Source organism: Microbacterium sp. CJ77 (assembly GCF_002911615.1).
GTDB lineage: Bacteria > Actinomycetota > Actinomycetes > Actinomycetales > Microbacteriaceae > Microbacterium.
In genome coordinates this window covers 400311-515131 of the sequence record NZ_PQBR01000023.1, presented here as the reverse complement: position 1 = coordinate 515131, position 114821 = coordinate 400311, and the positions used below count along the sequence as shown (strand labels likewise).

Genomic DNA, 114821 nt, shown 5'->3' with positions numbered 1-114821 from the left:
TCGACGGATTCACGGCCAGCAGCCCGATCGAGGCGCTGACCGACGATCGCAACGCCATCCTCGCGGTCGGGATGAACGGGCAGCCGCTGCCCGCCGAGCACGGCTTCCCGGTGCGCATGGTGGTTCCGGGCCTGTATGGCTACGTGTCGGCGACGAAGTGGGTCGTCGAGATGGAGGTCACCACCTTCGCGGACGCGACCGCCTACTGGACCGACCGCGGATGGTCCGAACGGGGCCCGGTCAAGCTGCAGTCGCGCATCGACGTCCCCCGCACCGGCTCGGTGCTCGCGGCGGGTGACACCGTGATCGCCGGGGTCGCCTGGCAGCAGCACGTCGGGGTCTCGGGTGTCGAGGTCCAGATCGACGGCGGCGACTGGCAGGACGCGACGCTCGCCACCGCGATCTCGGACGACACGTGGGTGCAGTGGAGCCTGACGTGGGCCGCGACATCCGGCGAGCACACGATCCGCTGCCGCGCGACGAACGTCGATGGCGAGACGCAGACGAGCGACGTGCAGGGCGTCGTGCCCGATGGGGCGACGGGCTGGGATGAGCTGAGCATCCGCGTCAGCTGAGTCTCACTCGTCGAGGCTGCGCGACCCGCCGAGTGCGCCGGTTGTCACCGAGATAGCCCGTTCCACGCGGTAGGTCACCGGCGGGCTCGCGAGTAAGCGGCGCACTCGATGTCGAGCATGAACCGGAAGGCGTCAGTCGGCGAGCACGACCCGCAGCTGCTCGACCGCCCAGTCGAGCTCGGTCGCGCGCACCACGAGCGGCGGGGCCATCCGGATCGTCTGCCCGTGCGTGTCCTTCACGAGCACGCCGCGCGCGAGCAGACGCTCGGCGATGTCGCGCCCCGTGCCGACGGCCGGATCGATGTCGACGCCGGCCCACAGCCCCGCCCGGCGGATCGCCGTGACGCCCGAGCCGACCAGGTCTTCGAGCCGCGCTCCGAGGTGCTCACCGAGCGCCAGGGCGCGCTCCTGGAACTCGCCCGATTCGAGCATCTCGACCACCCGCAGGCCCACGGCGGCGGCGAGCGGGTTGCCGCCGAACGTCGATCCGTGCTCACCGGGCCGGATGACGCCCAGCACGTCGGCGTTCGCCACAACCGCCGAGAGGGGCAGGACGCCTCCGCCGAGCGCCTTGCCGAGCAGATACGCGTCGGGCACGACACCCTCGCGATCGCAGGCGAAGGTCGTGCCGACGCGGCCCAGACCCGACTGGATCTCGTCCGCGATCATCAGGACCCCGTGGCGCTCGGTGATCTCGCGCACCGCGCGGAGGTATCCCTCGGGCGGGACGATGACGCCCGCCTCGCCCTGGATCGGCTCGATCAGCACGGCCGCGGTGTTCTCGTCGATCGCGGCCTCGATCGCGGCGGCGTCCCCGAAGGGGACGCTCACGAAGCCCGGCGCGAACGGCCCGAAGTCGCTGCGCGCCTGCGGATCGTCGCTGAAGCCGACGATCGTCGTCGTGCGGCCGTGGAAGTTGCCGTCGGCGACGATGATGGTCGCGGCATCCGGGGCGATGCCCTTGACGCGATACCCCCACGCCCGCGCGACCTTGATGCCCGTCTCGACGGCCTCGGCGCCCGTGTTCATCGGCAAGACCATGTCCTTGCCGGCGAGATCGGCGAGGGCGGCGGCGAAGGGCCCGAGCCGGTCGTTGTGGTACGCCCGGCTCGTCAGCGTCAGGCGCCCGAGCTGCTCGCGCGCGGCCTCGAGGATCGCCGGATGCCCGTGGCCGAAGTTGAGCGCCGAGTAGGCCGACAGCAGGTCGAGGTAACGCTTGCCCTCGACATCCGTCACCCACGCGCCCTCGCCCCGCGCGATCACGACCGGCAGCGGGTGGTAGTTGTGGGCGAGGTGTTCGTCTTCGAGCGTCACCACCCGGATGCTCGCGGTGTCGAGATTCGTCATGACCGTCGTCCCCTCTGCTCGTCCGCGCCGCGCAGTTCCAGCGTGCAGCACTTGATACCGCCGCCGCCCAGCAGCAGTTCGGACAGGTCGATCAGCATCGGGTTGTAGCCCCGCTCGCGCAGCTGGGCCTCGAAGCCGGTGGCCCGCGGCGAGATCAGCACGTTCAGGCCGTCGCTGGCCGAGTTCAGCCCGAAGACGTCTCCGTCGGCCTCCGAGACGCGGATCGCGTCGGGGTAGCGCTCGGCGAGGATCGCCTGGCTCGCGGCATCGAACGCCTGCGGCAGGTAGGCGATGTTCGCGTGATCGGGTCCTCCCCGCTCGGCTCCCTGCACGGGATCGAGCACGGCGATCGCGGTGTCGAGGTGGTAGAACCGCGGGTCCGTGAGCGTCAGGCTCACGACCTCGCGTCCGAAGACCTCGCCGACCTCGCGGTGGCTGTCGCCGGTCGAGCGGAAGCCGGTGCCTGCGAGGATCGTATCGCCGACGAGGAGGAAGTCGCCCTCGCCCTCGTTGACCTCGACGGCCTCGACGAGTGCGAACCCGTGGGCGGCGAACCAGGCGTCGAAGTGCGCTCCCTCGGGCGCACGCTCGGCGAACCGGAACTTCGGGCCGTACGCGATGCCGTCGATCAGGAATCCGCCGTTGGCCGTGTAGACCATGTCGGGCAGGCCCGGAACGGGATCGATCAGCTCGACCTCGTGCCCGAGCGAGATGTACGTGTCATAAAGGGTCTGCCACTGCCGCAGGGCCGTCTCGGTGTTGGTGGGCCGCTCCGGCCGCATCCAGGGGTTGATGCTGTAGCTGACCGTGAAGTGATCCGGCCGGCACATCAGGTACCGGCGGTGCTGCGCGGTGCGGCCTGCATCCGGTGTCTGGGTCGTGGGCTCGTCTGCGGGGACTGTTGCGGGAGAAACGGGGTGCGTCGACATCTCTGCTCCTGGGGTAGAGGTGCGGCGGACGCTGTCCTGAGGTTCGGCGGCCCTTCGACTCGGGCTCCCGGGGGAACTGCGAGGAAAGGTCGACTCGAACACGCCACGGGCATTCTCTCACCCCGGGCGGTGGAGCGCGATCACCACCCCACCAGCGCGACAGCCCGGCACACCGCAACATCCCGCCGAGACGACGCAACATGCCGCGCGGGCGCGAGGCTTCACGGCATGTTGGCGTCCTCTCGCGAGCGGGGACGGCAGCTCAGGGCACCGTGACGACGACCTTGCCGACCGTGTGGCGCGCGTCGACGTGCGCGAGCGCCGCTCCCGCGTCGGACAGGGGATACGTCCGCTCGATCACGGGGTGCAACCGGCCCTCCCCCACGAGCGCGAGCAGCTGCCGGGTGATCGCGGGCTTCGCCGTCGCCGCGAGCGGCTGGAGTCGGGGGCCGCGACCCAGCGAGAGCAGCCCGGCGCGCAGCATCCTCCCGATCGGGCCGAGGATTCGCCCGCCCTCGCCCGACACCATCACGACGCACCCCCCGGGCGCCACCAGTCGGCGGAGCGCACGTAACGGTGCCGCGCCGACGATGTCGATGACGGCGTCGAAGGATGCCGCGGGCAATTCTGGCGGCGATGCTCCGGCGTCCACGCGCGCGTAGTCGAACGTGCGTATCGCGCCGAGGTCGGCGACCAGCCGCTCGTTGCGGGCACCGCAGATCGCCCAGACCTCGGCACCGCGGAGGGCGGCGAGCTGAACCGTGTAGGTACCGACCCCGCCGCTCGCGCCGATGACGAGCACCCGGCGGCCCGAACCCGCCCGATCGCCCGCAAGATCGAGAGCCTGCCACGCCGTACCCGCAGAGACGGGCACGGCGGCCGCGGTCACCGCATCGATCGACTCCGGCCGTGCCACAACCCGCGCGGCCGGTGCGATCACGTACTCGGCCAGCCCACCGCCGGGTATCTCGCCGACGACCTCGTCGCCCACCGCGAGCCCCGCCACCCCGGGCCCGAGGCCGACGACAGTTCCGGCGACATCCATGCCCCGTGTCGCGATCCGCGGCCGACGGAGCCCGAAGAACGCCCGCACCAACACGGGTTCCCCGCGCATGACGTGCACGTCACCGGCATGCAGCGCCGTTGCCCGCACCCGCAGCAGCACCTCGCCCGCGCCCGGCTCGGGCACAGGCGTCCGCTCGCGCTTCACGACCTCGGGACCGCCGTACGCGGACTGCCACCAGGCGGCCATGGAAGAGGTGTCCACTGCATCCGTCATGATTGCTCCTTCACCGCGTGATCGGCCGGGTACTGGAAGACGTCGTCGAGGCCGACCCCGAAGACGCGTGCGATCTGGAACGCGAGCTCGAGACTCGGCGAATACTTGCCCTGTTCGATGGCGATCAGGGTCTGTCGCGTCACCCCGATCCGCGCCGCGAGCTCGGCCTGCGTGAGCCCGGCCCCCTCGCGGATGGCGCGGATGGAGTTGGTCACGCGCGTGGGCTTGACCATCAGGCAAGTCCCCGCCGGTAGGCGATGACGCTCGCCAACCCGCCGACGAACGCCGAGAGGGCGAAACCGAAGAACATCGTGTTCGCGATCCAGAACCAGTCCGCCTCGAGGGCGCACAGCACGATCACGCCGAGTCCCGCGATCACCAGGAACGCCTGGCCGACCCGGCCGCCCATGTGAGCGATGTCCCGGTCGCGCTGATCGGACTTCCCGACGCCGTCACGATCACGCACTCCGGCGAGGATCCCCCAGAGGATGCTGATCACGATCGATGCGACGATGCTGCCGAGGATCGTCCACAGCATGATCGGCCACCACACGACATCGGTCAGTGGCCCCTCCCCCGCCTGCTGCAACACGAGCAGCACATAGACCGTCAGCCCCACCACGCTGACGATGAGCCCGACCCAGGTGTTGCGTTCTTCGTAGACCACGATCCACTCCAATGTCAGGAATTATTGACATTGGCCACGCTAACGAGACCCGACGGCCGTGTCAAGTTTTGTTTACATATCCAGAAGTCGGAGCCTATCGCGGCGGAGTCCTGCCAGGGTAGGGGCATGACGCGCCGTACCGCTGACGAAACCCGCAGCCTCATCCTCGAGGCCGCCATCCAGCTGCTGCTCGAGCGCGGGGTCACCGCGGGCGTGCAGCACGTCCGCCTGCAGGAGGTGCTGCGCATCGTCGGCCTGACGACCGGCGCGGCCTACCGGATCTGGACAGACCAGGACGACTTCCATCGCGACCTCGCGGTGGCGATGGTCGGCGTGCGCTTCGCCCCGCCCGTCACGAGCGCGAACATCGCGATCCGCGACATCCTCGCCGCGAACGGACCGCTCGTAGAGGTCGTCCGTGCGGCGGCGCTCGACCAGGTCACCTACTCGTCGAAGTTCCATCTCGAACCCGAGTCCCGTGACTCGCACGCCTTCATCACCGCGCTCGCGTTGCGAACGGCCGCGGGTGCGTGGCCCGAGCTGCGCGCGGCGAGCGCGGTGCGTCATCGCGATTCGATCGACGCATTCGCCGGTCTCTACGGAGCCCTGATGCGGCATTACGGGCGCCGGATGCGTGAGCCGCTGACGATCGTGGACTTCACCGAGGCGATGGCGGCGCTCGGTGAGGGCTTCGCGATTCGCGCCGCGGAGGGTCTGAATCACCCGATGTACGAGGTCCCCGAGGGCGCAGAGGTTCCGAGCGGGCAGTGGACGCTGTTCGGCCTCAGCATCCTCGGCATGATCGAGGGCTTCACCGTTCCCGTGGACGAATAGCCGTTCGCCCGGCCGAAAGCTCGCGTCCGCGAAGGCCACGATCGCCCGAGGACCGCGCACCCCGGCCGCCCGGCTCAGATTGCGGGCGGCCGGGGTGCGCTGATCACTCAACGAGAGAGACCCGCCGTCGAGCCCGAATCCGGACGGCGTCCTCATCCCCCCACACACATCGTGATGCGTGAACGGGGCGAGGTCTAGAAAGATAATTTCCTTATCTATCCGAAGGCTCAGCGTCGCGGGCGCAGGGATGAGCGGATTCGGCGCAGAGCTCGGACGCGGGAATGTCCACGGCCGCACGACGGTTCTCGCTCTCGTGTCGATGCATCGGACGAACGAGGCCGCGGCGCATCTGTCGAATGAGCCCGAGGGCCTCGCGCAGGTGCTCTCCGGGCTCGAGGTGACCGAGGCCGAATCCGTCCGCCTGAGGCTGGAACGTGGAGCGCACCACACCGCGACGGACGGCATGACCCTGATCGTCGTGCTGGAGGGCACCGTGCGCTTCTCGCAGCGCGCGGTCGCGACCGCCTGTGTCACGCGCCCGAGCATCACCCATCGGGCAGACGAGATCCTGAGCGCCGGCGACGCGCTCCTCACCTGCGGTGACGACGTGCTGCACCTCGAATCCCTCGACGACGCCCACGTGGTGGTCTCGCACCTGCGACTGGCCGAGACATCCCTGCGCCACGCCGCGGCCCTGCCCTCGATGCTCGCCGTGGTCGGCTTCCGCGAGCGCGGCCCGGCAGCGGGCGAACTGGCGCAGCACCTGGGCGAGCCGAGCGGCGTCGCGCGCCCGGGCAATCCGGTCATCTGCCTCCTCATGCATCGGATGCTCCTGCTCGAGGTCATCCGCGTGTGGTTCGAACTCGGGTGCGCACCCCGGGGCTGGCCGACCGCGGACCGTGATCCGCACCTCGACCGGGTCGTCGCCGCCGTCGATGCGGACCCGGGGCGCGCCTGGACGGTCGACACTCTCGCGCGCGTCGGCGCGATGTCACGCTCGGCATTCGCGGCGGCGTTCCGCGAGCACTACGGGGTCTCTCCGGCCCGGTTCGTGACGCAGACCCGCATGGCCCTCGCCATGCGGATGTTGGGCGCGGGGGCATCCGTCGCCGAGGTCGGCGCCGGACTCGGATACGCCTCGACCGAGGGGTTCAGCCGGCGCTTCCGCGAGCACATCGGCGTCACCCCCTCGACGTGGGTCGCGATGCAGCGGGGCACGATCGCAGCACCGCTCGGTCGTTGAGCGAACGTCCGGCCGCAACGACGACCCCGGGAGAGCGCACCCATTCGTCGGGGGCGTGGTTTCGCTCAGCGCGCGGAGGGAGCGTTCACCGAGCGGGAGGCCCGCGGGACGCGGTTCGCGAGCCCGAAGAGGACCGCGCCGACCAGCAGCGCCACGATCCCCACGCCGTACACCGCGACGACGTCGCTCGCGTCGACCAGCAGGCCGCCGACGCCCGCGGCGACGGCGATCGCGAGCTGGAAGCCGACGACGACGAGCCCACCGCCCGGCTCCAGCCGATCGGGCATCCGGTGTCCGACCCAGGTGTTGACGATGATGAGCCAGGACGCGAACAGGCCGCCCCAGACGAAGGAGACGACGCCGATCGCGACGATCGAGCCGGACAGACCGATCATCCCGGCGAGCATCAGGGCGATCACGGCGGGCACGCCGACGCACAGCACCGCGTACGTGCGGTCGACGATCATCCCGACGATCACGTTGCCGACCAGCCCGCCCAGGCCGAAGAGTCCCAGCAGGACGACGATCGTGGTGGCATCGGCATCCGGCATCCGCTCGAGCGCCAGGCGGACGTACGAGTACGCGATGAAGTGCCCCAGGACGACCAGAAGGTGACCCGCCAAGCCGAGTGCCACGCCGGGACGGAGAATCGTGTCGATCAGCTGCGCGATGCTGGCCGACGTCGCGGCGGGGATCGACGGCACCACCAGCGCCAGCACGATCGCGAGCAGACCCGTCACGGCCGCGCAGACGGCGAACGTGACCCGCCAGTCGAAGGCCTCGCCGATCAGCACGCCGATCGGCACCCCGGCTACTGTCGCGAGCGAGACCCCGGCCGATGTGAACATGACACCGCGGCCGACGTTGTCGGGGCCGGCGAGACGTGCGGCGACCGCAATCGACATGGCCCAGAATCCGCTGATCGCGGCCCCGAGCAGGAACCGCGCCGCCAGCACGAGCAGCAGGTTGGGCGCGATGGCGACGATCGCGTTGGACAGAGCGGCCGAGAGCGCCAGCCAGACCAGCAGGTTCCGCCGGTCGAGGCGCGGGAAGATCAGACCGATCGTCGGCGCGACGAAGAGGCCCACGAGCGCCGTCACCGTCACCATCTGTCCCGCCTGACCCGGCGTGACCCCCAGCCCGGCCGCGATGTCGGTGAGCAGGCCGTTCGGCAGGAACTCGGCCGTCACGAGGACGAAGCTGAGCATCATCGCAACGACGAGAGCGCCGTAGCGCACGCGGAAGCGCCCGGGCGCGACGTTCGGGTTCGATCCGGTCGAGGGCGATGCGGTGGGAACGGAAGCGGTGGGGACGGATGGGGTCGATGTCACGGTTCGAGCCTCGCAGAGTCCGAGGGCCGGCGCCCGACCAGGCGTCCGAAGCATCCGACCGTTCGTCCGCTTCCGCCGCTGATGCTAGATGACGGCTTCGCTCCACGGGTCCGGCGTACCGAACCGGTGCGCCGTGATCGAGATCGACTGTTCGTGCAGGAACGGCAGCAGCTCGATGCGAGCCGCCGTCGTCACCTCATCCGTGTACACGGCGAGGTCGGGATTGCCGCCGGTGGCTTCGGCGAGCGCTGTGCGCAGCGACACGACGGCGGCCGGTGATCCGATCAGGCGGGCCCGCGTTTCGGGCGCGGGGGGCGCATCGTCCGCCGTGGCGGCCGACCGGGCGGACCCGCCGACGGGGCGGACAGCCATCCGCTCGATCCACTGCGCGTCGGTCTCGACACGCACGTCCACGTTCAGTTCCGAGAGAACGCGCCGCACGGCCGGCGGCAGGGCAACCGGGGCGCTCAGCGAGAAGCGCGAACGGGCGCGGACACCCGCGAGGATCACCCGCAACACGGCGCGCCAGTCGGCATCGCCCGTCGCGCGCACGGCCACGGGCACGGGCCGGTAGCGGAAGAGATTGCGCTCGACACCCAGCCGCGAGACGTCGCGGACCTGACCGAACTCCCGGTCCCACGAGATCGCGTCGGACAGCGCCGCCCGTCGCAGCCATTCGAAGGCCTCGTAGTCGAGCGTGGCCTGTGCGGCCTCGATGATCGCGGTCAGCCGCGAGTCGAGTCCCCGCAGGTGCAGCGACGCCGAGCGCGCCCCACCCGCCGAGGGACGCCACGACCCGAGCCCGATGAGGTAGTTCGGCCCACCCGCCTTCGTGCCAGCACCCACGGAGGACCGCTTCCACCCGCCGAAAGGCTGACGCCGCACGATCGCTCCCGTGATCCCACGGTTGACGTACAGATTGCCCGCCTCGACGCTCTCGAGCCAACGCTCCAGGTCCGCGGGGTCCTGCGTGTAGAGCCCCGCGGTCAGTCCGTAGTCGACGGCGTTCTGCAGCTCGATCGCGTCCTCGATCGACCGTGCGCGCATGATCCCGAGCACCGGTCCGAAGAACTCCTCGCGGTGGAAGCGTGACCCGTCTTCCACGCCGGTACGGATGCCGGGGGTCCACAGGCGTCGCTCGTCATCGAGGGGCCGGGGCTGCACGAGCCAGCGCTCGCCGTCGTCGAGCGTCGTCAGCGCCCACGCGAGCTTGCCCGTCGGCGGCTCGATGAGGGGGCCGACGTCGGACCGCGGGTCCTCTGGCATCCCGATGCGGAGTGAGGCGGTCGCGTCGACGAGCTGCCGGGCGAAGCGCCGGGACCGCGCGACCGGCCCGACGAGGATCGCCAGGCTCGCCGCCGAGCACTTCTGGCCCGCATGCCCGAAAGCGCTGCGGACGAGGTCGCGCGCCGCCAGGTCGAGATCCGCCGTCGGCGTGATGATCATCGCGTTCTTGCCGCTCGTCTCGGCCAGCAGCGGCAGGTCGGGGCGCCACGAGCGGAACAGCGCGGCCGTCTCCCACGAGCCGGTCAGAATGACACGATCCACGCCGTCGTGCGCCACGAGCTGGCGACCGAGGCCGCCCTCGTCGATGTCCGCGAGCGCGAGCACATCGCGCGGCACCCCGGCATCCCACAGCGCGTCCGCCAGCACGGCGGCGCAGCGGCGCGCCTGGGGCGCGGGCTTGAAGACCACAGCGGACCCCGCGGCGAGCGCCGCCAGCACGCCGCCCGCCGGGATGGCGAGCGGGAAATTCCACGGCGGTGTGACGAGCGTCAGCCGCGCGGGGACGAAGACCGCACCGCTGACGGCGTCGAGTTCGTGCGCGGACGCGGCGTAATAGCGCGCGAAGTCGACGGCCTCGCTCACCTCGACGTCGGCCTCGGCGAAGATCTTTCCCGTCTCGGCCGCGGCGACCTCGATCAGGTCACCGCGACGCGCCTCGAGGACGGATGCCGCCCTCGTCAGGACCGCGGCCCGGTCCGCCGCCGGACGCGCCCCCCACGCCGCCCCGGCCTCGCGCGTGCGGGCGACGAGTTCGTCGAGCCGGGTCTCGGAGTCGAGCCGGGCGGCGAGGATCGTGCGGATACCCGCCTCAGACCCGGGCACGCGGGCCAGGACCCCAGCCGCCCAGGAACGGGTCTCGGGCAGCGACGGGTCGGAGTCCCGGGCGTTCGCGAATCGGGCGTTGGCGAAACCGAGCGCCGGGACATCCGCCCCTTTCTCGCGCGGTGCGTAGACGGCGGTCTCGACGAGGTCGTCGCCGAAACGGAAGGGCGAGGGTGCGGGGGCAGCGGTTTCGCCGAGCGTGCCCGCGTTGGCCCCTTCCGCGATTCCGAGCACGACCTGCGTGAGCCCGGCATCGGGCTCGGCGTTCGGCCCGCCGAGTGCGGGGCGGCGGATCGCCGGGAGCGTTTCGTCCAGATCGACGTCACCGGAGTCGACCGGGGGCCGGGTCGAGACGTCGGCCCGCGGGCGACGACGCGGACCGACGGCGAGGGATGCCTTGGATGCCCGGGCGATCGAGGATCCGAAGCGTGCCCGCTCGCGCTGCCAGAGCGCGGGGTCGTGATCGAGATCGAACGCGGCCGAGAGGAAGTTCTCGCTCGACGCGCTCTCTTCCAGTCGACGGACGAGGTAGCTGATGGCGACGTCGAACTCGTCCGGCCGGACGACGGGAACGTAGAGCAGCACGCGACCGACCTCGCGCTCGACCGCCTTGACCTGCGCCTGCGCCATCCCGAGCAGCATCTCGATGTCGACGTCGTCACGCACCCCGCGCTCGCCGGCGAGCAACCACGCGTACGCGACGTCGAAGAGGTTGTGCCCGGCGACGCCCAGTCGCACGGCGGCGGTCGCTTCGGGGCGAAGCGCCTCGTCGAGGCAGCGCACGTAGTTGGCGTCGGTGTCGAGCTTGCTGTCATAGGTCGCGAGCGTCCAGCCGTGCAGGGCTGCGTCGACCCGCTCCATGGCGAGGTTCGCGCCCTTCACGAGCCGCACCTTGATGCGCGCCCCTCCCGCGGCGACACGGACGCGGGCCCACGCCGTCAGCTCGCGTAGGGCGGGCAGCGCGTCGGGCAGGTAGGCCTGCAGCACGATGCCCGCCTCGAGCGATGCCAGGCGGGGGTCCTCGAGCAGCCGCGTGAACACCGCGATCGTCAGGTCGAGATCGCGGTACTCCTCCATGTCGAGATTGATGAAGGTGCCATCCGCGACCGCGCTCAGATACAGGGGCAGCAGACGCTCGACGACCCGGTCGACCGTGTCATCGAACGCCCACAGCGAGACGGACGACACGATCGCCGAGACCTTCACCGACACGTAGTCGACGTCCGGCCTGAGGATCAGTTCGTGGATGCCTTCGAGACGCCGTCGCGCCTCACCCTCGCCGAGCACGGCCTCGCCGAGCAGATTGAGGTTCAGACGGGCACCGTCGGCCCGCAACCGTTGGATCGCCGGGCCGAGCTTCGCGGGGCGTGCATCGACGACCAGGTGCCCGACCATCTCGCGCAGCACGCGCCGCGCGATGGGTACGACCGGGGCCGGTAGCCCGGGCGCGATCTGACCGCCGACGCGGACGGCGGCGCGCAGATACCACGGCAGGAATTCGGGGACGAGCGGGGCGACGCGGTGAAGATGGGATGCGGCGGCGACGAGGCTCTCGGGGCGCATGACGCCGTCCACGAACCCCACGGTGAAGGGCAGGCCGTTGCGGTCGCCCAGAATTCCGGCCAGCCGCCGCGCGGAGGGATCGACCGTGCTCTCGGCGGACTCCGCGACCCACTTCTCGGCCAGACGGACGGCCTCGGCTTCGCGGGTGTCCGCGTGCCCCGGCGACGCGTGATTCGGCTCGAGAGGCGGCATTTCCTCAGCCTACGTCCGCGCCCTCGGAGCGGCCCGGCTCAGCCCGGCGCGTCGATCTGCGGACGCCCGCTATCCCCAGTCGCTGGGTGCCTCGGCGCGCGGTGAGGGCAGAGCGGATGCCGCGGCCCACTCGTGCACCCAGTCCGGAACCTCGGGCAGACCCTCCGGGCGCCCGACGGCGGCGAACAGCTCCTCGTGCCCCAAGGATCCGCCCGACCGCTTGAGCATGCGGGCGCGGATGATCGCGCGCGCATAGATCTCACCGTCCACGACGGCCCGGTGCTCGAGGTAGATGGCGCGGTCGTCGTGGCCGATCAGGCGCGACTCGAGCGTGAAGCGGCGCCACAGGTCGAGCGACTTGCGGAAGGTGATCGTCTCGCTCGAGACCACCGCGTACCAGCCGTGCGTGCGCATCGCGTCGGCGAGCCCCGTGCGGACGAGCAGGTCCCAGCGTCCGAGGTCGAAGAGCGACAGATACCGGCCGTTGTTCATGTGCCGCAGCACATCGATATCGGTGGGGAGCGTTCGCAGACGGATGCGTCCGACCGTCGTCGGCGGAAGGAGCCCGTCGCGGCGCAACCGACGACGCGCGGCGAGCATGACGAGAAGCGTGCGCCAGATCACATTCACGAAGCGTGACGGTACCCCTTCACCCATCACAATCGGGGATCCGTTGTGGACTTCCGACAGTTCGGCCCGCGAGGTCAGCCTCTCGGCGGGAGTCGCGCACCTCCGATTTCCCCCGCGCGAGAGGCTGACGTAGAGTCTCGCCATGGAAGCAGAGCTCCAGACCGACGTCGTCGTCCGCCCCGTCCGTGATGTTGATGCCGAGGCCCTCGGTCGGGTCCACGCCACCTGCTGGCACGAGACCTACGACCACCTGATCAGCCGGGCCGCGCTCGAAAGTGTGTCCGCTCGCCGCATGGCCGAGTTGTGGACGCACTGGATGAACCAGGGCCCCGACTACGTGCAGTACGCCGCCCTCGTGAACGGCGAGATCGTCGGCTTCGCCGGGGCGGGCCCCGCCCGTGACGACGACGCCCCGCGTCCGCGCGAGCTGTACTTCCTCTACCTACTGGCGGCCTGGCACGGGACCGGCATCGGACAGCGCCTGTTCGACGCCGTCGTTCCCGAGAACGAGCGCGCGTACCTCTGGGTCGCGGACGACAATCCCCGCGCCCACCGGTTCTATCACCGCAACGGATTCACCCTCGACGGCGTCTCGCACGAGGAGCCGTTCCTGGGTGAGACGATCACCGAAGTCCGCTTCGTCCGCTGAGTTCAGTCGGCGCTGCGCAGGATGATCTGACCCGCCGACAGCTCCACCGCGATACGACTCGAAGCCGAGGCCGAGGTGTCCAGGCGGTTGTCGAGCTGGCCGGCCGAGACGCTCGACGTGAGGTCGTAGGCGCCCTCGGGCAGGGCCAGGTTCAGCGATCCCGCGCTGACGTTCACCTCGACGAGCCGCGGCTGCGACCCGTCGAATCGACCGTCGAGTCGACCCGCGCTGAGGGTGAGCTCGGCGGTCTGGACATCGGTCAGATCGAGGTCTGCGCGTCCGGCGCTGATGTCCGCACTCACCGTGCGCGCCGCACCCGAGACGTTGACCGCGCCGGCCCCGAGCTCGACATCGAGCTCGCCGTAACGACCCGATGCGTCGAGATCACCGGCCGAGACGGTGAATTGGGCGTCGAGCGCCCTGTTCTCGAGTTCGCGAGGCAGCGTCAGCGTGGCGCGGACGTTGCCGCCGAAGAGCCAGGCTCCACCGAAGGCCCAATCGGGCGACGACACGACGAGCTGATCCTCGTCGCGTTCGAGCGTCCACCGGGCGCTGCCCCACCCGCCGGTGACGTCGAGCGAGGCCGCGTCGACGTCCGCGTAGTCGATGCGGAGCGACCCCGCCGATACGTCGATATCGAGCTCGTCGACACCGGCGGCGTCGACGACCTGGGTCTCGGTGCGGACCGAGGCGGACGCGATCGTCGAGATCACGGTGCTTCCCACGAGCGCGAGGGCGATCACCCCACCGAGCGACGCGGTGAGGATCGCCACCACCTTGGCCGATTGTGCGGTCGATTGCGCGGCTGGCCGCGGGACCGGGCCGGATCCGTTCTCGGGCCCCGTCGGGGGTGCGGGCGGCGCGGGAGGGGCCGGGGGTGTGAGCTGGTCGGTCATCGGAGTGCTCCTGTCTGGGGGGCGTCCCCAAAGTTGGTGTCGCCGCGGTGCGCGGGGGTGCCGTGTTCGATGTGGGCGAGTGCGGCCAGCACGCGCCTATTGCCGGAATCGTCCTGCTCGAGATCGAGCTTCTGGAAGACGGCCGTGATGTGCTTCTCGACGCTGCCCTCGCTGACGTGCAGCGCACGGGCGATGGCCTGGTTCGAGTTGCCCTCGGCGATGAGCGAGAGCACCGAGCGTTCGCGTTCGGTGAGCCGGCGCATCCGTTCGTCCCGGCGACGACGCCCGAGCAGCTGCGCGACGACCTCGGGGTCGAACACGGTGGCTCCGGCGCCGATGCGGGCCACCGTCTCGAGGAACTCGGTGACATCGGCCACGCGGTCCTTCAACAGGTAACCCAGGGCCCCGCCCTCCCCCGCGATCAGGTCGGTCGCGTAGCGCTCTTCGACGTACTGCGAGAGCACGAGCACCGGCAGATCGGGGTGCGCCGCGCGCAGGCGCAGCGCGGCGCGGATGCCCTCATCGGTGAACGTCGGCGGCAGCCGGACGTCCAGGATGCAGAGCTCCGGCGCATCCGTCACCACCCGCTCATCCAGCTCTGCCGCGTCGGGAAGGGCCGCGACGACGGTGTGACCGGCATCCTCGAGCAGTCGCACGAGTCCCTCGCGCAGCAGGACCGAGTCCTCGCAGATCAGGATGCGCACGGCACACTCACCTCTACGGTCGTCGGTCCGCCGGCCGGGCTGTCGAGGCGGAACGAACCGCCCGCCCCGATCACCCGCTGCGAGATGCCGTCGATGCCCCCGCCCGGGGTGACGTGCGCACCGCCGATGCCGTTGTCTTCGACGCGGGCCCACAGCATCCCGCCCTCGCGTTCGCGGACGAGAACTCGCACCTCGCTCGCACGTGAGTGCTTGGCGGCGTTGGTCAGCGACTCGGCGATGACGAAGTAGGCGGCGGCCTCGGCCGTCTTGCTGCATCGCGCGGTCAGGCGCACGTCGAGCACGACCGGGATGTGCGAGCGCGAGGCGAGGGCCGACAGTGCCGCGTCGAGGCCGCGATCGTCGAGGACGGAGGCGTGGATGCCTCGGGCGAGCTGCCGCAGCTCGGTGATCGCCGCCTTGGTCGACGTGTGCGCCTCGGCGATGAGCGCCTTCGCGGCCGCCGGGTCGTCGTCGACCTTCTGCTGGGCGAGCCCCAGGGTCATGCCGACCGAGACGAGCCGGGGCTGAACCCCGTCGTGCAGGTCGCGCTCGATCCGCGTCCGCTCGACCTCGGCCGCCCGAACGGCACCCGCGCGCTGCACGTTGGAGGTGCGTGCGGCCTCGACGAGCTGCGCCTCGCGGGAGGGAACGAGGATCGACCGCGCGATGACCCCCTGCAGGATGGCCAGGCCCACGATCGCCGCGAGTGAGAAGATCGCCGCGATGATGCCGGTGGGAACGGCCCACGCGACGCCGACCTCGACGCCCGTGTTGCCGAGCGGAACCGTTTCGACGTCCGCGAAGAGGGGCGCGAACGCCAGCACGACTCCCGAGGTGAGCAATCCGAGGAATCCCAGCACGATCAGGCCGAGAACCGTTGCGATCGCGGCGTTCGCAACGGCGCGCCACATCCCCGCGTCGATGAACTGGAGCCAGATCGTGTGGAGGAACCCGCCGAACCCGGTCTTGGCGCTCCTTCGGGCGCGACGGGCGGGAAGGCCGAGTTCGTAGAGGCCGTCGATGCGCGCCGTCTCGAGCCATCCGATCGCGAAGAGCGAGTAGACGAACGCGAGCAGGAAGATCAGGCCGATGCCGACGACGAGCACGAGGCTCAGGCCGACGCTCAGCAGGGTGATCAGGATCGTGAAGACGACCGGACCGACAATGCCGAGGGTGACGAGGTGGAGGGCCGAGAGCGACACACGCCCCGGTGAGGCGATGGGCGACCGGCTGGGTGCGGCGGTGGCCGGGGCGGTCAGGGCTGTGCTGGACATAGGTCCACGGTAGGCCTGGGCCTGCGCGGCGCGCGCCCGAGGCATCCGGAAACTCCTCGGGGGGATAACCCCCGGACGGGCCGGCCGCCGACCCTCGCCGCCGAAACACCCATCTGCGGCGAAACACCCTGTGGCGGCGGGCGACGTCAGCGGGACTTGACCTTGCCGAACAAGCGGGCGATGGGCACGATCACGACGGGACGCGCCGCGACCCACGCGGCGACGATCACGGCCGTCGAGGCGGCGAAGATCCAGAAACCGGCCCAGCCGAGCCCATCGTTTCCGGCGTACATGTGGTTGAGGTTGCGCAGCGCCCCGGTCGCGAAGACGAGGGTGACGTGCACGACGATGAACACCACGAAGTACAGCATCACCGGGAAGTGCAGGGCCCGCGCCCACTCGATCGGGAAAGCCCGGTTCAGGGTGGCGGTGTTCTTCGGCCAGACCCCCGACATCCGCACTCCCGTGACGGCGGCGAGCGGCGCCGCGACGAACACCGTCGTGAAGTACGCCAGCTGCTGCAGGCTGTTGTAGTTCGCCCAGCCGCTCTCGGTCGGCCAGTTCAGCGACACGTACTGCAGCGCCGCCGAGAGGGCGTTCGGGAAGACCTCGAGGCTCGTCGGCACGAGGCGCACCCAATGCCCGGTCACGAACAGCAGCACCACGAAGATCACGCCGTTGACGAACCACAGCAGGTCGAGGGCGTTGTGGAACCACAGGTTCAGGCTGATGCGGCGCTTCTTGTTGGAACGCGGCGACCAGAACGCGGCCGGACGCTTCTCGGTGCGAACCTGCCACCCCGTGCGGATGATCAGCACCATCAGGAAGACATTGAAGAAGTGCTGCCACTGCGCCCACGCGGGAAAGCCCGGCGCGACGGCCACCGTCGGCGCGTACGCGCCGGGATAGGTCGCCAGGAACGCCCGGACCTCGTCGAGGCTCACGATCCAGCGGGCCAGCGCGATGATCATGCCCGTCGCGAAGAGAACCGCGATGGCGCCGCCGGTGACGGCGAGCAACCACTGGCCACGCGTCAGACCGCGAATGCGGCGGGGCGGCGGCTGCGTCGTTGGTCGGCGGGCAGCCCGATTCGACGCCGCGACCCCCGGCCATGCCGTGCGGGTGAACGGCAGCGGCATCTTCATGGGGCCCACTCCTTCCGCTCGAGTCTATTCGGCGGACCCCGTCTTCCCCCGCGGCATCAGCCGTGCCGGCGGGGGACCTCGCTCAGCCGGCCTCGGCCGCCCGCTCGGCGACCGCGAGCTCGGCCTCGCTCGGCACATAGCCCTCGATGTGACGCTCGTCGACCCCGTTGTACGCCGACAGCGGGCGGATGAGGGCGTTGGAGGCGGTCTGCTCGATGATGTGCGCGGTCCAGCCCGTCACGCGTGAGGCGACGAACAGCGGCGTAAAGGTGGGGGTGTCGAATCCGATCAGGTGGTACGACGGCCCGGACGGGTAGTCCAGGTTCGGGTAGATGGCCTTGCGGGAGACGAACTCGCTCTCGAGCGCGTCGTAGAGCGCCGCGAGGTCGGTCGCGCCGTAGTGCTCGATGAGGGTGTCGAGCGCCGTCTTCATGGTCGGGACGCGCGAATCGCCCTTCTTGTAGACGCGGTGCCCGAAACCCATGATCTTCTTCTTGTTGGCGAGGGCGTCGTCGAGCCACGGCACGACGTTCTGGGCGCTGCCGATCTCGTCGAAGATGTGCATGACCGCCTCGTTCGCTCCGCCGTGCAGCGCGCCCTTGAGCGCACCGATCGCGCCGACGACCGCCGAGTACAGGTCGGCCGTCGTGCTCGTGATCACGCGCGCGGTGAACGTGGAAGCGTTGAACGAGTGCTCGGCGTACAGGATCATCGACACGTTGAACGCGTGCGCGACGACCTCGTCGGGCTCTTCGCCGAACGTCATCCAGAGGAAGTTGCGCGAGTAGTCCAGGTCGGCGCGCGGCGGCACCAGCTCCTGCCCGCGGCGGCGGCGCTGGTCGTAGGCGACCATGGCCGGGATCTTGGCGAACAGCAGCTTCGCCTTCGCCAGGTCAGCGGCGGGCGAGTTGTCGGCGACGTCCGCCGCGGCCGCGCCGAACATCGAGACCGCGGTGCGCACGACGTCCATCGGGTGCGAGTCGAGGGGCAGCAGGTCGATCGCCCGCTTCACGTTCTCGTCGAGGTCGCGCTGCGAGCGCTCGAACGTCTCGAACTCGGCGAGCTGCGAGGCATCCGGCAACTCTCCGTGCCACAGCAGGTAGGCGACCGCCTCGAACGGCTGGGTCGCCGCCAGCTCTTGCACCGGGTAGCCGCGGTACAGCAGCGAGTTCGTCTCGGGATTGACCTTGCTGACGGCCGTGTAGTCGACCGTGACTCCGGCCAGGCCCTTCTTGATGTCGATATCGGTCATGGTCACTCCTTCGTGATGGTGAAGTTGAAGACGCTGGTGTCGAAACGGTTGTACTGCTCGTAGTCGATCAGGTCGTACAGGTCGGCGCGGTGCTGCATCTCGTCCAGCTTTCCGGCGAGGTGCCCCTCATCGTTCAGCGTGTCGAGGGCGCGACCCGCCGCGCCCATCGCGATGCGCAGCAACGATACGGGCCAGATGACGATGTTCACGCCGACGTCCCGCAGCTGGTTGCTCGAGAAGAGCTCGCTCTTGCCGAACTCGGTCATGTTGGCCAGGATCGGCACGTCGACCGCGGCCCGCATCGCCGCGAACTCCTCGAGCGTGCGCATCGCCTCGGGGAAGATCGCGTCGGCGCCCGCGTCGACGAGCGCCTTCGCGCGGTCGATCGCGGCGTCCATCCCCTCGACGGCGCGGATGTCCGTGCGCGCCATCACCAGGAAGTTCGGGTCGCGGCGTCCATCCACCGCGGCTCGGATGCGCTTGATCGCGGTGTTCTCGTCGACGACGGCCTTGCCGTCGAGGTGCCCGCAGCGCTTCGGGTTGATCTGGTCCTCGATGTGGGCGCCGGCCAGGCCCGCGTCCTCGAGCGTCTGGATCGTGCGGGCGACGTTCATCGGCTCGCCAAACCCCGTGTCGGCGTCGATGATCGCGGGCAGCTCGGTCATCCGGGCGATCTGCTGACCCCGCCCGGCGACCTCGGTGAGGGTCGTGAGCCCGATGTCGGGTAGCCCGAGATCGGCGGCGAGGACGGCGCCCGAGATGTAGACGCCCTCGAAGCCCTTGCGCTCGATCAGCCGGGCGCTCAGGGGGTTGAACGCGCCGGGGAAGCGCAGCAGCTCGCCCGTGGCGAGGCGCTCGCGGAACAGGCGGCGCTTCTCGGCGGCCGGGGTCGTGGCGTACAGCATCAGCGGCTTCCCTCCGCGGCGTCGCGTGCACAACGTCGGCATTCGGCTTTCGAGGCGGTCGATCGGGGCGCGGTCGAGCGCGCTGTGGCACGGATCTGCGACGTTGTGCTCACGGTCGCCATCAGAAGAGCCCCCTCGGGGCCGGGGCAGACTCGAGCACACCCGGCTTCGCGACGATCGTGAGTTCCCGAACCTCGTCCGCGGTCAACTCGGGCAGCCGCTCGGCAAGAGCGAGGAACCGCTCGATCTCGGCCGCCTCGAGCACAGGCTCGGCGAGCAGGCGGAACTTGCGCACGTAGTCCGCGCGCGCGAACGGGCGGGCGCCGAGCGGATGCGCGTCGGCCACCGCGATCTCGTCCTCGATGACCGTGCCATCCGTGAGGGTGATCACGACGCGTCCCCCGAAGGCCTTCTCGTTCGGATCCTCGGAGTGATAGCGGCGGGTCCACTCGGCGTCCTCGGCGGTCGTGATCTTCTGCCACAGCGCCACGGTGTCGGGGCGCTGGGCGCGCTCGGGGGTATACGAATCGACGTGGTGCCATCCGCCGTCCTGGAGCGCGACGGCGAAGATGTACGGGATCGAGTGGTCGAGGGTCTCGCGGGAGGCCGTGGGGTCGTACTTCTGCGGGTCGTTCGCCCCCGAGCCGATCACATAGTGCGTGTGGTGGCTCGTGTGCAGCACGATGCTCTCGATCATCGCGGCGTCGGCCAGCTCGGGGCGGGCCTCGTGGAGCTTGCGAGCCAGGTCGATCCAGGCCTGCGCCTGGTATTCGGCCGAGTGCTCCTTCGTGTACGAATCGAGGATGCCGCGCTTGGCCTCACCCGGAGCGGGGAGCGGAACGTCGTACGACGCATCCTTTCCGTCGAGGAGCCAGGCGATCACACCGTCCTCGCCCTCGTAGATGGGCGAGGGGCTGGTCTCGCCGCGCATCGCGCGGTCGACGGCCTCGACCGCCATCTTGCCGGCGAAGGCCGGGGCGTGCGCCTTCCACGTCGAGATCTCGCCCTTGCGGCTCTGCCGCGTGGCCGTGGTCGTGTGCAGCGCCTGCCCGACGGCCTGGTAGATGGTCTCGGCGTCGAGGTCGAGCAGGGTGCCGATCCCCGCGGCGGCCGAGGGGCCGAGGTGGGCGACGTGGTCGATCTTGTGCTTGTGGAGCGAGATCGCACGGACGAGGTCGATCTGGATCTCGTATCCCGTCGCGAGTCCGCGGACGAGCGCGGCACCATCCGCGCCGACGTGCTGCGCAACCGCGACGATGGGCGGGATGTTGTCTCCCGGATGCGAGTACTCGGCGGCGAGGAAGGTGTCGTGGTAGTCGAGCTCGCGGACGGCCACGCCGTTCGCCCACGCCGCCCACTCGGGACTCGTCCGGCGCTCGATCGCACACCCGAAGATCGTCGCCCTGCTTCCGTTCGCCGAGACGGCGTGGTCGAGGGCCTGCTGCCGAGCGGCGCTCACGGGGGCGCGGGTCAGCGAGGCCGCGGCGACGGCGGCGTTGTCGATCACCCGGTTGATGATCATGTCGACGACCTCGGACTCGACCGCGACCGGGTCGGTGGCGACCTGGGCGATCTTCCATGCGAGCTGGTCTTCGCGGGCGAGGTTCTCGTCGCTGCGGTGGACGCGAACGTGGTGGAGCTGTGTCATGAGGTGCCTTCCGGAGGGGAATCGGGGATGTTGGCGAGCGCACTCTCGAGGGCGTTGTGCAGATGCACGTGCGTCGCATGGGCGGCGAGATCGGCGTCGCGCACGGCGAGCGCTGAGGCGATGAGACGATGCTCGGCGGCGGATGCCGCGAGCCGATCGGGGTTGTCGCGCGCGAGGCGCCGGACGCGCACCAGGTGCGTGCGGACGTTTCGGAGCGCGGAGGTGAGGAACTCGTTGGCGACCGCGTCGTCGAGCTGACGGTCGAAGCGCGCGATGAGCGCGTAGTAGGCCTCGACACCCTCGCTTCCCGTGACGTTCGCGTCGCCGAAAGAACGGGCGAGCTCGGCGAATGTCGCCGCATCCCCCCGCACGGCCGCGAGGCGTGCGGCCGTTTCTTCGAGCGCACGACGCACCTCGAAGAGGGCACGGATGTCGGCGGTGTCGATCGCCGCAACGACCGTCACTCGCGGCGATTGCTGGACGACGAGGCCGTCTGCGGCCAGCCGGCCCAGTGCTTCGCGCAGGGGGGTGCGACTGACGCCCAGCCGGGTGGACTGCTCGACCTCGCCCAGAACCGCGCCGGGCGGAAGGATCCCGTCTTGTATCTCGCTGAGGAGGGTCGCGTAGGCGCGGTCACTGGCTCGCACGACTCGCACCTCCTGGACGTCGACTCGATTCATTGTATACATAATCGCTCTGCGGGTGCGATGCACAGTGGCGCAATCGACCGTGCGTATACAAACAGTCATGACAATGTCGGCCTCCGCGAAGATGGCTCGCGCTCGCTCCACGAGTATTCACACATTCATGAAACAGGTGTAGCTTCACTGGCATGTCCGCTGCCATCTCCTCTGTCGTCACCACGCGCGGGTTGACGAAGCACTACGGGCGCGTTCGAGCCCTCGACGGACTCGATCTCGACGTGGGCGAGGGCCAGATCCATGGCTTTCTCGGACCCAACGGAGCCGGCAAGTCCACGACCATCCGGGTACTCCTGGGACTCGCCCGCGCAACGTCGGGCGAAGCATCCGTCTTCGGGCTCGACCCGTGGCGGGACGCCGTCGCGATCCACCGGCGCGTGGCTTACATCCCCGGCGATGTGAGCCTCTGGCCGAACCTGTCGGGCGGCGAGGCGGTCGACCTGCTCGCCAGACTGCGCGGCGCGAGGCGGCGCGACCCCGCCTTCCGAGCCGAGCGTGAACGGCTCGAGGCGGCCTTCGAATTCGACCCCCGCAAGAAGGGCCGCGCCTACTCCAAAGGGAACAGGCAGAAGGTCGCGCTCATCGCCGCCCTCTCGGTTCCCGCCGACCTGTACATCTTCGACGAACCGACGAGCGGACTCGACCCCCTCATGGAGGTCATGTTCCGACGCGAGATCGCGCGGATCCGGGATGCGGGGGCGACGGTCCTGCTCTCGAGCCACATCCTGTCCGAGGTCGAGCACCTGTGCGACCGCGTGTCCATCATCCGGTCCGGCCAGATCGTCGAGACGGGCACCCTCGCGCAGCTGCGCCACCTCACACGCACCGAGGTGTCGTTCGAGGCGCCGTCCCCGGTGCCGTCGGGCGACGTGGCATTCCCCGGTGCTCACGACGTCGTCATCGAGGACGGCCGCGTGCGATTCACGGTCGACTCCGACGCGGTCACGGATGTGCTCCCCGAACTCGCTCGCCGGAACGTGCAGGGGCTGCACATCGCTCCCCCTTCGCTCGAGGAGCTCTTCCTGCGCCACTACGGCGAGCGCGGTGCGACCCGTGCCGGCGATCCCCGATGAACGGGATCGGCGCGCTGCTCGCGCAGCGCATCCGGCGGGATCGCCCGCAGGTGGCGATGTGGACGATCGGCACGGCGCTGCTCGCCTTCTTCGCCTATGTGGGCGTCGCGGAATCGTACGGAACCACGCAAGACCGCACGTCCCTGCTCGCGGCCGCGGTCGCCAACCCCGTCATCCTGTTGTTCCGCGGCCTGCCGTCCGGCGCCGACGAGGGCGCCTTCATCACCTTCCTGATCCTTCCGTGGCTCTGCCTGCTCGCGGCGTTCATGAGCTCATTCCTCGCCGTCCGGCACACCCGCGGCGACGAAGAGGCGAGGCGCGCAGAGATGCTCGCGGCAACGCCCGCATCGCGATTCGCTCCGGTCGTCGCCACCATCATCCACGGCACGCTGTCGAACGTGCTGCTCGCCGTCTTCGTCGCCGTGGGCTTCATCGCGGCGGGGCTCGGCCCGACGGGCTCGATCCTCGCGGGCGCCGCGACCGGGTCCGTCGGATTCGTCTTTCTCGGAGTCGGGCTCGGTGCGAGTCAGCTCTTCCGCACGTCCCGTGCCGCCAACGCGGTTTCGGTGTGGACGCTGCTGGCGCTCTTCCTCGCGGCCGGAATCGGCAACGCACTCGGCACTCCGAGCGATGACCTGCAGCGCATCGACAGCTCGGCGCTCACGTGGCTCTCGCCCTTCGGGTGGGCCGAGAACACACGTCCTTTCGCCGAGAACAACGCCCTTCCGCTCGCTCTCGCGGCCGCAGTGGCTCTGACGCTCATCGCGGGGGCCGTGCTCGCGCAGAGCGCCCGCGACCTGGGCGAGAGCTTCATCGCCGAGCGAGCGGGCCGCGTCGAAGCATCCGGCGCGCTCTCGACGCCGATCGCTCTCGCATGGCGACTCTCGCGTGGCGCCGTGGTCGGCTGGGCCGTCGGCGGCCTCGTCGTCGGAGCACTGTCCACCTCGCTCGCATCGATCGTGGCCGAGGTCGGGTCCACGAACCCCACGGTCGAGGCGATGCTCGAACAGATCGCGGGTGCGGGCAACATCGAGCAGGGGACGGTGACGATCTTCTTCACGATGCTCGGCGTCCTCGCCGCGTGCGCCGCCGTGCAGACCGTCTGCCGAGCCCGGCAGGAGGAATCACAGGGAACCGCCGAGATGCTGCTCGCGACACCCGTCCACCGCGTCCGGTGGCTCGCCGGATATCTCCTGATCGGGTTCGTCGCGATCGTGGCGGTCGTGGGCGCGGGTGCCATCGGGGCGGCGCTCGGGATCGGCGGGCAGGCGGTCAACGGTGAGGGCGGGGATTTCGCCCTGATGCGCGACGTCGCCGTGGTCGGCGGAGGGCAGATCGCCGCGGCATCCGTCTTCCTCGTCGTCACGGCCCTGATCTTCGTCGCTCTACCGCGTGCCACGATCGCTCTCGGCTGGACGCTGGTGCTGCTCGGTATGGTGCTGGGGTTGTTCGGCCCCCTGTTCGGCTTCCCCGCCTGGCTCACCGACCTCTCGCCCGTGGGTATCGCTCCGCTCATCGAGGGCGACACCGTGGATGCGCGTGGGCTGTGGTGGCTGCTCGGCGCCACCACCGTCGGGGCGGTCGGGTCGCTCGGCCTCATGCGGCGCCGGGAACTCGCGACCGGCGGATAGATTCGAATCATGGACCATCCCGGGACCGAGGCGGCCGAGCAGGCCGCCGCGATGCTGGCCGCAGCGGGGATGCCGCGGATGCCCGCGCGCGTCATGATGGCGCTCGTGGGATCTCCGGACGAGGGGTACACGGCCGCCGATCTGGCGGACCGGCTGGGCGTGTCGGCCGCCGCGGTCTCGGGCGCGGTGCGCTACCTCGTCTCGATGCGCCTCATCCAGCGCCTCCCCCGGCCGGGCGACCGACGTGATCGCTACGATCTGGTCGACGATGCCTGGGCCGACATGATCACGGTCAACGCTCCCCTCTACGCGAACCTGGCCGCCCAGATGGACGCCATCGCCCGCGAGAACGTCGACGCTCCCCTCTCGGTCGATCGCGCTCGCGACACCGCGGACTTCTTGCGCTATCTCGCCGAACGGATGCCTCGCCTCGCCTCCGAATGGCGTGCCGAACGCGCGACGAGCTCGTCCGCCACGCGCGACGAGGTGCCGGACGACGAGCGGCGCGCATAGGCGAGCCGCTCGCCCCTTCCTGCCGATCGCATAATTTCCCCGAAACTTTCGACTCGTTTTGCCGCTGATTGAGGCAGAACTTTCGTAGGTTCGATCTCGAAGGCGCAACCGCGCCCGAGAGAGAGCACCGACGTGAGCCCATCGCAGCCGGACCGCACGGCGTTCTTCGTGTCGGACAGCACGGGAATCACGGCCGAGACCCTCGGCAACGCACTCCTCGCCAACTTTCCGGGCGTCACGTTCGCACGTCGAACGCTTCCGTTCATCGACTCCGTACCGGCCGCACAGGCCGTGGTCCGCGACATCGAGGCCGCGGGCGCGGCGGGGGCCGAGCCGATCGTCTTCAGCACCGTGAAGGGGCATGAGCTCGGAGCCACGATCCGGGCGGCGCGCGCAACGCACATCGACCTGCTGAGCGGGCACCTCACCGAGCTCGAGGGCGCGCTCGGCACGACGGCATCCGAGCAGCTCGGGCAGTTCCACACCGTGGGCGACACCGAGCGCTACTTCGCGCGCATGCGAGCCGTCGAGTACGCCATCGAACACGATGACGGCCAGAGCTTCCGCGCGCTCGACCAGGCGGACGTCGTCATCGTCGCCCCCTCACGCTGCGGCAAGACTCCGACGACCATGTACCTGGCCCTGCAGTACGGCCTGCTCGTGGCGAACTACCCCTTGACCGATGACGACTACCCGACCGAGGGCCTGCCTCGCGAACTCGAGCGCTACCGGACGCGCTGCTTCGGCCTGACCACCACGCCGCTCCGGCTCAGCCAGGTGCGCCACGAGAGGCGCGCCAACTCGACCTACGCCAGCCTCGCCCAGTGCACCCTCGAGCTGCGCCGCGCCGAGGACCTCTACCGGCGCGCGCACATCCCGTTCGTGAACTCCTCGACCAAGAGCGTGGAAGAGATGTCGGCCGTCATCATGCAGTCCCTCCGCCTCCGCCCCTGACCACGTCCTCCCATTGACCGGCGCAACTCGCGCGATCACCCCTCCGAAAGGTCCTCGCATGACGAACATCCTCTGGTTCGACCAGGTCGGCATGGCCGACGTCGCCCGCGTCGGCGGCAAGAACGCATCTCTCGGCGAGATGGTCTCGCACCTGTCAGCACTCGGCGTGAAGGTGCCCGGCGGGTTCGCGACGACGGCCGATGCCTACCGCTCGTTCCTCACGGCCGACGACCTGGAGGGACGCATCCGCAGGCGGATCGATGCCGTCGATGTCGAGGACATCGCGGGGCTCGCCGCGGCCGGGTCCGAGATCAGGACGTGGATAGAAGAGCAGGCGCTGCCGGAGGACATCGAGCGAGACATCCGCGCGGCGTACGAGCGTCTCACGGGCGACGCCGGCGATGCCGGGGGCGAAGAGGTGACGTGGGCGGTGCGATCGAGCGCCACCGCCGAGGATCTGCCCGACGCGTCCTTCGCGGGTCAGCAGGAGACGTTCCTCAACATCTCGGGCATCGACAACGTGCTGGGCGCCATCCGTTCGGTCTTCGCCTCGCTCTACAACGACCGCGCCATCGCCTACCGTGCGCATAACGGTTACGAGCACCACGACGTCGCCCTCTCGGCCGGTGTGCAGCGGATGGTGCGCTCGGACCTCGGCGCCGCGGGCGTCATGTTCACGGTCGACACCGAGTCGGGTTTCGACGGCGCCGTGTTCGTCACGAGCTCGTACGGGCTCGGCGAAGCCGTCGTGCAGGGAGCGGTCAATCCCGACGAGTTCTACGTGTCGAAGGTGGCGCTGGCCGCGGGACGGCCCGCGATCCTCAAGCGCTCGGTGGGCGAGAAGGCCATCGCGATGCGCTACACGAACGACCGGCACGCCGGCGCGAGCACCGCGTTCGTCGACGTGCCGGTGGCCGACCGCATCCGCTTCTCTCTCAGCGATGACGACATCACCGAACTGGCCCACCACGCGCTCGTGATCGAGCAGCACTACGGCCGGCCGATGGACATCGAGTGGGCCAAGGACGGTATCGACGGCGGGCTCTACATCGTGCAGGCCCGGCCCGAGACCGTCGTCTCGCGGACGGATGTCGGAGTCATCCGCCGCTTCGTGCTGAACGACTCGGGCGAGGTCGCCGTCGCGGGTCGCGCCATCGGGCAGCGGATCGGATCCGGACCCGCACGCGTGCTGCGGGACGTCTCGCAGATGGATGCCTTCCGCCCCGGCGAGGTCCTCATCGCGGACATGACGGACCCCGACTGGGAGCCGATCATGAAGCGGGCGAGCGCGATCGTCACCAACCGCGGCGGCCGCACGTGCCACGCCGCCATCATCGCGCGCGAGCTCGGCATCCCCGCGGTCGTCGGCACGGGCGATGCCACGCGGGTGATCGCGGACGGCGACGAGGTCACGGTCTCGTGCGCCGAGGGCGACACCGGGTTCGTGTACCGCGGACTGCTCGACTTCGAAGAGCAGTTGACGCACCTGGACCGGATGCCGAAGGCACCCGTGAAGATCATGATGAACGTCGGCACGCCCGACCAGGCGTTCTCGTTCTCTCGCCTGCCGAACGACGGCGTCGGCCTCGCGCGCCTGGAGTTCGTGATCAACCGGCAGATCGGCATCCACCCGCGAGCCCTGCTCGAGTTCGACACGCTTCCGGCGGATCTGAAAGAGCAGATCGGCACCGCTACGGCCGCCTACGCGTCTCCGCGGGATTACTTCGTGCAGCGCGTCGCCGAGGGGATCTCGATGATCGCGGCCGCGTTCTGGCCCGAGCCCGTCATCGTGCGCCTCAGCGACTTCAAGTCGAACGAATACGCCAACCTGCTGGGCGGCGACCGCTACGAACCACACGAGGAGAACCCGATGCTCGGCTACCGCGGAGCATCGCGGTACATCTCGCCCGACTTCCGTCCCTGCTTCGACATGGAGTGCGAGGCGCTCCGGCACGTGCGGGACGAGATGGGGTTCTCGAACGTGCAGATCATGGTTCCGTTCGTCCGCACGGTCGGCGAGGGTCACGCTGTCGTCGAGCTGCTCGCAGAGAACGGTCTGCGGCGGGGCGAGCGGGACCTCAAGGTCATCATGATGTGCGAGCTGCCCTCGAACGCCCTGCTGGCGGACGATTTCCTCGACTACTTCGACGGGTTCTCGATCGGCTCGAACGACATGACGCAGCTGACCCTCGGGCTCGACCGCGACAGCTCGCTCGTCGCGTCGACATTCGACGAACGCGACCCGGCGGTGCGGAAGATGCTGTCGATGGCGATCGCCGCCTGCCGGGCGCGCGGCAAGTACGTCGGCATCTGCGGCCAGGGCCCGTCGGACCATCCGGACCTCGCCGAATGGCTCGTCGAAGAGGGGATCGATTCGATCTCCCTCAATCCCGACACGGTCGTCGAGACCTGGATCCGACTGGCCGGGGCGGCGACCCCGGCGGTGTGAGCGGCGGCGCCGGCGCCGGCGTGCCAGACCGACCCCGCACGCCGGTAGCCTTGCCCGAGTGACCGAATCCTCTCGCTACATCGTCGCGACCGACGGCGCGTGCAAGGGCAATCCGGGACCGGCGGGCTGGGCGTGGGTCGGCGAGGACGGTCACTGGGCAGCGGGCTCGATCCGCGAGGGCACCAACAACATCGGCGAGCTGCTCGGGCTGCTGAAGGCGATCGAAGACCACCCCGACGTGGCCGAACTCGTCGTGCAAGCGGACTCGAAGTACGCGATCGATACGTACACGAGGTGGATGGACGGGCACCGGCGCCGCGGGTGGAAGACCTCGACCGGCGCGCCGACGAAGAACGTCGACATCCTCGAGCAACTGATCTCTGCACGCGATGCCCGCCGCGCGGCGGGGATGCCGGATGTCGTACTCGAGCACGTCCGCGGGCATTCGGGTCACGTGCTCAACGCGTGGGCGGACGAACGCGCCGTGCGCTCGTCGGAGCATGCGCAGAACGGCGTCGAGAGCGCCTGGTCCTCCCTCGGCGGCCTGCATCCCCGGCTCGACGTGTCGGTCGCGCCGAAGAACGGGCGCTGACCACCTCACCGAGCCCACCGAGAGCGCCGGGAGCGTCGAGCCCGCCGGTTATCGTCGAGCGCGCCGCTCGCCCGCCGTGATCGACGGGCGGAGTCGGCAGCAACCGGCGGACTCGGCCGAACGCAGCGCTACCGGGACGGCGAGTCCGCTACGGGCGGGACTTCGGCGAGACCTCGAGGGTCTGGGCCGGGTCGGTCACCGCGACGGGCGCGAGGGCGGTGTCGATCGCGGCCATCGTGTCGGCGTCGAGCACGACACCGGATGCCTTGACCGAGTCCTCGAGCTGCTCGGGGCGCGACGCCCCGACGAGAGCGGCCGCGACGTTCGGGTTCTGCAGCACCCAGGCGATCGCGAGCTGCGGCATCGTCAGGCCCGCCTGCTCGGCGACCGGCTTCAGCTTCTGCACGGCGGACAGCACGTCGTCGTCGAGGAAGCGCTTGATGAAGTTCGCGCCGCTCTTCTCGTCCGTGGCACGCGAACCCGCGGGCGCCGCCTGGCCCGGCAGGTACTTGCCGCTGAGGACGCCCTGAGCCATCGGCGACCAGACGATCTGCGAGATCCCGAGCTCTTCCGACGTCGGGACGACGTCGGCCTCGATCACGCGCCAGAGCGCGGAGTACTGCGGCTGGTTCGACACGAGCTGGAACTTCAGCTCCTTCGCGAGCGCGTGGCCCGCGCGAAGCTGGTCGGCGGTCCACTCCGAGACGCCGATGTAGAGCGCCTTGCCCTGGCGGACGATGTCGGCGAAGGCCTGCATCGTCTCTTCCAGCGGCGTCTCGTAGTCGTAGCGGTGCGCCTGGTACAGGTCGACGTAATCGGTCCCGAGGCGTTCGAGCGAACCGTCGATCGATTCCATGATGTGCTTGCGGCTGAGGCCGGAGTCGTTCGGTCCCTTGGGCCCGGTCGGCCAGTAGACCTTCGTGAAGATCTCGAGCGACGCGCGCCGCTGCCCCTTGAGCGCCTCGCCGAGGACGGACTCCGCGGCGGTGTTGGCGTAGGCATCCGCGGTGTCGAATGTCGTGATGCCGAGATCCAGCGCCTTGTGGACCGTCGCGATGGCCGCGTCGTTCTCGACCTGCGAGGCGTGCGTCACCCAGTTCCCGTACGTGATCTCCGAGACCTTGAAGCCGCTGTTGCCGAGGTAGCGATAATTGACCATTCGTCTACGCTAACCCGCGCGCGAACCCCTGAGGCGGACATGTCCATTCCCCACGAGACCGGCCCCGTGCCCGCGCGCGTGCGTCGGCTCGTGGGCGGCGCGGAGGTACAGGCCGTGTGTGTCAACAGTCGTGGGGGCACGACCTATCGAGCCGATGGCCTACTACCGCGACCTGTGGAACGCGACGTGACGAGCGACTACGGGGTCGCGGCGGCCGCGGCCTCGTCGTCGACCGTCGCGACGAGCTGACCGCACGCCCCGTCGATCTCCTTGCCGCGCGTGTCGCGGAGCGTCGTCGGTATGCCCGCGTCGTTCAGTCGGCGGACGAACTCGTTCTGCACCGACTTCTCGGACGCGGTCCAGATCGACCCGGGCGTCGGGTTGAGCGGGATCGGGTTGACGTGCACCCAGCCCCGGCCCCGCGCGTTGAGCTTGTCGGCGAGCAGATCGGCCCGCCAGGCGTGGTCGTTCATGTCCTTGATCAGCGCGTATTCGATCGACACGCGGCGGCCGGTCTTCTCGAAGTAGGTGCGGGCCGCGTCGAGCGCCTCATCGACCTTCCAGCGCGAGTTGACCGGGATCAGCTCGTTGCGCAACACGTCGTCGGGCGCGTGCAACGACAGCGCGAAGGTCACGGGGATGTCTTCCGCGGCCAGCTTCAGGATGGCCGGGACGAGACCGACCGTCGAGACCGTGATGCCGCGGGCGCTCATGCCGAGGCCCTCGGGTTGCGGCGCGACCATGACGCGCACGGCCTGCATGACGCGCGCGTAGTTGGCGAGCGGCTCGCCCATCCCCATGAAGACGATGTTGCTGACCCGCTCCATGCTGTGGTCGTCGGAGCGCTTGCCGCCGAGCTCACCCGCCGCGATGAGTGCGTTGGCCCGGACGATCTGCTCGACGATCTCGGCCGCGGACATGTTGCGGGTGAGCCCCGCCTGCCCGGTCGCGCAGAACGGGCAGTTCATGCCGCAGCCCGCCTGCGACGAGACGCACAGCGTGATCCGCCCCGGGTAGCGCATCAGGACGGACTCGACCAGCGCGCCGTCGTGCAGCTTCCAGAGGAACTTGATCGTGTCGCCGCCGTCGGTCTGCAGACGCCGGACCTCGGTCAGCAGGGGCGGGAGGAAAGCCGACACGAGCTCTTCGCGACGCTCGGACGGCAGGTCGGTCATGAGCGCCGGGTCAGAGGTGTGATGACGGAAGTAGTGCGTCGCGATCTGCTTGGCACGGAAGCCCGGCAGGCCGAGCTCCTTCGCCCGCGCGACGCGCGCCTCGGGCGTGAGGTCGGCGAGGTGCACCGGGGGCTTGCCCCGTTTGGGGCTCGCGAACTGCAGCAGCGGCCGGCCCGAGGCATCCTTCTGCTGCTGCCATCCCTCCGTCGCCGGACGCACCTGGCGCACGGGACCCGGCCCCGTCGGGCGGACGGGGGACTCGGGAGGCAGGGAGGTCATGATTCCAGGCTACGGGACGACTACCGTGGAAAAGGTGAGTGAGGACATCGCCGTACGGCCCATCCGCCCCGAGGACGCGGGCGAGGTGATGACACTGCAGCGCGCGGCCTTCGTGCAGGAGGCCCTCATCTACGGCACCCCAAACATGCCACCGCTCACCCAGACGCTCGCCGAGGTCGAGTCCGAGCTGCAGCAGAACGACGGATGCGTGGCGCACCTCGGGTCCCGCATGGTCGGTGCCGTCCGCGCCCGGCGCGACGGGGACCTGCTCCTGATCGGTCGGATCGCGATCGCCCCCGACCAGCAGGGGCAGGGGATCGGATCGCGCCTTCTGGCCGCCGTCGAGGCGGCGGGCCGCGACGCGGGGGCCACGGAGGCGGAGCTGTTCACGGGATCGCTCAGCGAGGCCAACCTGCGGTTGTACGAGCGCGAGGGTTACGTCGAATCCGAGCGGGTGGACGGCGACGACGGCATCCAGCAGGTGTTCCTGCGCAAACGCCTGAGCTGAGCCTCGCGCGACCCTCAGCGCTCGCCCGACACGTCCCCGAGGTGACGGGTCAGGGCCTCGAGGGCGGGTCGCTGGCCGCGCACCAGGAGCGATGCCGCGGCCGCCGCATCGGTCCACCGCGCGTCGTCGACCTCCGGGAACTCGACCGTGCGGCCGGAGCGCGGCGGCCACTCGAGCTCGAAGGTCCCGTAGCTGAACGCCTCCGGCGCGAAGTCCGCACCGTCCCCCACGAAGACGGTGATGCGCTTGCCGGAGGCGTACGGGAACGTCCCGAGTTCGGCGTATGCGACGTCGGGAGCCTCGACGCCGAGCTCTTCGCGGAACTCGCGTCGCGCGGCATCGAGGGCGGACTCCGCATCCGGATCGAACTCGCCCTTGGGGATGGTCCACGCACCGTCGGTCTTCTTCGCCCAGTAAGGCCCGCCCATGTGCGCGATCAGGACCTCGAACGACGGCACGTCACCGTGCGACATCCGCTCGTCGCCGGTGATCCGGTACAGCAGGATGCCGGCGCTCATCACGGGCATGCGTGGCCGACTCAGTCGAGGAAGATGTCGGGGAAGAGCCGATCATCCGGCGTGCCGGGAACCGCGGCATAGCCCGAGAAGTCGGTGACCCCGCTCTCTTCGAGCACGTCCTCGACGATCAGCGAACGGCCCGAGTTCTCGCGCGAGGGCGCCGTGAGCACGAGGTACGCGGCGTCGGCATAGATCTCGGGGATCCGGCTCGCGGCCATCACCCGATCGCCGCCGAGCAGGTTCTGCACCGCGGCCGTCGCGATCGTCGTGCGCGGCCACAGCGTGTTCGCCGCGATGCCGTCGGCCGCGAATTCCGCGGCCAGACCCAGCGTGACCATCGTCATCCCGAACTTCGACAGCGTGTAACCGGTGTGCGCGCCGAGCCAGCGCGGCGAGGGGTTGAGCGGCGGCGACAGCGACAGGATGTGCGGGTTGCTGCTTTCGCGGAGCAGGGGAACCGCCGCACGCGAGAGCATGAAGGTGCCCCGGACGTTGACGTCCTGCATGAGGTCGTACCTCTTCGGCGACAGGTCGAGAGAGCCCGACAGGTCGATCGCGCTGGCGTTGTTCACGACGATGTCGATGCCGCCGAACTCGCCCGTCGTCTTCAACACGGCCTCGGTGATGTCGTCGTCGGTGCGGACGTCGCCGACGATCGCGAGCGCGTGCCCCCCAGCCTCGCGAATGCGCTCCGCGGCCGAATGCACCGTGCCCTCGAGATTCGGATGCGGGGTGTCGGTCTTGGCGAGAAGGGCGACGTTGGCGCCATCCGCTGCGGCGCGAAGGGCGATCGCGAGCCCGATTCCGCGACTGCCGCCCGACATCAGGATGGTCTTGCCGGCGAGGGTGCGGTCGGTCATGAGGTCTCCTTCGGAGCTGCGGGGCGTGCTGACGGACGGACGGATGCCGCGGCGAACGCGGCGACGCGGGCTCGGGCATCGGGGGTGTCGAACGCGGCGCCGATCGTGCGCGCCTCGTCCGCGAGGTTCTCGGCGAACGACCGCCGGGCGCCCGCTCGCACCAGTCGCTTGGCCTGCCCGAACGCCGCGGTCGCGCCGCCCAGCCAGAACCGGGCGATCTCTTCGCCGCGGGCCGCCGGGTCTGCGGCGACCTCCGTCACGAGGCCCCACTCGAGCGCCGTCGCGGCATCGATCGTGAGGTCGGCAAGCAGCATCCGCAGGGCCCGCGTCTGGCCGACGGCCGCCGGGAGCAGGGTCGACACCGAAAGGTCGGGGGTCAGACCGATATTGGCGTACTTGCTGACGAACCGGGCGCCCTCGCCGGCGACGATGTAATCGGCCGTCAGCATGAGTCCGAGCCCGCCGCCCGCGACGGCGCCCTGCACGATCGCGACGACCGGCTTGTCGGACTCGACGAACGCGCGGATGCCCTCGTGGATCGTTTGGGCGGCTGCGGTCACGTCGGCACCGGCGGCGCCCGAGGTCGCCATCTCGACGACGTCTCCCCCGGCGCAGAAGGCCGGGCCCGCGGCATCCAGGATCACGGCACCGACCGTCGGGTCGGCGGTGATCTCGCGCGCGAGGTCGCGCCAGCGGGTGCCCATCTCGAACCCCATCGCGTTGAGCGACGCGGGACGGTTCAGGGTCAGCCGCGCGAGCGCGCCGTCGCGGGCGTAGCGGATCGAATCACTCATGGACGGGTCCTCCCCCGATTCGTGGGTACGCCTCCCGGTTGATGCGTGCACAGCGTCGCATGGGTCGATGAACGGCGGGGCGCGCACCGAGACGATCCGCGGGTCCCACCCGGTGCGGTGCCGGATAGGCGACGGTGTGCACAGCGCGTCCACGCCTCTGCCGCGTCTGGCACTCATCTGGGCGCCATCCGGATCGCGCCGTCGAGGCGGATCGTCTCGCCGTTGAGGTAGCCGTTGTCGACGATGTGCGCCACCAGGGCCGCGAACTCGTCGGGTCGCCCCAGGCGGGGCGGGAACGGAACCTGTGCGCCGAGCGAGTCCTGCGCCGCCTGCGGCAACCCGTGCAGCATCGGGGTCTCCATGATGCCCGGGGCGATCGTGCAGATCCGGATGCCGTAGCGGGCGAGCTCGCGCGCGATCGGCAGCGTCATCGCGTGCACCCCGCCCTTGCTCGCGGAGTAGGCCGGCTGCCCGATCTGGCCGTCGAAAGCGGCGACGCTCGCCGTCGTGACGATGACACCACGTGCGCCCGAAGCATCCGGTTCCGTTGCGATCATCGCCGCGGCGGACTGCGCGATGACGTTGTAGGTGCCGACGAGGTTGACGCGCACCGTGCGTTCGAAGTCCTCGAGGGGCGTGGGGTTTCCGTCCCGGTCGAGCAGCTTCGCGGCCGTCGCGATCCCGGCGCACGCCACGACGACCCGCAACGGGGCGAGAGCGGATGCCTCGGCCACAGCGGCCCGCACGTCGGAGACGCTCGTGACGTCCGCGGCGGCGAAGACACCACCGAGTTCGGCCGCCACCTCGACGCCGCGCGACGTCGGGAGGTCCACGATCGTGACGAGCGCACCATCGGCGGCCAGGCGCCGTGCGGTGGCAAGACCCAGCCCGCTCGCCCCGCCCGTGACGAGGGCTCCCGCTCTTTCGGCCTGCATGCGCTCCCCTTCGAACGACGCCATGCGTCCGCATCCGGACGCCCTGAGATCCGGTCCCACTTTACGCGACACGGGGTCCCCGCCACCCGTCCGTCCCCGCGGCGCGGGTCAGGCGGGGCCGAGGATGAAGTTCCAGCTGCCCGTCGCCACCGCGACCGAGATCGCCGTCGCCGAGATGGCGGCACCGGCGGTCACGAGCACCCACTCGGGCGCACCCCACCGCGACGGGCGGGCCCAGGTGCGGGGCACGGGGTGACCGTCGGCGTCGACGATCCGGCCCCCGAAACCGCGCGCCTCCATCGCCGTCGCGAGCTTCGACCCGCGCCGGATCGACAGGACGAACAGCGCGAACGCCATGCCGAGGGTGCGCCGCACCCGCCCGGCATCGGCGACGCCGCGGGCGCGGCGAGCGAGCGCCAGCGCGCGCCAGTCGTCGCCGAGCAGTCCGAGCAGACGCATCCCGGCGAGCGCGCCGAGCACGAAGCGCGCGGGCAGGTGCACGAGCTGCGCGAGTCCGTCGGCGAGGTCCGTCGGATCGACCGTGACGAAGAGCACCACCCCGGGCAGAGCGATCGCGAGCACGCGGAAGAACGTCGCGAGGGCCAGTTCGAGCGATCCGTCGCTCACACGCACGAACAGCCACTCGAAGTAGACGGCCCCGGATGGCGCACCGTACAGGGCGATCGTCAGCGCCGTGAGCGGAGCGGCGATCCAGACGGGCAGCGTCCGCAGCCAGAACTCGCGCCAGCGCAGACCCGACAGGGCGAAGAGCACCAGCTCCAGGAGCAGTGCCGTGGCCGCCGAGACTGCGTCGATCGTCAGCACCAGCGGAACGGCGATCAGCAAGGCCGCGGCGAGCTTCGCCACCGGGTTGATGGTCGCGATCGGTCCCGTGCGCACGCGGGACGCGACCGGCGCGCTCATGCCGTCCCTCGCAGATCGAAGCGACGGGCGTGCAGCGCATCGAGAACCCCGGGGTCGTGGGTGACGACGACCACGGCCGTGCCCTCGTCGCGCAGCTCGGCGATGATCGCGACGAGCTCGGCCCAGGTCACGGCATCCTGACCGAACGTCGGTTCGTCGAGCACGATGACCCGCGGGCGCGTCGCCAGCGTGGCCGCGACCGTCAGCCGCCGCTTCTCGCCACCGGACAGCGTGTACGGGTTCGCGTCGGCCAGCCGATCGAGCCGCAGTCGCACGAGCAGATCGTCGACCCGGCGCGCGATCTCGTCGTCGGGTAGACCGAGGGAACGAGGCCCGATCTCGAGCTCGCCGCGCACCGTGGTCGCGAGCAGCTGGTGCTCGGGCTCTTGGAAGACCGCGCCGATCCGGGTCAGCAGCGCGCGCGACGACCACTTCAGCGGATCGCGCTGAGCAGAATCGGCGAGGGCGCGGGATGCCTCGACTCGGCCGCCCACGGCGGGCAGCAGGCCCGCCAGGGTCAGCGCGAGGGTGGACTTGCCGGCACCGTTCGACCCGGTGATGCCGAGCACCTCCCCCGAGCGCACGTCGAGGCTCACGGGTCCGGCCACGGGCACGCCCTTCACGCGCCCGGCCGTCAGATCGCGCGCCTCGAGCACGGCGGGGCCCGGGGCGAGCACGGGAGGTGCGGGATGTCGCGGAGGGATGCCGGGAACCCAGACGCCACCCGCGGCCAGACGTGGCCCGAGGGCACCCAACACATCGTCGGGCGCGCCATCCGCTATCACCCCGACCCCGCCGGAACCCTCGCGGTCGTCCTCGGACCCGGACCGCTCGCCGAGCACGATGACGCGCTCGACGAGCGGCAACCACACATCGATCCGGTGCTCGACGATGACGAGCGTCGCGCCGGTCCGCTCGGCGACTCGCGTGACCGCGTCGCGCACCTCGCGGACACCCTCGGGGTCGAGGTTGGCCGTCGGCTCGTCGAGCAGGATGAGTCCCGGGCGCATGGCGAGCACCCCCGCGAGCGCGAGGCGCTGCTTCTGCCCGCCCGACAGTTGCGAGGTGGACCGATCGAGCGGCACATCCAGGCCCACCGCGTCGAGCGACTCGCGTACCCTGCGCCAGATCTCTTCGCGCGGGATGCCGAGGTTCTCGGCGCCGAACGCCACATCGTCCCCCACGCGCGCGAGGATCGCCTGACTGTCGGGGTCTTGCAGGACGAGCCCGGCCCTCCCCGCGGCGCGAGCCGCGGGGAGGGTGTCGATCGTGAGCTCACCGCGCGACTCGCCCTCGTCGTCGCCCCCGAGCACCCCGGCGAGCGCGTGCAACAGCGTGGACTTGCCCGCCCCGGATGCGCCCAGCAGCAGGACGCGCTCACCGGGCTCGATGCGGAACGAGGCATCCGTCACCGCCCATCCGAGACGCGAGGCGAAGCGCCAGCCCCAGCCCCGCGCCTCGACCGCCGCGGGGCGGAGGGGGGCGACGGATGCGATCGAAGGATCGACCACGTCAGACGCGCCGCGTGACCTCGCGTCCCGAAGCGAAGCGCCCGAGGGCACCGGTCGCCGCGAGGCCGCGCGCCACGAACCAGGCGCCGGCACCCGCGATCACGGCGCCCGAGATCGTCGTGGCCGCGATGTAGACGAGCGTGAAGGTCGTGTCGGCACCCGCGTACCAGAGGATGCGGTCGTTGATGCCGCAGGCGAGGCCCGCACCGGCACCGGCGAGGATCGCGACCGGCAGGCGCCAGACGGCGTAGGCGAAGAGGAGGAAGACGATCTCGGCACCGAGTCCCTGCACGAGGCCCGAGGCGATCGTCAGCGGACCCCACTGGTTGCCGACGAGGGCCGAGATCACGGCCGCGAGCAGCTCGGTGTAGAGCGCGGCACCCGGCTTGCGGATGATGAGCGCGCCCAGCACGCCGGCGATGAGCCACGGGCCGGCGAGCAGGCCCTGCAGCCCGGGAAGCAGGGGCGAGAGGATCGAGCTCGGCCCCTCGTAGCCGATGTTCCAGACGAGGAAGATCGCGGCGGACGCGACACCGATGACGCTGGCGACGACGATGTCGACGACCCTCCAGCGCCAGGTGATGGCAGAGAATCCGCGGCGCCCGGTGGTGGCGGGGGCAGATGTGGACGTGGACGTACTCATGAGTGCTCCTTCCTGCGCTGGCATGACCCAGATCAGGTTCGACGGTCGAAGCGTGTTCGCTTCCTCTCAGCCCGGCACACCGGACTCCCGTGGTTGACGGGATGAGTATAGCTGTCGCGGTACCGTAGGCGAATGACCTCGAACGACCCGCCTGAGCCCGTGCTCACCCGGCGGGCCCGACGTCGCCGTGAGACGGGCGCGACTCCGGTGCTCGATGAATCCCGGGCGGCGACGGCCTCGGCACCGCCCCTCGCCCCCGCGGTCCCAGAGCCCGCGGCCGCGCCCATTCCGACCCCGACCCCGACGCCGACGCCGACGCCGACGCCGACGGAGGTTCCCACGACCACCCGCGCGCTCGCGTGGGTTCGCGAAGACGGCACCTCCACCGTGCCGCAGCCCGAGGTGCCGCCGCAGACCGAGCTCGTCGAACGGTGGCCGAGGCGCTCGCCGCTCCGCCCGGGTGTGCTCGTCCCGCTCGGCAGCGTCCTGGGGCTGGTCGCCGTCTACGCGATCGCCATGCTCGTCTGGCCGCTGTATGCCGTCGCGCCGCGCGTCGACGCCGTCGAGCTGCAGACGGTGGCGGGTGCTCCCGCCACCCCCGCGTGGCCCGCAGAGGGTTCCGCCGCCCTCGCCGTCGAGGGGCTGGGCACGACCGCCGCCAGCGCGGATGCAGCCGTTCCGATGGCCAGCATCACCAAGGTCATCACCGCGCTCGTGGTTCTCGACGCACTCCCCCTCGCGGTGGGCGAGTCGGGGCCCGAGTACGCATTCACCCGCGCGGATCGCACGAACTACCGCAACACGCTCGCGGCGGACGAGTCCGCGCTCGATGTTCCGGTCGGCGGCACGCTCACGGAGTACCAGCTCCTGCAGGGCATGCTGATCGGTTCGGCCGGAAACTATGCGGACAAGCTCGTGGACGGCCTGTACCCCTCGGACGCGGTCTACGCGCGTGCCGCCATGCAGTGGCTCACGCAGCACGGGTTGGCGGGCATCACCGTCGTCGACTCGTCGGGCATCAGCCCGCGCAACACCGCGACGCCCGCGGCTCTCGTCGGCCTCGCCCGCCGCGCCCTCGCGAATCCCGTCATCGCCGAGATCGTCGCGCAGCAGTCGGTCGAGCTGCCCGGGGCGGGTCTGGTCGAGAACACCAACGCCCTGCTGGGCGAGCCCGGCATGGTCGGCATCAAGACGGGACTGCTCTTCGGTGACTACAACGTCCTGGCCGCGCGCGACATCACGATCGGCGAGACGACGGTGCGGGCTTACACCTCCGTGCTCGGGCAGCCCGACGGCGAGACGCGATTCGCCCTCGCGCGCGACCTCCTGAACGGACTCGACGCGCAGCTCGCACCCACGATCGCCCTGCCCGCGGGCACGGTGGTCGGCACGGTATCGACACTGTGGTCGGATCCCGTCGACATCGTGACCGCGACGGATGGATCGGTCATCCTCTGGAACGGATCGCCCTCGTCGGCCGCCGCGAACCTGTCGCTCGGCGATGATCGCGCGAGCGGCGCATCCGCGGGCACCGTGAGCGTCTCCGGACCGGTCGATGAGGTCGAGGTCGAGGCGCTGCTCGCGGACGAGGTCGCCGGGCCGAGCTTCTGGTGGCGGCTCACGCATCCGCTTCAGCTGTTCGGTCTCGTCGCCGGCTGAGCGATAGGCCGAGCTGTCGACACAGGTGACGGAGCGTCGATCGGCTCAGACGAAGCGCACGGTCTGCTGCAGCCGCGTGCGGACGTCGAAGACCTCGTTGCCGCCCATGTCCCGCGCGCCGGGGATACCGCGGCGCAGCACCGTCGCGAGAGCGACCCGGCCGCACACGACGACCGGCAGACCCCGCACACGGCCGACGTCGAGAATCGCCTGTGGCAGATCGTCATCCGGCAGCACGACGATCGCCCCGCTGAACCGCACGCCCGCGGCGCGCGACACGACCCGCATCCGGCCGATCAGGTCGCCGATCGGCGCACCCGCGACGTCCTCGCCCTGCAACTCGCCGCGGCGGAGCGAGACGGGTCCCCCGAAGTCTTCGGAGAGCACCCCGTAGAGACCGCTCGGCCCGAGAACGATGTGGTCGAGCTTCGCGTCGGGGTCATCGCCCCGGCGACCCGAAGCGGCGACGTCGTGCCACACCGCGAACCCCATCCCGAGGTCCGCGACGACGCGGGCGGTGGCCTCTTCGGCGAGCGCATCCGCCAGCAGGCGGCGGATCTCGTGCGGTGCCGACCGCACCAGGGCCGGCGCGTAGGGGTCTTCGAGGGGGATGCCGCGGCCGACCCATTCGCGCATCAGGGTGAGGTAGCGCTCGCGTCGCCAGCCACCGGGCTGCCCGTGGCTGCGGGCCCGGGGCCGCGTGTCAGCGCTCGCCCGCGCCGGACGCCACCCGGACGGATCGTCGTCGGTGCCCGCGCCGGGATCGGGCGCATGGTTCGTGAAGCCGTGCCCGCGGTCGTATGCCTCACGCGCGGCCGGTGTGCCCACGAGATCCCACGCGCGCTGCACCCGACCGAAGGATGCCGCATCACCGCCGGTGTCGGGATGCGTCGCGCGCAGTCGCTGGCGGTAGGCCCGCCGGAGCTGCTCGTCATCGACATCCGGTTCGACGCCGAGCACGCCGTAGGCAGACGTCGAGAGGGGACTGTCGAACACCGCACTGCCTCCTCCGCCGCCGAACGGGCGGACTCCAGGCTAACGCCCGGACCCTGGGAGGGGCCGCTCAGCGCCGCTGCTTTCGCCGCGCGTATGCCGCCGCCTGCCTGCTCGAGAGCGCGAGCAGCACGAGGATGTCGAGGCTCAGCGTGACGAGAGTCGTCTCGACCCGGATGTCTTGGCCACCGACCCACCAGGTCGTGAACGCCGCCGAGATCGACACGACGGCGTACAGCATGACGAGAACGCGCGCCCAGTTGTGTCCCCGGTAGATCAGCACCGCCAGCACACCCTCGAGAAACGTCGCGACGCCCCCGACCGCCAGGATCAGAGCGAGCCCGATGGTCTTGGCGTCTTCCGTCAGCTTCACGTCCTCGCCGAGCTCGACCTCGACGCTGTGCGCGATGTCACCCCAGTTGAGGGCCAGTGCCGCGAGCCACAGGAAGCCCGCGACGACCCGCAACATGACCAGACCGGCTCCGGCGCTGATGGCGGCGGGACGGGGCATGTTCGGGTCGTACCCGACCGGGCGGACGAGGTCCCCCGGGGATTCGAATGCGGGGCGCTTCTCGGGGGTCCTTCCGGCGGATCCGGTCACGAGGCGCTCCCCTCTGTGAGAACGGCGCGCTCCGCGACGACGGAACGCGTGTCGGTCGGGATCGGGACACCCGAGACATCCACGATCGGCAGATCACCGTCGGTGCGGATGCTGTCGCCTCCGCCATTGCGTGCGTGGTAGCCGCTCGAGAAGTCCTTGATGACGTCGATGCGGATCGCGGGCTCGGCCGCCACGAGGGTCTGGATGATGTGGTCGCGCTCGATATCGGTGTCCGCGTCGATGCGGTGCGTGACCTGCAGGGTGAAGAGCGACAGCCCGACGGCGGTGTCGAAGGTGCCCGCGGCGAGCCACTCGACGCGGGCTCCGCCCGGCAGCAGCCATCCCTCCGGGCATTTCCAGAAACGCACGTGATGCCGCTGCGCGGGGTTGCCGTCGACCTCCTGCTGATAGGCGAAGTCCTGCTGACGGCTGAACAGGAACAGGGGGCTCACCGGCGCCTCGTCGTAGCTGCGACGTCTCAGCGTCGACGTGATGATGCGCCATGACGAGGCGAGGGTGACCGGGTCGGCGCGTCGCCAGCCCGCGACCTCGAGCGCAGCCTCGATCTCTTCCGCGGTTCCGCGGAAGGCCAGGTTGACCGGATCGCCGAGCAGCCCGTCGCTCGTGCGGGTGCGGCCGATGAAGTAGTCGGGAACGTAGATCGTAGTCAGGATGCGGTGCAATCGCGGCAGCACGAGGTAGGCGAGCACGACCCAGAACACGACGGCGAACGGGATGCCCCACCATCCGACCCGGAACGTCTCGGTGAACCCGAGGTAGGCGAGCCAGATCGCGGCGAGGCCCGCGAAGACGAAGAAGAACCAATCGAGCACCACGCCCACCGAGTAGCGGCGTCTGTGGCGCGGGGGCTCCGACCGTTCCATAGGGTCACTCTAGGGACACGGCGCCCGAGCGTCCGGACGCACGCCCGGATGTCGTCAGGCCCAGAGCGGCACCTCGGGTCGGAAGGCGAACGCCTGAGCCGCGACATCCGGCGGCAGCTCGGCGAGCGAGGCGGGTCGCCAGTGCGGTGCCCCGTCCTTGTCGATCAGGCGCGCACGGACCCCCTCGGGCAGGTCCGGTTGGGTGTGGGCGAACCACATCGCCAGCCCGTACTCACGCTCGAGCGACGCGCGCAGGTCGGGATCGGAGCGGGCCGCGCGGACCGAGGCGAGCGTGACCGTCAACGCGGTCGGCGAGAGCGTCTCGAGCAGTTCGGCGGTGGCGGATGCCTCGGGCTCGGGCCGCTCGCGGAGTGCCGCGATGATCCCCGCGACGTCGTCGGCCGCGAACGCCGGGTCGATCCAGGCCCGGTGCCGTGCCAGCGTGGACGGCTCGGGCGACTCGTCGAAGAGCATCGCGACCTCGGTCGCGCCGCCCGGATCGGCACGCGACTCGAGCGCCTCGCGCACGGCATCCAGGCGTTCCGAGGGAACCAGCAGGTCGGCGAACCCGGCATCGATCGCATCCGCCGCCGACATCGAGCCGCCCGTCAGGGCGAGGTACTCGCCCAGCCGCCCCGGGGCGCGAGCCAGCAACCAGGTGCCCCCGACATCCGGGGTGAAACCGATGCGCGTCTCGGGCATCGCGAGCGCCGAGCGCTCCGTCACGATGCGCACGGCGGCGTGCCCAGCGAGTCCGATTCCGCCGCCCATCGTCACCCCGTCCGCGAAGACCACGATCGGCTTCGGATACTCCGCGATGGCCGCGTTGAGCGCATACTCCTCGCGGAAGAACGACCCGGCACCCTCGGCGTTGCCCGACATGATGCTCTCGGCCAGACCCCGCACGTCACCCCCGGCGCACAGCCCGCGATCTCCCGCGCCCTCGAGCAGGATGCGCTCGACATCCGGCTCGGCCCGCCACGCCTCGAGCGCATCGCGCAGGCCGCGCACCATCCCCAGGTCGAGCGCGTTGAGAGCCTCGGGGCGCTGCAACACGAGGCGACCGACGCCGCGGGTGAAGCTGGCTGAGACACGCGAGGACTCGATCGACAGCGTTCGCATGTCCCGACCGTACCGCCGGTTCCCCTGCGTGGGTCCGCTCTCACGCCCCAAAATCGGTCAAGATGAGGGGTACGGCGTCCGAGAGAGAGGTACGGCATGCCCCAAGGCGAGGTTCTGGAGTTCACCGGAGTCAACAAACTATTCGGTGCGGTCGCGGCCGTTCAGGACTTTTCGGCGCGCGTCGAACCGGGGGTCGTCACGGGATTCCTCGGTCCGAACGGTGCCGGAAAGACCACGACCCTGCGCATCCTGCTCGGGCTCGTTCGCGCGACCAGCGGTCGGGCGACGATCGGCGGCACCTCGTACGCGGATCTCGCGTCTCCCCTGCGCTCGGTCGGGGCCGCGCTCGAGGCCGCGAGCTTCCACCCCGGTCGATCGGCCGCCAACCACCTGAAGGTCTACGCGCAGGCCGCGCGCCTGCCGCGCTCGCGTGTCGACCAGGTACTCACCACCGTGGGGCTGGCGGATGTCGCGGGCCGGCGCGTCGGCGGCTACTCGCTCGGTATGCGTCAACGCCTGGGGCTCGCCTTCGCCCTGCTCGGCGACCCCGGCGTGCTCGTGCTCGACGAGCCGACGAACGGGCTGGATCCCGAGGGCATCATCTGGATGCGCGGGCTGCTGCGCGAACTCGCCCGCCAGGGACGCACCGTCCTGGTGTCGTCCCACCTGCTCACCGAGGTGCAGCAGACGGCCGACCGCCTGTTGATCATCTCTCACGGATCGCTCGTCTTCGAGGGGTCGGTCGAGGATCTCGCCGAACCCGCCGAACAGGCCGTGGTCGTTGATTCTCCCGACCGACAGGGTCTCGCCGCAGCGCTCACGGCGGCCGGCGTCACCTACGAGAACCTGCGCACCGGGGTCTCGGTGCGCGGCGCCGACCCCGCCGACATCGGTGCCATCGCTCTCGCGGCGGGCGTCGTCCTCTCGGGGCTTCAGAAGCGAGGCCCCTCGCTGGAAGAGGTCTTCCTCGAGCTGGTCAACGGGTCCCGCGTGCACCCGACCGCCGCGGCATCCCTCACGTCCGCACCGTTGGTCCCCGCTCCGGCCGCAGCATCGGTCGTGGCGGAGGATTCGACGGAAGGCACCGGCGAGGAAGCACCCGGGGCCGGGGAACCAGCGGCTACCGAGGAACCAGTGTCCGAGGAATCCCCCGCCGTCACGGCCGACCCGGCGGCGGAAGGATCCGCCGCCGCCGACCCGACTTCCCGGACCGGTGACGGGATCTCCCCCGTCGACGTCGACATCGACATCGACGCGGACGACGAAGCCGAAGAACCGCGCCCGACCTACGCACCCGTCTCGTCGTTCGCGGTCGCCGCGACGGGCATCATCGAGGTCGTGCCCCGTGCGGACGACGTCGGAGAAGAGAGCATCGGCGACGATGCTCACGAACGTCCCCGGGAAGACGACGACAGCGAGGAGCGATCGTGAGCCTTGTCGCCGCAACCCGGTCCGAGACCACCAAGGTGTTCTCGACGACCGCCTGGTGGATCCTCGCCATCGTCCTCGTCGTGTACGTGGGCAGCACGGCCGCCGGCCTCGCTTTCGTTTTCGGCGCTTCGGCATCCGGCGACCTGCCGACCAGCGCGGGCACGCCACCCATCCCCGCCGACGGTCTCGCCTCGGTGCTGTACAGCATCGGCGGCTCGGTCGGCTACGTCTTCCCGCTGCTCATCGGCACCCTGATGGTGACCAGCGAGTTCCGCCACCAGACCCTCACCCCCACCTTCCTGGCGACGCCCAAGCGCGGCACCGTGCTGTGGGCGAAGCTCGTCGCGGGCATCCTGATCGGCGCGATGTACGGCGCCCTCGCCGTCGTGTCGGCCGTAGCACCCGCCGCGGGTCTGCTCGCGGGCCTCGGACTGGACACCGCCCTCGGCTCGAGCGACACCTGGGCGCTGTTCGGGCGGTCCCTCCTCGCCCTGATGCTGTGGACGCTGATCGGTATCGGCGTCGGCACGCTCGTGCGCAACCAGGTCGTGGCGATCGTGCTCGTCCTGGCCTTCACCCAGTTCGTGGAGCCGCTGCTCCGGGTCGCGGGCAGTCTTGTGGATTGGATCTCCGAGGTCACGCGATTCCTGCCCGGCGCGGCGAGCGATGCTCTGATCGGCGCGAGCATCTACAACATGATGGGCGCGGGAGGCGGGAACAGCCTCGAGTGGTGGCATGGGGGACTCGTCCTGCTGGCGTACGCCCTGGTCCTGCTGCTGATCGGGCACATCGCCAGCTGGACCCGCGACGTCACCTGATCCGTCCGGACGGGCGGGCGACGGTCAGGATGCGGCGTCAGCCGACGCCGCGTCGTCCGTCTGCCCGTCGAGGCGCAGGGCGCGAACGAGCTCGAGGCCGTGGCGCGTCGTGACGAGCAGCCGTTCGTAGTCCTCGTGACCCTCGAGGTCGATGACGACGCTCGGCCGACGGCCGCGGATGACGGCGAAGTCGAGGCCGGTCCCGGACTTCCACGTTCCGATGGCCATCACGCTCGGCACGGTCGTCGCGGGGCTCGGAACCCCGCGGAGCCAGATCCACGCATCGTCCGTGAGCATGACCTTCGCGATCTGCTCGCGCTGCACCTGGATATTCCCGCGCCGGAATGCGAGCGCCCGCTCGATCGGTGACAGCACGACCTCGAGACGTTCCGAGTCGAGAAGCAGGGTCACCATTCCCCTAGTCTGCCAGCGGGCGTGCGCGGTCGAGAAACGCTTTGCTCACAGTGCGGCAACGATCGACCCCGTGCCCGCAGCGGGGCGCCGCGGCGTAGAGTCGAATCGTGCTTCAGATCTGGGCCCTCACCGGCATCCCCGAGATCACCGCGGGTACGGATCTGGTCTCCGTGATCGCGGATACCGCCGCCGGCTCGCTTCAGGATGGCGACATCCTCGTGGTCACGTCGAAGATCGTGTCGAAAGCCGAGGGCCGCTTCGTCCCTGCGCAGGATCGAGAGCAGGCGATCACCGACGAGACGGTTCGCGTGGTCGCCGCGCGGACACATGGCGAACACACGACGCGCATCGTCGAGAACCGCCTCGGTATCGTCTCGGCGGCGGCGGGGGTCGATGCCAGCAACACCCCAGAGGGCACCGTGCTGCTGCTCCCCGAAGATCCCGATGCCTCGGCTCGGAGACTCGCGGAGGGATTGCGTGCGCTCTTGGGTGTCAGCATCGGAGTGCTCGTCTCGGATACCCTCGGGCGCGCGTGGAGAGAGGGACAGACGGACAGCGCGATCGGGGCCGCGGGCGTGCGCGTCTTCGAAGACCTCCGCGGCCACACCGATGCGCAGGGTCGTCCGCTCACGGTGACCCTGCCCTGCGTCGCCGACGAGATGGCGAGCGCCGCAGATCTCGTCAAAGGCAAGGCCACGGGCAATCCCGTCGCCGTCGTCCGCGGCCGAGGGGATCTCGTCGGGCCGCTCGACCTGCCCGGCGCCCGCTCGATCGTGCGCGTCCCCGAGAAGGACATGTTCTCCAGGGGGAGCGAAGAAGCCTACGCAGATGGCTTCGCCGCGGGCTTCGCCTCCCGCCCATGAATGCCCGCCCACTGCAGGCTGGCGAGGTCGAGAGGGTGTGACTCATCGCGACGGACCGCTGGACCACGACGGGCCCGATCCCGAGATGCCAAGATGGTCGAATGGAGCACCGCACGGCTCAGCGCCTCGATCGTCACGGCGCCGAGAGCCTGCTCGCGGCGCGTGGCACCGAGCTCGACGTGCTTCTCGACGCCGCGACGGCATGCCGGGACGAGGGCCTTCGGCGAGCGGGCCGACCCGGAATCATCACCTACTCCCGCAAAGTCTTCATCCCCCTGACGACACTCTGCAGGGATCGCTGCCATTACTGCGTGTTCGTCGACACGCCGACCCAGCTGGCCCGCGCCCACAAGCCGCTCTTCATGTCGGCGGAGCAGGTGCTGACGGTCGCGCGGCGTGGTGCGGCGCTCGGCTGCAAGGAGGCCCTCTTCACGCTGGGCGACCGACCCGAGGCGCGCTGGCCCGCCGCGCGCACATGGCTCGACGAGAACGGCTACACATCGACGCTGGACTACGTGGCCGCGATGGCGCGCCTCGTGCGCGATGAGACAGGCCTGCTGCCCCATCTCAACCCGGGGGTCCTGACCCTCGATGAGCTGCGCGCGTTGCGGCCGACCGCACCATCGATGGGGATGATGCTCGAGACCACCTCGCGCCGCCTCTTCGAGGAGCCCGGCATGGTGCACTACGGGTCACCCGACAAGGACCCAGACGTCCGGCTGCGCGTGATCGAGGACGCCGGGGTGGCACGTGTGCCTTTCACCACCGGCATCCTCGTGGGAATCGGCGAGACCCTGCGCGACCGCGCCGAATCCCTCATCGCGATCCGCGAAGCGCACGAGCGACACGGCCACATCCAAGAAGTGATCGTGCAGAACTTCCGCGCCAAGCCGCGCACCGCCATGCAGGACGCCCCGGACGCAGACCTGCTCGATTACGTCGCCACGGTCGCGGTCGCCCGGATGGTGCTCGGGCCAGACGCCCGAATCCAGGTACCCCCGAACCTCTCGGACCCCGACGAGTTCGACCTGCTGGTACGTGCGGGGGCAGACGATTGGGGTGGAGTCTCGCCCCTGACGGCCGATCACGTCAACCCCGAGCGACCCTGGCCCCAGGTCGACGACCTCTCGGACCGCACGACCGCCCTCGGCTATCGACTCCGCGAGCGTCTCACCGTGCACCCCGAGTACCTGCGAGCCGCCACCACCTGGCTCGACGACGAGGTCGTTCCCGCGACACGCGCGCTCGCCGGCGACGACGGGCTCGCGGTCACGGACGGCGATACTCTCGACGAGCGCGCGAAAGCCGAGGCGCCGTCGCGGGCGCACGCGGGCAGGCGCCCGATCCGACGACTGATCGAACGCGCAGCGAGCGACCCCGCGTCACTCGATGACCAGGAGTGGGTCGGGCTCCTCGAATCGGACGGTCCGGCCCTCGAAGAACTGGCCGAGACGGCCGATCAGCTCCGCCAGTTCACGGTGGGCGAAGCGGTCAGCATCGTCGTCAACCGAAACGTCTCATCGAGCCTCTTCCGCGCCGCTCTCGCAGAGGAGCCCGACACCTACGACGCCGCGGCGCTCGCCATGATCGCCCACGACGCGAGCGAGCTCGGGGCGAGCGAGATCTGCGTCCAGGGCAAAGTCGGCCCGTACGAGGCACCCGAGGCCTACCTCGACATCGCCCGTACGATCAGGACCGCGGCCCCCGACATCCATCTGCACGCTTTCCGTCCGGCAGACGTCGACGACTTCGCGCGCCGCGCCGGACTCACGCTCGAAACGGCCTGTGAAGCGGTGCGCGACGCGGGAGTCGGGACAGTTCCCGGCACCGGAGTGAAGATCCTGAGCGAACGAGTGCGTCGTCGAATCGCGCCCGACGACCTGGATATCGAACGCTGGGTCGAGGTGATCAGCGCCGCCCACCGCTCGGGGTTGCGCTCGACCTCCGTGATGTTCTATGGGCATGTGGAGACCGCGAGCGAACGGATCGCGCACCTGCGGCGTCTCATCGCGGTCCAGACCGACACCGGCGGCTTCACCGAATTCGTGCCGATACCGCTGCCTGGCCACGGTGTCCCCCTCGTGCCAGGACGCGCGGCCCTCGACGAGCACCGCGCCGTGTTCGCGGTCGCTCGCCTGATGCTGTCCGCCTCAATCCCGCACATCCAGGTGCCCTGGACGCGAGTGGGCGATGAGACGGTGCAGGCCCTGCTCCGTTCGGGCGCCGACGATCTGGGCGGCACCCTGCTCGATGGCCGCGTGCTGCCCCGTTCCGGGGCGGAGCACGGGCAGCAGATGACCATCGCGCGCGCGAAGCAGATCACCCGTGGGTTGTTCCGCCCGCTCCGGATACGTACGACCGACTACCGCGGAGCGCTCGGGGGCGACGCATGACCGATGTCGACGTCGCCATCATCGGCGCCGGGTTCGCCGGAATCGGCATGGCGCTCGCCCTGCAGAAGGCCAACCGCGAATCCTTCATCCTGCTCGAGCGAGCGGGCGATGTGGGGGGCACGTGGCGTGAGAACACCTACCCCGGAATCGGTTGCGACGTGCCGGCCCACCTGTACGGCTTCGCCGATCATCCCCGCCCCGACTGGTCACAGACGTATGCGACGGGGTCCGAGATCCAGGAATATCTGCGTGACGTCGCAGCAGAACAGGGCATCACTGCACGGGCCGTTTTCGACAGCCCGCTCCGCCGAGCACGTTGGAGCGAAAACGCCTGGCATCTCGACACGGGGCGCACCGGGGCACAGACCATCACGGCCCAGTCGCTCGTGCTGGCCTGCGGGCGCCTGACTCAGCCGCGGCTGCCCGACGTGTCGGGCATCGAGTCCTTCCCGGGACCGGTCATGCATACGGCGCGCTGGGACCACTCGGTTGCCGTCGCGGGTCGGCGCTTCGCCGTCGTCGGCACGGGGGCCAGCGCCGTGCAGCTCGTGCCCGAGCTCGTCCGCCGGGGTGCGTCCGTCACGCTGTTCCAGCGCACTCCCGCATGGATCCTGCCGCGCGGTGGCGAGATCTACACGACGGAGCAGCAGCGCCGCTTGGCGTCGGACCCGTGGGCGTTGGCCGACCTTCGCGCGGATCTCTACCGCGAAGGAGAGTCCCGCCTCGCCTCGCGATCGGGGGATCGACGAGCCGCGGCTGTCGCGCACGAAGCCGCGCGCGCCCACCTCGCGGCCCAAGTCCGTGACGCCGCGCTCCGCGATGCACTGACCCCCCGATACCCGTTCGGATGCAAACGCGTTCTCCTCTCGGACGACTTCTACCCGGCTCTCGACGCCGGCGAGGTCACGCTCGAACCGTCCGCGCTCGTAGCGGTCGAGGGGCGCACGCTCGTCTCGGACGACGGCAACGCCTATGAGGTGGACGCGCTGGTGCTCGCCACGGGCTTCGAGACGACTCAGCAGCCCTACGCCGACCTCGTCGAGGGTGAGGCTGGCCAGACGTTGGCCGAGCACTGGAGCGATGGCATGACGTCACTCGGATCGACCGTGGTCGCAGGATTCCCCGATCTGTACGTCCTGAATGGTCCGAACGCGTCGCTCGGTCACAACTCCGCTGTGCTGATGGCTGAGGCACAGGCGGCCTTCGTCGTGCGATCACTCGCCGAACGCGGAGGACACCCCCGGCGCGTGCGAGCGGAGGCCGAGCGAGCCTACACACGCGAGATCGTCGAACGCAGCGTCGGGACGTCGTGGCTCGCCGAGGGATGTCGCAATTGGTACGTCGACGAACGCAGCGGTCGACTCACACTGCTCTGGCCGGGCTCGGTCCAGGCATTCCACGACCGCCTGGCCCGCATCGGACCGGGCGACTTCGAACCCGCATCCGTGGGACTTCTGGAAGGACGATCATGACCATTCCGATTCGATTCGGGTACAAAGCATCCGCCGAGCAGTTCGCCCCCCGGGAGCTGCTCGAATTCGGCGTGCTCGCCGAAGAGGTGGGATTCGACTCCGTTTTCGTCTCCGACCACCTGCAGCCCTGGATGCACGACGGCGGACACGCCCCGGCGGCGATTCCGTGGCTCGGGGCTCTCGGGTCGCGCACGTCCCGCATCGTGATGGGAACCTCGGTCCTCACCCCGACGTTCCGCTACCACCCCGGGGTCGTGGCGCAGGCGTTCGCGACGCTCGGCTGCCTGTATCCGGATCGGATCGTGCTCGGCATCGGCACGGGCGAAGCGCTCAACGAGGTGACTCTGGGCTTCGAATGGCCGGAGGCACCGGAGCGCTTCCAGCGGATGAAGGAAGCGATCACCCTGATGCAGAGGCTGTGGACCGAGGACCGCGTGAGCTTCGACGGAAGCTTCTATTCCACGTCGAATGCCACCATCTACGATCGGCCCGAACGTCCGGTGCCGATATACGTCGGTGCGTCGGGGCCGGCGGCCACCAGGCTCGCGGGACGAATCGCCGACGGATACATCACGACGAGCGGAAAGGCACCCGAGCTTTACTCGGAGACGCTGCTGCCCGCGCTCGAAGACGGCCTGGCCAAGGCGGGTCGCTCCCGCGACGACATCGACACCCTGATCGAAGTCAAGGTGTCATTCAACCCGGATCGTTCGGTGGCGCTCGAGAACACGCGCTTCTGGGCCCCTCTCGCACTCTCGCCCGAAGAGAAGATGGGGGTCGATGACCCTATCGAGATGCAGCGCCTCGCCGCGAGCCTGCCGATCGAGCGCGCCGCGTCACGCTTCATCGTCTCGGACGATCCCGACGAGCACGTCGCCGCGATTGAACGCTACCTCGACCTCGGGTTCCGGCACCTGGTCTTCCACGACCCGGGGCACGACCAAGAAGGCTTCCTCCGTCGCTACGGAACCGAGATCCTCCCACGACTGCGGGCGAGAGTCGGCGAGTGAAGCCCCGGTTTCGCGGCGTGGGCTGGACCGTGATCATCCCGGTCAAGCCCACGGCTCTCGGTAAGTCCCGGCTCGGCCCCGATGCCGCCGGGCGGCATGGCCTGGCGGCAGCAGTCGCCCTCGACACCGTACATGCCGCCTACGCCGCGCGTAACGTCCGCGAGGTCATCGTCGTAACCGACGACCCGCACCTCTCGGAGGAACTGGGGGGCATCTCGGGCATCAGTGTCCTCCGCGAGGATGGCCCGCGTGGTGTGGACGGTGCGATCGCGTACGGCGCGCGCACCCTTGATCGAGCCGTAGCCCGCGCGGCGCTGCTCGGCGACCTGCCGGCCTTGCGCCCGCAGGACCTCGATCGGGCACTCACGCTCGCCGAAGCGCACGACCGAGCGGTCGTACCGGATGCCGAGGGTACGGGCTCGACACTCGTCACGGCGCGGGGCGGAATCGATCTCGTCACCTCTTTCGGCGTCGGCTCCCTCGATCGTCACGCGGCGGCCGGGTGCCGGGTGCTGAACGTCGCGCGCGGCTCGACGTTGCGGAGAGACGTCGACACGGCCGCGCATCTCGAGACGGCGCGAACGCTGGGTCTGGGCGAGCGGACGGCAGCTCTCCTGCCTCAGAGCCCCGAAACGTCGGTCGCGAGCGCCAGCGCGTCGGCCGCGAGCTGAGCTGAGCTGTCGGTGTCGTGCATCCAGAGCGGCGCGACGCGCGCGGCGATGCCGAGAGCGCGGATGGAGGGCAGAGTCGCGCTGTCCTCCTCTGCCACGAGCCAAGCATCGAGAATCCCGCCCGCCGAGCGCGCCCCGTAGACAGCGGCGACTCCCGCCGCGGAGCACTCCGCGCCCACCGCCGCGAGGCACACGTCCGCCATTCCCCGGACGACAGCGCCGCCGATGATGGGCGAGATCCCGACGATCGGTGCGCCCGTGTCCCGCAGCGCATCGCGGATACCGGGCACGCTCAGGATGGGACCGACCGAGACCACGGGGTTCGAAGGTGCCACGAGCACGACGTCGGCGCGCGCGATAGCTTCGGTGACGCCGGGAGCGGGCAACGCCATCTCGATGCCGGGGTTGGCGAAGCGGATGGGCTCGAGACGAGCGCGGTGCAACGTCCACCACTCCTGGAAATGCATCGTTCGCTTCCCATCGCCGTCACGCACGGTGACGATCGTGTCGACCTCCGCCTCGGTCATCGGCAGGATCTCGACGCCGAGAGGCCACCGCGCACTGAGCCTACGCACGATCTCGACGGCCCCGACGCCCTCGCGCAGCCAACCCGTGCGGGCCAGGTGCGTCCCGAGGTCCAGATCCCCGAGGGTGAACCACGGCCACCCGGCATTCCAGGCGCGCAGCTCGGTCGACACGCGCTCGCTCTCACCGGAGCGACCCCAGCCCCGCTCGGCGTCGTTGACACCGGCCAGGGCGTAGAGCAGCGAATCGACGTCCGGCTGCAGACGGATGCCCGTCAGCCACAGGTCATCACCCGTGTTGGCAATGACCGTGACCGCCGCCATCGGCTCGGACCGCGCGAGGAGCGTGCGCAGACCGACGGCGAACTTCGATCCGCCGACGCCCCCGGCGAGCACCACGATGCGCCGCGCGGTTTCGTTCGTCATGCGCGAGATGCGGCTGCCGCCGCGCGAGCCGAGGCAGGGAGAGCATCCACGATGCGTCCGAGAGCCGCTTCGTCGTGCGCCGCCGTGAGGAACCACGCCTCGAACACGCTCGGGGGCAGCGCGACCCCGGCGTCGAGCATCGCGTGGAAGAAGTCCGGATAGCGCCACGCTTCCTGCGCGTGCACGCTGTCGTCGTCGTGCGGTGCGTCCGGGGTGAATGCCACACCGAACAGGCTCCCCGCACGCGGGACGGAGTGTGCGACGCCCGCCTGCGTGAACGCCGCATCGAGGGCATCGGCGACGACGGATGCCGCGGCATCCACCCGCGCGTAGACGTCGGCGGTTGCCGCGCGCAGCGTCGCCAGCCCGGCCGCCACCGACAGCGGATTGCCCGACAGCGTGCCCGCCTGATAGACGGGCCCCGTCGGCGCGAGCAACTGCATGACGTCGCCGCGTCCGCCGAGGGCCGCGAGGGGCATGCCGCCGCCCACGACTTTTCCGAAGGTGAACAGATCGGGGGTGTACGCCTCACCCGCTGCCTGCTGCAGCCCCCAGTAGCCCGCGGGGTGGACCCGGAACCCGGTGAGCACCTCGTCGAGGATCAACAGCGAACCGTTGGCGTGGACGATCTCGGCGAGGCCGGCATTGAAGCCGGGGAGCGGTGCGACAACACCCATGTTGGCGGCAGCCGCCTCGACGATGACGGCGGCGATGCGGTCGCCGTGTACCGCGAAGACCTCGCGTACCGCGTCGAGGTCGTTGTAGGGGACGACGAGCGTCTGCGCGGCGATCGGCGCCGGGACACCCGCGGACCCCGGCAGGCCCAGCGTCGCCAGGCCCGAACCGGCGGATGCCAGCAGCCCGTCCGAGTGGCCGTGGTAATGCCCCGCGAACTTGACCAGCAGGTCACGCCCGGTCGCGCCCCGCGCGAGGCGGATCGCCGTCATGGTCGCCTCGGTGCCCGTCGAGACCAGGCGCACCCGCTCGACGGGACGGTGCTCGCCCGCGCTCACGCGCGCGGCGATCAGCTCGGCCAGCTCTACCTCGGCCTCGGTCGGCGCGCCGAAGGACAGACCACGGCCCGCCGCATCCCGTACCGCTTCGACGACCTCGGGGGCCGCGTGACCGAGCAGCGCCGGACCCCAGGACGCGACCAGGTCCACGTACTCGCGGCCGGCCGCGTCGGTGATGTACGCACCGCGGGCGGATGCCACGAATCGCGGCGCCCCGCCGACCGACCCATACGCACGGACGGGAGAATTGACGCCGCCCGGGATCACCGAACGGGCGCGGTCGAACAGCAGGGTGTTGCGATCATCCATGGACTAATCCTCGTCGCTCACTCAAGGTCGCGGCGCAGCCACCCGGCGGCCTCGATGGCGGCATAGGTCAGGATCGCACCGGCACCGGCGCGACGGATGGCGAGCAGCGCCTCCATCGTTGCGCCCCGGCCGTCGATCCATCCCTGGGCTACCGCGGCGGCGATCATCGCGTACTCACCCGACACCTGGTACGCCCAGACGGGCACGTCGACGGCGTCGCGCACCGATGCGAGCACGTCGAGATACGGCAGCGCGGGCTTGACCATGACGACGTCGGCGCCTTCTTCGACATCGATGATCGCCTCGCGAACACCCTCGCGGGCGTTGCCCGGGTCCAGTTGATACGTGCGGCGGTCGCCCTTCAGCTGCGAGTCGACGGCCTCGCGGAAGGGCCCGTAGAACGAGCCCGCGTACTTGGCGGCGTACGCGAGCAGCGTCGTATCGGTGAACCCGGCGGCATCCAGTCCCGCGCGGACGGCGGCGACCTGGCCGTCCATCATGCCCGACAGCCCGAGCATCGCGGACCCCGCGCGCGCCTGTGCCAACGCCATCGATACGTAGCGCTCGAGCGTGGCGTCGTTGTCGACCCGTCCCCGCGCATCGAGGACTCCGCAGTGGCCGTGGTCGGTGAACTCGTCGAGACAGAGATCGGTCTGGACGACGATCGCGTCGCCCACCTCTTGCACGACGGCTCGTGTCGCGACGTTGAGGATGCCGCGCTCATCGTCGGCGCCCGAGCCCACCGCATCCCGCACTCCGGGAACACCGAAGAGCATGATGCCACCGATGCCCGCGGATGCCGCACCCACGGCGGCCTCGCGCAACGAGTCGAGCGTGTGTTGCACGACCCCCGGCATGGACTCGATCGCTCGCGGCTCGGCGATGCCTTCGCGCACGAAGACCGGCAGGATGAGCTGCGACGGCGCGAGACGGGTCTCGCGGACGAGGCGTCGCAGGGCGGGCGACTGGCGGGTACGGCGGGGGCGGCGTTCGGGAAAACTCACGGCGAGAACTCGTCGGCGGCATGCGGCAACACAAGCCGCGAAACCGCATCGATCAGGGCAGAGACCGTCTGCTGCTCGGCCACGACATCGACGTCGAGCCCGGCGCGACGCGCGTCCTTCGCCGTGCGCGGCCCGATCGCGGCGATGACCGTACCCTCGGGGATCTCGGGGAACTGCAGGTGCACCTGTTCGGCGACCGAGCCACTCGTCACCAAGATCGCGTTGATGCGGCCGCTGGCGACATCCTGCGCGATGCGCTCTGTCACGGGCACGCCGATCGTGCGATACGCCACGACACTCCGCACGTGATGGCCCGCGTCGCTCAGGCGGCGGGTGAGGACGGGCTTCGCGATCTCGCTGCGGAGCGTCAGGATGCGTCGCGGCTCCGGCTCGAGGGCGATCAGCTGGTCCGCCATACCCGCGGCGGAGTTGTCCTGCGTCGGAACGAGGTCGACGCGGTAACCGACGGCCTCGAGTGCGGCGGCGGTCGTCTCGCCGACGGCGGCCACGCGCGTGGTCACCGGGATACTCACACGGTGGGCGTAGAGGACGTCGACCGTGGTGGCGCTCGTGACCGTGAGCCAGTCGAACTCGCCCGCGACCAGATCCGCGAGGGCCGCGTCGAGCGAAGCCTGGTCACTGGTCGGGGCGAAGTTGATCAACGGCGCCACGACCGGGGTCGCGCCCTGCGAGCGCAGGCTCGCCGCGACGCCATCGCCCCAGGGTCCGCCCCGGGGGACGAGCACGCGCCACCCGCTCAGGGGTTTGACCGCTTTCGCGGGATGCTCGGCTGCTGGATTCATGTAGAAGACTCTCGTGACACCAAGTCGGCTGCCCCACCATCAAGGAGTCGACGTGCGATCGCAGACCCGATCAGCGCTGCTCGCACGGTCGGGTCCGCGCTGTCGGCGGCGTTCGCGCCATCGCCGCCGCCCGTTCGTCGAATATACCCCTTAGCCAGGGACTCGGCGTGATCGAGGCCCACCCGGCGTCCGCCGTCCAGCGCGTAGACGACGGCGCGAACCCGCACATCGTCGTCGGTCACGCTGGCGTGCACACCGACCGGAGCGTGGCAACCCGCCTCGATCCCGGCGAGGATCGAGCGCTCGATCGTGACGGCGAAGCGCGTGGCCGGATCCTCGAGCGGGGCGATGGCCGCGAGGAGATCTGGCGATGCATCCGCGCGCACCTCGATCGCGAGAGCACCCTGACCCGCCGCCGTGGGCCACTCGGCCAACCCGAGCGGCTCGAGCAGCAGCCCGTCGGCCGACCCGGTGCCCCAGACGGCCTCCGCGCCGTCTGCGTGAGGGGTACCATCCAGCAGCCCCAATCGCGTGAGCCCCGCGGCGGCGAGGACGACACCGTCGAGTTCTCCGTCGCGGACGCGGGCAAGTCGCGAATCGACGTTGCCCCGCAGCTCGGCAACCCGGGCGCGCGGTGCGCGGCGACCTAGTTGAGCCTGGCGTCGGGGCGAACCCGTGCCGATGACGGCTTCACCGATCTCGGCCAGGAGCGTGCCCCGCGTGACCGAGATGTCCCTCGGGTCCGCGCGGCGCGGCATCGCGGCGATCCGCAGGCCGGGCGCCTCGGCGGTCGGGAGATCCTTCAACGAGTGGACGAGCAGGTCGCACTCGCCCGCGGCGAGCGCCTCGCGCAGACGCGTCGCGAAGACACCCGTCCCGCCCAGCTGCGCGAGAGGGGCGCGCGTGACGTCGCCCTCGGAGACGATGGGGACGAGTTCGACCGAGATGCCGGTGGCAGCCGTGATCGCGTCGGCGACATGGCCGGACTGGGCGAGCGCGAGGGCGCTGCGTCGCGTGCCCAGCCGCAGCGTTCCGGTTCCCTCCGTTCCGGACAGGGCGATCACCCTGCATCCGTCACTGCAGGACCTCGGGCACCTCGCTGAGCGAGAGCCGACGACCCGTGTAGAAGGGCACCTCTTCGCGGACGTGCCTGCGGGCCTCGGTCGAGCGGAGGTCGCGCATGAGGTCCACGAGCTCGACCACGTCGTCCGCCTCGAGCGGCAGCAACCACTCGTAGTCGCCGAGGGCGAACGAGGCGACGGTGTTCGCGAGCACGCCCGTGAACGCGGCACCCTGTCGTCCATGCTCGGCCAGCATGCGGCGCCGGTCGGCCTCGGGCAGCAGGTACCACTCGTAGCTGCGGACGAACGGATAGAGGCAGAGCCAGTCCTTGGGCCCGATACCGCGCAAGAATCCGGGAACGTGCTGACGGTTGAACTCGGCGTCACGGTGGACACCCATCGCATTCCAGGTCGGAAGCAGGTTGCGCAGCAGTTCCGTGCGGCGGAGGCGGCGCAGGTCACGCTGGAGTTCTTCGGCCGTGTCGCCATGCAGCCAGACCATCAGGTCGGCATCTGCCCGCAGGCCGCTGACGTCGTAGAAGCCGCGCACCGTGACGCCACCCGCTTCGATGAGCGAGACGATGTCTTCCAGCTCGGTCTCGTCGACCGCCGCGACGGGTCGATCGGGGTCGCGTCGCCACACGGCCCACAGGGTGAAGCCCGAGGGGTTCTCGCCCCCTTCGGCGGCTGCCGTGTTTTCTGCGGGGGCTGTGACTTCGGCGGAGCCTGTGTCTTCGGCGGAGGGGGACGGGTGCGGGTGACTCTCGGTCATGCTTCCAGTCTCACCCAGCGCACCTGATCGGCCAAACCTGGCCGATCAGCGACGGGGCGCCGTATACAGGCGCACGCCCTCCCAGACAGCGAGCCCCACGACGGCTGCCGCGCCGACGGCGATGGCGGCCGCCTGTACGGGACGCGCGTGGGCGAAAGTCCGGGCGCGGTGCGCGGCTTTGTCCGTCCAACGCGCGGCGCGCTTGGGCAGGTTGGCCTTCTCTTCGATCGCGGCGAGCGCGGCCTTGAGTTCGGCTCGAGCCTGCGCGACGGGATCACCGAGCTGAGGGACGAGCGTACGGGGCAACGGCACGAGCAGGCTGTCGGGGCGCGGCGAGCGTCCCCGGTTCGATTCCAGGGCGTCAGAACTCATCACGAACCTCCCGGACGATGTCGAAGTCCTCTTTCACGGCCCCGATCGGACTCTGCCGTCGAGACGCGCGTTTGAACCGCGCGACGCCGAGCAGGGCCAGCACGGCGACGATGACGAGCAAGCCGACGCCGATGACCAGCGCCGAGAGCCAGACGGGCCACACCGTGGCGAGCCCGGCGATGGCCGCGGTTCCGAATACGGGGATGCTCCAGAACAGCACCGCCAGGGCAACCACGAGCCACCCCGCACCGATCCCGTAGTCCTTGGCGGTCTTCGCGAGCCACGATTTGGCCTGATCGACCTCGGCGATGACCAGGTTGCGGACGAGCTCGGGAACGTCGCCGACGAGCGTCAGCAGACTGTCGTCCGCACGGTCTTTCAGGAAACCGTCTCGCATTCCTCGCGGGGATGCCATCGTCAGCTCTTCTTGGCGTCTTCGGTGGACGCCGCGTCGTCGATCTTCTTCTCGATGTTGGCGACCGAACGCTCGGCGGCCTTGGCCACGTCTTCCGAGCCGTCCTTGCCGGCTTTGATCGCCGCATCGAGTCGCTGACCCGGCGTGGCATCCTTGCCCTGTACCGCGCGCGTCACCTTGACCGCACCGTTCCACACTGCGCCGGGGACCGCCATGGCGGTGGACGTCGCGAAGTCCTTGGCCCGGTCGACCTGCTTCTGCACGGGGTCGAGGTTCCACACCTTGAGGGCCTGTTCCTTGATCTGTTCGTACCGCTCACGTCCCGCGCGGGCGCCGAGGACGTACCCCGCCGCCAAGCCGATCACGAGTCCCACTTTGCCCCGCATAGGGGTCTCCTCACACTCGTCGCTACGCTGTTAGATCTTCGGTTCGATTCTCTAGGTTAGCCCCGTATGCCAAATTCGGCATCCGGGTTGACATCAGGGCCGTCGGTCCCACAAGAGAGCGGTTCGGACGCGTTCACCCTCGGTCAACGCGTCGGGCACGACCTGTGCCAGGCCCGTCCCCGAGACCCAGGCGCCGACGATACCCAGGCCCGGGACTGCCGCGACGCGTTCGCGGACGGCCGCCGTCTGCGCCTCGCGCCCGATGACCGATGCGGGCTGACTCTGGGTGTAGCGCTCGCGGTGTGCGCCGGCCAGCTGGCTCGGGCTCAACGGAACGCCGAGAAGAGCGGATGCCTCGGTCAGGGCGAGTGCGGCGGCCTCCTCGTCGCTGAGTTCCGCCGTGGCCGCGGGTTCACCCTGGCTGCCGAACGACACGCGCACGACGTGGCGGTGGGGGGCGATGGTGCGCGCCGTTTCGGCCAGCCAGGCCCACTTCGCGGTCGCGTGGGTGAGTGCCTTTGCCGTGTACGACCCGGGGACCGTGAGCACACCGGAGCCGCGGGGCCTGGCGTCGAGAGCCGTGGCGTCCACGACGAGCGACACGACCTCGATCTCGGGGGCAGTGCCGTCGCTGGGCCGCGCGTCGCTGGCGCCGTCGAGGGCGGGGTCGAGGCCGGGCACGGATGCGCGCAGCAGCGCCCGCGCCATCCGCTCGTCCGTCGCGACGATCACGGCGTCCGCCGCAAGGTCTTCGCGTCCGTCCGCGCGCGGGTCGGCGCCCCGGGCGAGTTCGACCTGCCAGTCATCCGCGCCCCGGCCGAACGCGGCCACACGCGTATCCGTCAGGATCGTCGCCCCCAGCTCGTGCAGGCGCGCCAGGAGCCCCTCGACGAGCCGCGTCATGCCGCCGCGGATCCCCTCGACCGCTCCACCGGGGGCCTTCGTCGCGCGTTCGGCGCTCAGCACGGAAACGGCACCGCTCAGCGATCCCGCGCGGGTGAGCGCGGCATTCAGGCCGGGAGCCGCGAGATCGACGTCGATGTCGGCGGGCAACGCGGAATAGACGCCCTGCACGACGGGTGCGACGAGACGATCGAGTACGCGAGTGCCCATGCGTGTCGAGACCAGGGCGCCGAGGCTGTGCGTGTGACCGATCGTCAGCACGGGGCGCAGGCGGTCGAGATACGCCCGCCAGGTGCCACCCCATCCGATGATGCGGCGGACATCCGGATCGAACGGGTTCGCGGGAATGCCCAGGACTCCGCCCGCGGGCAGCGGCGCCGCGCCTCCCGGCACACCGGGGATCCCCGCGAGCCATGCCCGTCCACCGCTCGGTGCGACGACATCCGAGCCCAGACCCAGCTCGTCGATCAGGCGTCGCACGTGCCCGCCGCGTGTGGCGTAGCTCTCCGCTCCGACGTCGAGCGTCAGCCCTCCGACGCTCGCGCCTCGGATGGCTCCTCCGGGACGCGACGCGGCCTCGAGCACCGTGACATCCATCCCGATCCGCGCGCACTCCCACGCCGCGAGCAGGCCCGCGATCCCCCCGCCGATCACCACGACCCGCGTGTCGCGGGCTTTTTCGATCAGTTCGGCCGAGAACGGTGCCGAGGCGCCTGAGCTCACTCGTCCTCCCCGTGAGCCAACCGCACGATGCGGGTCAGCACGTCGGGATCGGTTTCGGGCGTGACGCCGTGACCGAGATTCAGAACATGCGCGCGGGCGGCACGGCCGCGCTCGAGCACATCGCGCACGTGGGCCTCGAGCACCGGCCACGGCGCCTGCAGCAGGGCCGGATCGATGTTGCCCTGCACCGTGACGTCGGGCCCGAGGACGCGGGCGGCGTCGTCGAGGGTCGTTCGCCAGTCCACGCCGACCGCGTCGGCGAGACCGCCCAGGCGCATGTCGTCGAGGATCGGCCCGGTGCCGACGCCGAAGTGGATGATCGGCACCCGACCGGCGACCGCCGAGACCGCCGTGCGCGAGTGGGGTGCCGCGAACGCGCGATAGTCGGCCCGCGAGAGCGAGCCCGCCCACGAGTCGAAGAGCTGAACGGCGGATGCTCCAGCGCGAACCTGCACGTCGAGGAACACCCCGGCGACCCGGCCGAGCCAGTCCGCGAGCGCGTGCCACGAGGACGGGTCCGCGTGCATCATGGCGCGCGCCCGCATGTGCTCTTTCGATGGGCCGCCCTCGACCAGATAGGCCGCGAGGGTGAAGGGCGCGCCCGCGAAACCGATCAGCGGTGTCGCGCCGAGTTCGTCGGTGACACGGCCGATCGCCTCGGTCACGGAACCGGATGCCGCGGCCACCTCGGCGGGGTCGATCGTGGTCAGGCGGGCGACATCCGCGGCGCTGCGAACGGGGTTCGCGAAAACAGGGCCCCGGCCCGGTTCGATCTCGACCTCGACCCCGGCCAGGCGCAGGGGCACGACGATGTCGCTGAAGAAGATCGCGGCGTCGACGTGGTGCCGGCGGACGGGCTGGAGCGTGATCTCGGAGGCCAGCTCGGGGTCGAGGCAGGCATCCAGCATCCGCGTGCCGACACGCAGTTCGCGGTATTCGGGAAGGGAACGACCCGCCTGGCGCATGAACCAGACCGGGGCGCGGTCGGGTCGGTCGCCTCGGAGGGCGCGCAGCAGCGGGGCATCGGAGAGGTGCATGGTTCCATCCTCCCTCGCGTCGCTGGGTTCCGGCGACTCGGGACTGGCGGGCGGTGGGGGTGTGCACGGAAGGTAGGCTGGGCAGGTGCTGCTGTGTATCTCGGCGAGTCACAAGACCGCCGCATTCGATCTGCTCGAGCGGCTCAGCGTCCACACGACCGATATCGCTCCCCTCATCGCGGAGCACGACTCGTGCGTCCGCGGGGCCGTCGTGCTGGCGACGTGCAACCGCTTCGAGGCGTACGTCGACATGGACGAGCCCGTCACCGCGGCAGGCCCGGTCGGCGTCGAGGCCGTCCTGCTCGCGGCCGAGGCGGCGACGGGCGTCAGCGCCTCCGAATTCGAGGGTTCGTATCGGGTCGTCACGGGTCCGGATGTCGCCGAGCACCTGTTCGCCGTCGCATCGGGCCTCGAGTCCGTCGTCGTCGGCGAGGGCGAGATCGCGGGCCAGGTGCGCCGGGCGCTCACCGACGCGCGGCGTCAGGGCACGTCATCCACAGAACTCGAGCGCCTCTTCCAGCGTGCGAGCGAGGCGCAGCGGGGCGTCAAGAACGCCACCGCGATCGGCCGCGCCGGACGCTCGCTCGTGCGCCTCTCCCTCGAGCTGGCCGACAGCCGCGTCGCGGACTGGGCCGACCTCGACGTCCTGCTCGTCGGCACCGGTGCATACGCCGCGGCGACGCTTGCCGCGCTGCGCGACCACGGCGCCGAACGCATCACCGTCTTCTCGCCCTCGGGGCGCGCACAGGTCTTCGCCGCCAAGCACGGCATCGCATCCATCGACGATGCCGAGTACGCGCGGGCCGCGGCATCCGCGGATCTCGTCATCACCTGCACGAGCGCCGACCACCACGTCCTCGACGCGGCCGTGCTGCAGCGCGGGCGCGCCGAGCTGTCGGGCGAGCTTCGCCGCATCACCCCGGCGGGCGCCGCGGAGTGCCCCGTTTCGCACACCGCGGGCGCGCGACGCCTGGTGATCGACCTCGGCCTGCCCCGCAATGTCGACCCGGATGTCGTGACCGTTGCGGGCGTCGATCTGCTCGACCTCGAGACCGTTCGGCTGCACGCCCCGCTCGAAGAGTTGCAGGCGACTGCGGAGGCGCGCGAGATCGTGCGCCTCGCCGCGCAGAAGTTCGCCCTCGCGGGCCGCCGCCAGAGCCTCGCGCCCGCCGTCGTTGCGCTGCGCGAGCACGCCTTCGGTGTGCTCGAAGACGAGATCGCGCGCGTCCGCGCACGCGGCGACGACGACGGCCGCACCGAACAGGCCATGCGCCACCTGGTCGGTCGCCTGCTGCACGTCCCCACCAGCCGCGCGCACGATCTCGCGGCCCGTGGGCGTGCCGACGATTACGTCGCCGCCCTCGGCACGCTGTTCGGCATCGACGTCAGCGCCCAGGATTCTGCGACGGGTGGTGCCGCGGATCACCGCGACGACGCGGCCCTCGCCGACGGCGTCGCCTGATCCGTGACCGGCTCAGCATCCGAGTCGGGTGCGCTGGCACGTGACGTCTACCGTGTCGTCGGTGAGAACCGCCGGCTGGGCCCGGTCGCACGCTGAGCGCGGTGGGTCGGCGCGCTCGTCGCGGGCGCGGTGAGCGCCCGGTGGGATCGAGTGGGAGACTGAACGCATGACGCTGCACATCACGGGCGACGCGGCCGCGGACCGCCTTTTGAGCGATGACCCGCTGGCCCTGCTGATCGGCATGCTGCTCGACCAGCAGGTCGCCATGGAGACGGCCTTCGCGGGGCCGCTCAAGATCCAGGAGCGCGTCGGCTCGGTCGACGCCGCGACCCTCGCGCGCTATGACCCGGAGAAGCTCGTCGCGGAGTTCCAGAAGACGCCGGCCGTGCACCGCTACCCGGGATCCATGGCCGGGCGCGTGCAGTCGCTCTGCACCGCGATCAAGGACGACTGGGACGGGGACGCCTCGGCCATCTGGACCCGCGATGCCCCCGACGGGCGCGAGGTGCTGAAGCGCCTCAAGGCTCTGCCCGGGTTCGGCGAGCAGAAGGCGAAGATCTTCCTCGCGCTGCTCGGCAAACAGTACGGGTACGCGGGAGAGGGTGGCGTGAGGCATCCGCTCCGTACGGCGAGGACGGTTCGTTCCGCAGCGTCGCCGACATCGTCAGCCCGGAGTCGCTGCTGAAGGTGCGCGCGCACAAGCAGGCGGCGAAAGCCGCCGCGAAGAAGGCGTGAACGCGGTCCCCCGGGGCACCGCGCGGCGAGACATGCGTCTGCAGTTCTTCGGGGGATTCGCGATCGAGGCGGACGGCGCCGCGGTGGTCGTGCGCGGTCGCGGCCAAGAGGCGCTGCTGTTCCGGCTCGCCCTCGACGCGGGAACGGATGTCAGCTACCGCACGCTCACCGAGGACATCTGGCCCGAGGATCGCCCGGCGGACCCGCGGGCATCGCTGCAGTCGCTCGCGTCGCGCCTGCGCCGTGAGCTTCCCGAGGGTGCACTCGAAGCGGTACCGGGCGGGTATCGGCTGAACGCGTCCCGCTCGGACGTCGACATCGTGCAGTTCCAGGACACGGTGGAGGAGGCCCGGCGTGCGGACCCGGCCACGGGTGCCGCACTCGCACGCGCGGCCCTCGCGCTGTGGGCCAGCGAGCCCTGGACGCCCGGCGACGGCTTCGCGTGGGTGCTGCAAGACCTGCGCGACGACCGTGCGCACGCGCTGCGCCTCGCGGCGGTCGACTCCCCGCGACCGGTCGTCCTCGATACGGACCCCGTGCCCGCGCCCCTCACCGCCCTGGTCGGTCGGCACGACGAACTGGACCTGATCGCGACCCAGCTGGACACCGAGCGCCTGGTGACGCTTCTCGGCCCGGGCGGAGCGGGCAAGACCACCTTGGCCCTCGAGACCGCGCGCCGCCGGCCCGGCTCCCTGTTCGTCGAGCTCGCTCCGGTCACGCGCGGCGAGATCTGGAACGCCCTCGACGGAGCCGTGGGGCGTCGGATGCGTGTCGCGGAGACGACGAACGTGCCCGCCACGCCCCGCGAACGCACCCTGCAGGCCCTACGCGGGCGCGAGATGCTGCTCGTGCTGGACAACTGCGAGCACATCGCGGGGGCGGCCGCGACCGTCGCGCGCGACATCCTGCTCGCCGTGCCGGGCGTGCGCATCCTCGCGACCAGCCGCGAGCCCCTCGGCGTGACGGGCGAGGCCTTCGTCGATCTCGGTCCACTCTCCCCGGAGGACGGCGAGGAGCTCTTCGCCCGCCGCGTGCGCGCCGCGCGGGGCACACCACCGCACGGCGCCGAGGTCGCGGAGGCGACGCGGATCGTCGCGCGCTTGGACGGGCTGCCGCTCGCCATCGAGCTCGCCGCCGCGAAGACGCGCACTCTCACGTTCGCCGAGATCGATCGCGGCCTGGACGACCGATTCACGCTGCTGAGGTCCGCGACGCGTGTCGGGGATACCCGGCACCAGACGCTGCGGGCGCTCATCGACTGGAGCTGGGACATGCTGTCGCCGGGAGAGCGCACGGCGCTCATGGCGATCGCGGTCTTTCCCGACGGCGTCGGTGCGGAGGATCTCGAGGGGATCGCCCCCCGTCTGGCGGTCGCGGCCGCCGATGTCGATGCCCTCGTGGATCGATCCCTGCTGCGCCGCAGCGAAGGTCGGTATCGGATGCTCGAAACGGTCCGCGACTACGGGCGCGACCGGCTCCGCGAGGACGGGACGCTGGAAGGGGCCAACCGTCGGCAGGCGACGGTCATGGCCGAACTCGCACTCGGCCACGACGCGCGAACGCGCGGCCGTGACGTCCGCTCGGCCGTGGCCTGGTTCGACGCCAACGAGGACAACCTCGTCGCGGCCACCCGGTGGTGCGCGACCGCCGGCGACACCCGGCTCGGCGTCTCTCTGGCGCGGGGACAACTGTGGGTCTGGATGATGCGCGAGCGGATGGACGAGATCCAGACGGCGCTGACCGCCTTCGCGCCCGCGGCCGTTGCCCTGGAGTCCGAACCCGAGGTCATGCTGAGTGCCGTTGCCCTGGGTGTCGAGGTGTTCCGCCTGGAGCGCGGCGAGTCGACTCCCGACAGCATCGAGCGCCTCGCGCGGCGAGCCGACGACATCATCGCCGCGGCGGCGCGACATCCGTCGGACCTGACACAGGCGCTGCCCGCGCTCCTTCCGGCCCTGATCGAGATCCCGCGCGACCCGGACCGCGCGAAGGGATGGTCGCGGAGCTACGTCATCCATGACGTGCTCGACGCGGACGCGCCCGAATGGACCCGCGGACTGGTCGCCGTCATGCGGGCGGCGGCCGCTCAGAACGACGGAGACCTCGAGACTCTCGGCGTCACGTCCGAGACCGCGCTGGACACCTTCCGGCGCATCGGCGACCCGTGGGGCACGGCGCTGGCGAGCCAGATGCGCGCCGAGTGGCTCGTCCTGAACGGGCGGCTCGACGAGGCGCTCGCGATCTCCGACGCCGCGACACCCGGATTGGAAGGCCTCGCCACGCCCTGGGACATCGTGCAGCAACGCGCGCAGTGCGTAGGAGTGCTGCTGCGGATGGGACGGATGGACGAGGCCCGCGCGCGACTCGCGCAACTCATCGAGATCGCAGACGCGGCGGGAGGCGACCGGGTGCGCACGCAGGTCGCCTACGTGCAAGCATCCGTCGACATCGCCTCCGGCGAAGCGGACGCAGCGCTACGCGCCCTGGAGCGCGTCTTCGAACCCGCGCAGTCGATCCCCGAACAGCTGACGGCGTGGGGCCACTCGAAACGGGCTCAGGCACACGTGATGGCGGGACGCCCCGACGAGGCGCGCGATGCGCTGCGCGTGGCTCTTCCGGTCGCCCTTCGTACGGGTGACCAGCCGATCATCGCCGACGTCGTGGTGAGCATCGCCGCGTGGCTGACGGAGACGGGTGAGCCGGTCGCCGCCCGGCAGGCGCTCGTCACGGCCGACAGGTTGCGCGGTGGGCCTGACGAGAGCGACCCGTTCATCGCCCGCCTGCGTCGCCGCCTCGACGACGAGGGGGCGCCGGAGATCCCGACGGATCCCGACGCCCCCGACCCGGAGTCGCTGCTGGCGCTCCTGCTCTGACGCCGACCTGAAGCCGGCGCGGTTCAGGCCTTGCGCATGTAGGCGCGGACCGTGAGCGGCGCGAACACCGCAACGACGACCGCGGCCCCCAGCAGGGCGAGCCACACATCGCCGCCGAACGTCCCGGCGTTCACCAGGTCGCGAACGGCGGTCACCAGATGCGAGACGGGGTTGATGTTCACGAACCACTGCAGCCAGCCCGGCATCGTGTCGGCCGGGACGAAGGCGTTGGAGAGGAACGTCAGGGGGAACAGGATCAGGAACGAGATTCCCTGCACCGAGCCCGCCGACCGGGCGATCACGCCGAAGAACGCGAAGATCCAGCTGAGCGCCCAGGCGCACACGATCACGAGGAGTCCCGCGACGACCACGGCGCCCAGGCTCACGGGACGGAATCCCATGATGAATCCCATCGTGAACGTCAGCGTCGTGGCGATCGCGTAGCGCACGGTGTCGGCGAGCAGGGCCCCCGACAGCGGCGCGATGCGGGCGATCGGCAGGGATCGGAACCGGTCGAAGACCCCCTTGTCCATGTCTTCGCGCAGCTGGACGCCGGTGACGACGGAGGTCGTGATGACCGTCTGGACGAGGATGCCGGGGATGATGATCGGCAGGTAGCTCTGCACGTCGCCCGAGATCGCGCCGCCGAAGATGTAGGTGAACATCACGGTGAACAGGATCGGCTGGACGGTCACGTCGATGAGCTGCTCGGGCGTGCGCCGGATCTTCAGCAGGCCACGGCCGGCCATGGTGAAGGTGTTGGCCAGCGTCTGACGCAGGCTCGCGTGGTTGACGAGCGGACGCCCGCCGGCACGCGTGAGGGTTGCTGTGGTGGCGCTCATGCGCGTACTCCTTCGTGGGTCGCTTCGGCCGGGGACTCGGCCGCGCCCGGATCGTGGGCCGCGACATCGTCGGCGGGGATGCCCTTGCCGGTCAGGGCGAGGAAGACCTCGTCGAGCGTCGGCTGCTGCACGCTCATCTCGGTCAGGTGCAGGCGCTCGTCGCGGAACGCGAGCAGGAGGTCGGCGACGCGATCGGGATCGCTCATCGGCACCGTGAGGCGTCCGGCCTCGGGCGAGACGATCGCGTCGACACCGAGCACGCGCGAAACGACGCGTGCCGCGTCCTCGATGGACGACCCGGGTCGCAGCCGCAGGATGAGCGAGGCCTGGCCGACGGATGCCTTCAGTTCGAGCGCGGTTCCCTCGGCGACGACGCGCCCCTCGTCGATGACCGCGATCCGGTCGGCGAGCTGGTCGGCCTCATCCAGGTATTGCGTCGTGAGGAGCACCGTCGAGCCCGAGGCGACGAGGCGCCGGATCGTGTCCCACATTTGCCCGCGCGTGCGGGGGTCGAGACCCGTCGTCGGTTCGTCGAGGAAGATGAGCGGCGGCTGGGCGATGAGGGATGCGGCGAGGTCGAGCCGGCGGCGCATGCCGCCCGAGAATTTGGCGAGAGGTCGCGATGCGGCCTCGGTGAGGTGGAACTCCTCGAGCAGATCTCGCGTGCGGCGCTTCGCATCCGCGCGCGAGAGTCCCAGCAGGCGCGAGAAGATCATCAGGTTCTCGGTGGCCGACAGCTTGTCGTCGACCGACGCGAACTGTCCCGTCAGGCCGATCAGCTGTCGCACGATCTGGGGCTCGCGCGCCACGTCGTGGCCGAAGATGCGGGCCGTCCCGGCATCCGGTCGCAGGAGCGTCGCGAGCATGCTGATCGTCGTGGTCTTGCCGGCCCCGTTCGGGCCGAGCACGCCGTAGACGGTTCCCGCCTCGACGACGAGATCGACGCCGTCCACGGCGCGGTTCGAGCCGAAGGACTTCACGAGTCCCGCGGCCTCGACGGCGTAGGTGTATTGGGTCATGGTGTGTGCCTTTCTGTGGCGTCGCACCATGATGCGCCGCGGGCGCTGTCACCCCGCTGTCACGCGGGCCCGGGCGCTGTCACGAGGCATCCCTCGCTGTCACGACCGTGCGCGCGACGAACGCCGAGCTCGCCGCTTAGCGCCGAGTCCGCCGCTTGCTCACCGCGAAGAACGGACGGACTCGGCAACAACGGGCGGACTCGGCGAGGGAGGACGCGGATGCCGGGGGCGCCATGCTCCTGCAGGAGCACGCCGCGGGTGCGGGTCAGGCGCCGCGCAGGCGCTCGGCGAGGTAGGCGTAGACCTCGGCCAGCGGAACGCGCTCCTGGGCCATCGTGTCGCGGTCGCGCACCGTGACCGCGCGATCCTCGAGCGAGTCGAAGTCGACCGTGACGCAGAACGGGGTTCCGATCTCGTCCTGGCGGCGGTACCGGCGGCCGATCGCGCCGGCGTCGTCGAAGTCGATGTTCCAGTTGCCGCGCAGGTCGGCGGCGAGCTCGCGCGCGATCGGCGAGAGCTGCTCGTTGCGAGACAGCGGGAGAACGGCGACCTTGATCGGCGCGAGGCGCGGGTCCAGGCCCAGCACCGTGCGGGTGTCGGTTCCGCCCTTAGCGTTCGGCACCTGCTCTTCGCGGTACGCGTCGACGAGGAACGCCATCATCGCGCGCGTCAGACCGAACGAGGGCTCGATCACGTACGGCGTGTAGCGCTCGCCGGTCGCCTGGTCGAAGTACGACAGGCTCTGACCGGATGCCTCGCTGTGGCTCGTGAGGTCGTAGTCGGTGCGGTTGGCCACACCCATCAGCTCACCCCACTGCTTGCCCGGGAACCCGAAGGCATACTCGACGTCGATCGTGCCGGCGGAGTAGTGCGCGCGGTCCTCCTCCGGCACGTCGTAGCGGCGCATGTTGTCGGGGTCGATACCGAGATCGATGAACCAGTCCCAGCACGCCTCGACCCAGTGCTCGAACCACTCCTGCGCCTCGGCGGGGGGCGTGAAGAACTCGATCTCCATCTGTTCGAACTCGCGCGTGCGGAAGATGAAGTTACCCGGCGTGATCTCGTTGCGGAACGACTTGCCGACCTGGCCGATGCCGAACGGCGGCTTCTTGCGCGATGCCGTGAGCACGTTCGTGAAGTTCACGAAGATGCCCTGCGCCGTCTCGGGGCGCAGGTAGTACAGGCCCGACTCGTCATCGACGACGCCGAGGTAGGACTTCACCAGGCCAGAGAACGCGCGCGGCTCGGTGTACTGACCCTTCGTGCCGCAGTTCGGGCACGGGACATCCGCGAGTCCGTTCTCGGCCGCACGGCCCTTGCGTGCCTCGAAGTCCTCGATCAGGTTGTCGGCGCGGAAGCGCTTGTGACAGTGCAGGCACTCCACGAGCGGGTCGGTGAACGTCGCGACGTGACCGGATGCCTCCCACACGCGCTTGGGCAGGATGATCGACGAGTCGAGGCCGACCATGTCGCCCCGGCCGCGCACGAACGTCTGCCACCACTGGCGGCGGATGTTCTCTTTCAACTCGGTGCCGAGGGGCCCGTAGTCCCAGGCCGAGCGCGAGCCGCCGTAGATCTCACCGGCCTGGAACACGAAGCCGCGGTGGCGGGCGAGGGCGATGACCTTATCGAGGCGGGACTGTTCGGCCATGGTGGCTCCAATGGTCGGGGTGGGGTCGGGGGCGAGATGAGTGTGGGCGCAGAGCGCGAGATCACGGGCGCGGCGGGGCTGTCATCACGGGAGCGGCAGAGCCGCGCATCCTTTCTCGATCTTAGTCCGGGGCGCTCTGTGGGACCGCCAGGGTAAGACCCGCCCACGGGCGCACCCGCAGGCCTAGCATCGGAGGATGAGCGAGCGCGTGTTCGATGTCGTGGTGATCGGTGCGGGACCCGTGGGCGAGAACGTCGCGGATCGTGCGGTGCAGGGCGGACTGACCGCCGCGATCGTCGAGGGCGAGTTGGTGGGCGGCGAGTGCTCGTACTGGGCGTGCATGCCGACCAAGGCCCTGCTGCGACCGGGGGCCGCCCTGCGTGCGGCGCGGAGCGTCCCCGGCGCGCGCGAGGCGTTCGGCGCACCCCTCGACGTCGAGGCCGCGCTGCACTTCCGCGACACCGCGACGTCGGGGTGGGATGACGCGGGCCAGGTGTCGTGGCTCGACAGCGCGGGCATCACCCTCGTCCGCGGACACGGTCGGATCGCCGGTGCGCGCCGCATCGAGGTGACGGCTCCGGATGGCTCCGTCGAGACGCTCGTCGCACGCCACGCGGTCGCGGTCTGCACGGGGACGTCCGCGATCATTCCCGACATTCCCGGGCTCACCGACGCATCCCCGTGGACGAACCGCGAGGCCGCGGCCGTCCAGATCGTGCCGGAGCGCCTCGTAATCGTGGGCGGCGGGGTCGTGGCCGCCGAGTTCGCGACGGCTTTCTCGAGCCTCGGCGCGAAGGTGACGATGCTCGTCCGCGGCGATGCACTCCTCACGTCGAACGAACCGTTCGCGGGCGAACTCGTGCTCGCCGCCTTGCGCGACGCGGGGGTCGACGTGCGTACCGGAACATCCGCAACGCGCGTCGAACGTACAGCGGATGGCTCACTCACCGTCTCTCTCGGCGACTCCCCCGACAGCGAGGTGCTGCACGCCGACGAGATCCTGATCGCCACGGGACGCCGCCCCCGCACGGACGACATCGGGCTCGATTCGATCGGGCTGGAGGCGGGACGCTCCCTCCGGACGGACGACACCCTGCGGGCGCTCGACGCGGACGGAAAGCCGGTCGGCGCCGAGGGCGACGAGCCCGGCTGGCTGTACGCGGTCGGGGACGTGAACGGCCGGGTGCTGCTGACGCACCAGGGCAAGTACCAGGCGCGTGCCGCCGGGGACGTCATCGCGGCCAGAGCCCTCGGACAGCCGATCGACGACGCCCCCTGGGGTCGTCACGTCGCGACCGCGGACCACGCCGCCGTGCCGCAGGTCGTCTTCACCGAGCCCGAGGTCGCGGCCGTGGGCATCACGGCGGCCGAGGCCGAGCGTGCCGGCCGCGAGGTGAAAGTCGTCGACTACGACCTGCACAACATCGCCGGAGCCTCCGTCACCGCGAAGGGCTACACCGGGCAGGCGCGCCTAATCGTCGATCCGAAGACCCGCACGGTTGTCGGGGCGACCTTCGTGGGGGCCGGTGTCGCGGATCTTCTCCACTCGGCGACGATCGCGGTCGTCGGGGAGGTTCCGATCGAGCGCCTGTGGCACGCGGTGCCCTCGTACCCGACGCTGAGCGAGGTCTGGCTGCGGTTCCTCGAGGCCCTCGGTCGCGACACCGCTTAGCCGTAGCTCTCGCCGCGGTCGCTGAGCCTATCGAAGCACATGGGCGTCCTGCAGCGATCTGAAAGATCCTCTCGGGGAATCAGAACTTCCACAAGACCCGGGGCCATTCACTCCCAAAGCCGCGGGTCCACTCACCATCCGCCGACAACCACGAGTACCATCCCGGGCAGCAGGAAGATGGCAGTCAATAGCCGCGCTGTTCCGCGCGCTGAGCGCATCGCCCGGCGTCCCGCAAGATCATTTTCTGCAACGCGACGCATGGATCTATTGATGGCATAGTGACGCGCGGCGAGCACGGACAACCCGATCACGACAAGTGCCGCTCCACCAAACAACGCGAGCGCATCGCCGGGAGATTCAACCGCGATGCTGCCGCAGGCCTCCGCCCGCTGGTTGTAGGTAACCAGACTTCCGACGAGGCCGATAGGCGACGCAGCACTCAACGCCCAACGCGGGAGAGCTGCTCCCACGCGCGCATTTGCGTTTCCTTCCCCTCGGTAGAGGGTGGCGCACCAGTCTGTAATCCAGTCGCCAGCTATCAGCACAATCGCGCTGAACACGGCGATCACAACTACTGCTACCCACCCATCTCGATGATCGTGACCTGACCGGCCGTGTGGGCAAGTTTCAACCCGCCCTGATGCCACCCGGTTTGTTGCCCGTTCAACCCCGCATCATCCGACGCCACCGTCCCGATCGCACGGGTGGTGGGGTCCAAGGGCTGCCCGAACGGGTCATACAACCTGAGCGCACCCGTCGACGTCCCACCACCGGTCGCGATCGAATGTCCCAGGATCCCCGGATACGACCACGACAACCCGGCACTGGTCGCCTCCACACTCACCCCGCCGGGCAGTGACAGTTCACGGGTCAGCTCACCCGCGGCCGATACTGACCCCCACGGCGAATCCGACCCACCGGCGTGCAGGAACTTCGTTGTGGATGCCGGTTGTGCACCCGCCGGATCCACCGTCCGAGCAACCACCCGACCCGACGCATCCCGAGCAACCGTGACCGTCGTGCCATCCGAATACGTCATCCCCGCATGACGACCACCCGCGTCATACGCGATCGTGATCCCACCCAGAGATGTGATGTCACCCCGGGCGTTGAAGTTCACCTGACCCGCCGCGAGGCCATCCGCAACACCGGCCCCGGAACACTCGTCCCGGCAGCCTGATTCACCTCCACCGCGACCACGTTCCACTGATCCGCCGTCGGAGCAGACGCACCCACCGTCACACTCGTCCCGACACCAACACCGGATCGGTGACGCGCTGCACCCACGGATCGTCGCCGAGCGATTCAACGCTTTCTCACGCCTCGATACTTCGAACTCCGAGGTGGAAGATCAATAGATCTGTCAAGACGCGGGATGCAACTGAGAATCAAGCGCCCGGATGTCGGCCGCAGACCATCCCCGCAAGTCCGCGAATCCATGACGTACAACGACCGCATGCAATTCGCTGCCATCCTCGAAGAGGAAACGGGCGAGAGGACGAGTGAACGGGCTTCCTTGCGCGGGCTCAACCGATGCCCCCGCGCGCGGGAAGACTGCGATCGGCGACCGGCTGCCCGCCTCCCAAATGGCTATGTGAGGTCCCGTCAACGACAGCCATCCCTTCCCCATAGTGCGGAGATCTTGCTCCGATCTCGGGCGATAGAGCGCAGCCCGCTCGAACAGAACGACAACCAGGTCGCCTGACTTGTCACGATGTTCACGCGCTGAACGGGCAACTCCTCCGTGACGGAACGCGACCAGGATGCCCAGCCCAGCTACGAGAAGCGCGACCATCCCAAGCACGTAGACTCGAGTGCCCTCCGACTCAGGGGGGAAGAAGACCATCCCGGCTAGCAGACCAACCACCGCCACCACCGACACAGAGAGGCGAACCCACAAGCGTTCGGTCGTGCGCAAAATCGGGAGGTTCCGCAACATGTGGTGCTGCAACTCTCTTGACGAGGAGGCCAACTCCCCAGAGTTGGACGTTGAATACGAAAGAAGCTGGTTCAGGAGCTCCCAAGAATGTCATCAGGATCTCGGAGTCGGTCGTGGGGGACTCGTGGGCACGGCGTGGGCACGCGCGATCTGGCCATACCTACACGTCTGTGCGGCCGTCCTCTTGTCGGGCCGAGCCACTCTGCATCACCACTCTCCCTTCGCCCTCCCGCCATCGTGAACAGCAAATGGGCAGTCGACTCGGCCTCCCATAAGTAAGTCGTCTCGGCCGTCCGATGGTCCACACCTGAGCCGCCTAAATCATCAGCAGCAGAATCCACCCGTCCACAATTGCAAGCCCGATGAAGGCCACCGCGAGAACCACCGTGGGGACCCGAGATTCGGAAGAGCGCGAGCCATCGGCCACGGCACCGCGACTTCCTTTTGCTCGACGCAGACCGACGACAACCGTGATGGCGCCCGCCAGGAGAAGACTGATCGCCAGACCCGAGACCACGACGACCGGCATTGAGCCTGCCGGATTGCTCTCCGAGAATCGCGCAAGCCTAAGGCCAGCCTGCACCAAGAAAACCGTTCCGATAGCGAGGCTAACTATGCTCGCACCGAGCAGCTGCGATGGGTTGGCGTTTCGTGTGGCTCGACCCCGGAACGGAATTCCCGGGGTTAAGTTCAACGCGCTGACGATGGAACGAGCTAGCCAGGCGCGGAACACAAGCATCAACGCCGAGGCAAGAGCACAGATCGTTCCCAACGCCAGAAACCATAGTGCTTCGGCGGGAACGTTAGCTACGTGATCCAGAAGCTCACCCCCAGGCACCGTGGCAGGCAATCCACCCGTTGCAACTGGAGCGTATACCTGCTGCATACTCAACACCTCCCCCAAAAGAAGCCGTCGGCGCGACTCCGACGCCAACGTGATCGTCGCGGAACCTGGGAACGTCCACTCCAACCCCGTCGTCCGACCCGCACGATCCCGCGTGACCGCGTTCAGGCGTGAACCGCCCGCATAGGTAAGCGACGGACGCGCGCTGCTGCAACGCAGAATACGACGGCGTGCCTCAATGCTCGAACCAGCCTGGCGCAGTTCGATCCGACAAATACGACCCGTCCAGATAGCCCTTCACCCGCGCTCAGGGGATATCTTGTCCTTCCTCTCCCATCGCCTCATCGAACGCAGCAATCTCAGTCGATCATCAGCTCCGCGCCCCGTGTCGCTGCCTCACGCAGCATGTCCGCGCTGACCGCAATGCCCCTGGCAGCCTCAGGCCCACTCAACGAGACTCGGATAGACACCTCGGTGTGGTGTATCGACGGGTGATCTTCGCGCCATCGGTCGACTCGAGTCAATGCTTCGCTCCAGAAATGGAGAAACTCGCCTTGCCGAAGTTCACCATCATCTTGCGCTATCGTCGCCGAAATCATCGTGTCCATTGCGGGCATCATTTCAATATCGACCCCGTTGTCGGTGACGTTCTGCTCCCAGAAGTAAACGACCGCGCTGCAGATCAGGAGCGGCTCTTCCTCGTCACTCACTCTTCTACACCTTTCTCAACCCGTGCCCGGTGCCTTTACGGCGTTGCCCGCGACGCCAACAAGAAGCACACCCACCCCTACCGCCACAAGCGGGCCCCAATCTATGGACGGGCCGATAGGCGACGGCGAACTATGAGGATCGAGATACTCATCGATGTTGTCAACCACGTTGCCATCACCACCCTCAATCCCGACGTCGCCAGTTTCTACGTTGATCTCAATGTCGGGGTTCCGAGATGGCCCCATTCCCCGGATGCCGGGCGGATTCTTGATGCGGTGAATCGCGTCGGTGCCGGTTGCCTCGAACATCCCCCCAACGGTCGCTGAGCTTGTCGAAGCGACCACCGGAGCACCTTCGACAAGCTCAGGGAGCGAAGCCGGTCGTCGCGACGTGCTCGGCGAACAAGCCGGGCCACGCCATGATGCCGTAGGGCGTCCGCGCGATGACGATGCGACTGTCCGGGATGAGCTCGTGCAACTTGTTGGCCGTCTTGACCGGATGCGTCCGGTCGCCCGTCCACGCGAGGATCAGTGTCGGCACCTCGATGCGCCCGATCGCCTTGCGGTCCGGCAGATCGGTGGAGGCCGCACCGCGCATGATCGTCGGCAGCAGCTTCTCGCTGATCGATGGACGGGTCTCGGGCATGTCGGCGAGCGCTGGCGGCACGGGCGCTGTGCTGCCCGCCTCGACGAACGCGCCCATGCCGTGCTGTTCGACCAGGTCCGCGTTCTGCAGATAGGTCGCGGCCTGCGCGCGACGGCTACCCCACGCCGTCGGAGGCACCACGAGCGTCAGGCTCGCGAACCGCTTCGGCTTGCGCACGGCCGCGTGCAGCAACGTGCCGGTGCCCATCGACGGCCCGATGCCGTGCACCTTCTCACCCGGCGCGACATGGTCGAGCAGCGCGAGCAGGTCCTTCGCCAGGCGGTCCCACCGGTAGGCCGACGGATTCTTCCCGCCCGTGGATCCGCCGTGACCGCGCGCGTCGTACCGCAGCACGCGATGGTCGCGCAGCGCTCGGCCGAGATCGAGACCCAGCTGGGCATCCCGGACACGACTCGAGGTCAGCCCGTGCAGCTGCACGACCAGCGGGCCGGTGTCGCCCGTGATGTCGTAATCGAGCGTGGCGCCCCCGACGTCGAGTGTGGGCACGAAACCTCCGGTTGCAGGCGGGAGTCACAGGCACGAGATATTCGCCCCCTAGACTACGGCGCCATGCGCCTGACGAATGTCGCCCAGATGACCCTGCCCCGGGGCACGCTGCAGAGCTTCGTGACGCGCGCGTCCGAGCACACCGGACGCCCCCTGCCCATCTCGTTCGACCAGCGTCGGCACGTCGGTCTGGGCGCACGTCCGGGCTCGTGGATGGCGGTCGCGTTCCGGCTTCCCGAGGCGGCGACCCTCGACGACGTCGCGGTCGCGTGGATGGCAGTCATCGGGCGCCACGGCACGCTGCGAAGCGCGTTCTCGTACGACGAATCCGGCGAGCTCGCGCTGCACGAGATCGACATCGTGGGCGGCGAGTGGCTGGAGCATCCGGTCGGCGACGACCAACTCACGCGCGATGTGCTGCGGGGTGTCTTCGATGCCGCGTGCTCGCCGTTCGAGCGGCCCTCGCACCGCGTGTGCGTCGTCGTTCCCGATGACCCCGACCCCCTCGATCCGCGGCCGACCGCGGTGATCGGATCCGACCACGCCCACGTCGACATGTGGTCGCTTCTCGTGCTCGTCCGCGACATGATGACCGAGCTCTCCGGAGGTCCGGACGCCGAGCCCGTGCCCGCGGCTTCGTTCGCCGAGCACTCCGAGCTGCTCGAGAGGATGCCTCCGGCCCCGGTCGACGTGCAACGGCGCTGGAGCGACATCCTGGCCATCGAGGCCGGCACGATGCCCACCTTCCCCCTCCCCCTCGGTGATGTCTCGGCCCCGCGCAGCGAGATCGTCGAGGTGCGAGACGTGCTGTCGGCTGCCGAGTCCCGCGCGTTCGAGGGGCACGCCACCGAGCGGGGCGTGCGGATGACAGCGCTGGCATTGTCGGTGCTCGCCGAGGCGACCGCGCAGATGAGCGGCGTGCCTCTGCGCGCCGTCTTTCCCGTGCACAGCAGGAACGAACCGCGATGGCATGACTCGGTGGGCTGGTTCATCACGAACTCGGTCATCCATTTCCACGAGACCGACCCCCTCGCATCCGCCAGCGCCGTCAAGGATGCACTCGCGCTCGGTTCTTATCCGCTCGCGCCGATCTTCGCCCCGTACGGCGGCATGCCCGCGGGACCCGGGATGTTCGCGATCTCGTGGCTCGACACCCGCCGGCTGCCGCACGTCGACGACGCGCTGGGGATCCAGTACGTCTCGGCCGTCATCCAGACCGACGGGGTCATGATCTGGTTCATCGTCAACGATGACGGGCTGCACCTACGCTGCCGATACCCCGATACGTCGGAGGCGCGGACGAATGTGGGCGCCTGGCTCGACCGGATCGAGAACGGGCTTCGGGCCGTCGTGGCGCCCTAGCAGCCGTACTGTCGCCCGGGCCGTGGCCCGCACACCTCCCGCGCGCCGATAGCCTGACGTCGTGGGTTCACGCGACGCAGGGGACAGAAAACGCCTGACCCATATGCCGCCGCAGGGCGCGATCGTCGCCGTTCTGGCCCTCGCGGGGCTGTGCGCATCGTTCATGTACACCCTGGTCGTGCCGATCCAGGCCCAGCTCCCCGAACTGCTCGACGCATCCCGCGAAGACACCGCGTGGGTGGTCACGGCCACACTTCTGACCGCCGCGGTCGTCACCCCGATCTCGGGTCGCCTCGGTGACATGTACGGAAAACGGCGCGTCGTCATCGCGCTCCTCGTGTGCCTGATCATCGGCTCGGTCATCGCGGCGCTCTCGACGCACATCGTCGGCATCATCGTGGGACGCGCTTTGCAGGGCGCCGTCACGGGAGTCGTGCCGCTCGGAATCGCCATCATGCGCGACGTCGTCCACCGCGACCGGCTCGGCACATCCGTCGCCCTGATCAGCGCGACGATGGGGGTCGGCGGTGCGCTCGGCCTGCCGCTCAGCGCTCTCGTCACCGAGGCGGCCGACTGGCATGTCCTGTTCTGGATCGCCGCGGGGCTCGGTGTGGTCGTCCTCGTCCTGGTCGTGTGGATCGTGCCCGTCAGTGTGCTGCGAACGCGCGGCAGCTTCGACTACGTCGGAGCTCTCGGGCTCGCGGTGGGACTCACCGGCATCCTGCTCGCGATCTCACGCGGAAACGAATGGGGCTGGACGAGCGCCCCCACCCTCGGCTGCGGGTTCGGCGGCATCGCCGTCCTGCTCGTCTGGGGGTGGTACCAGCTGCGCGCCGCCGAGCCGCTCCTGGACCTGCGCGTGGCGGCCCGGCGACCGGTGCTGCTCACCAACCTCGCCTCGATCGGGATGGGCTTCGCGCTCTTCGGGTCGAACATCATCTTCCCGCAGCTCCTCGAACTGCCCGTCGGGTCGGGCGCCGGCCTGGGGCTCTCGCTCATCGGCGCCGCGCTCGTGGTCATGCCCGCGGGTCTCGTGATGATGGTGATCTCTCCCCTCGCCGGGCGCCTGGAACGGACGATCGGACCCCGAGCGCTGCTGACCGGCGGCGCCATAGCCCTCGTCGTCGCGTACGCATTCGTGTACTTCTTCTCGGACGAGGTGTGGCACATCCTGCTCGCCAACATCCTCGTCGGCATCGGTATCGGGCTCGGATTCGCAGGCATGCCGATGCTGATCATGCGCGCCGTGCCCGCGAACGAGACCGGGGCATCGAACGGACTGAACGCCCTCTTCCGCTCGATCGGCACGAGTGCGGCGGCGGCCGTGCTGGGTGCCGTACTCGCCGCGATGTCGCAGTCTTACGGGGGCATTCCGGTGCCGACCGCCGCGGCGTTCCAAGCGTGCTTCCTGCTCGCGGGGGGAGCCGCCGTCATGGCGCTCGTGTTGTCGCTCCTCATCCCCCGGCACGGCCCCCCGGTCGACCACGCGTCCATCCCCGACGGACGCTGACGCCGCGGGAGCGCGTCAACGGCGCGCGGCAACGGCCGGAGGGCGCCGGGGGCTACTAGCCTGGCGCCCATGAGCGACGCACCTGGCTCCCGGTCGGCATCGACCGACGAAGCATCCGTCACCCGACAGACGGGCAGCCGTGACACCCGATTCTTCGGGCAGCCGTGGGAGCTCGCGCACGTCTTCGGCGTCGAGATGTGGGAGCGCTTCAGCTTCTACGGCATGCAGGGAATCCTGCTGATCTACCTGTACTACTCGGTCGCCGAGGGCGGCCTGGCGATCCCCAAGCCGATCGCGGCGGGGATCGTCGGCGCCTACGGAGGCGCGGTGTACCTGTCCACGATCCTCGGGGCGTGGATCGCGGACCGCCTGCTCGGCTCGGAACGCGTGCTCTTCTCCAGCGCGATCGTCATCATGGCCGGGCACATCGCGCTCGCCCTGTTGCCCGGCGTGACGGGAGTCGCGGTGGGTCTCGTGCTCGTCGCCGTCGGTTCGGGCGGGCTGAAGGCGAACGCGACCTCCGTGGTCGGTACGCTCTATTCGGCCGACGACCCCCGCCGGGATTCGGGCTTCTCGCTCTTCTACCTCGGCATCAACCTCGGTGCGTTCCTCGGTCCGCTGCTGACGGGCCTGCTGCAGACCACGCTCGGGTTCCATTGGGGCTTCGGTCTCGCCGCCGTCGGTATGGCGTTCGGCCTGATCCAATACTCGTTCGGACGACGCCAGCTCCCCGATGAAGCCCGCCGGGTACCCAACCCCCTGCCTCGCTCACGTCGTCCGCTCGTCGTGGGCATCGCCCTCGGCGGGCTCGCGGCGGTCGCTCTCGCGGTCGTCTTCGGGTTGATCCGCGTCGAGCACCTCTCGCTGGTCGTCATCGTGGTCACGCTGATCGCGACGGTCGCCTACTTCGCCGTCATCCTGTCCAGCAAACGAATCACGGCGACGGAGCGCTCGCGCGTGCTGGGGTTCATCCCCCTCTTTCTCACGAGCGTCGCATTCTGGTCGCTGTACCAGCAGCAGTTCACGGTGCTCACGATCTACTCGGACGAAAAGCTCAACCGCGACCTGTTCGGATGGGAGATGCCGGTCTCGTGGGTCCAGTCGATCAATCCGGTGTTCATCATCATCCTGTCGGGCGTCTTCTCGGCACTGTGGCTGAAGCTCGGGCGTCGTCAGCCGTCGACCCCGGTCAAGTTCGCGCTGGGTGTCGCGATCATGGGTGTCGCTTTCCTCCTGTTCCTGCCCTTCTCCGGTGGCGGCGCGAACTCGACACCGCTGCTCGCGATCGTCGGCATCCTGTTCGTCTTCACGGTCGCGGAGTTGCTGCTCTCGCCGATCGGGCTATCGGTCAGCACCAAACTCGCGCCCGAGATGTTCCACACGCAGATGGTGGCGCTGTTCTTCCTGTCGGTCGCGCTCGGAACCGCGATCTCGGGCTGGCTCGCGCAGTTCTTCGACGTCAACGACGAGGTCCCCTACTTCGCGATCCTCGGTGCGATCGCCATCGCGGTCGGACTCGGCATGGTGCTGGCCGTGCGGCCCGTCCTGAAGCTCATGAAGGGTGTGCGCTGACGACCGTTTCGCGCCCACGGCGCGACGCATCACACCAGGCGCAGCTCCGCTTCGATGGCGGCGCCCGTGCGCAGCAGCGCGGGCACGTACCGCTCGATCTGGCGCTCTGCCGTGTCGCGCGTCGTACTCGATGAGACATTGATCGCCGCGACCACGGCGCCGTCCCGGCCGTGCAGCGGCACGGCGATCGAGCGCAGTCCCCGCTCGAGCTCCCCGTCCACGAACGCCCAGCCCTGCCAGCGTACGCGCTCGATCTCGTCACGGATCGACGCACGGTCGGCCAACGTGTGATCCGTGTACGCTCGCAGTTCGGATGCATCGAGCACGGTCGCGACCGCGGCATCCGGCATCCCGGCCAGGAGCGCGCGGCCCATGCTCGTCGCGTACGCGGGGAATCGGGTGCCGATCGTGATGCGGACGCTCATGATGCGCCGCGTCGGCACGCGCGCGATGTAGACGATATCCGTCCCATCCAGCACCCCCGCCGACACGCTCTCGTCCACTTCCCGCGAGAGCCGCTCGAGATGCGGTTGCGCAATCTCGGGCAGCGACAGCGCCGAGAGATAGCTGAAACCGAGCTCGAGGACGCGCGGGGTGAGGGCGAACGTCCGACCGTCGCTGCGGACGTAACCCAGGGTCTCGAGGGTCAGCAGAAACCGCCGTGCGGCGGCTCGCGTCAAGCCGGAGCGTCGCGCGACGTCGCTGAGCGAGAGTTCGGGATGCGTCGCATCGAACGTTCGGATGACCGACAGGCCACGCGCGAACGACTGCACGAACGTCCCGGATGCCGCGGCATCCGGTCCCTCGTCGATCATGCGTCCTACCGCTCGAGGACGACGGCGAGGCCTTGACCGACGCCGATGCAGATCGCGGCGACCGCTATGCCGCCGCCCCGCCGCTTCAGCTCATGCGCCGCGTGCCCGATGATGCGACCGCCGGAGGCACCGAGGGGGTGTCCGATGGCGATCGCGCCACCGTGGATGTTGAGCTTGTCGGGGTCGAGCTCGGGCCACAGCTTCAAGCACGCGAGCGACTGCGAGGCGAAGGCCTCGTTGAGTTCGACGAAGTCGACGTCCGCCCACGTGCGCCCGGCACGGGCGAGGGCACGGTTCGCGGCCTCGACGGGCGCGATCCCGAAGACATCGGGATCGTTGCCGAAGACCCCGCGGCCCGTGATACGGGCGAGGGGGTCGATGTCCAGCGCACCCTCGCCACCGAGCAGCACGGCCGAGGCACCGTCGTTGATCGAGGAGGCATTGCCGGCGGTGACCGATCCGTTCTTGGCGAACAGCGGGCGCAGGCTCGCGAGCTTCTCGAGCGAGGTGTCGGCACGGATGCCCTCGTCCCGGGCGAGCTCGGCGCCGGGCATCTGAACGATCTCGCCGTCATAGACACCTGCATCCCACGCCGCCGCGGCGAGCTGGTGGCTGCGCAGTGTGAAGGCGTCCTGGGCCTCGCGCGAGATGTCGAACATCTCGGCGAGCTTCTCGGCCGACGCGCCATTGCTGATCGTCCAGTCTTCGCGCAGCGCCGGATTGACCATCCGCCAACCGATCGAGGTGTTCCACATCGTCTGGTTGCCGACGGCCGGCCACGGCTTGGGCGACTTCTCGACGACGAACGGCGCGCGGCTCATCGACTCGACCCCTCCGGCGAGGATGATGTCGGCATCCCCCGCCTCGATCGCGCGCGACCCCTGGATGACCGCCTCGACGGCCGACCCGCAGAGCCGGTTGACCGTGACGCCCGAGACGCTCGAGGGGAAGCCCGCCAGCAGGGCGCCGAAGCGGGCCACGTTGCGGTTGTCCTCGCCCGCCTGGTTCGCGTCGCCGAAGATCACGTCGTCGATGCGTGCGGGGTCGAGGCTCGTGCGCTCGGCGGCGGCCTTCATGACGACGGCCGCGAGGTCGTCGGGGCGGACGCTCGAGAGCGCTCCGCCCGCGCGGCCGAACGGGGTGCGGACGGCGTCGTAGACGTACGTTGCGGTCATGGTTGTTCTCCTTGCGTTTCGTCTCGCTTCGCTCGCTCAACGACCGGTGAGGGTCGCTCGCTCAACGACCAACGAGCGTGAGGCCGGTGAGCTCGGCGAGCGATTCGATGGTGTTGTCGCCGAACGCCTCGCGCACGGCGAAGCCGTCGGGCGTGACGTCGAAGATGGCGTGGTCGGTGTAGACGCGGCTGACGCAGCCGACGCCCGTGAGCGGGTACGTGCACGACTCGACGAGTTTGGACTCGCCCTGCTTGGTGAGCAGGTCGGTCATGACGTAGACGTCCTTCGCACCGATAGCGAGGTCCATCGCACCGCCGACCGCGGGGATCGCCCCGGGTGCTCCGGTCGACCAGTTGGCGAGGTCGCCGTCTTGGCTGACCTGGAAGGCTCCGAGCACGCACACGTCGAGGTGGCCGCCGCGCATCATGCCGAACGAATCGGCGTGGTGGAAGTAGGCCGCGCCCGCGAGCGCCGTGACGGGCTGCTTGCCGGCGTTGATCAGGTCGGGGTCGATGAGGCCCGGCTCGGGCGCCGGTCCCATGCCGAGCAGCCCGTTCTCGGTGTGCAGGATGATCTCGAGGTCGTCGGGAAGGAAGTTCGCCACGAGGGTCGGGGCGCCGATGCCGAGATTGACGTACGCACCCTCGGGGATGTCTGCGGCGATGCGCTTCGCGAGGTCGTCACGACTGATGCGGGTGCTCACGCGGCATCCTCCTTCTCTTCGTCCGTGTTCGCGTCGAGGGGTCGACCTTCGATGTCGACGCCCCCGACGAATTGGCCGTCACGCAGCCAGAGGCGCTGGCCGACCGCGACGACGCGGTCGACGAAGATGCCGGGCGTCACGACCGTCTCGGGCTCGATGGCGCCGAGCGGCACGACCTCGTCGACCTGCGCGATCGTCGTCGTCGCCGCGGAGGCCATGATCGGACCGAAGTTACGGGCGGTCTCGCGGTACACGAGGTTGCCCCAGCGATCCGCCCGGAGCGCGCTGATCAGCGCGAAGTCCGCCCGGATCGGATACTCGAGGACGTAGCGGCGTCCGTCGATCTCGCGCTCTTCCTTGCCCTCGGCGAGTTGCGTGCCCACCCCCGTCGGCGTGAAGAAGGCGCCGATTCCCGCGCCCGCGGCCCGGATGCGTTCGGCGAGGTTTCCCTGTGGGACCAGCTCGAGTTCGATCTCGCCGGCGCGATAGAGGCCGTCGAAGACCCACGAGTCGCTCTGCCGCGGGAACGAGCAGACGATCTTGCGGACCTGCTTGTTGGCCAACAGTGCCGCGAGGCCGGTGTCGCCGTTGCCCGCGTTGTTGTTGACGATGGTGAGGTCCTTGGCGCCGTGCGCGATGAGTGCGTCGATCAACTCGACGGGCTGACCCGCGCGACCGAAACCGCCGATCATGACGGTCGCGCCATCCGGGATGTCGCCGACCGCCTGTTCGACGCTCGGCACGGTTTTGTCGATCACGACGCCTCCTCGCATGTGTTCGCTCTGCGAACGCTGGTTCGCTATACGTCCACTCTACTGCGGTGCTCCCGCGGTTGGCCAGCCCTCGGACGGATGCCGTGGGCATCACGAACCGGAACGGTTCAGGCCTCGGCGAAGACCTCGGAGGCGATGCGGAACGCCGTGTTGGCCGCGGGGACTCCGGAGTAGATCGCGGATTGCAGGATGACCTCGCGGATCTCATCCACGGTCAGGCCATTGCGCAGGGCCGCGCGCAGATGCATGGCGAGCTCTTCGTGGTGCCCGTGCGCGATGAGCGAGGTGAGCACCGCGATCGAGCGCTCGCGCCGCTGCAACCCGGGACGCGACCACACGTCGCCCCATGCGACGCGCGTGATGAAGTCCTGGAAGTCGGCCGTCAGCTCGGACGTGTTGGCGATCGAACGATCGACGTGCTCGTCCGAGAGCACGGCGCGACGGACGACCATGCCCTGGTCGTAGCGCTCCTGATCGGTCAGGCCCTCGCCCGCGGGACGGGTCATCGGCTCGTCCCCTCGAAGAACTCCTGAAGCAACCGGCCGGTGGCCTCGGGCTGTTCGGCGGGCGGCAGGTGGGCCGCCCCGTCGATGCGGACCGCGCGGCCATCGCGCACGCCCTCCGCGATCTCGATCGCCTTCGCCTCGGGGGCGACGGTGTCGTGCTCACCCCACGCGGCCAGCACCGGCAGAGCGATCGACGAGAGCTGGTCGCGCACGTCGTACTCGGCGAGCGCCTCGCAGCAGCGGGCATAACTGTCGTCGTCGGTATCTTGCAGCGCGTGCAGCAGCCGGCCGGTCAATTCGGGCCGCCGGGCGATCGAGTCGGGCGCGAACCACCGCTGCGCCGAACCGATGATCAGGCTCGACGTCGACTGCGTCCGGGCCTGAGTGGCACGCTCGTGCCAGGCCGCCGCATCTCCCAGCTGTGCGCCCGAGGCGACGATCGCGGCGCGTTCGACCAGGTCCGGATGCCGAAGCGACAGCTCGAGCCCGACGGCACCACCGAGCGACACCCCCGCGTAGCGGACCGGGCCACCACCGAGTTCGCGGATGCCGTGGGCGACCGCGTCGGCGAGCTCGCCCACGGTGAAGGGTGCCGCGGCGACGGGCGATGCGCCGTGTCCCGGCAGATCCCACGCGACGACGCGGTAGTCGGCCGCGAGCATCGGAAAGACGTCTTCCCAGAGGATCGTCGACGTGCCGAGCGACGGGCCCAGAACAACGAGGGGCGCGTCGGTCGCGCCGACGGGTGCGGTGATCGCGATCTGCGGAACCGTCATGAGAGAACCTCCGGATTGTCGTGCTGTGCCGGGTCGTACTGTGCCGAGTCGTTCTGTGCCGAGTCGTTCTGCGGGCCCGGCTCACGGAGAGCAGAGTCGAGGTAGGAATGGGCGAGCCCGAGATAGTGGGCGGGATCGACGAGCGCGTCGACATCGAGGTCGACCGCTTCGGGAAGCGCGCGCACGAGGTCAGCGAGGTCCGCGCCCCCGGATGCCTCGGCGACGAGTGCGGCGAAACGCGCCCGGCCGATCAGGGGCACCAGCGTCAGCGAGAGGCGCTCGCTGACGATCAGAGCTCCGGTCAGGTCCAGATTGCGGGCCACCGCCGCGCGATCCACCGACAGGCCGCCGACAACACGCGCGGCGTTTGCCGTCGCTCCGAGTGCGAGCCGCAGCAGTTCGCGCAGCGTCGGCCACTCGGCGTGCCACGACCCGTCCGGCCGCTCATCCGCGGCCAAAGCGGACGCGAGGTGGAGCGTCGCTCCGAGCTGGGGCGCACGCATCGCCGCCGAGCGGATCAGCACGGACCCCGCCGGATTCCTCTTCTGCGGCATCGCGGACGATCCACCGGCCGCCCCCTCGGCCAGCTCGCCGATCTCGGTGCGAGAGAGAGTGGCCACATCGGTGGCGATCTTGCCGACCGCATCGATCGCCTGAACGAGGGAGTCACCGAGTTCGGTGACGGGCCACCGGCTGGTATGCCACGGGGCATCCGGCACGGCGAGCCCGAGCGCGTCGGCGAAGGGTTCCGACAGCCGAGCCGCCGCATCCGCTCCGACGGTCTCGACGATCGCGGCGAGCGTACCGCCGGCCCCGCCGAGCTGCGCCGGGAGCGCGACGACCGCGGACTCGAGTCGCGCAGCAGCCCGCTGCACTCCCCGCAGCCAGACGGCGGCGCGCAGGCCCACCGTGGTGGGCACCGCATGCTGCGTCAGGGTGCGCGCGGCCGCGACATCCTCGGCATGCTCTCGCGCGAATCCCGCCAACTCAGCCTCGGTGCGCCTGAGGTTGCGCAGAACCTCGCGGCCCGACCCGTACGCCACGAGCATGAGGGCCGAATCGAGGATGTCCTGGCTCGTCGCCCCGCGGTGCACCCACGCGCGCGCAGTCTCGGGCACGCGTGCCTTCAGCTCGGCGACGAGCGGTATGACGGGATTACCCCCCGAGACGGCTGCCTCGGCCAGGGCGACCGCGTCGATCCCGTGCCCCCGGCATCCGCGTCCCTCGTACTGCCAGCCGAGCGTCGCCGAGACGTCGGCGACGACTGCGGCGGGGGCCACACCCACTTCGCCGTACGCGCGCACGAGGGCGACCTCGACGGCGACGAGCGCGTCGAGCACCGCCTCGTCCGACACCAGCGCGTCGTGTCCGACGCTCACGGGCGAGAGCAACCCCACATCGAACGCGGGCGGCGACACGCGCGCGCCGGATCGATCGGGGGGTGCATCAGAAGGCAAGGAAGACGGTCTCCTTCTCGCCCTGCAGCCGGATGTCGTGCCGCAGGCTGCCGTCGGGCAGGCGCGTTGCGATGAGCGTACCGCGCTCGTCCTCGGACAGGTCGGACAGCAGCGGATCGGCCGCGAGTCCGGCCTCGTCCTCGGGCAGGTAGATGCGCGTGTGCAGCTTGTTCGGCAGACCGCGCGCGAAGACCACGGCGGCGAAGAACGGCGCTTTGCCGTCGATCGAGCCGGGGTTGCGTGTCCAGAACTCGTAGTGTCCCTCGTCCGTCGTCGCCGAACGCCCGAAGCCCGTGAAGGTGTGGTCGTCGCGGCGACGCGCGCCGCGACTGCGCGAGACGGTGCCGTCGCTGTCGGCACCCCAGATCTCGACGACGGCATCGGGGATCGGAGCCCCGGCCCCGTCGTACACGGTGCCCGAGAGCACGATCGCTCCGGGGGAGTGCGGGAAGGTGACCTCGTGCATCTTCGGATAGGCGAGGCCGAACGCGAAGAACGGCCCGATCGTCTGGCCGGGTGTCGGCTCCAGGCGGGTTTCGGTGCTCATCAGTGCTCTCCCTCGGGCTCGAACCAGGTCGCGGACGGACCGTCGACGACGATGTCCCACGTGTAGCCCATCGAGAACTCGGGCACGGTGAGGTCGTGGTCGTAGGCGCCGACGAGACGGTCGCGCGCCTTCTGGTCGCGGATGGTGTTGTAGATCGGGTCGAGCGCGCAGAGCGGGTCGCCCGGGAAGTACATCTGCGTGATGATGCGCTGCGTGAAAGCCGTGCCGAAGAGCGAGAAATGGATGTGGGCCGGACGCCACGCGTTGATGTGGTTCTTCCACGGGTACGGACCGGGCTTGATGGTCGTGAAGAAGTACTCGCCGTTGTCGTTCGTGACCGTGCGGCCCGCGCCCGTGAAGTTCGGGTCGAGGGGCGCCGGGTGCTGGTCGCGCTGGTGGATGTAGCGCCCAGCCGAGTTGGCCTGCCAGATCTCGACGAGCTGGTTGGCGAGCGGCCGACCCCAGCTGTCGAGCAGGCGTCCCGAGACCGTGATGCGCTCGCCCAGGGGCTCACCCGTGTGCTGCAGCGTCAGGTCGGACTCGATAGCCGCGACGTCGCGCTGGCCGTACGCCGGCGACCACAGCTCGATCGTCTCGGGGTCGACCAGGCGCGGGTTCTTGGTGGGGTGGCGCAGGACGCTCGACCGGTAGGGCGCGAAATCGTAGAGCGTGACCGGTGCGGGCGCCTCGCCCCGCGCCTCGCGTGCCAGATGGTCGGCGTGGATCTCGGCCATCTCGGCGTTGATCTCGCGCTGCGAGGGCATGTCCGGCGAGGCGAGCAATGATTCGGGGGCCGCAGCCTGCGGAGTTGTATCTGTCATGGTGTCTCCTTCGACAAAGAGCTATCCAAAGGGTGACAGGCGGGCCCCGCGCATCCGCCACGGATTCTCACTCAGTGGGATCCGTCTCCCGCAGGATCCGTGTCAGGTCCGCTGCCGACTGTGTCACGAGTGCGGCCAACCGACGCTCATCGGCCCTCTCCAGCCGCACGACCATGCCGATCGCCGCGGGCGGGAGGCCCGCGACCTTGCCGAGCGCCGCGGCCACCGAGACGTTGCCCAGCGTCATCTCTTCGCGCGTCGTGGCGTACCCGCGGCGGCGCGCGACAGCCAGCTCGGCCCGCAGCACTTCTTCCGTCGTGATGGAGTGCGTCGTCTCGCGTTCGAGGGGTGTCGAGAAGTAGTGAGCGAGCCAGTCCTCGTCGCGCGTCGCGAGGAGCGCCTTGCCGACTCCCGTCGTGTGGAGCGGGTGGCGTCCGCCCATCCGGCTGAGGGTGGGGATGGACGACTGTCCCGTCACCCGACCGACGTACAGGGCGGTCGCACGCTCGGGCGTCGGGGCATCCAGAACCGCGAGGTGCACGTTCTCGGCGGTGGCTTCGTAGAGGCGCAGCATGAACGGAAGTGCGGTTTCGCGCAGTCGCAGCGAGAGCGGCGAGAGCTCGCCCAGCTCCCAGAGCCGCACGCCGATGGTGTACCGATGACCGGGGGCACGCGCGAGCAGGCCGAGCGTGGTGAGCCGGGCGAGCAGGCGGTGCAGCGTCGACGTCGCCAGGCCCGTGCGTTCGGCGATCACCGCCGCCGAGAGGGCGGGCTCATCGTCCGAGAAGCACTGCAGCACGCCGAGGGCGCGCTCGAGGACACCCTCTGCAGCACTGTTTTGTGCAGCACTGTCTTGTGCAGCACTGTCTTCTGCAGCACCGTCTTCGGCAACACCGTCTGCAGCACCGTCGCTATGCATCGTCGCTCCCCCTCTCTCACCGAGGCTATCTTGGGCGAATGGCGAACTCGCCGACGGGTGACACGATGGCGGAACGCATCGTGCGCGTGCTCGACACCTTCAGCGCCGAGAGAACCGTGCAGACCGCGGCGCAGATCGGTCGGCGGTCGGGGCTGCCGTCGTCCACGGCGCACCGCATCGTCGACGAACTCGTGCGCGCGGGGCTGCTCGAGCGCGACGACGAGCACCGCGTGCGACTCGGCATGAGGCTGTGGGAACTCGCCCTGCGGGGGTCGAACGCGCTGCGCCTGCGCCAGGCGGCGCTGCCCTTCATGTCGCAGGTGCAGGCGCGGGTACGCGAGCACACGCAGCTCGCGGTGCTCGAGCAGGACGAGGCGCTGTTCCTCGAGCGCCTCTCGCACCCCGAGGCCGGGGCCAACATCACGAGGATCGCCGGCCGACTCCCCCTGCACGCGTCGTCGTCGGGTCTCGTGCTGCTCGCCTTCGGTCCCGACGATCTGCGTCGTCGCGTACTCGCCGGGCCGCTCGTCTCCGTCTCTCCCGAGACGATCACGGACCCCGCCGTGTTGTCGCGCGTGCTGGACGACATCCGGCGCGCGGGCTACGTCGTCGCCCCCGGGTCGATCGAGAGCGTGTCGACGGGTATCGCGACGCCGATCCGGGATGTGCGCGGTGCGGTCATCGCGGCCCTGTCCGTCGTCCTCCCGCGCGACGCCCCCACCTCGGGCCCCCTCGACGAACTGCGCCGGGCCTCCGCGGGCATCTGCGCAGCCCTCGCCTCCGACCGCCCCTGACCAACGTCCTCCGTGCCGCTGCCGGACCCGCTCCCCTGACAGTAGACGCGGCATAGGCCCCCGAAAACCCGCAACGAGTGCCAGGCGAGCGGGTCCGGGAGGATGGTTGGTTCCCGTTCAATGGGAAATGGGGTGCGAGGGCGGAGTGGTGGGTTGGATGCTGAGGGGAAACAGTCCGTCGAAGGAGACGCCACCATGACCGAGACCGTCCGCACCCGGGTCGCGATCGTCGGAGCGGGGCCCGCAGGCCTGCTCCTGTCCCACCTGCTCGCGTCGGCAGGCATCGAGTCCGTCGTGATCGATCAGCGCACCCGCGATGAGATCGAGAGCACGATCCGTGCCGGCATCCTCGAGCACGGAACCGTCGAGGTGCTCGACTCATCCGGCGCATCGGACCGCGTGCGCACGGTCGGTCATCGGCACGACGGCATCGAACTGCGCTTCGAGGGCCAGGGACACCGCATCGACTTCCCCGGGCTGACCGGCCGCAGCGTCTGGCTCTACCCCCAGCACGAGGTGCTGAAAGACCTGATCGCCGCACGCCTCGCGGGCGGCCAGGACCTGCGCTTCGGCGTCACCGCCGAGCGCGTCGAGGACGCCGCAACGGATCGGCCGCGCGTCATCGCGACCGGACCCGACGGCGAGTCCTTCGTCATCGAGGCGGACTTCGTCGTCGGCGCCGACGGCTCCCGCAGCGTCGCCCGCGCGGCGGTCACGGGCTCGCAGACCGGCGGCTACTTCCGTGAGTATCCCTTCGCCTGGTTCGGCATCCTCTGCGAGGCGCCGCCGAGCTCGGACGAGCTGATCTACAGCAACTCGCCCGACGGCTTCGCGCTGATCAGCCAGCGCAGCGCCACCGTGCAGCGGATGTACTTCCAGTGCGACCCGAACGCCGACACCGAGGCGCTGAGCGAGGACGAGATCTGGGAACAGCTCCAGCTGCGCGTGCCCGGGACGACGCTGCAACGCGGCCCGATCTTCCAGCGGGATGTGCTGCGGTTCCGCAGCTTCGTCGCGCACGAGCTCCGCGCCGGGCGCGTCGCGCTCGTCGGCGACGCGGCCCACACGGTCCCGCCGACCGGGGCGAAGGGCATGAACCTGGCCGTGGCCGACGTGCTGCTGCTCGAGCGGGCGCTCAGAGCCCTGCTCCTCGAGAACGACGAACGCCTGATCGACGTCTACGCCGAAACCGCGCTGCAGCGCATCTGGAAGGCGCAGCACTTCTCGTGGTGGATGACGAGCATGCTGCACGTCGCACCGGATGCCTCGGACTTCGACCGCCTGCGCCAGGTGGGCGAGCTCCGCAGCGTCGTCGAGTCCGAGGCCGGGCGCACCTACCTCGCCGAGGCGTATACGGGTTGGCCGTTCTCGACGGCCCTGTAGCGTCTCGACGGCCCTGTAGCGCCGTCATCCGCTCACTGGGAACCGCGGACCGGGCCCGCCCGCGCCTCGGCTATAGTCCGGTGATCATGGGCTCCGACAACGAGGTACGCACGCACGCGTCGCGCCCGGCCAGAGAGGACGCCCGTGTCGGCATGAGTGCGCCGGCCGCGGGGCTGACCCTGTTCGTCGCCGTCTGCCTCGTCGCGGCGAACATGCGCCTGAGCATCACGGCGGTCGGTCCCCTGCTCGACCAGATCGGCACCGATACGGGAATGTCGGTCGGCGCTCTCGGTCTGATCGCCGCCGTGCCGCTCGTCGCCTGGGCGGCGCTGTCACCTTTCGCGCTGGGGCTGAGTCTGCGGTTCGGGATGTCGCGAGCCGTGTTGGGGGCGCTCCTCCTGTTGCTCGCGGGCACGACCGTGCGCTCGCTGCCCGGCCCCACCATCAGCCTGTGGATCGGAACCGTCCTGATCGGTCTCGCGCTCGCGGTGGCCAACGTGCTCATGCCCGCCGTCATCAAGCGGGACTTCCCCGCGCGCGTCCCGGTCGTGATGGCCGTCTACACGGGGCTGCTCGGGGGCGTCGGAGCGATCGGCTCGGGGGTCGCGGTACCCCTGTCGTTCCTCGGCGACGAGCAGTCCGGATGGCGCATCGCGCTGCTCGTCATCGGTGCCGGGCTGCTCATTCCGGCGATCGCGGTGTGGGCGTGGGCGACGCGCGGACACAACGCCGTCCACCGCGCGCGGCCCGTCGTCGCCCGCACGAGCACGGGGATCTGGCGGGATGCGCTCGCGTGGCAGGTGGCCGCATACATGGGCTTCCAGGCATCCACCTTCTACATGATGCTCACGTGGTTGGCCGCGATCTCGACATCGATCGGCCGCTCAGAGGTCGTGGCCGGGTTCGACGTGATGATCTATCAGCTCACCACGATCATCGGTTCGATCATCGTGCCGGTCCTGCTCCGCGGCCCCGCCGAGCGATACGTCCCCGCAGCGATTCCGCTCGTCGGCGTCATCGGCATCGCGGGGCTGATGGTCGCCCCCGGGGCGATCGTCATGTGGGTGCTGATCGCGGGACTCTCCTCGGGCGCCTCGCTCAGCATGTCGCTGACCCTGATGGCGCAGCGAGCGCGAACGCCGGATGCTTCGGCCGCGCTCTCGGGCATGGCCCAGTCCGTCGGCTACCTGATCGCCGCGGTCGGCCCCGTGCTGTTCGGAGCGCTGCACGCGGGGTTCGGCGGATGGACGGTCTCTCTGGGTCTGCTGGGGCTGGTCCTGCTCGCGCAGTCGGTGACGGGCGTGCTCGCGGGCCGACCGCGGTTCGTTCTGGATGCGCGTCAGCCGCACCGCAACTGATCTGGGGCCGATCAGGCGATGCGCTCGCCGCACATACCGCACACGCCCGTGGGCGGCACCTCGACGAAGCACGTCGGACAGACCGCCGCGACCCGCTCGGGCACGGCCGGTCGACGGGGCGCGGCGGCCCTCGCTGCGCGCGCGGTCGAGCGTCGCACGCGGGCATCCAGCTCCGACTCGACCGGGGCCGGCGGCGGGGGCAGGTGCTCGGCGCAGTGGAAACGGACGACGCCGGCGTGGCTCTTCGGATTCCGGCGGCGGACCGCCCACAGCTCGGTGCGATCGCGCGGCTCCGAGGCGGGGCCGCACTCCGAGCAACGCGTCGGGTCGCCGGGCACGACGTCCGCGACGAGCACGGGAACATCGAAAGGGAGGTCTTCGCGCCAGTCCGTCGAGCCGGTGATCTTCACCCCTCCACGGTACGCGCACGGCAAGGTGCCGGTCGACCGGCTGTGCAGCGCGGTCAGTCGGGAAACGCCACGACCCGCAGCAGCGCCGTGAGTCGATCGCGTTCGCCCGGCGTGAGGCGTCCGAACACCTGCTGCTCGGCGGTGCGCGCCGCGGCGTGAGCCTGCTCGTACACGAGACGGCCGGTGGGTGTGGCGACGACCACGTTCGCCCGCCTGTCTGCCGGGTCGGGCTCGCGAACGACCAGTCCGCGGGCCTGCAGGTCATCGACGAGCGCGACGACCTGGCTGGGATCGAGCCGCAGAAAATCCGCCAGGTCACGCTGGGACGGCCGCGACCCATCCACCGCGAGCGCGAGGATCGAATACGACCGTGCGCGCAATCCGGATGTCGCCAGCGCGGCGTTGCCCGCCGCGAGCGAGAGGGCATTCGCGCGAGCGAGCAGAAAACTCATCTCGTTCCCCAGGGCACCGCCGGCCGCACCCCCCGGGGGTGTCGCGATCTGCTCCGTGCTCATAGGAGCGATGGTATCAAAAGTAGTCGTATTCAATAATTGACAATCTCAACTATCGGGGCTCTAATGGACGGAGAGATACGAAGGAGTCATCCATGCTGCTGGAAGGCAAAGTAGCCATCGTCACCGGTTCGGGGCGCGGTCTCGGTCTGGCCTACGCCGCCGAACTCGCCCGGCAGGGCGCATCCGTCATCGTCAACGACGTCGACGAGCAGGTCGCGGCCGATGCGGTCGCGGCGATCGAATCCACGGGCGGCAGGGCCGTCGCGGTCGTCGCGCCCGTCGGGCCGACCGAGACCGCCAAGCTTCTCGTCGACACCGCGTTCGACACCTACGGGCGCCTCGACATCCTCGTCACGAACGCCGGCGTGCTGCGCGACACCGTGCTGTGGAAGATGAGCGACGATGACTTCGACACCGTCATCAACGTTCACCTGCGCGGCACCTTCACCTGCGTTCGCGAGGCCGCGACCCGCATGCGCGAGCAGGCACAGGGCGGCCGGATCATCTGCATCGGCTCCCCCACCGGCCAGCGCGGCAACTTCGGCCAGACCAACTACGCCGCGGCCAAGGCCGGCATCGTCGGCATGGTGCGCACGTGGGCCCTCGAACTCAAGCGCGCCGGCATCACCGCGAACGCCGTCATCCCCGTCGCGGCAACCGCCATGACCGCGACGCTGCCCTACTTCGCCGCCGCCGTCGAGGCCGAGAAGAAGGACGAGCCGATGCCCGCCTTCTTCCGCCACGACCTCGGCTTCGGAACGTCGGACGACGTCGCCGGGCTCATCTCCTACCTCGCCTCGGACGCGGCAGCGGATGTCACGGGTCAGGCGATCGGGATCGGCGGCGACCGCGTGCAGATCTGGTCGCACCCCGAGGCCGTCGCGACGGCGTACCACGACGGCGGGTGGTCGGCCGACGACCTCGCGTCGGAGTTCCCGGCCCTGCTCGCCGAACACGGTCAGAGCGTCGGAGAGACGTTCCCGCCCCTGCCCGACGAGTTCCAGCGCCCCGCCCAGGCCTGATCGCCGCACACCACTCGAAACGGCCTCTCGACGATGAGCAGATACGAACCCGCCCTCGACCTCGAGTCCCTCCAGGCGATCGACATGCACGTGCACATCGAGCTGGACGACCACGGTCACGCGTCGCTGCCACCCGATCTGGCCGCGGCCGCCGCGAAGTACTTCAGCTCGGACATCGGGCAGCCCGACCTGGACTCCGTCGCCGCCTACTACCGCGAGCGCAAGATGGCGGCGGTGGTGTTCACCGTCGATTCCGAGACGGCGCTCGGCCACTCGCCCCTCTCGAGCGAAGAGATCGCCGAGGGTGCGCACCGCAACAACGATGTCCTGATCCCGTTCGGATCGGTGGATCCGCACAAGGGCGCGGCCGCGGTGGATCAGGCGCGGCGCCTCGTCGAGGAGTACGGGGTGCGCGGCTTCAAGTTCCACCCGACGGTGCAGGGCTTCGACCCGAGCGACAGCTCGTGGTTCCCGCTCTACGCCGCGTTGCAGGACGCGGGCGTCGTCGCCCTCTTCCACACCGGTCAGACCGGCATCGGTGCGGGCATGCCCGGCGGACGCGGGTTGCGCCTCGCGCTCTCCAACCCGATGCTGCTCGATACCGTCGCGGCGGAATTCCCCGAGCTGCAGATCATCATGGCCCACCCCTCCGTGCCGTGGCAGGACGAGGCGCTGTCGGTCGCCACCCACAAGCACAACACGTGGATCGACCTGTCGGGCTGGAGCCCCAAGTACTTCCCGACCGAGCTCGTGCGCGCAGCGAACTCCTACCTGAAGAACCGGGTGCTGTTCGGCTCGGACTTCCCCCTGCTGACCCCCGACCGGTGGCTGCGCGACGTCGAGCAGACGACGCTCAAGCCCGAGGTCATGCCGGGGATCCTGAAGCAGAACGCGGTGCGGCTGCTGGGGCTCGGCTGAACCATGAGCACCCCTACCCTGCGCAGCACGGAGCCCTTCGGCTTCGATCCCCTGGGACTCGCGGAGGCCCACCTGAGCGACGCCGCCCGCGGCACGCTCGCCCGACTCGGCGACGTGCTCGACCGCGAGGTGCGCCCCCTGCTGGCCGAGGCGTGGGAGACGGCGACGATGCCCGCGGCCGTGCTCGGCGCGCTCATCCCGCTCGACCTCATGCATCCCGAGGGCGTCACGGCCGAAGAGGCCGGCTCGTCGCTGTTCTCGGGATTCCGCAACTTCGTCCTCGCCCGGACGGATGTCTCGGTCGCGACGCTCTACAACGCCCAGTCGGGTCTCTTCCGCAGCGCCGTGGGCCTCGGCGGGTCGCCGCAACAGGTGGCCGCCCTCGACGCGCGGATCGCCTCGTTCGACGTCAAGGGTGTCTTCGCTCTGACCGAACCCGACCACGGGTCGGACATCGCCGGCGGGCTCGAGACGACGGCCCGCCGCGACCCTGGCGACGACGGTGACGACTGGGTCATCGATGGCGAGAAACGATGGATCGGCGGGGCCGGCGATGCCGACCTCCTCACCGTCTTCGCGCGCGATGCCGACGACGGTCAGGTCAAGGCCTTCCTGGTCCCGCGCGAAACGCCGGGCGTCTCGCTGACCCGCATCGAGGGCAAGATCTCGCTGCGGCCCATGCAGAACTACACGATCGGGCTCGAGGGGGTGCGCGTGCCCGAGACCGCCCGTCTGCAGCGCGTCGACTCCTGGCGGGACGTGTCCCGCATCCTGCGCGCGATGCGATCGGACGTCGCGTGGATCGCGACCGGCCTGCAGGCCGGCGCGCTCGAGGCCGCCGTCCGCTACGTCCGCGAGCGCGAGCAGTTCGGGCGCCCCATCGGGGGCTTCCAGCTCGTGCAAGAGAAGCTCGCGCGGATGCTCGGAAACCTCACGTCATCGCTGACGCTCGTGACGGCGCTCTCGCTCCGCCAGGACGCCGGAGAATTCGCCGATGAGAACTCGGCGCTCGCGAAGATGCAGACGGCGCTGCTGGCACGAGAGACCGTCGCGCTCGCGCGCGAGGTCATGGGGGGCAACGGCATCCTGCTCGATCACGACGCGGCTCGGTTCTTCGCCGATGCCGAAGCCGTCTACTCCTATGAGGGCACCCACGAGATCAACGCCCTCATCGTCGGCCGGGCCCTCACGGGCGACGCCGCATTCACCTGAACCGCGGACATCCGCCATCGCGAAAGAGAGAACACCATGACCACCACCGTCGCCTTTGCCGATCTCCACACCCTCGTCGGTCAGGACCTCGGATACTCCGACTGGTTCGAGGTCACGCAGGAGCGCATCAACACGTTCGCCGACGCGACCGATGACCACCAGTGGATCCACGTCGACCCCGAGCGCGCGAAGGAAGGCCCGTTCGGGGCACCGATCGCGCACGGCTTCCTGACGCTCGCCCTCTTCATCCCCCTGTGGGTCGACCTGCTCGACGTGCAGGGTACGACAACGAAGGTCAACTACGGCCTCGACAAGGTCCGCTTCGTTTCGCCGGTTCCCGCGGGCTCGCGCATCCGGCTCAACGCGACCGTCGCCGAGGTCACCGAGGCCGGTGGCGGGATCCAGATGACCGTGGACGCGACCATCGAGCTCGAGGGCGGCACGAAGCCGGCCGTCGTCGCGCGCAGCCTGCAGCGCTTCTACGCCTGACCCGTCCGTCGTTCGACGATGCACAACCACGGACTGGGCGCGTGGATGTTCACGCGCCGCCTCAAGAGCCCCGACAAGGTCGCCCTGGTGTTCGGCGAGGACGAGCGGATCACGTACCGCCAGCTCGCCGACGACGCGGATCGCGTGTCCGCACTGCTGTGGCATCGCGGCATCCGCAAGGGTGACGCCGTCGCGTACATCGGCGAGAACAGTCCGGATTTTCTGCGGGTCCTGTTCGGCGTCGCGCAGCTCGGGGCCGTCTTCGTGCCCCTCAACACGCGCCTGGCGGCGCCCGAGCTCGCGTACATGCTGTCGGACTGTGGTGCGCGGCTGCTGATCCACGATCCCGAGTTCGCCGGGCGGCTCGCTCCGGGAATCGAGGCGGCTCGGGTGGCCCATGTCATCCCGACGGGGGACGGGGATGCCGAGGTGCCCGGGCTCACGGAGCTCATGCAGGAGTCCTCCGCAGGACATGCCGACACCGCGGTGGTGCTCGAGGATCCCGCCGCGATCATCTACACGTCGGGCACGACGGGTAAGCCGAAGGGCGCCGTCCTGTCGCACGGCAATCTGACCTGGGTGTCGATGAACTGCATCGTGGACTACGACGTCGTCTCGGCGGATGTTGCGCTCCTCATCTCACCCCTGTTCCACGTCGCGTCCCTCGGCATGGGTGCTCTCCCCGTGATCCTCAAGGGCGGCACGATCGTGCTCGAGAAGGGATTCGAGGCGGGGCGCGTGCTCGAACTCATCGAACGGCACCGCATCACGATGCTCAGCGGCGTTCCGACGACGTATCAGCTGCTGGCCGACCACCCGAACTGGGCCGCGACCGATCTGTCGACGCTCACCAAGCTGACCTGCGGCGGTTCGGCCGTGCCGACGCGGATCCTGAACGCCTACGAAGAGCGCGGCCTGTCGTTCTCGCAGGGATACGGCATGACCGAGACGTCGCCGGGGGCGACATCCCTCTCTCCGTCGATGACACGCGAGAAGCAGGGCAGCGTCGGTCTTCCGCATTTCTTCACCGACATCCGGATCGCGGACGAGAACGGCGCGATGGTGCCGCGCGGGACGGTCGGAGAGATCGAGATCTCGGGCCCGAACGTATTCCTCGGGTACCACGGGATGCCCGAGGCGACCGCGGATGCGTTCACCGCGGACGGCTGGTTCCGCTCCGGCGATCTGGGATACCTCGATGCCGACGGATACCTCTATATCTCGGACCGGCTGAAGGACATGATCATCTCGGGCGGCGAGAACATCTACCCGGCCGAGGTCGAGAACCTCATCAGTGACATCACGGGGGTATCGGGAGTCGCCGTGATCGGCGTGCCCGACGAACGGTGGGGCGAGGTCCCGTGGGCCGTCGTCACGCTCCGCGACGACGCGGCGGTCGACACCGTGCCCGACACGGCATCGGTGCGGGCGTACCTGGAGGGCAAGATCGCGCGCTACAAGATCCCGAAGAACGTCGTCGTCGTGGACGAACTGCCCCGCACGGCGTCGGGCAAGGTGCGAAAGGCCGACCTGCGGGCACGCTTCGGCGGCCGCTGACGATGGGCGGGCGCGGGAGGCCGCGAGGACTCCCGCGCCGTGTCAGCGCCCGCCGACCGCAGGTGCGGGGACGGTCCCGAACGATCGGGCGTGGAGCCCCGCGAACTCCTGCTCGGCGAGGGCCGCGAGCTCTTCGCGACGCGCTCGATAGGCCGCGACGGACCGCTCGGCCGGCCACGCGTCGCCCATGAACTCCGCGGGGAGCCGCGGGTCCGCGCGCAGCAGCGCCAGCCAGTCCGCGACGAGGCACACGAGTGCCGAGACGGCGGTCGCGGCGCCGTCAGAAGCCCCCGGTGCCTCCCAGGTCTCGAGGAACCGCTCGTGCTCCGCACGGATCGCGTCGATGTCCCAGGCCTCGCGCACCGACCGCGAGACGGGGTAGGCGCGCAGATCCTCGGCACGGAACGCCGTGACGGCGTGGGGAGCGAGGGCATCCCCGAGCGGCTCGAGCGCGGCCTCGAGGTCGACCTCGCCCGGGGCGATCCACAGCCCGTCACGGAGTGGTGCGAAGCCCTCCCACGCGAGCGTGGCCCGCAACCGGTGACGAATCGTGCGCTGATTCTCGGGAACCGAGAAGGTCACGAGAGTCCAGCCGGTCCCGTTCGGTGCGAACGGATGCTGCGCGTGCACGCGCACGGCGGCCTCGCGCAGCACATCACCGGTGTCGTCGCTCAGCGCGAAGGCGATTTCTCGCCCGACGCGCACCCGTTCGAGCATGCCGCGCCGCGACATCCGATCCAGCATCGCACGCGCGGTCGGGGCAGTGATCGCGGCGCCCTCCAGGACCTCGAGCAGCACGCTCGCGCGCACCGGTTCGCCGATGCGATCCAGGACGAGCTCGCCCAGGAGAGCGAGCAAGAGCTGCTTGGGTTGCCGAGCGCGCACGTGTTGCTCCGTCCTGTCGATCACTTTCCGTCGATCACGCCGTACGCTCACGCGGTCGGGCGGATCGCCTCCCCGCGCTTCGCGCGCTGGATCTGCTCGTAGACGTGCGTGCGCAACTCGGTGAAGCGGGGCAGCGCACGCGTCGTGATCTGATCGCGCTCGGGGGCGAGGTCGATCGCCAGATCTTCCTGCACCCACGTCGGCGACTTCGAGAGTACGACGACGCGCTCGCCGAGGTACACCGACTCGTCGATGTCGTGCGTGACGAACAGGATCGACATGCCCCGCTCGAGGTGCAGCTGGCGCACGAGGTCCTCGAGGTCCGCGCGGGTCTGGGCATCGACGGCCGCGAACGGCTCGTCCATGATCAGCACCTCGGGCTGATACGCGACGGCGCGCGCGATCGCGACGCGCTGCTGCATGCCGCCCGACAACTGCCAGGGGTAGCTCTTCGATGCGTGCTCCAGCCCGACGGCCTGCAGCGCGTCGTCGACGAGCTGGGTGCGCTCGGCCTTCGACAGCTTCTTGTGCTTGAGGGGCAGCTCGACGTTGCCCCGCACCGTCAGCCAGGGGTACAGGCTGCGCCCGTACTCCTGGAAGACGAGCGCCATGTTCGGCGGCGGTCCCGTGACCTTCTTGCCGTCGAGGGCCACCGTTCCCGCCGTGGGCTTGAGCAGCCCCGCGATGCACTTCAGCAGCGTGGTCTTGCCGCAGCCCGACGGGCCGACGATGACCACCAACTCTCCCCGCCGCATCGAGAAGCTGATGTCGCCGATCGCCTCGACGTTGCCGGTGGACGATTCGTAGACCTTCTTGAGGTGCGAGACCTCGAGGAGCGTTTCAGGCACGCTCCACCTCCTTGATTCCGTGGTACCAGCGCAAAACGCGTCGTTCGACGATGGTGAAGACGATGGACAGCAGAACACCGATCAGGCCGAGCAGCACGATGCCGCTCCACATCTCGGCGATCAGGTAGTTCGTCTGGAAGAACTTGATCTGATAGCCGAGGCCCGACGATGCGTAGAAGAGCTCGGAGATCACCATCATGATCAGGGCGACAGACAGGGTCTGGCGCACGCCGGCCATGATCCGCGGACTCGCGGCCGGCAGCACGAGGCTGAAGAGGCGCTCGGAGCGGGTGAGCGCGAACGAGCGGGCCGTCTCGGTCATGACCGAATCGGTGGAGCGGACGCCCTCGATCGTGTTGAGCAGGACCGGCCACAGCGAGCCGGCCACGATCACGACGACCTGCATCGTCGGATTGATGCCCAGCAGTGCCGCGATGACGGGGATCAGGACGGGTGGCGGGATGGCCCGGAAGAACTCCAGCATCGGTTCGAGCAGCTCGCGCAGCCAACGCGTGAGGCCGATGATCGTGCCCGCGGCGATGCCGATCGCGACCGCCAGGACGATCGCTATGGCGAGGCGCGCGACGCTCGGCAGCACGTCCGCGACGAAGGCGGGTCCCACCCAGGTGTCCACGAACGCTTCGTAGATCGTGAAGGGGCTCGGGAAGAACTTCGCCGGAGCGAGGGTGCCCAAGACTCCCCAGACGACGAGGAGCACGATCGGGAGGCCGATCGCGTAGAGCGTGCTCTCGCCCATCTTCGCCCAGAGGCGCGACTTCTGCCGGGGCGTGCGCACGGTGCTGGTGTAGAGAGTCACAGGACATCCTCCCCTCGGACCGACTGATGCCACGCGAGGGTGCGTCGCTCGATGTAGCGGAAGCCGAGATTGATGATGAGGCCGAGCACGCCCGTGACCACGACGATCGCGTAGACCGTCGTGTAGTTGCCGATGCCGGCCGCGACGGCGAGCTCTCGGCCCAGCCCGGGGTTTCCGATCGTCATCTCGGCGGTGATCGCCAGGATCAACGCGACGGCGGCGGCGAGCCGCAGGCCCGTCATGAGGTATGGGAGAGCCGTCGGCAGGACGAGATTCCGGATGCGCGAGGCGCGGGTCAATCCAAAGCTGCGGGCCGTGTCGCGCGCGACGGTGTCGATGTCGGCAACTCCGTACAGCACCTGCACGAAGATCTGCCAGAAGCTGGCGTAGACGATGATCACGAGCGCCGCCTGGAGCTGCAGGCCGTAGATGAGGATCGCGATCGGGATCAACGCAACCGACGGGATCGGGCGCAAGAACTCCACCACCGTGTGCGTCGCTCGCCGCAGAAACGGCACCATTCCGACAATGGCACCCAGCGTCGTCGCCGCCACGGTGGCGATCGCGAGGCCGATGGCCCACGCGGTCATGGTGCGGCCGACGTTCCGCCAGAACTCGAGGTCGGTCATCATGACACCGAGGCGGCTGAAGGTGTCGAGGGCCGACGGCACCTGCTCGGGGTTGACCCAGCGCAGCGTCGAGGCGAGCTGCCAGGTCACGAGGAAGCCGACGACGCCGAGCACCCCGAGAACGACCTTTCGCGCGGAGCGCAGGTTCTTGCCCCGGCGCAGCCGGGCGCTCGTGTCGGGATGCGGTGGCGAGCCGGCCTCTTGCGGCGCGTCGATGACGGTCACGTGCGCTCCTGATGCATGGGGGGATGGGCGGGGCTGGCAGAGCGGAGAAGAGGGGGATGCGCGCACACGTCGACGCATCCCCCTCCGCGCTTACTGCTGCTGCAGCAGACGGTCGAAGTCGGGCAGCTTGTCGATGTACTCGTACTTCACGGCCAGATCACCGAGCGTCTCGATGCTCTCCGTGTCGAGCTCCCACGTGAAGGTCGGCAGCGTGATACCGGCTGCGGCCTCGGCCGGGATGTCGAGTCCCGTCGCGATCGCGGCACGCACGGCGTCCTCGTTGTCGGCCGCGTAGGCGAGCGCCTCGGCCATCGCCGCGGAGTAGTCCGCCACGAGATCGGGGTCCTCGTCGATGAGCTTCTGCGTGGTGATGTTCGTCAGCACGGTCAGCCCCGGGATGACGGCCTGATAGGGCGAGACGACGGACACGCCGCCCGCACCGAGCACGATGCCGCGGAACGGGTCGGGCACCCACGCGGCATCGATCGTGCCGGCGTCGAGCTGAGCCTTGGCCTCGGGGAACGCGACCTCGACGAACTCGATCGTCGACGAGTCGCCGCCGTCCGCGTCCACCGCCGCGCGGATCGTCAGGTCACCGGCGGCTCCGAGGGAGTTGACCGACACCTTCTTGCCCGACAGGTCCTTGGGGCTCGCGATGCCGGAGGCGGCGAGCGCCACGACGGCGTTGACGTCCTTGCCATCGGCGAGGCTGTTGGCGTAGTCACCGATGATCACGATGCCGAGGTCCTGCAGGTCGGCGCGGATCGGACCGAACGGCTGCCCGATGGCGAACTGGATGTCGCCGCTGAGCAGGGCGGGGATCGCCTGGGCGCCGCCCTGGGCGGGCACGACCTCGACGTTCAGGCCGTGATCCTCGAAGATCCCGGCGTCGATCGCCGCCCAGAGGGCGCCGGTCTCGGCGATGGGCAGGGCCGCGACGCGGACGTCGCGGAGCTCACCGGCGCCCGTCTCGGTGGGGGCGGCAGACGGGCTGGCGCCCGAATCGGTGCATCCGCTGAGGGTGAGCGCAGCAGCGGCTGCGAGGGCGATTGCGGCAAGACTCTTCTTCATTGACAGGCCTCTCGTCGACGGTCAAGGGTCGTCGACACAGCTGAGAGCGATCCCACCGGCGGGTCCGTCCGACGTGATCTGCACGACGCTGTGTGACCTTGCCATCGTGTGCCACGCCTCGATCAATGTCAAGGTTTTCATGACGCGCGTCACATAACTGTTGAATAACCCCGCCCAGTGCTCCCCTCCCCCGAGCGCGAAAGTGCCCGTTCCGCAACCCGAGGGTGCAGAACGGGCACTGCCGCGCTGAGGGTCAGAGCGGGTACTGACCGGGCTCCCGGCGCATCGTGATCCAGCGCGTCTCGGTGAAGGCGTCGATGCTCGCCTGCGCACCGCCGTGGCGTGAACCCGTTCCCGACGCGCTGACGCCGCCGAACGGGGTGTTCGCCTCGTCGTTCACCGTCTGGTCGTTGATGTGCACGATCCCCGTCGGGATGCGCTGGGCCATCGCGAGGCCACCGAGCACGTCGCGCGTGACGATGCCGAGCGACAGGCCGTAGTCGGTGTCCGAGGCGAGAGCCACGGCTTCATCGTCGGTCGAATACGAGACGACGGATGCCACCGGCCCGAAGACCTCTTCGCAATAGGCCGCGGCGTCCTTCGGCGTGTTCGCGAGGACGGTCGGACGGTAGAAGAGGTCCTCGTAGGTGCCGCCCGCGCGCAGCTCGGCGCCCTGGGCGACGGCATCCTGGACCAGGGTGTGGACGCGATCGCGCTGGATCTCGTCGATGAGGGGACCGAGGTGCACGGGACCCGCCGCGGGGTCGCCGACGTGCATGGAGTCCGCCTTCTCGGCGAGCGCCGTGACGTAGCTCTCGAAGATCGACTCGTGCACGATGTGACGCCCGACCGTCATGCAGATCTGGCCCTGGTGCAGGAACGACCCCCACGTCGCGAGGTTGACGGCCTGGGCGACATCGGCATCCTCACGGATGATGAAGGCCGAGTTTCCGCCGAGCTCGAGGTGGGCGCGCTTGAGGTGGCGCCCCGCGAGTTCACCGACGATGCGACCCGCGCGGGTCGAACCCGTGAAGGCGATGACGCGCACGCGGGGATCGGCGACCATGGCCTCGCCGACGTCCGCACCGCCCGGGACGAGCTGCAGCAGGCCGGCGGGAAGACCCGCCTCTTCGAAGATGCGGACCATCGACACACCGCCCGTGATGACCGTGCGCGGGTCGGGCTTCAGGATGACGGCGTTGCCGAGGGCGAGGGCGGGAGCCACCGCGCGGATGCCGAGGATCAGGGGCACGTTGAAGGGCGAGATCACGCCGACGACGCCGACCGGGATCTGCTGGGCGAGAGACAGGCGCGGCTCTTCACTCGAGAGAATCGAGCCGAGCGGGGCCGAGGGCAGCGCGGATGCCTCGTAGCATTCGGCCGCCGTGACGTGCAGCGCGAACCCGGCCAGGGGCGGGATCGCCCCGACCTCGCGGGTGTTCCAGCCGCCGATCTCTTCGGCGTACTGCTCCCACAGCGCTCCCGCCCGGCGCAGGACGGCGGCACGCACGGGGTGCGGGGTCGCGGCCCACTCCTGCTGTGCTCGCGCGGCGCCCTCGGCCGCCCGGGCCACGTCGCCAGGGCCGGCGATGCCGACCGTCGCGAGCGTGGCGCCCGTCGCGGGCTCGATGGAGGCGATCGTCCCGCCCTCGCCCGTGACCCATGCGCCGTCGATGAAGATCTTGCCGCCGAACACCGCTTCGTCGATGAGGGTTCCGGTGGAGGTGATCGTGCTGGACATGTCGTTCTCCTCAGTAGGTGCCGCGGGCGCAGCCCGGGGCTTCGTTGATCTAGTCTTGCGCGAGCCGCGCCAGACGCGCCGCTCGGCGGCCCTCGGTACTCAGGGCGAATCCACGCCGGATGACACGCATCGCCTCCTGGGCGAGCCCCACACCGTCGAGGTAAGGGGATCGCCAGATCGCGAGCATGTCGCCCGCTTCGGGCGAGAGCACCCCGCGCGAGAACGCCTCGACACCCACGCGTCCCGTGTATCCGCTGTCGATCGCGTGCCGCACCAGATCCGCCACGTCCACCGCCCCGCTGCCCAGGCCGCCGCGACCCGACTGACCGAGCTCGAGGTACCCGAGCCGCGGCAGCGCGTGCGTGATCGCCGCCGCGAGGTCACCCTCCTCGACGGCCATGTGGAAGGTGTCGAGATGGATGCGCAGATGTTCCGACCCGCTCGCCTCGACGTACCGCATCGCCTGCGCCGCGGTGTTGATCGCCGAGGTCTCGTAGCGATTCAGGACTTCGAACGTCATCGCGACGCCGCGCTCGTGCGCGTAGTCGGCGACGCGGCCCACCTCGGCGGCGGAGCGCTCGAAGGCGGCCGTCGAGGTCGGTCCGCTCGGATGCCCGAAGAGGCCATAGGGGACGCCGTTCATCTGATCGCCGCCGAGGGAGACGGTCAGATCGACGGCGGCACGCAGCGCCGCTGCGCCCGCGGCGCGTTCATCGGCGTCCTCGGCCGAGACATCCGCACCGGGCGCCTGCCCCGCGATCGTGATCGGAGAGATTCCGCGGGCGGCGAAGGTGCGCCGCAGACCCGCGACATCGATCGCCCCGGGCTCCAGGGGCGGCAGCACCACCCGTCGGTAGCCCGCCTCCACGAGCGCGTCGAGCGCCGCGGGCAGCAGGTCCGACGACGCATCCGCGAGCAGGATGTTCAGGTGACAGGCGACGTCGAGCCCGGCGGAGGGTGTTTCGGTATCCACACTCATGGCACGCGCCTCAGAAGGTCGGCAGGTCGAGCCGCTGTTTGAAAACGGAGTAGCCGTCGTCGACGCTCACGACGGTCCCGTTGATGACGTTCGCCTCGTCGGACGCGAGGAATGCGACCACGTTCGCGATCTCGTCGGGCTCGGTCATCTTGTTGCGCAGCTGCTCCGCGGCGAACGTCGCGCGCAGCTCCTCGCTGAACTGGTTGATGATGGGCGTGCCGACGCGGCCGGGAGTGATCGCGACGGCGCGGACGCCGAACTGCGCGAGCTCGTAGGCCGCGGAACGTGTGAACGAGATCACGGCCGCCTTGGCCGCGCTGTAGGTGAACGAGAGCTCGGCCGCCTGCTCGCCGTAGATCGAGGACGTGCTGATGATCACGCCGCCCGTTCCCTGATCGCGGAACTGCCGGCCGGCCGCGAGGATGCCGTAGTAGACACCATCCTGATCGATGCGGATCATCGGCTCGTAGTCGACGGCGGGATCGTGCTCGAGGAGCGGTTTGCCCCCGGCGATGCCCGCGTTGTTGAAGATGACGTCGAGCTTGCCGAAGACCTCGACCGCGCGAGCGACCGCGGCCTCGACCTCGGCGTACACCGAGACGTCGACGCGAACCGCCGCGATGCTGCCCTCGAACCCTTCGTCCGAGATCGCTTGTGCGGCGGCTTCGGCCTGATTCAGGTTGATGTCGGCGATCATGACCTTCGCGCCCTCGCGAACGAACTTGCGCACCGTCGCGAGTCCGATGCCGCTCGCGCCGCCGGTGATGAGAGCGACTTTGCCGTCGAGACGCATGGGAGTTTCCTCTTCTTGGAGTATCTGGTTTCGAGTGTGTGGGTACTGCGGACGTGCAGGAATGGTGCGGGGGGTGCGGGGGCGGATACCGGAGCATCCGCCCCCGCGGTGAAACGAATGGCCGCTAGAGCTTGTCGGACGGCGTGGTGTCCGCCGCGTTCTCCTTGGTCACGAGCGTCACGTCGACGTCGACGAAGTCCTTCGCCGGCAGTGTGCCGTCCTCCTGGAAGGCCACGACATCCTTGATCAGCATGTCGAGCACGAGGGGCCAGGGCTGGTCGATCGTGGCGAGCATGTTGCCGCCCTTCTCGATGGCCGCGAGCGTCTCGGAGAGCGCGTCAACACCGGTGACCGGGGCGGTCGAACCCGCCTCGGCGAGGCCCTGTGCCGCGCCGAGCGCCGCGTCATCCCAGCCGGCCCAGACGGCGTCGAGGCCGTTGGGGTTGGCGGAGAGGTAGTCGGAGACGAAGTTGAGCGCCTCCGTGCGACCCGTGGCGGGGTTCGTGACCTGCTGCGGCTCACCGCCCACGACGGTCGCTCCGGCCGCTTCGAACGCCTCGACCGCGAGCGCCGAACGCAGGCGGATGCCGGCGTGCGGGTCGTGGCCGATGACCATGATGGTCTTGCCCTCGAGGCCACCGATCGCCTCGTCGATCGCACCGACCGTCTTGTCGACGATCTGCTGCTGGTTCGTCGTGATGTTGGTGACGAAGGCGTCCGTCGGCTCGGTGCCGGCGTCCATCGCGAAGATCGGGATGTCGGCGTCCTTCGCCGCGGTCACGATGGACCCGATCGACGAAACGTCCGTGTATCCGTCGAGGATGACATCGGCGCCCTGACCGATGGCGCTCTCGACGGCCGGGTTCATCTTCTGGAAGTCGAAGTCGCCCTGGATCATCGTCAGATCCCAGCCGAGTTCTTCCGCCTGGGCCGTGACGGCCTTGACCCACCACGCACCGACCGGGGTCTGGTTGCCGGAGGTGAACGCGATGACCTTGAAAGCGTCATCGGCGCCACCGCTGTTGTCTCCCGAGCCACTGCCCGAGCATCCCGTGAGGGCGAGTACCGCCGCGGCGGCTACGGCCGCGGCCACCTTGAATTTCGTACGCACGTATCTACTCCTTTGTGATTGCGTTGGTTGTGAGGGAGTGATGGCCCCGCGGATTACCGGGTCGCGAGGCCCGTGGGAGCGTTGCTATCGCTCCCGCGTCTTGAGGCCGGAAAGGACCACGGCGAGGATGATGATGAGTCCGGTCACGACCTGCTGCACGTAGGCGTTGACGCCCAGGATGTTCAGGCCATTGCTCATCACGCCGATGATGCCGACGCCGATCATGGTTCCGCCGAGGTTCGCGGCTCCCGAGCGGATGACGGTCATACCGAGGAAGACGGCGGCGACGGAGAACAGCGTGTTGTCGGAGCCCTGCTCCGCGGCCGCGCTGCCGAGGCGCGCTGCCAGCAGGATGCCGCCGATGGCCGAGATGAATCCGGCCATCGTGAACGCGAGCAGACGTGCCCAGCGCACGTTCACGCCCGACAGTCGCGCTACCTCGACGTTGCCGCCGATGGCGTGGAGCCGTCTGCCGAGCGTTGTGAAGCGCAGCATCGCCCAGATGATCACGGAGATCAGGACCGCGAAGTAGACCGGCAACGGCACGTTCAGGAACCGGCCCTGGCCGAGCTGGTTGAACTCTTCGGGCATGCCGAAGACCGTGGTGCCTCCCGTGACGAGATATGCCAGGCCTATGACGGAGGTCATCGTCGCCAGTGTCGCCACGAACGCCGACAGGTTGAGATAGGCGATGAGCACCCCGTTGACCAGCCCGACCAGGAGACCAACCGCCAGGCCGGCTCCGATCGCGACGGGCATGGAGTTCTCTCCGAGGAGCATCACGGAGGTCACCGCACCGGCAAGACTCGATGTCGCGCCGACCGAAAGGTCGAAGTCGCCGAGCACCATGACGATGGTCTGCGCACCGGCGATGATCGCGAGGATCGAGACCTGGTACAGGATGTTGCGGACATTGATGAACGACAGGAACGTGTCGGGCCGCATCGCGAAGAAGAAGATGATCAGCAAGATCAGCGCGACCACCGTGCCGCTCTGGATGAGGACCCGGCCCGCCGTGCGCGACTGCTGGGCCATGATCGTCCCGGTCCGCGTGGGCTCCTTCTGAACTGTCATGATGTGGACCTTCCGTAGGCGTAAGAGAGGAGGAGTTCGTCGTCGGCGCCCTCGGCGGGCACGTCGCCCGCGATCGAGCCCTCGTGCATGATCAGGATTCGGTCGCACATCCCGATGAGTTCCGGCAGCTCCGAGCTGACGGCGATGACCGTGGTGCCGGTGGCGGCGAGTTCACGGATGAGACGGTAGATCTCGGCTTTGGTGCCGACGTCGATGCCGCGCGTGGGCTCGTCCATGAGCAGCACGTGCGGCTTGCGCGCGAGCATCTTGGCGAGCACCACCTTCTGCTGGTTGCCGCCCGACAGTTCGCCGACCGGCTGGCGCGGGCTGCGCGCCTTGATCTGGAGGTCGGCCATGGCGCGCTTGGCCATCTCGGCGATCCGCCCGCGCGAGACCCATCCGAGTCGGCTCACCGACGAGATGTTGGCCAATGCGATGTTGTCTTGAATCGACGCGCCCAGGAGCACACCCTGGCTGCGGCGCTCCTCGGGAACGAGCGCAACGCCCGCCGCGAGGACGCGTCCGACCCCTGCCCTGCGCGGGACGATCTTGCCACCCACGGTGATCGTGCCCGCCTTGGAGGTCTGCGCCCCCGCGAGGATCCGCAGCAGCTCGCTCCGACCGGAACCGGCCAGTCCCCCGATGCCCAGCACCTCGCCCTTGTGCGCGGTGAAGGAGACATCCGTGACGCGCCGGCCCTCAAGCCCTTCGACGACGAGAGTGACTTCGGTCGAGGTCTTCCCTCGCTCGGGATAGAGCGAATCGGCGTTTCGGCCGACCATCGTCGAGATGACCTCGCCGATCGTGGTGTCGGCGACGTTCTTCGTCGTGATCGTCTCGCCGTTGCGCATGATCGTCAGGCGATCGCACAGCTCGAAGACCTCCTCGAGACGGTGCGACACGTAGACGATGGCGACTCCCTCATCGCGGAGGGAGCGCAGCACCGCGAAGACTTCGCGGATCTCGGTGTCGGTGAGCGAGGCCGTCGGCTCGTCGAGGATCAGAACACGCGCATCTGTGGCCAACGCGCGCGCGACCGCGACCATCGTCTGCTGCACCGGCGAGAGGTCGCCGGCGAGCTTGCGCATCGAGATCTTCTGATTGAGGCGTTCGAGCTGCGCCCGCGCCTCGCGGCGTAGCGCGCGACCGTTCACGATCCCCGCGCGGCTCGGCAGCTGTTCACCCAGCAGGACGTTCTCGGCGACCGAGGTGGTCGGCACGATCGAGAGCTCCTGGTAAAGCGCCACGATGCCCGCTTTGTGCGCGGCCCGGACGTTGGCGAACTCGACCTCTTCACCCGAGCGGCGGATCTGGCCCGAGTCCGGCGCGTACAGCCCCGTCACGACCTTGATGAGCGTGGACTTGCCGGCGCCGTTCTCGCCCAGCAGCGCGTGGATCTCGCCGGGCTGGACCGACAGGCTCACGCCCTTCAGCGCGTGCACGCCGTCGAAGCTCTTGAAAACATCGACCGCCTCGAGCGCCGGGAGGGTGGCGGTCGAGACCGCGCCGTTCTCGATGACCGTCATGACGCACTCCGGGAGTCGTCCAGGTCGTTGCAGCGGATGACGACCTTGGGGTGAGCACCGCTCATGTGGGCGGCGAAGGCCGCCGCGGCGTCCTCGAGATCGAACACGGCCGCCGTCATCTCGTCGACGTCGAGGTGCGGGAGGATCTGCAGAGCCCGCGGGAAGGCGTAGGGCGAGACGAAGACGCCGGTGAGCGTCAGCTCCTTCAGGTAGAGGTAGTCCGACAGGTTCAGCGGCATCGCGAAGTCGTGCGGGTACATCGCGCCGTAGATCACGGTCGCGCCCTTCGCGGCGATGTCGAGGAGTCCCTGGACGGCGCGGGGCGAGCCCGAGGCGTCGATCACGATGTCGTATCCGCGGCCGTCTGTGATCTCGTCGGCACGCTCGAACTGGTTCTCGGCGATCGGGTCGATGACGTACTCGGCGCCGTGACGGAGGGCCATGTCGCGGCGATCCGCGATGGGTTCGATCATGGTCAGCGAGGTCGCGCCATACATCTTCATGACCTGCAGGGTCAGCTGGCCGATCGGCCCGCCGCCGCAGACGGCGACCCGGTCGCCGACGCGGATGCGGGTCTTGTCGGCGATGCGCACGGCGACGGACGTCGGCTCGAGCAGGCATCCCGTGAGCAGGGACACCTCTTCGGGCAGTCGGTAGACCTGTGACTCGTGCCACGTCACCGTCTCGGCCATGCCGGGGCGGTTGTAGTCCTGGATGTGCTCGCAGAACTGCTGACGACCCTCCTGGCAGGGGCGGCACGTGCCGCAGAACCGCAGGAAGTTGCCCGCGACCCGGTCCCCGACGCGCAGGCCGTTGCGGTGCGCGGCCTCTCCGAGCGCCTCGACGACGCCCGAGATCTCGTGTCCGAGGCCGATCGGCACGTCGGTGCCGAAGAATCCCTCTGCGAGGTGGGGATCCGACCCGCAGATCGCGGCGTACGCGACGCGGATGCGCACGTCCTCGGGTCCGAGGGGCTGCTCGGGGAAGTCCACGACGTCGATGACGCCGCGCGCGGTCTCGTCGGGATCGCGCAGGCTTCCCACCTTCGTGACGGCTACTGTTCTCATGACTCTCCGTTGAGTTCTTGCGGGGCAAGCGGTGGGTTACGGTACGGGCAGTGCTCTCGCGAGTCGGCGACTGCCGACCCTCACGATCAGGGCTGCGCGGCGATGACCCGACGGATCGCGGCGATCGTGGCTTCGAGGCCGTAACCGTGCTTGTCGCGCAGCTGCTCGTCCTCGCCGAAGCCGGCGTAGACCTGCGGGATCCCGAGACGCTCGAACGCCTTCAGGTGCACGCCGTTGTCGGTGACCACGTCGGCGATCCGGGTGGCCAGCCCACCGTACGCCAGGTGATCCTCGAGGACCACGAACCGGCCGTCCGTCTCGGCGGCGGAGCGGATGATGAGCTCCTGGTCGATCGGCTTCAGCGTCCACATGTCGATGACGCGGATGGACCGGCCATCCTTCGCGAGCTCGTCGGCCGCGTCGAGCGCCTGGGCGACGGTCGTGCCGTGGGTGAAGATCGTCGCGTCGGTGCCTTCGCGCGCGATGATCCCCTTGCCGATGCGGATGTCGTGGGTGCCGGGTTCGTAGAGGACCTTGTCCTTCTTGCCGACGGCCAGGCGGATGTACAGCGAGCCCGTCATCGACATGGACTGACGCAGGACCTCGCCGACCATCAGCGGGTCACCGATCGACGTCACGGTCATGTTCGTGAGCGCACCCATCAGGGTGAGGTCTTCGACCGCGTAGTGGGTGGAGCCGCCGTTGCCGACGAGCCCTCCGTGGGTGCCGATGATCTTGACGGGGAGGTTCGGGTAGCAGACGTCGGTGCGGATCTGCTCGAGCGCGCGCATGGAGAGGAACGGGAGCATTCCCGACACGACGGGGATGTTGCCGTCGTAAGCCAGACCGGCCGCGACTCCCACGCACGCCTGCTCCGCAAGACCCACGTCGAGGAAGCGCTCGGGGAACTTGTCGCGGAACTCCACCAGCGTCGCGCCGATGTCGGGAGTGAGGACCCAGAGGTTCGGGTACTCGTCGCCCAGCTCGGCGAGCGTCGTGCCGATGACCGAGCGGGCCCCGAGGAACTCACCGAAAGTGAAGGTGATGGGCATCAGACGGACTCCTTCTCTCGAGAGGCCTCGAGAGCCTCCATCGCGCGTTCGAGGTCGGCGGCTCCGAGCGAACCCGCGTGCCAGGCCAGATTGTGTTCCATGAAGTCGACGCCCTTGCCCTTGACCGTTTCGCAGATGACGACGGTGGGCTTGTCGCTGTCGGGTGCCGGGAGGCCGTCGATCGCACCGACCAGCGCCCCCATGTCGTGGCCGTCGATGTGCACGACGTTCCACCCGAAGGCCGCCCACTTGTCGGGGTAGGGCTCGAGGTTCACGCGCTCCTCGTCGAAGCTCGTCATCAACTGACGATTGCGATCGATGAAGGCGACCAGGTTGCCGAGCTTGTTCGAGCTGGCCACGAGCGCGGCCTCCCAGACGGAGCCCTCACCTGTCTCGCCATCGCCCATCAGGGTGACGACGCGGTGGGTCTCGCCGCGACCGCGGGCGCTCAGGGCCATGCCGACCGCGAGCGGCAGTCCGTGACCGAGCGAGCCCGTGGACGCCTCCACGCCGGGAAGCTGCACCTTGCAGGGGTGCATGCCGTACGCGCTGTCGAGCTGACCGTAGGTCTGGACGATCCCGTCGTAGGAGAAGAAGCCGCGGATCGCCATCGCGATGTACATCGCCACGGCCGCGTGCCCCTTGCTGAGCACGAAACGGTCGCGGGAGGGGTTGGCGATGTCGGTCGGGTCGACCGTCAGGCCGTACTCGAACAGCGCGGTGAAGATGTCCGCCGACGACAGGTCGCCTCCGATGTGCACCGCACCCTCGTACGTTCCGCACAGGTGCAGCAGCTTCTGACGCAGTTCGAACGCCAGATCTTCCAGCTGTGCGACGTCGGGGCGCTCGCCTACCGGGACAAGGCTCTCGCGAACCATCCTCTGCCTCCTCGTTGATGACATGGGCGCCGATTGCGCTGCATCGCTGCAGTGCTTCGACCTTCTCAACCGACCCTCGGGGGCCGACGAAAGGAGACGCTAGCACGATCTCCTTTACAGGTAAACAAGAATGCAGGTAAACTTCAGGAAGTCGGTGAGGACTT

General features: G+C 69.6%; 109 protein-coding genes, 1 pseudogene and 1 riboswitch (1 of these 111 only partly in view). Of the genes and pseudogenes, 34 read left to right on the top strand and 76 right to left on the bottom strand.

The window, feature by feature from the left end; all coding sequences use genetic code 11:
* Positions 1–575, top strand: the end of a protein-coding gene (locus C2868_RS14315; RefSeq protein ID WP_100812787.1) for a molybdopterin-dependent oxidoreductase. It extends 1009 nt beyond the left edge of the window; 575 of the gene's 1584 nt are visible here — the last part of the coding sequence; its start codon lies beyond the left edge, outside the window; it ends in the stop codon at positions 573–575.
* A 132-nt stretch (positions 576–707) separates the two neighbouring features.
* Here C2868_RS14315 and rocD read toward each other — a convergent pair whose 3' ends face one another.
* The 5 genes from rocD to C2868_RS14290 form a co-directional block, all read right to left on the bottom strand.
* The gene (gene rocD, locus C2868_RS14310; RefSeq protein WP_100812786.1) at positions 708–1922 is read right to left on the bottom strand and encodes an ornithine--oxo-acid transaminase; all 1215 of its coding nucleotides are present in this window, start codon (positions 1920–1922) and stop codon (positions 708–710) included.
* Positions 1919–2851: a dimethylargininase gene (gene ddaH, locus C2868_RS14305; protein WP_100812785.1), complete on the bottom strand. Its 933-nt coding sequence runs from the start codon at positions 2849–2851 to the stop codon at positions 1919–1921. The genes rocD and ddaH overlap by 4 nt, the downstream gene beginning before the upstream one ends.
* A 262-nt stretch (positions 2852–3113) precedes the next feature.
* Positions 3114–4130, bottom strand: a complete 1017-nt coding sequence (locus C2868_RS14300; protein ID WP_100812784.1) for an NAD(P)-dependent alcohol dehydrogenase — start codon at positions 4128–4130, stop codon at positions 3114–3116.
* Positions 4127–4363 (bottom strand): helix-turn-helix transcriptional regulator, encoded by a 237-nt coding sequence (locus tag C2868_RS14295; protein WP_100812783.1) that lies wholly within the window; start codon positions 4361–4363, stop codon positions 4127–4129. Before C2868_RS14295 ends, C2868_RS14300 begins: the two co-directional genes overlap by 4 nt.
* Complete coding sequence (locus C2868_RS14290; RefSeq protein WP_100812866.1) at positions 4363–4797, bottom strand: hypothetical protein; 435 nt, start codon at positions 4795–4797, stop codon at positions 4363–4365. The genes C2868_RS14295 and C2868_RS14290 overlap by 1 nt, the downstream gene beginning before the upstream one ends.
* Positions 4798–4923: 126 nt before the next feature.
* Between C2868_RS14290 and C2868_RS14285 the strand changes: the two genes are divergently transcribed.
* Together C2868_RS14285 and C2868_RS14280 are read left to right on the top strand one after the other, a co-directional pair.
* Positions 4924–5631, top strand: coding sequence for a hypothetical protein (locus C2868_RS14285; RefSeq protein WP_100812782.1), 708 nt, complete (start codon positions 4924–4926; stop codon positions 5629–5631).
* A gap of 247 nt (positions 5632–5878) precedes the next feature.
* The gene (locus C2868_RS14280; RefSeq protein WP_100812781.1) at positions 5879–6874 is read left to right on the top strand and encodes a helix-turn-helix transcriptional regulator; all 996 of its coding nucleotides are present in this window, start codon (positions 5879–5881) and stop codon (positions 6872–6874) included.
* Positions 6875–6939: 65 nt separating this feature from the next.
* Here the strand turns inward: C2868_RS14280 and C2868_RS14275 are convergent, their stop codons facing one another.
* The 3 genes from C2868_RS14275 to C2868_RS14265 form a co-directional block, all read right to left on the bottom strand.
* A complete protein-coding gene (locus tag C2868_RS14275; RefSeq protein WP_232711387.1) occupies positions 6940–8205 on the bottom strand; it encodes an MFS transporter in 1266 nt (421 codons plus the stop codon).
* An 84-nt stretch (positions 8206–8289) separates the two neighbouring features.
* Positions 8290–12069: a bifunctional proline dehydrogenase/L-glutamate gamma-semialdehyde dehydrogenase gene (locus C2868_RS14270; protein WP_100812779.1), complete on the bottom strand. Its 3780-nt coding sequence runs from the start codon at positions 12067–12069 to the stop codon at positions 8290–8292.
* Positions 12070–12138: 69 nt separating this feature from the next.
* Positions 12139–12699: a thioesterase family protein gene (locus tag C2868_RS14265; protein WP_100812865.1), complete on the bottom strand. Its 561-nt coding sequence runs from the start codon at positions 12697–12699 to the stop codon at positions 12139–12141.
* 142 nt (positions 12700–12841) lie between these two features.
* On the opposite strand from C2868_RS14265, the gene C2868_RS14260 reads away from it, so the two are divergent.
* On the top strand, positions 12842–13348 hold the full coding sequence (locus C2868_RS14260; protein ID WP_100812778.1) for a GNAT family N-acetyltransferase: 507 nt from the start codon (positions 12842–12844) through the stop codon (positions 13346–13348).
* 2 nt (positions 13349–13350) lie between these two features.
* Here C2868_RS14260 and C2868_RS14255 read toward each other — a convergent pair whose 3' ends face one another.
* The 8 genes from C2868_RS14255 to C2868_RS14220 all read right to left on the bottom strand — a co-directional run bounded on the left by C2868_RS14255 (position 13351) and on the right by C2868_RS14220 (position 21819).
* On the bottom strand, positions 13351–14244 hold the full coding sequence (locus C2868_RS14255) for a hypothetical protein (RefSeq protein WP_100812777.1): 894 nt from the start codon (positions 14242–14244) through the stop codon (positions 13351–13353).
* Complete coding sequence (locus tag C2868_RS14250) at positions 14241–14948, bottom strand: response regulator transcription factor (protein WP_100812776.1); 708 nt, start codon at positions 14946–14948, stop codon at positions 14241–14243. The genes C2868_RS14255 and C2868_RS14250 overlap by 4 nt, the downstream gene beginning before the upstream one ends.
* The gene (locus C2868_RS14245; RefSeq protein ID WP_100812775.1) at positions 14936–16222 is read right to left on the bottom strand and encodes a histidine kinase; all 1287 of its coding nucleotides are present in this window, start codon (positions 16220–16222) and stop codon (positions 14936–14938) included. Before C2868_RS14245 ends, C2868_RS14250 begins: the two co-directional genes overlap by 13 nt.
* 146 nt (positions 16223–16368) lie before the next feature.
* The gene (locus tag C2868_RS14240) at positions 16369–17367 is read right to left on the bottom strand and encodes a cytochrome b/b6 domain-containing protein (RefSeq protein ID WP_100812774.1); all 999 of its coding nucleotides are present in this window, start codon (positions 17365–17367) and stop codon (positions 16369–16371) included.
* A gap of 82 nt (positions 17368–17449) precedes the next feature.
* Positions 17450–18619, bottom strand: coding sequence for a bifunctional 2-methylcitrate synthase/citrate synthase (locus C2868_RS14235; RefSeq protein WP_100812773.1), 1170 nt, complete (start codon positions 18617–18619; stop codon positions 17450–17452).
* A gap of 2 nt (positions 18620–18621) precedes the next feature.
* A complete protein-coding gene (gene prpB, locus C2868_RS14230) occupies positions 18622–19524 on the bottom strand; it encodes a methylisocitrate lyase (protein ID WP_100812864.1) in 903 nt (300 codons plus the stop codon).
* Between the two features lie 121 nt (positions 19525–19645).
* Positions 19646–21172 (bottom strand): MmgE/PrpD family protein, encoded by a 1527-nt coding sequence (locus tag C2868_RS14225; protein ID WP_103663506.1) that lies wholly within the window; start codon positions 21170–21172, stop codon positions 19646–19648.
* Positions 21169–21819 carry a GntR family transcriptional regulator gene (locus C2868_RS14220; RefSeq protein ID WP_181003472.1) on the bottom strand — a complete coding sequence of 217 codons (651 nt, stop codon included), beginning with the start codon at positions 21817–21819 and terminating at the stop codon, positions 21169–21171. The genes C2868_RS14225 and C2868_RS14220 overlap by 4 nt, the downstream gene beginning before the upstream one ends.
* Positions 21820–22004: 185 nt before the next feature.
* Between C2868_RS14220 and C2868_RS14215 the strand changes: the two genes are divergently transcribed.
* The 6 genes from C2868_RS14215 (at position 22005) to C2868_RS14190 (ending at position 29085) form a co-directional block, all read left to right on the top strand.
* The gene (locus tag C2868_RS14215) at positions 22005–22946 is read left to right on the top strand and encodes an ABC transporter ATP-binding protein (protein WP_103663504.1); all 942 of its coding nucleotides are present in this window, start codon (positions 22005–22007) and stop codon (positions 22944–22946) included.
* Positions 22943–24577 carry an ABC transporter permease gene (locus tag C2868_RS14210; RefSeq protein WP_103663503.1) on the top strand — a complete coding sequence of 545 codons (1635 nt, stop codon included), beginning with the start codon at positions 22943–22945 and terminating at the stop codon, positions 24575–24577. Before C2868_RS14215 ends, C2868_RS14210 begins: the two co-directional genes overlap by 4 nt.
* 9 nt (positions 24578–24586) lie before the next feature.
* On the top strand, positions 24587–25090 hold the full coding sequence (locus C2868_RS14205; protein ID WP_100812769.1) for a GbsR/MarR family transcriptional regulator: 504 nt from the start codon (positions 24587–24589) through the stop codon (positions 25088–25090).
* Positions 25091–25222: 132 nt separating this feature from the next.
* Complete coding sequence (locus C2868_RS14200) at positions 25223–26044, top strand: pyruvate, water dikinase regulatory protein (RefSeq protein WP_100812768.1); 822 nt, start codon at positions 25223–25225, stop codon at positions 26042–26044.
* Positions 26045–26102: 58 nt separating this feature from the next.
* Positions 26103–28493 (top strand): phosphoenolpyruvate synthase, encoded by a 2391-nt coding sequence (gene ppsA, locus C2868_RS14195; RefSeq protein WP_100812767.1) that lies wholly within the window; start codon positions 26103–26105, stop codon positions 28491–28493.
* Between the two features lie 58 nt (positions 28494–28551).
* Positions 28552–29085, top strand: coding sequence for a ribonuclease H (locus tag C2868_RS14190; protein ID WP_100812766.1), 534 nt, complete (start codon positions 28552–28554; stop codon positions 29083–29085).
* 148 nt (positions 29086–29233) lie between these two features.
* Here C2868_RS14190 and C2868_RS14185 read toward each other — a convergent pair whose 3' ends face one another.
* Complete coding sequence (locus tag C2868_RS14185) at positions 29234–30244, bottom strand: aldo/keto reductase family protein (protein ID WP_100812765.1); 1011 nt, start codon at positions 30242–30244, stop codon at positions 29234–29236.
* 197 nt (positions 30245–30441) lie between these two features.
* A complete protein-coding gene (gene rlmN, locus C2868_RS14180) occupies positions 30442–31698 on the bottom strand; it encodes a 23S rRNA (adenine(2503)-C(2))-methyltransferase RlmN (protein ID WP_100812764.1) in 1257 nt (418 codons plus the stop codon).
* 88 nt (positions 31699–31786) lie between these two features.
* On the opposite strand from rlmN, the gene C2868_RS14175 reads away from it, so the two are divergent.
* The gene (locus C2868_RS14175) at positions 31787–32206 is read left to right on the top strand and encodes an N-acetyltransferase (RefSeq protein WP_232711396.1); all 420 of its coding nucleotides are present in this window, start codon (positions 31787–31789) and stop codon (positions 32204–32206) included.
* A 14-nt stretch (positions 32207–32220) separates the two neighbouring features.
* On the opposite strand, the gene C2868_RS14170 is transcribed toward C2868_RS14175, so the two are convergent.
* The 7 genes from C2868_RS14170 to C2868_RS14140 form a co-directional block, all read right to left on the bottom strand.
* Positions 32221–32733 (bottom strand): NUDIX domain-containing protein, encoded by a 513-nt coding sequence (locus C2868_RS14170; RefSeq protein ID WP_100812762.1) that lies wholly within the window; start codon positions 32731–32733, stop codon positions 32221–32223.
* Between the two features lie 11 nt (positions 32734–32744).
* Complete coding sequence (locus C2868_RS14165) at positions 32745–33584, bottom strand: NAD(P)-dependent oxidoreductase (RefSeq protein WP_100812761.1); 840 nt, start codon at positions 33582–33584, stop codon at positions 32745–32747.
* Positions 33581–34378, bottom strand: coding sequence for an enoyl-CoA hydratase/isomerase family protein (locus tag C2868_RS14160; protein WP_100812760.1), 798 nt, complete (start codon positions 34376–34378; stop codon positions 33581–33583). Before C2868_RS14160 ends, C2868_RS14165 begins: the two co-directional genes overlap by 4 nt.
* A 173-nt stretch (positions 34379–34551) precedes the next feature.
* The gene (locus C2868_RS14155; RefSeq protein WP_100812862.1) at positions 34552–35313 is read right to left on the bottom strand and encodes an SDR family NAD(P)-dependent oxidoreductase; all 762 of its coding nucleotides are present in this window, start codon (positions 35311–35313) and stop codon (positions 34552–34554) included.
* A 108-nt stretch (positions 35314–35421) separates the two neighbouring features.
* Positions 35422–36237 carry an energy-coupling factor transporter transmembrane protein EcfT gene (locus C2868_RS14150; RefSeq protein WP_100812759.1) on the bottom strand — a complete coding sequence of 272 codons (816 nt, stop codon included), beginning with the start codon at positions 36235–36237 and terminating at the stop codon, positions 35422–35424.
* Positions 36234–37748 carry an ABC transporter ATP-binding protein gene (locus C2868_RS14145; RefSeq protein WP_232711386.1) on the bottom strand — a complete coding sequence of 505 codons (1515 nt, stop codon included), beginning with the start codon at positions 37746–37748 and terminating at the stop codon, positions 36234–36236. The genes C2868_RS14150 and C2868_RS14145 overlap by 4 nt, the downstream gene beginning before the upstream one ends.
* 1 nt (position 37749) lies before the next feature.
* The gene (locus C2868_RS14140) at positions 37750–38391 is read right to left on the bottom strand and encodes an ECF transporter S component (RefSeq protein WP_100812758.1); all 642 of its coding nucleotides are present in this window, start codon (positions 38389–38391) and stop codon (positions 37750–37752) included.
* Positions 38384–38492, bottom strand: a riboswitch (TPP riboswitch). Its footprint overlaps the gene before it by 8 nt.
* A gap of 31 nt (positions 38493–38523) precedes the next feature.
* On the opposite strand from C2868_RS14140, the gene C2868_RS14135 reads away from it, so the two are divergent.
* Positions 38524–40050 (top strand): D-alanyl-D-alanine carboxypeptidase family protein, encoded by a 1527-nt coding sequence (locus C2868_RS14135; RefSeq protein ID WP_103663502.1) that lies wholly within the window; start codon positions 38524–38526, stop codon positions 40048–40050.
* A 45-nt stretch (positions 40051–40095) separates the two neighbouring features.
* Here C2868_RS14135 and C2868_RS14130 read toward each other — a convergent pair whose 3' ends face one another.
* The 4 genes from C2868_RS14130 to C2868_RS14115 all read right to left on the bottom strand — a co-directional run bounded on the left by C2868_RS14130 (position 40096) and on the right by C2868_RS14115 (position 43650).
* Entirely contained in the window at positions 40096–41046 is a 951-nt protein-coding gene (locus tag C2868_RS14130; protein WP_100812756.1) for a J domain-containing protein, read from the bottom strand.
* Positions 41047–41113: 67 nt separating this feature from the next.
* Complete coding sequence (locus C2868_RS14125; RefSeq protein ID WP_100812755.1) at positions 41114–41644, bottom strand: hypothetical protein; 531 nt, start codon at positions 41642–41644, stop codon at positions 41114–41116.
* Entirely contained in the window at positions 41641–42528 is an 888-nt protein-coding gene (locus C2868_RS14120; protein WP_100812754.1) for an LssY C-terminal domain-containing protein, read from the bottom strand. Before C2868_RS14120 ends, C2868_RS14125 begins: the two co-directional genes overlap by 4 nt.
* A 54-nt stretch (positions 42529–42582) precedes the next feature.
* Entirely contained in the window at positions 42583–43650 is a 1068-nt protein-coding gene (locus tag C2868_RS14115) for an enoyl-CoA hydratase/isomerase family protein (protein ID WP_100812753.1), read from the bottom strand.
* Positions 43651–43746: 96 nt separating this feature from the next.
* Between C2868_RS14115 and C2868_RS14110 the strand changes: the two genes are divergently transcribed.
* The gene (locus tag C2868_RS14110; RefSeq protein WP_100812752.1) at positions 43747–45081 is read left to right on the top strand and encodes an ABC transporter ATP-binding protein; all 1335 of its coding nucleotides are present in this window, start codon (positions 43747–43749) and stop codon (positions 45079–45081) included.
* Complete coding sequence (locus C2868_RS14105; protein ID WP_100812751.1) at positions 45078–45899, top strand: ABC transporter permease; 822 nt, start codon at positions 45078–45080, stop codon at positions 45897–45899. The genes C2868_RS14110 and C2868_RS14105 overlap by 4 nt, the downstream gene beginning before the upstream one ends.
* A 24-nt stretch (positions 45900–45923) precedes the next feature.
* Here C2868_RS14105 and C2868_RS14100 read toward each other — a convergent pair whose 3' ends face one another.
* Positions 45924–46313 carry a hypothetical protein gene (locus tag C2868_RS14100; RefSeq protein WP_100812750.1) on the bottom strand — a complete coding sequence of 130 codons (390 nt, stop codon included), beginning with the start codon at positions 46311–46313 and terminating at the stop codon, positions 45924–45926.
* A gap of 107 nt (positions 46314–46420) precedes the next feature.
* Here C2868_RS14100 and cofE point away from each other — a divergent pair, with 107 nt between their 5' ends.
* The 5 genes from cofE (at position 46421) to cofC (ending at position 52722) form a co-directional block, all read left to right on the top strand.
* Positions 46421–47176, top strand: coding sequence for a coenzyme F420-0:L-glutamate ligase (gene cofE / locus C2868_RS14095; protein ID WP_100812749.1), 756 nt, complete (start codon positions 46421–46423; stop codon positions 47174–47176).
* Positions 47177–47277: 101 nt separating this feature from the next.
* On the top strand, positions 47278–49569 hold the full coding sequence (cofG, locus tag C2868_RS14090) for a 7,8-didemethyl-8-hydroxy-5-deazariboflavin synthase CofG (RefSeq protein ID WP_100812748.1): 2292 nt from the start codon (positions 47278–47280) through the stop codon (positions 49567–49569).
* Positions 49566–51041 carry an NAD(P)/FAD-dependent oxidoreductase gene (locus C2868_RS14085; RefSeq protein WP_100812747.1) on the top strand — a complete coding sequence of 492 codons (1476 nt, stop codon included), beginning with the start codon at positions 49566–49568 and terminating at the stop codon, positions 51039–51041. Before cofG ends, C2868_RS14085 begins: the two co-directional genes overlap by 4 nt.
* Entirely contained in the window at positions 51038–52051 is a 1014-nt protein-coding gene (gene fgd, locus C2868_RS14080; RefSeq protein ID WP_100812746.1) for a glucose-6-phosphate dehydrogenase (coenzyme-F420), read from the top strand. The genes C2868_RS14085 and fgd overlap by 4 nt, the downstream gene beginning before the upstream one ends.
* Entirely contained in the window at positions 52048–52722 is a 675-nt protein-coding gene (gene cofC, locus C2868_RS14075) for a 2-phospho-L-lactate guanylyltransferase (RefSeq protein ID WP_100812745.1), read from the top strand. Before fgd ends, cofC begins: the two co-directional genes overlap by 4 nt.
* Here cofC and cofD read toward each other — a convergent pair.
* The 11 genes from cofD to hemE all read right to left on the bottom strand — a co-directional run bounded on the left by cofD (position 52671) and on the right by hemE (position 62470).
* On the bottom strand, positions 52671–53672 hold the full coding sequence (gene cofD, locus C2868_RS14070; RefSeq protein WP_100812744.1) for a 2-phospho-L-lactate transferase: 1002 nt from the start codon (positions 53670–53672) through the stop codon (positions 52671–52673). The genes cofC and cofD overlap by 52 nt on opposite strands.
* Positions 53669–54994: a glutamate-1-semialdehyde 2,1-aminomutase gene (gene hemL / locus C2868_RS14065; RefSeq protein WP_100812743.1), complete on the bottom strand. Its 1326-nt coding sequence runs from the start codon at positions 54992–54994 to the stop codon at positions 53669–53671. Before hemL ends, cofD begins: the two co-directional genes overlap by 4 nt.
* A 17-nt stretch (positions 54995–55011) precedes the next feature.
* Positions 55012–55998, bottom strand: coding sequence for a porphobilinogen synthase (gene hemB, locus C2868_RS14060; RefSeq protein WP_103663501.1), 987 nt, complete (start codon positions 55996–55998; stop codon positions 55012–55014).
* A complete protein-coding gene (locus C2868_RS14055; protein ID WP_100812741.1) occupies positions 55995–56801 on the bottom strand; it encodes a uroporphyrinogen-III synthase in 807 nt (268 codons plus the stop codon). Before C2868_RS14055 ends, hemB begins: the two co-directional genes overlap by 4 nt.
* Positions 56798–57865: a hydroxymethylbilane synthase gene (gene hemC, locus C2868_RS14050; RefSeq protein ID WP_232711385.1), complete on the bottom strand. Its 1068-nt coding sequence runs from the start codon at positions 57863–57865 to the stop codon at positions 56798–56800. Before hemC ends, C2868_RS14055 begins: the two co-directional genes overlap by 4 nt.
* Positions 57866–57875: 10 nt before the next feature.
* On the bottom strand, positions 57876–58634 hold the full coding sequence (gene hemQ, locus C2868_RS14045; RefSeq protein ID WP_100812740.1) for a hydrogen peroxide-dependent heme synthase: 759 nt from the start codon (positions 58632–58634) through the stop codon (positions 57876–57878).
* 45 nt (positions 58635–58679) lie between these two features.
* Positions 58680–59006, bottom strand: coding sequence for a hypothetical protein (locus C2868_RS14040; protein ID WP_232711384.1), 327 nt, complete (start codon positions 59004–59006; stop codon positions 58680–58682).
* Positions 58996–59421 carry a phage holin family protein gene (locus tag C2868_RS14035; protein WP_100812739.1) on the bottom strand — a complete coding sequence of 142 codons (426 nt, stop codon included), beginning with the start codon at positions 59419–59421 and terminating at the stop codon, positions 58996–58998. Before C2868_RS14035 ends, C2868_RS14040 begins: the two co-directional genes overlap by 11 nt.
* A 2-nt stretch (positions 59422–59423) precedes the next feature.
* A complete protein-coding gene (locus C2868_RS14030; RefSeq protein ID WP_100812738.1) occupies positions 59424–59807 on the bottom strand; it encodes a hypothetical protein in 384 nt (127 codons plus the stop codon).
* A gap of 93 nt (positions 59808–59900) precedes the next feature.
* Entirely contained in the window at positions 59901–61433 is a 1533-nt protein-coding gene (locus C2868_RS14025) for an NAD(P)/FAD-dependent oxidoreductase (RefSeq protein WP_100812737.1), read from the bottom strand.
* The gene (gene hemE, locus C2868_RS14020) at positions 61430–62470 is read right to left on the bottom strand and encodes a uroporphyrinogen decarboxylase (protein WP_100812736.1); all 1041 of its coding nucleotides are present in this window, start codon (positions 62468–62470) and stop codon (positions 61430–61432) included. Before hemE ends, C2868_RS14025 begins: the two co-directional genes overlap by 4 nt.
* Positions 62471–62555: 85 nt before the next feature.
* Between hemE and C2868_RS14015 the strand changes: the two genes are divergently transcribed.
* The 3 genes and pseudogenes from C2868_RS14015 to C2868_RS14005 all read left to right on the top strand — a co-directional run bounded on the left by C2868_RS14015 (position 62556) and on the right by C2868_RS14005 (position 67537).
* Positions 62556–63932, top strand: coding sequence for a glutamyl-tRNA reductase (locus C2868_RS14015; protein ID WP_100812735.1), 1377 nt, complete (start codon positions 62556–62558; stop codon positions 63930–63932).
* 166 nt (positions 63933–64098) lie between these two features.
* Positions 64099–64667 (top strand): annotated as a pseudogene (locus C2868_RS14010) (HhH-GPD-type base excision DNA repair protein).
* A complete protein-coding gene (locus tag C2868_RS14005) occupies positions 64664–67537 on the top strand; it encodes an NB-ARC domain-containing protein (protein WP_100812734.1) in 2874 nt (957 codons plus the stop codon). The pseudogene C2868_RS14010 and the gene C2868_RS14005 overlap by 4 nt, the downstream one beginning before the upstream one ends.
* Positions 67538–67560: 23 nt before the next feature.
* On the opposite strand, the gene C2868_RS14000 is transcribed toward C2868_RS14005, so the two are convergent.
* The 3 genes from C2868_RS14000 to C2868_RS13990 form a co-directional block, all read right to left on the bottom strand.
* Complete coding sequence (locus C2868_RS14000; protein ID WP_100812733.1) at positions 67561–68379, bottom strand: ABC transporter permease; 819 nt, start codon at positions 68377–68379, stop codon at positions 67561–67563.
* A complete protein-coding gene (locus tag C2868_RS13995) occupies positions 68376–69398 on the bottom strand; it encodes an ATP-binding cassette domain-containing protein (RefSeq protein WP_100812732.1) in 1023 nt (340 codons plus the stop codon). Before C2868_RS13995 ends, C2868_RS14000 begins: the two co-directional genes overlap by 4 nt.
* A 265-nt stretch (positions 69399–69663) precedes the next feature.
* Positions 69664–71049, bottom strand: a complete 1386-nt coding sequence (locus C2868_RS13990; protein ID WP_100812731.1) for a glycine--tRNA ligase — start codon at positions 71047–71049, stop codon at positions 69664–69666.
* A gap of 196 nt (positions 71050–71245) precedes the next feature.
* Between C2868_RS13990 and C2868_RS13985 the strand changes: the two genes are divergently transcribed.
* Positions 71246–72721 carry an NAD(P)/FAD-dependent oxidoreductase gene (locus C2868_RS13985; RefSeq protein WP_100812730.1) on the top strand — a complete coding sequence of 492 codons (1476 nt, stop codon included), beginning with the start codon at positions 71246–71248 and terminating at the stop codon, positions 72719–72721.
* Between the two features lie 131 nt (positions 72722–72852).
* On the opposite strand, the gene C2868_RS17290 is transcribed toward C2868_RS13985, so the two are convergent.
* The 6 genes from C2868_RS17290 to C2868_RS13955 form a co-directional block, all read right to left on the bottom strand.
* Positions 72853–73290: a hypothetical protein gene (locus tag C2868_RS17290; protein ID WP_146048076.1), complete on the bottom strand. Its 438-nt coding sequence runs from the start codon at positions 73288–73290 to the stop codon at positions 72853–72855.
* An 8-nt stretch (positions 73291–73298) separates the two neighbouring features.
* The gene (locus tag C2868_RS13980; RefSeq protein WP_100812729.1) at positions 73299–73841 is read right to left on the bottom strand and encodes a hypothetical protein; all 543 of its coding nucleotides are present in this window, start codon (positions 73839–73841) and stop codon (positions 73299–73301) included.
* Between the two features lie 1135 nt (positions 73842–74976).
* Positions 74977–75546, bottom strand: a complete 570-nt coding sequence (locus C2868_RS17285; protein ID WP_146048075.1) for a hypothetical protein — start codon at positions 75544–75546, stop codon at positions 74977–74979.
* A 317-nt stretch (positions 75547–75863) separates the two neighbouring features.
* Complete coding sequence (locus C2868_RS13965) at positions 75864–76214, bottom strand: hypothetical protein (protein ID WP_100812726.1); 351 nt, start codon at positions 76212–76214, stop codon at positions 75864–75866.
* A gap of 15 nt (positions 76215–76229) precedes the next feature.
* On the bottom strand, positions 76230–76523 hold the full coding sequence (locus tag C2868_RS17280) for a hypothetical protein (RefSeq protein ID WP_146048074.1): 294 nt from the start codon (positions 76521–76523) through the stop codon (positions 76230–76232).
* 55 nt (positions 76524–76578) lie between these two features.
* Complete coding sequence (locus C2868_RS13955; protein ID WP_100812724.1) at positions 76579–77367, bottom strand: alpha/beta fold hydrolase; 789 nt, start codon at positions 77365–77367, stop codon at positions 76579–76581.
* A gap of 63 nt (positions 77368–77430) precedes the next feature.
* On the opposite strand from C2868_RS13955, the gene C2868_RS13950 reads away from it, so the two are divergent.
* The 3 genes from C2868_RS13950 (at position 77431) to C2868_RS13940 (ending at position 81811) form a co-directional block, all read left to right on the top strand.
* On the top strand, positions 77431–78729 hold the full coding sequence (locus C2868_RS13950; RefSeq protein WP_100812723.1) for a peptide synthetase: 1299 nt from the start codon (positions 77431–77433) through the stop codon (positions 78727–78729).
* Positions 78730–78832: 103 nt separating this feature from the next.
* Positions 78833–80239: an MFS transporter gene (locus C2868_RS13945; protein WP_100812722.1), complete on the top strand. Its 1407-nt coding sequence runs from the start codon at positions 78833–78835 to the stop codon at positions 80237–80239.
* A 69-nt stretch (positions 80240–80308) separates the two neighbouring features.
* On the top strand, positions 80309–81811 hold the full coding sequence (locus C2868_RS13940; protein ID WP_103663500.1) for a peptide MFS transporter: 1503 nt from the start codon (positions 80309–80311) through the stop codon (positions 81809–81811).
* Positions 81812–81840: 29 nt separating this feature from the next.
* Here the strand turns inward: C2868_RS13940 and C2868_RS13935 are convergent, their stop codons facing one another.
* The 10 genes from C2868_RS13935 to C2868_RS13890 all read right to left on the bottom strand — a co-directional run bounded on the left by C2868_RS13935 (position 81841) and on the right by C2868_RS13890 (position 90303).
* Positions 81841–82626: an IclR family transcriptional regulator C-terminal domain-containing protein gene (locus tag C2868_RS13935; RefSeq protein WP_103663499.1), complete on the bottom strand. Its 786-nt coding sequence runs from the start codon at positions 82624–82626 to the stop codon at positions 81841–81843.
* Positions 82627–82631: 5 nt separating this feature from the next.
* Positions 82632–83801 (bottom strand): thiolase family protein, encoded by a 1170-nt coding sequence (locus C2868_RS13930; protein WP_103663498.1) that lies wholly within the window; start codon positions 83799–83801, stop codon positions 82632–82634.
* A gap of 61 nt (positions 83802–83862) precedes the next feature.
* Complete coding sequence (locus C2868_RS13925; protein ID WP_100812718.1) at positions 83863–84504, bottom strand: 3-oxoacid CoA-transferase subunit B; 642 nt, start codon at positions 84502–84504, stop codon at positions 83863–83865.
* A complete protein-coding gene (locus tag C2868_RS13920; protein ID WP_100812717.1) occupies positions 84501–85262 on the bottom strand; it encodes a 3-oxoacid CoA-transferase subunit A in 762 nt (253 codons plus the stop codon). The genes C2868_RS13925 and C2868_RS13920 overlap by 4 nt, the downstream gene beginning before the upstream one ends.
* A 122-nt stretch (positions 85263–85384) precedes the next feature.
* A complete protein-coding gene (gene pcaC, locus C2868_RS13915) occupies positions 85385–85783 on the bottom strand; it encodes a 4-carboxymuconolactone decarboxylase (protein ID WP_100812716.1) in 399 nt (132 codons plus the stop codon).
* A complete protein-coding gene (locus C2868_RS13910; protein ID WP_100812715.1) occupies positions 85780–86559 on the bottom strand; it encodes an alpha/beta fold hydrolase in 780 nt (259 codons plus the stop codon). The genes pcaC and C2868_RS13910 overlap by 4 nt, the downstream gene beginning before the upstream one ends.
* Positions 86556–88016, bottom strand: coding sequence for a lyase family protein (locus C2868_RS13905; RefSeq protein ID WP_232711383.1), 1461 nt, complete (start codon positions 88014–88016; stop codon positions 86556–86558). Before C2868_RS13905 ends, C2868_RS13910 begins: the two co-directional genes overlap by 4 nt.
* The gene (gene pcaG / locus C2868_RS13900) at positions 88006–88563 is read right to left on the bottom strand and encodes a protocatechuate 3,4-dioxygenase subunit alpha (RefSeq protein ID WP_100812714.1); all 558 of its coding nucleotides are present in this window, start codon (positions 88561–88563) and stop codon (positions 88006–88008) included. Before pcaG ends, C2868_RS13905 begins: the two co-directional genes overlap by 11 nt.
* On the bottom strand, positions 88563–89384 hold the full coding sequence (gene pcaH, locus C2868_RS13895; protein WP_103663497.1) for a protocatechuate 3,4-dioxygenase subunit beta: 822 nt from the start codon (positions 89382–89384) through the stop codon (positions 88563–88565). The genes pcaG and pcaH overlap by 1 nt, the downstream gene beginning before the upstream one ends.
* A 67-nt stretch (positions 89385–89451) precedes the next feature.
* Entirely contained in the window at positions 89452–90303 is an 852-nt protein-coding gene (locus tag C2868_RS13890; RefSeq protein ID WP_100812712.1) for an IclR family transcriptional regulator, read from the bottom strand.
* A 38-nt stretch (positions 90304–90341) separates the two neighbouring features.
* Between C2868_RS13890 and C2868_RS13885 the strand changes: the two genes are divergently transcribed.
* The 3 genes from C2868_RS13885 (at position 90342) to C2868_RS13875 (ending at position 93838) form a co-directional block, all read left to right on the top strand.
* Positions 90342–91097, top strand: coding sequence for an IclR family transcriptional regulator (locus tag C2868_RS13885; protein ID WP_100812711.1), 756 nt, complete (start codon positions 90342–90344; stop codon positions 91095–91097).
* 195 nt (positions 91098–91292) lie between these two features.
* Positions 91293–92480, top strand: a complete 1188-nt coding sequence (locus C2868_RS13880) for a 4-hydroxybenzoate 3-monooxygenase (RefSeq protein ID WP_100812710.1) — start codon at positions 91293–91295, stop codon at positions 92478–92480.
* 86 nt (positions 92481–92566) lie between these two features.
* The gene (locus tag C2868_RS13875) at positions 92567–93838 is read left to right on the top strand and encodes an MFS transporter (protein ID WP_232711382.1); all 1272 of its coding nucleotides are present in this window, start codon (positions 92567–92569) and stop codon (positions 93836–93838) included.
* Positions 93839–93849: 11 nt separating this feature from the next.
* Here the strand turns inward: C2868_RS13875 and C2868_RS13870 are convergent, their stop codons facing one another.
* The gene (locus tag C2868_RS13870) at positions 93850–94248 is read right to left on the bottom strand and encodes a glucose-6-phosphate dehydrogenase (protein ID WP_100812709.1); all 399 of its coding nucleotides are present in this window, start codon (positions 94246–94248) and stop codon (positions 93850–93852) included.
* A gap of 53 nt (positions 94249–94301) precedes the next feature.
* Entirely contained in the window at positions 94302–94763 is a 462-nt protein-coding gene (locus C2868_RS13865; protein ID WP_100812708.1) for a MarR family winged helix-turn-helix transcriptional regulator, read from the bottom strand.
* A 92-nt stretch (positions 94764–94855) separates the two neighbouring features.
* Between C2868_RS13865 and C2868_RS13860 the strand changes: the two genes are divergently transcribed.
* From C2868_RS13860 to menE, 5 genes are read left to right on the top strand one after another with little or no spacing between them, the layout of a single operon-like run.
* A complete protein-coding gene (locus C2868_RS13860; protein WP_100812707.1) occupies positions 94856–95785 on the top strand; it encodes an SDR family NAD(P)-dependent oxidoreductase in 930 nt (309 codons plus the stop codon).
* Between the two features lie 33 nt (positions 95786–95818).
* Entirely contained in the window at positions 95819–96703 is an 885-nt protein-coding gene (locus tag C2868_RS13855) for an amidohydrolase family protein (RefSeq protein WP_100812706.1), read from the top strand.
* Between the two features lie 3 nt (positions 96704–96706).
* Positions 96707–97915, top strand: coding sequence for an acyl-CoA dehydrogenase family protein (locus tag C2868_RS13850; RefSeq protein ID WP_100812705.1), 1209 nt, complete (start codon positions 96707–96709; stop codon positions 97913–97915).
* 36 nt (positions 97916–97951) lie between these two features.
* Positions 97952–98404 (top strand): MaoC family dehydratase, encoded by a 453-nt coding sequence (locus C2868_RS13845; protein ID WP_100812704.1) that lies wholly within the window; start codon positions 97952–97954, stop codon positions 98402–98404.
* Between the two features lie 18 nt (positions 98405–98422).
* Positions 98423–99961, top strand: a complete 1539-nt coding sequence (gene menE / locus C2868_RS13840) for an o-succinylbenzoate--CoA ligase (protein WP_100812703.1) — start codon at positions 98423–98425, stop codon at positions 99959–99961.
* A 42-nt stretch (positions 99962–100003) separates the two neighbouring features.
* Here menE and C2868_RS13835 read toward each other — a convergent pair whose 3' ends face one another.
* From C2868_RS13835 to C2868_RS13770, 14 genes are all read right to left on the bottom strand, one after another.
* Positions 100004–100846 carry a PaaX family transcriptional regulator C-terminal domain-containing protein gene (locus tag C2868_RS13835; protein ID WP_181003471.1) on the bottom strand — a complete coding sequence of 281 codons (843 nt, stop codon included), beginning with the start codon at positions 100844–100846 and terminating at the stop codon, positions 100004–100006.
* A 47-nt stretch (positions 100847–100893) separates the two neighbouring features.
* Positions 100894–101694 (bottom strand): ABC transporter ATP-binding protein, encoded by an 801-nt coding sequence (locus C2868_RS13830; protein ID WP_100812701.1) that lies wholly within the window; start codon positions 101692–101694, stop codon positions 100894–100896.
* On the bottom strand, positions 101687–102511 hold the full coding sequence (locus C2868_RS13825) for an ABC transporter permease (protein WP_100812700.1): 825 nt from the start codon (positions 102509–102511) through the stop codon (positions 101687–101689). Before C2868_RS13825 ends, C2868_RS13830 begins: the two co-directional genes overlap by 8 nt.
* Positions 102508–103365, bottom strand: coding sequence for an ABC transporter permease (locus C2868_RS13820; RefSeq protein WP_232711381.1), 858 nt, complete (start codon positions 103363–103365; stop codon positions 102508–102510). Before C2868_RS13820 ends, C2868_RS13825 begins: the two co-directional genes overlap by 4 nt.
* 90 nt (positions 103366–103455) lie before the next feature.
* A complete protein-coding gene (locus C2868_RS13815; RefSeq protein ID WP_100812698.1) occupies positions 103456–104436 on the bottom strand; it encodes an ABC transporter substrate-binding protein in 981 nt (326 codons plus the stop codon).
* Positions 104437–104689: 253 nt separating this feature from the next.
* The gene (locus tag C2868_RS13810) at positions 104690–106177 is read right to left on the bottom strand and encodes a benzaldehyde dehydrogenase (protein WP_100812697.1); all 1488 of its coding nucleotides are present in this window, start codon (positions 106175–106177) and stop codon (positions 104690–104692) included.
* 49 nt (positions 106178–106226) lie between these two features.
* On the bottom strand, positions 106227–107156 hold the full coding sequence (locus C2868_RS13805; RefSeq protein ID WP_100812696.1) for a sugar phosphate isomerase/epimerase: 930 nt from the start codon (positions 107154–107156) through the stop codon (positions 106227–106229).
* Between the two features lie 10 nt (positions 107157–107166).
* Positions 107167–107949 (bottom strand): SDR family NAD(P)-dependent oxidoreductase, encoded by a 783-nt coding sequence (locus tag C2868_RS13800; RefSeq protein WP_100812695.1) that lies wholly within the window; start codon positions 107947–107949, stop codon positions 107167–107169.
* A gap of 124 nt (positions 107950–108073) precedes the next feature.
* A complete protein-coding gene (locus C2868_RS13795) occupies positions 108074–109060 on the bottom strand; it encodes a sugar ABC transporter substrate-binding protein (RefSeq protein WP_157814044.1) in 987 nt (328 codons plus the stop codon).
* A gap of 84 nt (positions 109061–109144) precedes the next feature.
* Positions 109145–110134: an ABC transporter permease gene (locus C2868_RS13790; protein ID WP_100812693.1), complete on the bottom strand. Its 990-nt coding sequence runs from the start codon at positions 110132–110134 to the stop codon at positions 109145–109147.
* On the bottom strand, positions 110131–111660 hold the full coding sequence (locus tag C2868_RS13785; RefSeq protein WP_100812692.1) for a sugar ABC transporter ATP-binding protein: 1530 nt from the start codon (positions 111658–111660) through the stop codon (positions 110131–110133). Before C2868_RS13785 ends, C2868_RS13790 begins: the two co-directional genes overlap by 4 nt.
* A complete protein-coding gene (locus tag C2868_RS13780; protein WP_100812691.1) occupies positions 111657–112727 on the bottom strand; it encodes a zinc-binding dehydrogenase in 1071 nt (356 codons plus the stop codon). Before C2868_RS13780 ends, C2868_RS13785 begins: the two co-directional genes overlap by 4 nt.
* Before the next feature lie 86 nt (positions 112728–112813).
* Positions 112814–113779 carry a transketolase family protein gene (locus C2868_RS13775; RefSeq protein ID WP_100812690.1) on the bottom strand — a complete coding sequence of 322 codons (966 nt, stop codon included), beginning with the start codon at positions 113777–113779 and terminating at the stop codon, positions 112814–112816.
* Positions 113779–114657: a transketolase gene (locus C2868_RS13770; protein ID WP_100812689.1), complete on the bottom strand. Its 879-nt coding sequence runs from the start codon at positions 114655–114657 to the stop codon at positions 113779–113781. Before C2868_RS13770 ends, C2868_RS13775 begins: the two co-directional genes overlap by 1 nt.
* Between the last annotated feature and the right edge of the window lie 164 nt (positions 114658–114821).

Bases quoted from the DNA above. Each gene is read 5' to 3' on its own strand.
- C2868_RS14210 (WP_103663503.1), top strand. From the start codon at position 22,943: ATGAACGGGATCGGCGCGCTGCTCGCGCAGCGCATCCGGCGGGATCGC.
- C2868_RS13815 (WP_100812698.1), bottom strand. From the start codon at position 104,436: ATGAAGAAGAGTCTTGCCGCAATCGCCCTCGCAGCCGCTGCTGCGCTC.
- C2868_RS14100 (WP_100812750.1), bottom strand. From the start codon at position 46,313: ATGGTGACCCTGCTTCTCGACTCGGAACGTCTCGAGGTCGTGCTGTCA.
- C2868_RS13810 (WP_100812697.1), bottom strand. From the start codon at position 106,177: ATGTCCAGCACGATCACCTCCACCGGAACCCTCATCGACGAAGCGGTG.
- C2868_RS13790 (WP_100812693.1), bottom strand. From the start codon at position 110,134: ATGACAGTTCAGAAGGAGCCCACGCGGACCGGGACGATCATGGCCCAG.
- C2868_RS14115 (WP_100812753.1), bottom strand. From the start codon at position 43,650: ATGCGAACGCTGTCGATCGAGTCCTCGCGTGTCTCAGCCAGCTTCACC.
- C2868_RS14280 (WP_100812781.1), top strand. From the start codon at position 5,879: ATGAGCGGATTCGGCGCAGAGCTCGGACGCGGGAATGTCCACGGCCGC.
- C2868_RS14205 (WP_100812769.1), top strand. From the start codon at position 24,587: ATGGACCATCCCGGGACCGAGGCGGCCGAGCAGGCCGCCGCGATGCTG.
- C2868_RS13850 (WP_100812705.1), top strand. From the start codon at position 96,707: ATGAGCACCCCTACCCTGCGCAGCACGGAGCCCTTCGGCTTCGATCCC.
- hemL (WP_100812743.1), bottom strand. From the start codon at position 54,994: ATGGATGATCGCAACACCCTGCTGTTCGACCGCGCCCGTTCGGTGATC.
- C2868_RS14285 (WP_100812782.1), top strand. From the start codon at position 4,924: ATGACGCGCCGTACCGCTGACGAAACCCGCAGCCTCATCCTCGAGGCC.
- C2868_RS13910 (WP_100812715.1), bottom strand. From the start codon at position 86,559: ATGACGGTTCCGCAGATCGCGATCACCGCACCCGTCGGCGCGACCGAC.
- C2868_RS14215 (WP_103663504.1), top strand. From the start codon at position 22,005: ATGTCCGCTGCCATCTCCTCTGTCGTCACCACGCGCGGGTTGACGAAG.
- C2868_RS13780 (WP_100812691.1), bottom strand. From the start codon at position 112,727: ATGAGAACAGTAGCCGTCACGAAGGTGGGAAGCCTGCGCGATCCCGAC.
- pcaH (WP_103663497.1), bottom strand. From the start codon at position 89,384: ATGACAGATACAACTCCGCAGGCTGCGGCCCCCGAATCATTGCTCGCC.
- C2868_RS13865 (WP_100812708.1), bottom strand. From the start codon at position 94,763: ATGAGCACGGAGCAGATCGCGACACCCCCGGGGGGTGCGGCCGGCGGT.
- C2868_RS13940 (WP_103663500.1), top strand. From the start codon at position 80,309: ATGAGCGACGCACCTGGCTCCCGGTCGGCATCGACCGACGAAGCATCC.
- C2868_RS13875 (WP_232711382.1), top strand. From the start codon at position 92,567: ATGGGCTCCGACAACGAGGTACGCACGCACGCGTCGCGCCCGGCCAGA.
- menE (WP_100812703.1), top strand. From the start codon at position 98,423: ATGCACAACCACGGACTGGGCGCGTGGATGTTCACGCGCCGCCTCAAG.
- C2868_RS14040 (WP_232711384.1), bottom strand. From the start codon at position 59,006: ATGAGTTCTGACGCCCTGGAATCGAACCGGGGACGCTCGCCGCGCCCC.
- C2868_RS14085 (WP_100812747.1), top strand. From the start codon at position 49,566: ATGACCGATGTCGACGTCGCCATCATCGGCGCCGGGTTCGCCGGAATC.
- C2868_RS14150 (WP_100812759.1), bottom strand. From the start codon at position 36,237: ATGAGCGCGCCGGTCGCGTCCCGCGTGCGCACGGGACCGATCGCGACC.
- C2868_RS14295 (WP_100812783.1), bottom strand. From the start codon at position 4,363: ATGGTCAAGCCCACGCGCGTGACCAACTCCATCCGCGCCATCCGCGAG.
- prpB (WP_100812864.1), bottom strand. From the start codon at position 19,524: ATGCTGTACGCCACGACCCCGGCCGCCGAGAAGCGCCGCCTGTTCCGC.
- hemE (WP_100812736.1), bottom strand. From the start codon at position 62,470: ATGCACCTCTCCGATGCCCCGCTGCTGCGCGCCCTCCGAGGCGACCGA.
- cofD (WP_100812744.1), bottom strand. From the start codon at position 53,672: ATGACGAACGAAACCGCGCGGCGCATCGTGGTGCTCGCCGGGGGCGTC.
- C2868_RS17285 (WP_146048075.1), bottom strand. From the start codon at position 75,546: ATGCAGCAGGTATACGCTCCAGTTGCAACGGGTGGATTGCCTGCCACG.
- C2868_RS14240 (WP_100812774.1), bottom strand. From the start codon at position 17,367: ATGAAGATGCCGCTGCCGTTCACCCGCACGGCATGGCCGGGGGTCGCG.
- C2868_RS13845 (WP_100812704.1), top strand. From the start codon at position 97,952: ATGACCACCACCGTCGCCTTTGCCGATCTCCACACCCTCGTCGGTCAG.
- C2868_RS13990 (WP_100812731.1), bottom strand. From the start codon at position 71,049: ATGGCCGAACAGTCCCGCCTCGATAAGGTCATCGCCCTCGCCCGCCAC.
- pcaG (WP_100812714.1), bottom strand. From the start codon at position 88,563: ATGAGCACCGAAACCCGCCTGGAGCCGACACCCGGCCAGACGATCGGG.
- fgd (WP_100812746.1), top strand. From the start codon at position 51,038: ATGACCATTCCGATTCGATTCGGGTACAAAGCATCCGCCGAGCAGTTC.
- C2868_RS13855 (WP_100812706.1), top strand. From the start codon at position 95,819: ATGAGCAGATACGAACCCGCCCTCGACCTCGAGTCCCTCCAGGCGATC.
- C2868_RS13860 (WP_100812707.1), top strand. From the start codon at position 94,856: ATGCTGCTGGAAGGCAAAGTAGCCATCGTCACCGGTTCGGGGCGCGGT.
- C2868_RS14255 (WP_100812777.1), bottom strand. From the start codon at position 14,244: ATGACCGACCAGCTCACACCCCCGGCCCCTCCCGCGCCGCCCGCACCC.
- C2868_RS14120 (WP_100812754.1), bottom strand. From the start codon at position 42,528: ATGGAACGGTCGGAGCCCCCGCGCCACAGACGCCGCTACTCGGTGGGC.
- C2868_RS14175 (WP_232711396.1), top strand. From the start codon at position 31,787: ATGACACTGCAGCGCGCGGCCTTCGTGCAGGAGGCCCTCATCTACGGC.
- C2868_RS14170 (WP_100812762.1), bottom strand. From the start codon at position 32,733: ATGCCCGTGATGAGCGCCGGCATCCTGCTGTACCGGATCACCGGCGAC.
- C2868_RS14245 (WP_100812775.1), bottom strand. From the start codon at position 16,222: ATGTCCAGCACAGCCCTGACCGCCCCGGCCACCGCCGCACCCAGCCGG.
- C2868_RS14185 (WP_100812765.1), bottom strand. From the start codon at position 30,244: ATGGTCAATTATCGCTACCTCGGCAACAGCGGCTTCAAGGTCTCGGAG.
- hemQ (WP_100812740.1), bottom strand. From the start codon at position 58,634: ATGACCGAGAGTCACCCGCACCCGTCCCCCTCCGCCGAAGACACAGGC.
- C2868_RS14030 (WP_100812738.1), bottom strand. From the start codon at position 59,807: ATGCGGGGCAAAGTGGGACTCGTGATCGGCTTGGCGGCGGGGTACGTC.
- ppsA (WP_100812767.1), top strand. From the start codon at position 26,103: ATGACGAACATCCTCTGGTTCGACCAGGTCGGCATGGCCGACGTCGCC.
- C2868_RS14035 (WP_100812739.1), bottom strand. From the start codon at position 59,421: ATGGCATCCCCGCGAGGAATGCGAGACGGTTTCCTGAAAGACCGTGCG.
- C2868_RS14055 (WP_100812741.1), bottom strand. From the start codon at position 56,801: ATGAATCCAGCAGCCGAGCATCCCGCGAAAGCGGTCAAACCCCTGAGC.
- C2868_RS14000 (WP_100812733.1), bottom strand. From the start codon at position 68,379: ATGAGCGCCACCACAGCAACCCTCACGCGTGCCGGCGGGCGTCCGCTC.
- C2868_RS13950 (WP_100812723.1), top strand. From the start codon at position 77,431: ATGCGCCTGACGAATGTCGCCCAGATGACCCTGCCCCGGGGCACGCTG.
- cofG (WP_100812748.1), top strand. From the start codon at position 47,278: ATGGAGCACCGCACGGCTCAGCGCCTCGATCGTCACGGCGCCGAGAGC.
- C2868_RS14300 (WP_100812784.1), bottom strand. From the start codon at position 4,130: ATGACGGATGCAGTGGACACCTCTTCCATGGCCGCCTGGTGGCAGTCC.
- C2868_RS14165 (WP_100812761.1), bottom strand. From the start codon at position 33,584: ATGACCGACCGCACCCTCGCCGGCAAGACCATCCTGATGTCGGGCGGC.
- C2868_RS14270 (WP_100812779.1), bottom strand. From the start codon at position 12,069: ATGCCGCCTCTCGAGCCGAATCACGCGTCGCCGGGGCACGCGGACACC.
- C2868_RS13985 (WP_100812730.1), top strand. From the start codon at position 71,246: ATGAGCGAGCGCGTGTTCGATGTCGTGGTGATCGGTGCGGGACCCGTG.
- C2868_RS13880 (WP_100812710.1), top strand. From the start codon at position 91,293: ATGACCGAGACCGTCCGCACCCGGGTCGCGATCGTCGGAGCGGGGCCC.
- C2868_RS14110 (WP_100812752.1), top strand. From the start codon at position 43,747: ATGCCCCAAGGCGAGGTTCTGGAGTTCACCGGAGTCAACAAACTATTC.
- C2868_RS14140 (WP_100812758.1), bottom strand. From the start codon at position 38,391: ATGAGTACGTCCACGTCCACATCTGCCCCCGCCACCACCGGGCGCCGC.
- C2868_RS13785 (WP_100812692.1), bottom strand. From the start codon at position 111,660: ATGACGGTCATCGAGAACGGCGCGGTCTCGACCGCCACCCTCCCGGCG.
- C2868_RS13945 (WP_100812722.1), top strand. From the start codon at position 78,833: ATGCCGCCGCAGGGCGCGATCGTCGCCGTTCTGGCCCTCGCGGGGCTG.
- C2868_RS13890 (WP_100812712.1), bottom strand. From the start codon at position 90,303: ATGCATAGCGACGGTGCTGCAGACGGTGTTGCCGAAGACGGTGCTGCA.
- C2868_RS13800 (WP_100812695.1), bottom strand. From the start codon at position 107,949: ATGCGTCTCGACGGCAAAGTCGCTCTCATCACCGGCGGCGCGAGCGGC.
- C2868_RS14260 (WP_100812778.1), top strand. From the start codon at position 12,842: ATGGAAGCAGAGCTCCAGACCGACGTCGTCGTCCGCCCCGTCCGTGAT.
- C2868_RS14225 (WP_103663506.1), bottom strand. From the start codon at position 21,172: ATGACACAGCTCCACCACGTTCGCGTCCACCGCAGCGACGAGAACCTC.
- C2868_RS13805 (WP_100812696.1), bottom strand. From the start codon at position 107,156: ATGAGTGTGGATACCGAAACACCCTCCGCCGGGCTCGACGTCGCCTGT.
- C2868_RS13995 (WP_100812732.1), bottom strand. From the start codon at position 69,398: ATGACCCAATACACCTACGCCGTCGAGGCCGCGGGACTCGTGAAGTCC.
- C2868_RS14135 (WP_103663502.1), top strand. From the start codon at position 38,524: ATGACCTCGAACGACCCGCCTGAGCCCGTGCTCACCCGGCGGGCCCGA.
- C2868_RS13885 (WP_100812711.1), top strand. From the start codon at position 90,342: ATGGCGAACTCGCCGACGGGTGACACGATGGCGGAACGCATCGTGCGC.
- rocD (WP_100812786.1), bottom strand. From the start codon at position 1,922: ATGACGAATCTCGACACCGCGAGCATCCGGGTGGTGACGCTCGAAGAC.
- pcaC (WP_100812716.1), bottom strand. From the start codon at position 85,783: ATGACCCGTCCCGCGGGCGAGGGCCTGACCGATCAGGAGCGCTACGAC.
- C2868_RS13930 (WP_103663498.1), bottom strand. From the start codon at position 83,801: ATGACCGCAACGTACGTCTACGACGCCGTCCGCACCCCGTTCGGCCGC.
- ddaH (WP_100812785.1), bottom strand. From the start codon at position 2,851: ATGTCGACGCACCCCGTTTCTCCCGCAACAGTCCCCGCAGACGAGCCC.
- C2868_RS14155 (WP_100812862.1), bottom strand. From the start codon at position 35,313: ATGCAGGCCGAAAGAGCGGGAGCCCTCGTCACGGGCGGGGCGAGCGGG.
- C2868_RS17280 (WP_146048074.1), bottom strand. From the start codon at position 76,523: ATGTTCGAGGCAACCGGCACCGACGCGATTCACCGCATCAAGAATCCG.
- C2868_RS13935 (WP_103663499.1), bottom strand. From the start codon at position 82,626: ATGATCGACGAGGGACCGGATGCCGCGGCATCCGGGACGTTCGTGCAG.
- C2868_RS13775 (WP_100812690.1), bottom strand. From the start codon at position 113,779: ATGCCCATCACCTTCACTTTCGGTGAGTTCCTCGGGGCCCGCTCGGTC.
- rlmN (WP_100812764.1), bottom strand. From the start codon at position 31,698: ATGACCTCCCTGCCTCCCGAGTCCCCCGTCCGCCCGACGGGGCCGGGT.
- C2868_RS14160 (WP_100812760.1), bottom strand. From the start codon at position 34,378: ATGAGTGATTCGATCCGCTACGCCCGCGACGGCGCGCTCGCGCGGCTG.
- C2868_RS14235 (WP_100812773.1), bottom strand. From the start codon at position 18,619: ATGACCGATATCGACATCAAGAAGGGCCTGGCCGGAGTCACGGTCGAC.
- C2868_RS13770 (WP_100812689.1), bottom strand. From the start codon at position 114,657: ATGGTTCGCGAGAGCCTTGTCCCGGTAGGCGAGCGCCCCGACGTCGCA.